Origin of the sequence: Sphingomonas aurea (genome assembly GCF_030678875.1) — a bacterium.
GTDB classification, from domain to species: Bacteria; Pseudomonadota; Alphaproteobacteria; order Sphingomonadales; family Sphingomonadaceae; genus Sphingomonas; species Sphingomonas aurea.
Genome location: NZ_JAUUDS010000001.1, coordinates 1 through 111,722, shown reverse-complemented (window position 1 = coordinate 111,722; position 111,722 = coordinate 1). Strand labels below are relative to the sequence as shown.

At 68.5% G+C, this 111,722-nt stretch carries 115 protein-coding genes and 1 pseudogene (1 of these 116 running past the window's edge); 30 read left to right on the top strand and 86 right to left on the bottom strand.

What is annotated here, in order from left to right:
• Nucleotides 1–405, bottom strand: partial view of a ubiquinol-cytochrome c reductase iron-sulfur subunit gene (gene petA, locus Q5H91_RS00580; protein WP_305171286.1) — the 5' portion only. Its footprint begins 180 nt before the window's first position; the window shows 405 of its 585 coding nt (coding positions 1–405); the start codon lies at nt 403–405; its stop codon lies off the left edge, out of view.
• Nucleotides 406–573: 168 nt separating this feature from the next.
• Here petA and Q5H91_RS00575 point away from each other — a divergent pair, with 168 nt between their 5' ends.
• From Q5H91_RS00575 to Q5H91_RS00565, 3 genes are read left to right on the top strand one after another with little or no spacing between them, the layout of a single operon-like run.
• Nucleotides 574–1,014, top strand: coding sequence for a tRNA (cytidine(34)-2'-O)-methyltransferase (locus Q5H91_RS00575; protein ID WP_305171285.1), 441 nt, complete (start codon nt 574–576; stop codon nt 1,012–1,014).
• Nucleotides 1,015–1,065: 51 nt separating this feature from the next.
• Nucleotides 1,066–1,911 (top strand): oxygen-dependent coproporphyrinogen oxidase, encoded by an 846-nt coding sequence (hemF, locus tag Q5H91_RS00570; RefSeq protein WP_305171284.1) that lies wholly within the window; start codon nt 1,066–1,068, stop codon nt 1,909–1,911.
• Nucleotides 1,902–2,546: a GNAT family N-acetyltransferase gene (locus Q5H91_RS00565; protein WP_305171283.1), complete on the top strand. Its 645-nt coding sequence runs from the start codon at nt 1,902–1,904 to the stop codon at nt 2,544–2,546. Before hemF ends, Q5H91_RS00565 begins: the two co-directional genes overlap by 10 nt.
• On the opposite strand, the gene Q5H91_RS00560 is transcribed toward Q5H91_RS00565, so the two are convergent.
• Nucleotides 2,510–3,307, bottom strand: a complete 798-nt coding sequence (locus Q5H91_RS00560; protein ID WP_305171282.1) for a DUF7847 domain-containing protein — start codon at nt 3,305–3,307, stop codon at nt 2,510–2,512. The genes Q5H91_RS00565 and Q5H91_RS00560 overlap by 37 nt on opposite strands.
• A gap of 110 nt (nt 3,308–3,417) precedes the next feature.
• Here Q5H91_RS00560 and lipB point away from each other — a divergent pair, with 110 nt between their 5' ends.
• From lipB to Q5H91_RS00545, 3 genes are all read left to right on the top strand, one after another.
• Nucleotides 3,418–4,095: a lipoyl(octanoyl) transferase LipB gene (lipB, locus tag Q5H91_RS00555; protein WP_305171281.1), complete on the top strand. Its 678-nt coding sequence runs from the start codon at nt 3,418–3,420 to the stop codon at nt 4,093–4,095.
• A 92-nt stretch (nt 4,096–4,187) separates the two neighbouring features.
• Nucleotides 4,188–4,454, top strand: a complete 267-nt coding sequence (locus Q5H91_RS00550) for a hypothetical protein (RefSeq protein WP_305171280.1) — start codon at nt 4,188–4,190, stop codon at nt 4,452–4,454.
• Nucleotides 4,455–4,672: 218 nt separating this feature from the next.
• A complete protein-coding gene (locus Q5H91_RS00545) occupies nt 4,673–5,374 on the top strand; it encodes a hypothetical protein (protein WP_305171279.1) in 702 nt (233 codons plus the stop codon).
• Nucleotides 5,375–5,443: 69 nt separating this feature from the next.
• On the opposite strand, the gene queE is transcribed toward Q5H91_RS00545, so the two are convergent.
• The 8 genes from queE to parE form a co-directional block, all read right to left on the bottom strand.
• Complete coding sequence (queE, locus tag Q5H91_RS00540; RefSeq protein ID WP_305171278.1) at nt 5,444–6,079, bottom strand: 7-carboxy-7-deazaguanine synthase; 636 nt, start codon at nt 6,077–6,079, stop codon at nt 5,444–5,446.
• Between the two features lie 4 nt (nt 6,080–6,083).
• Nucleotides 6,084–6,770: a 7-cyano-7-deazaguanine synthase QueC gene (gene queC, locus Q5H91_RS00535; protein ID WP_305171277.1), complete on the bottom strand. Its 687-nt coding sequence runs from the start codon at nt 6,768–6,770 to the stop codon at nt 6,084–6,086.
• Nucleotides 6,771–7,085: 315 nt separating this feature from the next.
• A complete protein-coding gene (hslO, locus tag Q5H91_RS00530) occupies nt 7,086–7,997 on the bottom strand; it encodes an Hsp33 family molecular chaperone HslO (RefSeq protein ID WP_305171276.1) in 912 nt (303 codons plus the stop codon).
• 113 nt (nt 7,998–8,110) lie between these two features.
• Nucleotides 8,111–9,028, bottom strand: coding sequence for an ornithine carbamoyltransferase (argF, locus tag Q5H91_RS00525; protein ID WP_305171275.1), 918 nt, complete (start codon nt 9,026–9,028; stop codon nt 8,111–8,113).
• 150 nt (nt 9,029–9,178) lie between these two features.
• Nucleotides 9,179–10,375 carry an aspartate aminotransferase family protein gene (locus Q5H91_RS00520; RefSeq protein WP_305171274.1) on the bottom strand — a complete coding sequence of 399 codons (1,197 nt, stop codon included), beginning with the start codon at nt 10,373–10,375 and terminating at the stop codon, nt 9,179–9,181.
• A gap of 111 nt (nt 10,376–10,486) precedes the next feature.
• Nucleotides 10,487–11,209: a choice-of-anchor K domain-containing protein gene (locus Q5H91_RS00515; protein WP_305171273.1), complete on the bottom strand. Its 723-nt coding sequence runs from the start codon at nt 11,207–11,209 to the stop codon at nt 10,487–10,489.
• 75 nt (nt 11,210–11,284) lie between these two features.
• The gene (locus Q5H91_RS00510; RefSeq protein WP_370655230.1) at nt 11,285–11,950 is read right to left on the bottom strand and encodes a YoaK family protein; all 666 of its coding nucleotides are present in this window, start codon (nt 11,948–11,950) and stop codon (nt 11,285–11,287) included.
• Between the two features lie 20 nt (nt 11,951–11,970).
• Nucleotides 11,971–13,950 (bottom strand): DNA topoisomerase IV subunit B, encoded by a 1,980-nt coding sequence (gene parE, locus Q5H91_RS00505; protein ID WP_305171271.1) that lies wholly within the window; start codon nt 13,948–13,950, stop codon nt 11,971–11,973.
• A 159-nt stretch (nt 13,951–14,109) separates the two neighbouring features.
• Here parE and Q5H91_RS00500 point away from each other — a divergent pair, with 159 nt between their 5' ends.
• Nucleotides 14,110–14,955 (top strand): outer membrane protein, encoded by an 846-nt coding sequence (locus Q5H91_RS00500; RefSeq protein ID WP_305171270.1) that lies wholly within the window; start codon nt 14,110–14,112, stop codon nt 14,953–14,955.
• 260 nt (nt 14,956–15,215) lie between these two features.
• On the opposite strand, the gene Q5H91_RS00495 is transcribed toward Q5H91_RS00500, so the two are convergent.
• Nucleotides 15,216–15,860: a GcrA family cell cycle regulator gene (locus Q5H91_RS00495; RefSeq protein ID WP_305171269.1), complete on the bottom strand. Its 645-nt coding sequence runs from the start codon at nt 15,858–15,860 to the stop codon at nt 15,216–15,218.
• Nucleotides 15,861–15,920: 60 nt separating this feature from the next.
• On the opposite strand from Q5H91_RS00495, the gene Q5H91_RS00490 reads away from it, so the two are divergent.
• Nucleotides 15,921–16,769 carry an ABC transporter permease gene (locus Q5H91_RS00490; RefSeq protein ID WP_305171268.1) on the top strand — a complete coding sequence of 283 codons (849 nt, stop codon included), beginning with the start codon at nt 15,921–15,923 and terminating at the stop codon, nt 16,767–16,769.
• Nucleotides 16,770–16,773: 4 nt separating this feature from the next.
• Here Q5H91_RS00490 and Q5H91_RS00485 read toward each other — a convergent pair whose 3' ends face one another.
• Genes Q5H91_RS00485 through Q5H91_RS00470 form a run of 4 tightly spaced genes read right to left on the bottom strand, consistent with a single transcriptional unit; the run spans nt 16,774 to nt 19,591 of the window.
• Entirely contained in the window at nt 16,774–17,178 is a 405-nt protein-coding gene (locus Q5H91_RS00485; RefSeq protein ID WP_305171267.1) for a VOC family protein, read from the bottom strand.
• Nucleotides 17,179–17,192: 14 nt separating this feature from the next.
• A complete protein-coding gene (locus Q5H91_RS00480) occupies nt 17,193–17,981 on the bottom strand; it encodes a LysR family transcriptional regulator (protein ID WP_305171266.1) in 789 nt (262 codons plus the stop codon).
• Nucleotides 17,978–18,376, bottom strand: coding sequence for a Co2+/Mg2+ efflux facilitator ApaG/CorD (gene apaG / locus Q5H91_RS00475; RefSeq protein ID WP_305171265.1), 399 nt, complete (start codon nt 18,374–18,376; stop codon nt 17,978–17,980). The genes Q5H91_RS00480 and apaG overlap by 4 nt, the downstream gene beginning before the upstream one ends.
• A gap of 6 nt (nt 18,377–18,382) precedes the next feature.
• Nucleotides 18,383–19,591 carry a trans-sulfuration enzyme family protein gene (locus Q5H91_RS00470; RefSeq protein WP_305171264.1) on the bottom strand — a complete coding sequence of 403 codons (1,209 nt, stop codon included), beginning with the start codon at nt 19,589–19,591 and terminating at the stop codon, nt 18,383–18,385.
• Between the two features lie 67 nt (nt 19,592–19,658).
• On the opposite strand from Q5H91_RS00470, the gene Q5H91_RS00465 reads away from it, so the two are divergent.
• Nucleotides 19,659–20,894 (top strand): phospholipid carrier-dependent glycosyltransferase, encoded by a 1,236-nt coding sequence (locus Q5H91_RS00465; RefSeq protein WP_305171263.1) that lies wholly within the window; start codon nt 19,659–19,661, stop codon nt 20,892–20,894.
• Here the strand turns inward: Q5H91_RS00465 and Q5H91_RS00460 are convergent.
• The 18 genes from Q5H91_RS00460 to Q5H91_RS00375 form a co-directional block, all read right to left on the bottom strand.
• On the bottom strand, nt 20,891–21,991 hold the full coding sequence (locus tag Q5H91_RS00460) for a glycosyltransferase family 2 protein (RefSeq protein WP_305171262.1): 1,101 nt from the start codon (nt 21,989–21,991) through the stop codon (nt 20,891–20,893). The genes Q5H91_RS00465 and Q5H91_RS00460 overlap by 4 nt on opposite strands.
• Nucleotides 21,988–23,046, bottom strand: coding sequence for a 3-isopropylmalate dehydrogenase (gene leuB, locus Q5H91_RS00455; RefSeq protein WP_305171261.1), 1,059 nt, complete (start codon nt 23,044–23,046; stop codon nt 21,988–21,990). Before leuB ends, Q5H91_RS00460 begins: the two co-directional genes overlap by 4 nt.
• A gap of 27 nt (nt 23,047–23,073) precedes the next feature.
• A complete protein-coding gene (gene recO, locus Q5H91_RS00450; protein WP_305171260.1) occupies nt 23,074–23,805 on the bottom strand; it encodes a DNA repair protein RecO in 732 nt (243 codons plus the stop codon).
• Nucleotides 23,806–23,851: 46 nt separating this feature from the next.
• Entirely contained in the window at nt 23,852–24,700 is an 849-nt protein-coding gene (locus Q5H91_RS00445) for a sterol desaturase family protein (RefSeq protein WP_305171259.1), read from the bottom strand.
• A gap of 90 nt (nt 24,701–24,790) precedes the next feature.
• Nucleotides 24,791–25,525, bottom strand: a complete 735-nt coding sequence (locus Q5H91_RS00440) for a PEPxxWA-CTERM sorting domain-containing protein (protein ID WP_305171258.1) — start codon at nt 25,523–25,525, stop codon at nt 24,791–24,793.
• Between the two features lie 392 nt (nt 25,526–25,917).
• Nucleotides 25,918–27,840, bottom strand: coding sequence for an excinuclease ABC subunit UvrC (gene uvrC / locus Q5H91_RS00435; RefSeq protein ID WP_305172330.1), 1,923 nt, complete (start codon nt 27,838–27,840; stop codon nt 25,918–25,920).
• A gap of 55 nt (nt 27,841–27,895) precedes the next feature.
• Nucleotides 27,896–28,261: a hypothetical protein gene (locus Q5H91_RS00430; RefSeq protein WP_305171257.1), complete on the bottom strand. Its 366-nt coding sequence runs from the start codon at nt 28,259–28,261 to the stop codon at nt 27,896–27,898.
• A 68-nt stretch (nt 28,262–28,329) separates the two neighbouring features.
• The gene (locus Q5H91_RS00425) at nt 28,330–28,971 is read right to left on the bottom strand and encodes a F0F1 ATP synthase subunit B family protein (RefSeq protein ID WP_305171256.1); all 642 of its coding nucleotides are present in this window, start codon (nt 28,969–28,971) and stop codon (nt 28,330–28,332) included.
• Nucleotides 28,964–29,458, bottom strand: coding sequence for a F0F1 ATP synthase subunit B family protein (locus tag Q5H91_RS00420; RefSeq protein ID WP_305171255.1), 495 nt, complete (start codon nt 29,456–29,458; stop codon nt 28,964–28,966). The genes Q5H91_RS00425 and Q5H91_RS00420 overlap by 8 nt, the downstream gene beginning before the upstream one ends.
• Before the next feature lie 53 nt (nt 29,459–29,511).
• Nucleotides 29,512–29,739: a F0F1 ATP synthase subunit C gene (locus tag Q5H91_RS00415; RefSeq protein WP_007406947.1), complete on the bottom strand. Its 228-nt coding sequence runs from the start codon at nt 29,737–29,739 to the stop codon at nt 29,512–29,514.
• Between the two features lie 59 nt (nt 29,740–29,798).
• Nucleotides 29,799–30,557, bottom strand: a complete 759-nt coding sequence (locus tag Q5H91_RS00410; RefSeq protein ID WP_305172329.1) for a F0F1 ATP synthase subunit A — start codon at nt 30,555–30,557, stop codon at nt 29,799–29,801.
• A gap of 68 nt (nt 30,558–30,625) precedes the next feature.
• Complete coding sequence (locus Q5H91_RS00405; protein WP_305171254.1) at nt 30,626–30,943, bottom strand: AtpZ/AtpI family protein; 318 nt, start codon at nt 30,941–30,943, stop codon at nt 30,626–30,628.
• A 166-nt stretch (nt 30,944–31,109) separates the two neighbouring features.
• Nucleotides 31,110–31,490: a YdbL family probable chaperone protein gene (locus Q5H91_RS00400; RefSeq protein ID WP_305171253.1), complete on the bottom strand. Its 381-nt coding sequence runs from the start codon at nt 31,488–31,490 to the stop codon at nt 31,110–31,112.
• Nucleotides 31,490–31,639, bottom strand: coding sequence for a YnbE family lipoprotein (locus Q5H91_RS00395; RefSeq protein WP_370655192.1), 150 nt, complete (start codon nt 31,637–31,639; stop codon nt 31,490–31,492). Before Q5H91_RS00395 ends, Q5H91_RS00400 begins: the two co-directional genes overlap by 1 nt.
• Nucleotides 31,640–31,683: 44 nt before the next feature.
• Nucleotides 31,684–34,827: an intermembrane phospholipid transport YdbH family protein gene (locus tag Q5H91_RS00390; protein ID WP_305171251.1), complete on the bottom strand. Its 3,144-nt coding sequence runs from the start codon at nt 34,825–34,827 to the stop codon at nt 31,684–31,686.
• A gap of 132 nt (nt 34,828–34,959) precedes the next feature.
• Entirely contained in the window at nt 34,960–35,094 is a 135-nt protein-coding gene (locus Q5H91_RS00385) for an entericidin A/B family lipoprotein (protein WP_305171250.1), read from the bottom strand.
• 275 nt (nt 35,095–35,369) lie between these two features.
• Nucleotides 35,370–36,983, bottom strand: coding sequence for a sensor histidine kinase (locus Q5H91_RS00380; protein ID WP_305171249.1), 1,614 nt, complete (start codon nt 36,981–36,983; stop codon nt 35,370–35,372).
• Between the two features lie 75 nt (nt 36,984–37,058).
• Nucleotides 37,059–37,223: a NepR family anti-sigma factor gene (locus Q5H91_RS00375; RefSeq protein WP_305171248.1), complete on the bottom strand. Its 165-nt coding sequence runs from the start codon at nt 37,221–37,223 to the stop codon at nt 37,059–37,061.
• Nucleotides 37,224–37,469: 246 nt separating this feature from the next.
• Between Q5H91_RS00375 and Q5H91_RS00370 the strand changes: the two genes are divergently transcribed.
• The 3 genes from Q5H91_RS00370 to Q5H91_RS00360 all read left to right on the top strand — a co-directional run bounded on the left by Q5H91_RS00370 (nt 37,470) and on the right by Q5H91_RS00360 (nt 39,249).
• Nucleotides 37,470–38,273 carry a response regulator gene (locus Q5H91_RS00370; RefSeq protein WP_305171247.1) on the top strand — a complete coding sequence of 268 codons (804 nt, stop codon included), beginning with the start codon at nt 37,470–37,472 and terminating at the stop codon, nt 38,271–38,273.
• Nucleotides 38,274–38,353: 80 nt separating this feature from the next.
• Nucleotides 38,354–38,491 (top strand): hypothetical protein, encoded by a 138-nt coding sequence (locus Q5H91_RS00365; protein ID WP_305171246.1) that lies wholly within the window; start codon nt 38,354–38,356, stop codon nt 38,489–38,491.
• A gap of 95 nt (nt 38,492–38,586) precedes the next feature.
• Entirely contained in the window at nt 38,587–39,249 is a 663-nt protein-coding gene (locus Q5H91_RS00360; RefSeq protein WP_370655191.1) for a sigma-70 family RNA polymerase sigma factor, read from the top strand.
• 156 nt (nt 39,250–39,405) lie between these two features.
• On the opposite strand, the gene Q5H91_RS00355 is transcribed toward Q5H91_RS00360, so the two are convergent.
• Complete coding sequence (locus tag Q5H91_RS00355; protein WP_305171245.1) at nt 39,406–39,582, bottom strand: hypothetical protein; 177 nt, start codon at nt 39,580–39,582, stop codon at nt 39,406–39,408.
• A 97-nt stretch (nt 39,583–39,679) separates the two neighbouring features.
• Here Q5H91_RS00355 and glnE point away from each other — a divergent pair, with 97 nt between their 5' ends.
• The 4 genes from glnE to Q5H91_RS00335 all read left to right on the top strand — a co-directional run bounded on the left by glnE (nt 39,680) and on the right by Q5H91_RS00335 (nt 44,423).
• Nucleotides 39,680–42,337 carry a bifunctional [glutamate--ammonia ligase]-adenylyl-L-tyrosine phosphorylase/[glutamate--ammonia-ligase] adenylyltransferase gene (gene glnE, locus Q5H91_RS00350; protein WP_305172327.1) on the top strand — a complete coding sequence of 886 codons (2,658 nt, stop codon included), beginning with the start codon at nt 39,680–39,682 and terminating at the stop codon, nt 42,335–42,337.
• On the top strand, nt 42,337–42,792 hold the full coding sequence (locus Q5H91_RS00345; protein WP_370655229.1) for a peroxiredoxin: 456 nt from the start codon (nt 42,337–42,339) through the stop codon (nt 42,790–42,792). Before glnE ends, Q5H91_RS00345 begins: the two co-directional genes overlap by 1 nt.
• Nucleotides 42,793–42,805: 13 nt before the next feature.
• A complete protein-coding gene (locus Q5H91_RS00340) occupies nt 42,806–43,636 on the top strand; it encodes a ferritin-like domain-containing protein (protein ID WP_305172326.1) in 831 nt (276 codons plus the stop codon).
• Between the two features lie 85 nt (nt 43,637–43,721).
• Nucleotides 43,722–44,423 carry a M23 family metallopeptidase gene (locus Q5H91_RS00335; protein ID WP_370655190.1) on the top strand — a complete coding sequence of 234 codons (702 nt, stop codon included), beginning with the start codon at nt 43,722–43,724 and terminating at the stop codon, nt 44,421–44,423.
• A 335-nt stretch (nt 44,424–44,758) separates the two neighbouring features.
• Here Q5H91_RS00335 and tatC read toward each other — a convergent pair whose 3' ends face one another.
• The 6 genes from tatC to argS are packed head-to-tail and all read right to left on the bottom strand — an operon-like array spanning nt 44,759 to nt 49,735.
• A complete protein-coding gene (tatC, locus tag Q5H91_RS00330; RefSeq protein ID WP_305171243.1) occupies nt 44,759–45,526 on the bottom strand; it encodes a twin-arginine translocase subunit TatC in 768 nt (255 codons plus the stop codon).
• The gene (gene tatB / locus Q5H91_RS00325) at nt 45,523–45,921 is read right to left on the bottom strand and encodes a Sec-independent protein translocase protein TatB (protein WP_305171242.1); all 399 of its coding nucleotides are present in this window, start codon (nt 45,919–45,921) and stop codon (nt 45,523–45,525) included. The genes tatC and tatB overlap by 4 nt, the downstream gene beginning before the upstream one ends.
• Nucleotides 45,922–45,950: 29 nt before the next feature.
• The gene (locus Q5H91_RS00320; protein ID WP_305171241.1) at nt 45,951–46,184 is read right to left on the bottom strand and encodes a twin-arginine translocase TatA/TatE family subunit; all 234 of its coding nucleotides are present in this window, start codon (nt 46,182–46,184) and stop codon (nt 45,951–45,953) included.
• A gap of 29 nt (nt 46,185–46,213) precedes the next feature.
• Entirely contained in the window at nt 46,214–47,257 is a 1,044-nt protein-coding gene (gene nagZ, locus Q5H91_RS00315) for a beta-N-acetylhexosaminidase (protein WP_305171240.1), read from the bottom strand.
• A 4-nt stretch (nt 47,258–47,261) separates the two neighbouring features.
• Complete coding sequence (locus Q5H91_RS00310; RefSeq protein ID WP_305171239.1) at nt 47,262–47,999, bottom strand: SPOR domain-containing protein; 738 nt, start codon at nt 47,997–47,999, stop codon at nt 47,262–47,264.
• Complete coding sequence (gene argS / locus Q5H91_RS00305) at nt 47,999–49,735, bottom strand: arginine--tRNA ligase (RefSeq protein WP_305171238.1); 1,737 nt, start codon at nt 49,733–49,735, stop codon at nt 47,999–48,001. The genes Q5H91_RS00310 and argS overlap by 1 nt, the downstream gene beginning before the upstream one ends.
• A 202-nt stretch (nt 49,736–49,937) precedes the next feature.
• On the opposite strand from argS, the gene Q5H91_RS00300 reads away from it, so the two are divergent.
• Entirely contained in the window at nt 49,938–50,252 is a 315-nt protein-coding gene (locus Q5H91_RS00300) for a hypothetical protein (RefSeq protein WP_305171237.1), read from the top strand.
• 55 nt (nt 50,253–50,307) lie between these two features.
• On the opposite strand, the gene Q5H91_RS00295 is transcribed toward Q5H91_RS00300, so the two are convergent.
• The 21 genes from Q5H91_RS00295 to Q5H91_RS00195 all read right to left on the bottom strand — a co-directional run bounded on the left by Q5H91_RS00295 (nt 50,308) and on the right by Q5H91_RS00195 (nt 74,326).
• Nucleotides 50,308–51,474, bottom strand: a complete 1,167-nt coding sequence (locus Q5H91_RS00295) for a deoxyguanosinetriphosphate triphosphohydrolase (RefSeq protein ID WP_305172325.1) — start codon at nt 51,472–51,474, stop codon at nt 50,308–50,310.
• An 8-nt stretch (nt 51,475–51,482) separates the two neighbouring features.
• On the bottom strand, nt 51,483–53,330 hold the full coding sequence (locus Q5H91_RS00290; RefSeq protein ID WP_305171236.1) for an SPOR domain-containing protein: 1,848 nt from the start codon (nt 53,328–53,330) through the stop codon (nt 51,483–51,485).
• A 157-nt stretch (nt 53,331–53,487) separates the two neighbouring features.
• Nucleotides 53,488–54,921: a cell division protein FtsZ gene (gene ftsZ, locus Q5H91_RS00285; protein WP_305171235.1), complete on the bottom strand. Its 1,434-nt coding sequence runs from the start codon at nt 54,919–54,921 to the stop codon at nt 53,488–53,490.
• Nucleotides 54,922–55,038: 117 nt separating this feature from the next.
• Nucleotides 55,039–56,304 (bottom strand): cell division protein FtsA, encoded by a 1,266-nt coding sequence (gene ftsA, locus Q5H91_RS00280; protein ID WP_305171234.1) that lies wholly within the window; start codon nt 56,302–56,304, stop codon nt 55,039–55,041.
• 34 nt (nt 56,305–56,338) lie between these two features.
• Nucleotides 56,339–57,271 (bottom strand): cell division protein FtsQ/DivIB, encoded by a 933-nt coding sequence (locus tag Q5H91_RS00275; RefSeq protein ID WP_305171232.1) that lies wholly within the window; start codon nt 57,269–57,271, stop codon nt 56,339–56,341.
• Nucleotides 57,268–58,191, bottom strand: coding sequence for a D-alanine--D-alanine ligase (locus Q5H91_RS00270; RefSeq protein WP_370655228.1), 924 nt, complete (start codon nt 58,189–58,191; stop codon nt 57,268–57,270). The genes Q5H91_RS00275 and Q5H91_RS00270 overlap by 4 nt, the downstream gene beginning before the upstream one ends.
• Before the next feature lie 160 nt (nt 58,192–58,351).
• Entirely contained in the window at nt 58,352–59,230 is an 879-nt protein-coding gene (murB, locus tag Q5H91_RS00265) for a UDP-N-acetylmuramate dehydrogenase (protein ID WP_305172324.1), read from the bottom strand.
• 2 nt (nt 59,231–59,232) lie between these two features.
• Nucleotides 59,233–59,433, bottom strand: a complete 201-nt coding sequence (locus tag Q5H91_RS00260; protein ID WP_305171230.1) for a hypothetical protein — start codon at nt 59,431–59,433, stop codon at nt 59,233–59,235.
• The gene (murC, locus tag Q5H91_RS00255; RefSeq protein ID WP_305171229.1) at nt 59,430–60,833 is read right to left on the bottom strand and encodes a UDP-N-acetylmuramate--L-alanine ligase; all 1,404 of its coding nucleotides are present in this window, start codon (nt 60,831–60,833) and stop codon (nt 59,430–59,432) included. The genes Q5H91_RS00260 and murC overlap by 4 nt, the downstream gene beginning before the upstream one ends.
• 151 nt (nt 60,834–60,984) lie before the next feature.
• Nucleotides 60,985–62,124, bottom strand: a complete 1,140-nt coding sequence (gene murG / locus Q5H91_RS00250; protein ID WP_305171228.1) for an undecaprenyldiphospho-muramoylpentapeptide beta-N-acetylglucosaminyltransferase — start codon at nt 62,122–62,124, stop codon at nt 60,985–60,987.
• Nucleotides 62,121–63,311, bottom strand: a complete 1,191-nt coding sequence (locus Q5H91_RS00245) for an FtsW/RodA/SpoVE family cell cycle protein (RefSeq protein ID WP_370655227.1) — start codon at nt 63,309–63,311, stop codon at nt 62,121–62,123. Before Q5H91_RS00245 ends, murG begins: the two co-directional genes overlap by 4 nt.
• Before the next feature lie 47 nt (nt 63,312–63,358).
• Complete coding sequence (murD, locus tag Q5H91_RS00240) at nt 63,359–64,774, bottom strand: UDP-N-acetylmuramoyl-L-alanine--D-glutamate ligase (protein ID WP_305171226.1); 1,416 nt, start codon at nt 64,772–64,774, stop codon at nt 63,359–63,361.
• Entirely contained in the window at nt 64,771–65,841 is a 1,071-nt protein-coding gene (gene mraY, locus Q5H91_RS00235; RefSeq protein ID WP_305171225.1) for a phospho-N-acetylmuramoyl-pentapeptide-transferase, read from the bottom strand. The genes murD and mraY overlap by 4 nt, the downstream gene beginning before the upstream one ends.
• Entirely contained in the window at nt 65,842–67,206 is a 1,365-nt protein-coding gene (locus tag Q5H91_RS00230; protein ID WP_305171224.1) for a UDP-N-acetylmuramoyl-tripeptide--D-alanyl-D-alanine ligase, read from the bottom strand.
• Nucleotides 67,207–67,354: 148 nt separating this feature from the next.
• Complete coding sequence (locus tag Q5H91_RS00225; RefSeq protein ID WP_305171223.1) at nt 67,355–68,770, bottom strand: UDP-N-acetylmuramoyl-L-alanyl-D-glutamate--2,6-diaminopimelate ligase; 1,416 nt, start codon at nt 68,768–68,770, stop codon at nt 67,355–67,357.
• Nucleotides 68,771–68,780: 10 nt separating this feature from the next.
• The gene (locus Q5H91_RS00220; protein WP_305171222.1) at nt 68,781–70,496 is read right to left on the bottom strand and encodes a peptidoglycan D,D-transpeptidase FtsI family protein; all 1,716 of its coding nucleotides are present in this window, start codon (nt 70,494–70,496) and stop codon (nt 68,781–68,783) included.
• Complete coding sequence (locus tag Q5H91_RS00215; protein ID WP_305171221.1) at nt 70,493–71,116, bottom strand: hypothetical protein; 624 nt, start codon at nt 71,114–71,116, stop codon at nt 70,493–70,495. Before Q5H91_RS00215 ends, Q5H91_RS00220 begins: the two co-directional genes overlap by 4 nt.
• Nucleotides 71,113–72,099, bottom strand: a complete 987-nt coding sequence (gene rsmH / locus Q5H91_RS00210; RefSeq protein ID WP_305171220.1) for a 16S rRNA (cytosine(1402)-N(4))-methyltransferase RsmH — start codon at nt 72,097–72,099, stop codon at nt 71,113–71,115. The genes Q5H91_RS00215 and rsmH overlap by 4 nt, the downstream gene beginning before the upstream one ends.
• The gene (locus tag Q5H91_RS00205) at nt 72,096–72,593 is read right to left on the bottom strand and encodes a division/cell wall cluster transcriptional repressor MraZ (RefSeq protein WP_305171219.1); all 498 of its coding nucleotides are present in this window, start codon (nt 72,591–72,593) and stop codon (nt 72,096–72,098) included. Before Q5H91_RS00205 ends, rsmH begins: the two co-directional genes overlap by 4 nt.
• A gap of 440 nt (nt 72,594–73,033) precedes the next feature.
• Entirely contained in the window at nt 73,034–73,309 is a 276-nt protein-coding gene (locus tag Q5H91_RS00200; RefSeq protein ID WP_305171218.1) for a hypothetical protein, read from the bottom strand.
• A gap of 36 nt (nt 73,310–73,345) precedes the next feature.
• Nucleotides 73,346–74,326 carry a cysteine synthase A gene (locus Q5H91_RS00195; protein ID WP_305171217.1) on the bottom strand — a complete coding sequence of 327 codons (981 nt, stop codon included), beginning with the start codon at nt 74,324–74,326 and terminating at the stop codon, nt 73,346–73,348.
• A 100-nt stretch (nt 74,327–74,426) separates the two neighbouring features.
• On the opposite strand from Q5H91_RS00195, the gene Q5H91_RS00190 reads away from it, so the two are divergent.
• From Q5H91_RS00190 to aat, 4 genes are all read left to right on the top strand, one after another.
• Nucleotides 74,427–74,690 carry a type II toxin-antitoxin system VapB family antitoxin gene (locus Q5H91_RS00190; protein WP_305171216.1) on the top strand — a complete coding sequence of 88 codons (264 nt, stop codon included), beginning with the start codon at nt 74,427–74,429 and terminating at the stop codon, nt 74,688–74,690.
• Entirely contained in the window at nt 74,687–75,082 is a 396-nt protein-coding gene (locus Q5H91_RS00185) for a type II toxin-antitoxin system VapC family toxin (RefSeq protein WP_305171215.1), read from the top strand. The genes Q5H91_RS00190 and Q5H91_RS00185 overlap by 4 nt, the downstream gene beginning before the upstream one ends.
• Before the next feature lie 78 nt (nt 75,083–75,160).
• On the top strand, nt 75,161–75,541 hold the full coding sequence (locus Q5H91_RS00180) for a hypothetical protein (protein WP_305171214.1): 381 nt from the start codon (nt 75,161–75,163) through the stop codon (nt 75,539–75,541).
• 96 nt (nt 75,542–75,637) lie between these two features.
• Nucleotides 75,638–76,345 (top strand): leucyl/phenylalanyl-tRNA--protein transferase, encoded by a 708-nt coding sequence (gene aat, locus Q5H91_RS00175; protein WP_305171213.1) that lies wholly within the window; start codon nt 75,638–75,640, stop codon nt 76,343–76,345.
• Nucleotides 76,346–76,380: 35 nt separating this feature from the next.
• Here the strand turns inward: aat and Q5H91_RS16495 are convergent.
• From Q5H91_RS16495 to Q5H91_RS00150, 5 genes and pseudogenes are all read right to left on the bottom strand, one after another.
• Nucleotides 76,381–76,614 (bottom strand): annotated as a pseudogene (locus Q5H91_RS16495) (DUF2155 domain-containing protein); the annotation flags it as partial.
• A 191-nt stretch (nt 76,615–76,805) separates the two neighbouring features.
• Nucleotides 76,806–77,201 (bottom strand): NADH:ubiquinone oxidoreductase subunit NDUFA12, encoded by a 396-nt coding sequence (locus Q5H91_RS00165; RefSeq protein ID WP_305171212.1) that lies wholly within the window; start codon nt 77,199–77,201, stop codon nt 76,806–76,808.
• A 9-nt stretch (nt 77,202–77,210) separates the two neighbouring features.
• Nucleotides 77,211–77,675 carry a DUF192 domain-containing protein gene (locus Q5H91_RS00160; RefSeq protein ID WP_305172323.1) on the bottom strand — a complete coding sequence of 155 codons (465 nt, stop codon included), beginning with the start codon at nt 77,673–77,675 and terminating at the stop codon, nt 77,211–77,213.
• Between the two features lie 32 nt (nt 77,676–77,707).
• Nucleotides 77,708–78,265 (bottom strand): cold-shock protein, encoded by a 558-nt coding sequence (locus Q5H91_RS00155; protein ID WP_305171211.1) that lies wholly within the window; start codon nt 78,263–78,265, stop codon nt 77,708–77,710.
• A gap of 24 nt (nt 78,266–78,289) precedes the next feature.
• On the bottom strand, nt 78,290–78,853 hold the full coding sequence (locus Q5H91_RS00150) for a regulatory protein RecX (protein WP_305171210.1): 564 nt from the start codon (nt 78,851–78,853) through the stop codon (nt 78,290–78,292).
• Between the two features lie 86 nt (nt 78,854–78,939).
• Here Q5H91_RS00150 and Q5H91_RS00145 point away from each other — a divergent pair, with 86 nt between their 5' ends.
• Nucleotides 78,940–80,703 carry a fatty acyl-AMP ligase gene (locus Q5H91_RS00145; RefSeq protein WP_305171209.1) on the top strand — a complete coding sequence of 588 codons (1,764 nt, stop codon included), beginning with the start codon at nt 78,940–78,942 and terminating at the stop codon, nt 80,701–80,703.
• 331 nt (nt 80,704–81,034) lie between these two features.
• On the opposite strand, the gene Q5H91_RS00140 is transcribed toward Q5H91_RS00145, so the two are convergent.
• From Q5H91_RS00140 to Q5H91_RS00090, 11 genes are all read right to left on the bottom strand, one after another.
• Nucleotides 81,035–81,325, bottom strand: coding sequence for a hypothetical protein (locus tag Q5H91_RS00140; protein ID WP_305171208.1), 291 nt, complete (start codon nt 81,323–81,325; stop codon nt 81,035–81,037).
• Between the two features lie 220 nt (nt 81,326–81,545).
• A complete protein-coding gene (locus Q5H91_RS00135; protein ID WP_305171207.1) occupies nt 81,546–82,751 on the bottom strand; it encodes an ABC transporter permease in 1,206 nt (401 codons plus the stop codon).
• A gap of 130 nt (nt 82,752–82,881) precedes the next feature.
• Nucleotides 82,882–83,622, bottom strand: a complete 741-nt coding sequence (locus tag Q5H91_RS00130; RefSeq protein ID WP_305171206.1) for an ABC transporter ATP-binding protein — start codon at nt 83,620–83,622, stop codon at nt 82,882–82,884.
• Nucleotides 83,612–84,985, bottom strand: coding sequence for an efflux RND transporter periplasmic adaptor subunit (locus Q5H91_RS00125; RefSeq protein ID WP_305171205.1), 1,374 nt, complete (start codon nt 84,983–84,985; stop codon nt 83,612–83,614). The genes Q5H91_RS00130 and Q5H91_RS00125 overlap by 11 nt, the downstream gene beginning before the upstream one ends.
• Nucleotides 84,985–86,499: an efflux transporter outer membrane subunit gene (locus Q5H91_RS00120; protein ID WP_305171204.1), complete on the bottom strand. Its 1,515-nt coding sequence runs from the start codon at nt 86,497–86,499 to the stop codon at nt 84,985–84,987. The genes Q5H91_RS00125 and Q5H91_RS00120 overlap by 1 nt, the downstream gene beginning before the upstream one ends.
• A 63-nt stretch (nt 86,500–86,562) precedes the next feature.
• On the bottom strand, nt 86,563–88,557 hold the full coding sequence (locus Q5H91_RS00115; protein WP_305171203.1) for an acetyl-CoA carboxylase biotin carboxylase subunit: 1,995 nt from the start codon (nt 88,555–88,557) through the stop codon (nt 86,563–86,565).
• A gap of 78 nt (nt 88,558–88,635) precedes the next feature.
• Nucleotides 88,636–89,652, bottom strand: a complete 1,017-nt coding sequence (gene bioB, locus Q5H91_RS00110; RefSeq protein ID WP_305171202.1) for a biotin synthase BioB — start codon at nt 89,650–89,652, stop codon at nt 88,636–88,638.
• Nucleotides 89,649–91,856: a methylmalonyl-CoA mutase gene (gene scpA / locus Q5H91_RS00105; protein ID WP_305171200.1), complete on the bottom strand. Its 2,208-nt coding sequence runs from the start codon at nt 91,854–91,856 to the stop codon at nt 89,649–89,651. The genes bioB and scpA overlap by 4 nt, the downstream gene beginning before the upstream one ends.
• Complete coding sequence (gene mce, locus Q5H91_RS00100) at nt 91,856–92,272, bottom strand: methylmalonyl-CoA epimerase (protein WP_305171199.1); 417 nt, start codon at nt 92,270–92,272, stop codon at nt 91,856–91,858. The genes scpA and mce overlap by 1 nt, the downstream gene beginning before the upstream one ends.
• Nucleotides 92,269–93,069, bottom strand: a complete 801-nt coding sequence (locus tag Q5H91_RS00095; RefSeq protein WP_305171198.1) for a hypothetical protein — start codon at nt 93,067–93,069, stop codon at nt 92,269–92,271. The genes mce and Q5H91_RS00095 overlap by 4 nt, the downstream gene beginning before the upstream one ends.
• A complete protein-coding gene (locus tag Q5H91_RS00090; RefSeq protein WP_305171197.1) occupies nt 93,066–94,604 on the bottom strand; it encodes an acyl-CoA carboxylase subunit beta in 1,539 nt (512 codons plus the stop codon). Before Q5H91_RS00090 ends, Q5H91_RS00095 begins: the two co-directional genes overlap by 4 nt.
• 110 nt (nt 94,605–94,714) lie before the next feature.
• Between Q5H91_RS00090 and Q5H91_RS00085 the strand changes: the two genes are divergently transcribed.
• From Q5H91_RS00085 to rfbA, 7 genes are all read left to right on the top strand, one after another.
• Entirely contained in the window at nt 94,715–96,199 is a 1,485-nt protein-coding gene (locus tag Q5H91_RS00085; protein WP_305171196.1) for a helix-turn-helix domain-containing protein, read from the top strand.
• A 79-nt stretch (nt 96,200–96,278) separates the two neighbouring features.
• Nucleotides 96,279–97,058, top strand: coding sequence for a trehalose-phosphatase (otsB, locus tag Q5H91_RS00080; protein WP_305171195.1), 780 nt, complete (start codon nt 96,279–96,281; stop codon nt 97,056–97,058).
• A complete protein-coding gene (locus tag Q5H91_RS00075; RefSeq protein WP_305171194.1) occupies nt 97,055–98,446 on the top strand; it encodes an alpha,alpha-trehalose-phosphate synthase (UDP-forming) in 1,392 nt (463 codons plus the stop codon). The genes otsB and Q5H91_RS00075 overlap by 4 nt, the downstream gene beginning before the upstream one ends.
• 91 nt (nt 98,447–98,537) lie before the next feature.
• Nucleotides 98,538–99,104, top strand: coding sequence for a dTDP-4-dehydrorhamnose 3,5-epimerase (gene rfbC, locus Q5H91_RS00070; RefSeq protein ID WP_305171193.1), 567 nt, complete (start codon nt 98,538–98,540; stop codon nt 99,102–99,104).
• Between the two features lie 13 nt (nt 99,105–99,117).
• Nucleotides 99,118–100,173: a dTDP-glucose 4,6-dehydratase gene (gene rfbB, locus Q5H91_RS00065; RefSeq protein WP_305171191.1), complete on the top strand. Its 1,056-nt coding sequence runs from the start codon at nt 99,118–99,120 to the stop codon at nt 100,171–100,173.
• Entirely contained in the window at nt 100,173–101,060 is an 888-nt protein-coding gene (rfbD, locus tag Q5H91_RS00060; RefSeq protein WP_305171190.1) for a dTDP-4-dehydrorhamnose reductase, read from the top strand. The genes rfbB and rfbD overlap by 1 nt, the downstream gene beginning before the upstream one ends.
• Entirely contained in the window at nt 101,057–101,929 is an 873-nt protein-coding gene (gene rfbA / locus Q5H91_RS00055) for a glucose-1-phosphate thymidylyltransferase RfbA (RefSeq protein WP_305171189.1), read from the top strand. Before rfbD ends, rfbA begins: the two co-directional genes overlap by 4 nt.
• A 78-nt stretch (nt 101,930–102,007) precedes the next feature.
• Here rfbA and Q5H91_RS00050 read toward each other — a convergent pair whose 3' ends face one another.
• The 5 genes from Q5H91_RS00050 to Q5H91_RS00030 all read right to left on the bottom strand — a co-directional run bounded on the left by Q5H91_RS00050 (nt 102,008) and on the right by Q5H91_RS00030 (nt 107,699).
• Complete coding sequence (locus Q5H91_RS00050) at nt 102,008–102,649, bottom strand: hypothetical protein (protein ID WP_305171188.1); 642 nt, start codon at nt 102,647–102,649, stop codon at nt 102,008–102,010.
• Nucleotides 102,650–102,827: 178 nt separating this feature from the next.
• Complete coding sequence (locus tag Q5H91_RS00045; RefSeq protein ID WP_305171187.1) at nt 102,828–103,535, bottom strand: PEPxxWA-CTERM sorting domain-containing protein; 708 nt, start codon at nt 103,533–103,535, stop codon at nt 102,828–102,830.
• 250 nt (nt 103,536–103,785) lie between these two features.
• A complete protein-coding gene (locus Q5H91_RS00040; protein WP_305171186.1) occupies nt 103,786–105,261 on the bottom strand; it encodes an undecaprenyl-phosphate glucose phosphotransferase in 1,476 nt (491 codons plus the stop codon).
• A gap of 69 nt (nt 105,262–105,330) precedes the next feature.
• The gene (locus Q5H91_RS00035; RefSeq protein WP_305171185.1) at nt 105,331–106,509 is read right to left on the bottom strand and encodes a glycosyltransferase family 2 protein; all 1,179 of its coding nucleotides are present in this window, start codon (nt 106,507–106,509) and stop codon (nt 105,331–105,333) included.
• Complete coding sequence (locus Q5H91_RS00030) at nt 106,506–107,699, bottom strand: glycosyltransferase family 4 protein (RefSeq protein ID WP_305171184.1); 1,194 nt, start codon at nt 107,697–107,699, stop codon at nt 106,506–106,508. Before Q5H91_RS00030 ends, Q5H91_RS00035 begins: the two co-directional genes overlap by 4 nt.
• 180 nt (nt 107,700–107,879) lie before the next feature.
• Here Q5H91_RS00030 and Q5H91_RS00025 point away from each other — a divergent pair, with 180 nt between their 5' ends.
• Complete coding sequence (locus Q5H91_RS00025) at nt 107,880–108,425, top strand: serine O-acetyltransferase (RefSeq protein ID WP_305171183.1); 546 nt, start codon at nt 107,880–107,882, stop codon at nt 108,423–108,425.
• A 2-nt stretch (nt 108,426–108,427) separates the two neighbouring features.
• On the opposite strand, the gene Q5H91_RS00020 is transcribed toward Q5H91_RS00025, so the two are convergent.
• The 4 genes from Q5H91_RS00020 to Q5H91_RS00005 form a co-directional block, all read right to left on the bottom strand.
• The gene (locus tag Q5H91_RS00020; protein ID WP_305171182.1) at nt 108,428–108,880 is read right to left on the bottom strand and encodes a cupin domain-containing protein; all 453 of its coding nucleotides are present in this window, start codon (nt 108,878–108,880) and stop codon (nt 108,428–108,430) included.
• Nucleotides 108,881–108,913: 33 nt separating this feature from the next.
• Nucleotides 108,914–109,318 carry a serine O-acetyltransferase gene (locus tag Q5H91_RS00015; protein WP_305171181.1) on the bottom strand — a complete coding sequence of 135 codons (405 nt, stop codon included), beginning with the start codon at nt 109,316–109,318 and terminating at the stop codon, nt 108,914–108,916.
• Between the two features lie 110 nt (nt 109,319–109,428).
• Nucleotides 109,429–110,427 (bottom strand): glycosyltransferase family 2 protein, encoded by a 999-nt coding sequence (locus tag Q5H91_RS00010; protein WP_305171180.1) that lies wholly within the window; start codon nt 110,425–110,427, stop codon nt 109,429–109,431.
• The gene (locus Q5H91_RS00005; protein ID WP_305171179.1) at nt 110,424–111,506 is read right to left on the bottom strand and encodes a glycosyltransferase family 2 protein; all 1,083 of its coding nucleotides are present in this window, start codon (nt 111,504–111,506) and stop codon (nt 110,424–110,426) included. The genes Q5H91_RS00010 and Q5H91_RS00005 overlap by 4 nt, the downstream gene beginning before the upstream one ends.
• Nucleotides 111,507–111,722 lie beyond the last annotated feature (216 nt).

The following is a 111,722-nucleotide window of genomic DNA, read 5'->3' as shown; positions in this document are numbered from 1 at the left end:
GAGATGGGTGCAGACGCCCAGCGTGATGAGCCAGTTCTCCTTGCCGGGCTTGGTCCGCTCGGCCAGCGTCTGCGGATCGCGCAGCTCGCTCAGCGGCACCTTGTTGGCCTCGGCGATCTCCGCCGGGGTCAGGTTGCGCACGAACAGCGGCTGCTTGCGGAACGACGACTTGATCGCCTGACCGGGTGCGATCTTCGAGATGTCGATCTCGGTCGACGACTGCGCCAGCACGTCGGCGGACGGGTTCATCTGGTTGACCAGCGGCAGCACGATCGCCACCGCGCCGACACCCGCGAAGGACACGGCAGCGATGTTGATGAAGTCGCGGCGGCGCGGGTCATGGACCTCTTCCTGAAGGAGCGCCGGGTCCTCGCCCGGGGGAAGCTGATCTTCGACAGTCGCCATTCACCTGTACCCTTGCCCTGAACACGGGGGTTGCCCGACGCGTTGAAAAAGCGCGCCCGCCGGCCGGATGCCGTCCCCACGGCTGGCCTTGATGGCCCTGTTAGCCGCGAGGGGTCCGATTTGCCAACAGCATTTTGGCGAGCGGTGACGGCGGCGTTATACGGGGCCATGCGCGTCGCCCTGTACCAGCCCGACATCGCCGGCAATGTCGGGACGATCCTGCGCACTGCCGCCTGCCTGGGTGCGGGCGTCGACCTGATCGAGCCGATGGGCTTTCCCTTCGGCGACCGGGCGCTCGCGCGGGCGGGGATGGACTATGCAGCCCGCGCCGACGTGGTTCGGCATGCCGACTGGGACGCATTCGTGGCGCAGGCGAGCGGACGGATCGTGCTGCTGACCTCCACAGGCGCGGCAGACATGCCCGATACCGCGTTCAGATCGGACGATATCCTGCTGCTAGGATCGGAGGGCGCAGGCGTCCCGCCATCGGTCCACGCGCGCGCCGACCTGCGGGTCCGCATCCCGATGCGCCCCGGTTTCCGGTCGCTCAACGTCGCGATGGCGGCCGGCATCGTCCTGGCGGAGGCGCGGCGGCAGACGGGATGGTAGGACGATCGGCCCCACTCCCCTGCCGCGCCCCGATTTGCTAGCGGCACCGTCATGATTGAGCATGACGACCAGCAACGCGCCGCCCGCACATGGTTCGAATCGCTGCGCGACCGGATCTGCGCGGCATTCGAGGCGATCGAGCGCGAGGTGGGATCGGACGCGGCGTTCGACTATATCGCCTGGGACCGCGTCGATCCGTCGGGCGAGCCGGGCGGCGGCGGGGTACGCGGGGTGATGAAGGGCCGGGTGTTCGAGAAGGTCGGCGTCAACGTCTCGACCGTCGCCGGCACGTTCGAAGGTGATTTCGCCCGCACCATCAATGGCGCCGCCGAGGACCCGCGCTTCTTCGCCACCGGGATCAGCCTGGTCGCGCACATGGCCAATCCGCACGTCCCCGCCGTCCACATGAACACCCGCTTCCTGGTGACGACGAAGCGCTGGTTCGGCGGCGGCGCCGACCTGAACCCGCCCCTGCCCGTCGCAGACGACACGCGCGATTTCCACGCGGCATTTCAGGCGGCGTGCGAGGCGCACCCCGGCGCGGGCGACTATCCCCGCTACAAGCAATGGGCGGACGAGTATTTCTACATTCCCCACCGTCAGGTGCATCGCGGGGTCGGCGGCATCTTCTACGATCATCTGGAGGGCGATTTCGACACCAACTTCGCCTTCACCCGCGCGGTCGGCGAGGCGTTTCTCGACATCTACCCGCGTATCGTCCGTCGGCGGGTGGATACGCCCTTCACGCCGGAGGATCTGGCGACGCAGCGCGCGTGGCGGGGGCGCTATGCCGAGTTCAACCTCGTCTACGATCGCGGCACGCTGTTCGGGCTGAAGACGGGCGGCAATGTCGACGCGATCCTGATGAGCCTGCCGCCGGTGGCGACATGGGACTGATCCCGGTGCCCGACGATCAGGTCGCGACGATCGTCACGACGCTGGAGATGGGCCGCCGGCCGCCCCTCCGGCCGACGCCATCCTCGCCGCTGCGGCTGGTCCGGTGGGAGCGGCCCGCGCCCGCACATTACCGTACGCTGTTCCGCCGTGTGGGCGCGCCATGGCTGTGGTTCTCGCGCCTGGTCATGGACGATGCGACCCTGATCGCGATCGTCCAGGATCCCGCAGTCCAGATCTTCGCCGTGGTCGATCCGGCCGGGATCGAAGTCGGCATGCTGGAACTCGACTTCCGCACCAGCGGCACATGCGAGCTGTCCTATGTCGGGCTGGTTCCCGAGCTCGCCGGAAAGGGCCATGGCGGCTGGCTGATGGCAGAGGCGCTGGCGCGCGCCTGGACGAAGGGCATCGTCCGGGTCTGGGTGCATACCTGCACGCTCGACCATCCGGCCGCGCTCTCCTTCTATCGCCGCCACGGCTTCGTCGCGGTCGGGCGAACGGTCGAGACGTTCGCCGACCCGCGCGTCACCGGCATCCTGCCGCCCGATGCCGCGCCCCAGATCCCGCTGCTGGCCGCGGTCCCCACCCGGCCGGCAGGCGATCAGGCGACCTCTTCCTCCGCCACCGCCGCGACATAGAGCTGCGCGGTAAAGGCAGCGGCGACCACCGTGAACACCGTCGTCACGGCCGCTCCCGCCGCCGAGGCGACGAACACCGTCACCGGAATGCCGTTTGCGCCCAGGATCAGGCGGAACACCAGGCCGACGATCGACTGGACCGCCATGGTCGGGATCAGCACGACGATGCCGAACAGGATCATCAGCCCGACGATGCGGAACGTCATTCCCTTGGTCAGCCGCACCGAGCGCATGAGCGCGCCGACCCCGCGCCGCTCGTTCAGCACGACCGGGTTGAGCAGGATGAGCCGCGCGCCGATGAACAGAATGACCACCAGCAGCACCAGCGAGTAGAGGCCGACGAACCCGGCGATCCCCGCAGGCATCGACTGGACCGCGGCGCGGTTGGTCAGGTCGACGCCCGCACGCACCAGGGCGATCATCGGCGGCACGATCGCCAGCGCGAAGATCACCGCGAGTACGAAGAGCGCGCCGAGTGCGGGCAGCAGCCGCTGCGTCGCCTGCCGGGTCGCGTCGGCGCGGGTGGTGGCAGGATGCGTCGCCACCGCCAGCATCGCCAGTTGGCCCCAGACGTTGGCGACCAGCACGCCCAGCGCGACCACCATCGCCAGCAGCGCGACGCCGCGCGATCCCGGCGTGACGAAGGCGGCCACCGCATTGTTCACGATGGCCGGCAGGAAGATCGCAGCCGCGGCGATCGGCCCCAGTATCGCCGCGCGGCCGCGCAGCACCTCCACCGTCCGGTCCCAGACATTGCCCATCCTGACCATGTGATTCCCTTCCCTTCCCCCAACGAACTGCGTCGATAGCCGAGCACCGCCGCCGACGCCAACTGTTGCGCCGCCGCCGCCCAGCGGCCAGATGATCGCGCATGACCGAAACCGACTTCGCCCTGCCCGCGCCCGAGTGGCGCGTGACGCCCGGCCTGACCCCCTATGCCGAGGCGCTGGCGGCGATGGAGGCGCGCGCCGCGGCGGTCGCGGCGGGTGAGGAGCGCGAGCTGGTCTGGCTGCTGGAACATCCGCCGGTCTATACCGCGGGCACCAGCGCCGACCCGGCCGAGCTGGTCGATCCGCGCTTTCCGGTCGTTCCGGCCGGGCGCGGCGGCCGCTATACCTATCACGGACCGGGCCAGCGCGTCGGCTATCTGGTACTCGACCTGAATGCACGGGGGCGCGACGTCCGCTGCTTCGTCCACGCGCTGGAAGGATGGGTGATCGCCGCGCTGGCGCGCCTCGACCTCGCGGCGTTCCGCGCACCCGGCCGGGTCGGCATCTGGACGATGGACGCGGCGGGACGCGAGGCGAAGATCGGCGCCATCGGGGTGCGGGTGCGGCGCTGGGTGACGCTCCACGGCTTCTCGGTCAACGTCGCGCCCGACCTGTCGCATTTCGGTGGAATCGTACCGTGCGGGCTACCGGATTTTCCGGTTACCAGCTTGTCGGCGCTGGGAAATGTGTCGGATATGGCAACTTTCGACGCCGCCCTGGCGTTGACGCTGTCAGGGTTCCTCCAAACTCTTTCTTGTCCCGGACAAAACGAGACTTGAGGGCCCCGCGTTATCCGGTTAACGTTCACGTCGATTTGGGTCTCAAAGGGCGATCGATAGCCTGCCAAATCCTCTATACTAGGGAGCTTCCAATGCGTGCAATCATCTCCAAGGTTCTGACCGGCTCGCTGATCGCCGGCGCCGCGCTGGCCGTTGCGGCCTGCGGTCCGAAGACCGAGACCACCACCGACAACACGATGGTCACCGACATGAACACCACCGAGGGCATGGACACCATGACCGACAACATGACTGCCGTCGACGGCACCATGAACGGTGGCATGATGGCCAACGACACCATGATGGCGAACGACACGATGATGTCGAACGACACCATGATGACCAACAACATGATGTAATCCCCTGAGGGATTATCCATGACGAAGAGGCCGTCCGGGCGACCGGGCGGCCTCTTTGCGTTCGGGGCCGTGCTTCGCGCAGACCGTTACGGATGCGACGGGCGGTTGGCCGCGTGCGGTTAACGGTTCGGCGTCAGCACGGGGCGAAATCGGCTGCACAGTCCGGCGAAATGCTTTAGATTCCTTCGGAAGAGGTTCCTTCGGGGAGGACAGTTCAGGTGAATAGCGTGCGTTTGTGGGCGGCAGTGGGGGCCGCAGCGATGATGGGCATGGCGTCGACGCCGGCCTCGGCCCAGTTCTTCCTCCAGCATCACGATTATGCCGGCGCGCCGGTACAGGGCGACGAGCCCGGCATCATGCAGACCCTGCCCGGCGCCACGCCGGAGGAGCGCCGCGCCGGCCTGGTCTGGACGATGCGCTCGGCGCTGAACGTCGCTGCGCTGCAATGCCAGTTCGAACCGTCGCTGCTGACCGTCGGCAACTACAATGCCGCGCTGCTCGACCATAAGGACGAGCTGAATTCGGCGTGGGACACGCTGAACAAATATTTCCTGCGCAACGCCAAGACCAAGAAGGAAGGGCTGGCCGCGCTCGACCAGTACGGCACGCGGACCTATTCCAGCTTCGCCACCGTCGCCTCGCAATACGGGTTCTGCCGGGCCGCAGGCTCGATCGGCCGCGACGCGCTGTTCGCGCCGCGCGGCACGCTCGGCGATGTCGCGGTGGCGCGGATGCGCGAGCTGCGCAACAGCCTGGTCCCGTACGGCGAGCAGCGCTTCTCGCGCTACATCAACGCGACCCCGGTCGCCCTGCCCCGCCTCGACCCGATCTGCTGGAGCAAGAAGGGCGAGTGGGTCGTCAAGAAGTGCGGCCCGATCGCGTGGGGGCCAAGCGCAACGCAAATGGCGTCGAGCCGTTAAGTCCTGAAACCACCGTCACGCCGGGCTCGTCCCGGCATGACGGAACGGTCTGGCCGCGCGATCGGCCGCCTATCGCAGCCCCAGCATCTTGTGCGTCTGCAACGACAGCCGCCAGCGCGGGCGCGCCATCACCAGATCGATGCACGCCTGCTCGTGCGCACTGCCGGCGCCCGCCTCGTCGAGCGGCTGGAGCAGCAGGTTGGCGAAGTCCCACGCCTCCAGCGCGACCGGATCGATCGCCGCCTGCGGCCAGACGAGTTTCAGCTCGTCGCCACGCCGCTGCACCACCTGCGTCCCCGCCTTGGGGCTGATGCACACCCAGTCTATGCCGGGATGCGCCGCGAGTGTGCCGTTGCTCTCGATCGCGATCATGAACCCCGCCGCGTGCAACGCCGCGACCAGCGCGTCGTCGACCTGCAACATCGGCTCGCCCCCGGTCAGCACCACGAAGCGGCGCTCCCGGTCCAAGCCCCAGAACGCCGCCACCGCCGCGACCAGCGCCGCCGCATCGGCGAAGCGGCCGCCGCCCAGCCCGTCGGTGCCGACGAAATCCGTGTCGCAGAAGCGGCACTGCGCCGTCGCCCGATCCTGCTCGCGCCCCGACCACAGGTTGCAGCCGGCGAAGCGCACGAAAACCGCCCGCCGTCCGGCCTGCACCCCTTCACCCTGCAGGGTCAGGAACATCTCCTTGACGGCGTAGCTCATCGCCTCAGGGCCGCACCGCATAGCCGGTCGGATCGGGGACGCCGGCCTCGTCGAAGCCCTTGGCACGCAGCCGGCAACTGTCGCACAGCCCGCAGTGCAGCCCGCCCGGCGCCGGATCGTAGCACGACCAGCTGAGCCCCAGATCGAGCCCCATCCGCACGCCCTCACGGACGATATCGGCCTTGCTCATGTGCTGGAGCGGCGCGTGGATGCGGAACGGCTGCCCCTCCACCCCGGCCTTGGTCGCCAGTTCCGCCAGTCCCTCGAACGCGGCGATGAACTCCGGCCGGCAATCGGGATAGCCCGAATAATCGAGCGCGTTGACGCCGATATACAGGTCGCGCGCGCCTGCCGCCTCTGCCCAGCCTAGCGCCAGCGACAGGAAGATGGTGTTGCGCGCCGGGACATAGGTGACCGGAATGCCCTCGCCCACGCCGTCCTTCGGCACGGCGATGTCGGCGGTCAGCGCCGATCCGCCGAATGCCGAAAGGTCCATCGGCATGACGATGTGCCGCTCGGCGCCCAGCGCCTGCGCGACGCGCCGCGCGGCCGCCAGTTCGACCTGATGACGCTGGTTGTAGTTCAACGACAGGGCGAGAAGGCGGTGACCGGCCGCGCGCGCGCGGGCGGCGGCCACCATGGAGTCGAGCCCGCCCGAAAGCAGCACGACCGCGAAAGTCTGATCGTTCATGATCCGCCGTCCGCTAGGGCAAGCACGGCCAAAAAGAAAGGGCCGCGACGGATCGCGACCCTCTAGGTGTTTGTCGGGCCGAAGCCCATCAAGGGAGATAAGCGTGCCGGTTCAAGGCACTGCACAGCATTACGGCAAACATCCTTACCAAGACGTTAAGAGTCCCTTCGGAAACTCGCGGAAGGGAGTTTCGAGGCGGTGCCAGCCCGCTCCCCCACCCCGCCACCCATCAAGGATACCGTGTGGGAGGCGGGGTGGGGGAGCGGGCTGGCACCGCAAAATGCGCATTGCGCGCATTTTCAACCTTAATACTGCTCAGGCGGGTTCCAGCGTCTCCGCCACGACCGGGAACAGCGTCGCGCAGAAGGCACAGTCGACCTGGATCAACCCGCCCTCGTCCGCCATCTCGCGCCGCTCCTCGACCCCGAACTTCGCCAGCACGCCCAGGATATGGTCCGGCGTGCAGCGACAGCCGCGCGACAGCGCGGTCGACGCGGTGACGCGCACCTCCTCCTCCTCGTTGAACAGCCGCCAGACCAGCGTCTCCAGCGGAACCTGGGAATCGGCCAGTTCGTCCGCCCCCATCGTCTGGCCGAGTGCCGCGACATGCTCCCACTCGGGATGGTCGAGCTTCGTATGCAGCCGCTCGCGTCCGTCCTCGCCTTCGGGCAGGTGCTGGAGCAGCAGCCCGCCCGCCACCGCGATGCGGCCATCCGCGTCCCGCTCGAAGCCGACCCGGACCAGCGTCGGGATCTGCTCGGACTGGATGAAATAGCTCTGCGCCGCCGCCGCCAGCGTCTCGCCGTCGAGCGGCACGATGCCCTGATACCGCTCGCCGCTGGTCGCCAGATCGAAGGTGATCGCCAGATAGCCCTGGCCGAACAGCGCGAACAGGGTCGGCTGCTCGGGGGCTTCGGCCAGCTTCGCGGCGTCATACTGTACATAGCCCCGAACCTCGCCACCGCGATAGTCGCAGACGAGGAGCTGGACGACGCCAGCGTCGGTTCGGGTCTGCATCGTCAGCTGACCGGCCTCGTCCTTCAGCGTCGATCCCATCAGCGCGCACAGCGTCAGCGCCTCGGCGAGCAGCGCCTCGATCACGGGCGGATAGTTGTGCGCCGACAGCACCGCGCGCATCGCCGGTCCCAGCCGCACGACACGCCCGCGCGCGTGACGCGCGGTGATGGTAAAGCCGAGCGCCCGGTCGAGGTCGGTAGTCGTGGTCATAGCATCCTCGTCACCCCGGTCAGGGCCGAGGTCTCATGCCGCAAGCGCGCGCCTGGTGAAAAGAGATGCCAGCCTGCGCTGGCATGACGGATGTAGGAAGTGACGCCGGCAACTCAACCGATCTGCCCGAAGCACCAGCGCAGCACGCTCTTCTGCGCGTGCAGGCGGTTCTCCGCCTCGGGCCAGATCAGCGACTGCGGCCCGTCGATCACCTCGGCGGTCACCTCCTCGCCGCGGTGCGCGGGCAGGCAGTGCAGGAACTTGGCATCGGGCTTGGCCAGCGCCATGAAGCTGCTGTCGACCTGATAGGGGCCGAGCGCCTTCAGCTTGGTGTCGGCCTGCGCCTGTCCCATCGAGATCCAGGTGTCGGTGACGACGATGTCGGCATCCTCCACCGCCTCGCGCGGGTCGGCGACCACGCGGGCGCGGCCGGAGGCACGTACGATCGCTTCCTCCTCGGGATGGAAGCCCGGCGGGCAGGCGGCGACCACGTCGAACTGCATCAGCCCGGCCGCCTCGACGATCGAGGCGAGCACGTTGTTGCCGTCGCCCAGCCACGCGACCTTCAGTCCGGGCAGGCTCTTGCCGCTCTCGATGATGGTCAGCAGGTCGGCCATGATCTGGCACGGGTGCGACGCATCGGTCAGGCCGTTGATGACGGGGACGGTCGCGTAATGCGCCATCTCCTCCAGCTTGGCATGATCGTCGGTGCGGATCATGATCGCGTCGACATAGCCGGACAGGACGCGCGCGGTGTCGGCGACGCTCTCGCCCCGGCCCAGCTGCATCGTGCCGCCGTCGAGCACGATCGAACTGCCACCGAGCTGCCGGATCGCCATGTCGAATGACACGCGGGTGCGGGTCGAATTCTTCTCGAACACGCAGGCGAGGACATGGCCGGCAAGGGGCGCATCGGCATCGGCGCGCCCCTTGGGCCACCCGGCGCGCGCCGCCTTGCGGTCGATCGCATCGGCCAGCATCGCGGCGATGCCATCGGCACCGGCATCAGAAAGATTCAGGAAATGGCGCATGGTATCAGCTCCTCCCCGCTTCGCGGGGAGGGGGACCGCCGGCGGAGCCGGTGGTGGAGGGGCGCCTCCACGCACGTGCCGCCTGTGGCTTTCCCCCTCCACCAGCCTGCGGCTGGTCCCCCTCCCCGCCAAGCGGGGAGGATCTTCTGGTCAATCGTCCGCGACGGGCACATAGACCCGTGCCGCCTCGGACAGTTTCTGCGTGAACTCGGCGATATGGCTCTCGTCGATCACCAGCGGCGGCAGCACGCGCATGACATTGTCGCCCGCCGCCACCGTCAGCAGCCCGTGGTGATCGCGGCAGTGCGCGACGAAGCGGCGGCTGTCGGTCTTCAGCTTCAGCTTCAGCCCCAGCATCAGCCCATGCCCGCGCACCTCGGCGAACAGATGGTCATGGTTGGGGATCATCTGCTCCAGTGACTGACGCAGCCGCTCGCCCATCTGTGTGACATGGTCGAGGAACCCCTCGCCCATCAGCACGTCGAGCACCGCCTCGCCCGCCGCCATCGCCAGCGGGTTGCCGCCATAGGTCGACCCGTGCGTGCCCGCGACCATCCCCTTGGCGGCATGCTCGGTCGCGAGACAGGCGCCGAGCGGGAAGCCGCCGCCGATCCCCTTGGCTACCGCCATGATGTCGGGCGTAATCCCGTACAGCTCGTGCGCGAAGAACTTGCCGGTGCGGCCATATCCGCACTGCACCTCGTCCAACACCAGCAGCAGCCCGCGCTCGTCGCAGGCGGCGCGCAGGCCCTTCAGGAACGCCTCGGTCCCCGCCATCAGGCCGCCCTCACCCTGGATCGGCTCGACCAGGAAACCGGCGGTGTTGTCGTCGATCAGCGCCAGCGCGGCGTCGAGATCGTTGAACGGCGCATAGGCGAAGCCGGGCAGCAGCGGCTCGAACCCGTCACGCATCTTGGCTTGGTTGGTCGCAGAGATCGTGCCGAGCGTGCGGCCATGGAATGCGTTGTTGAAGGTGATGAGCGTGTGCCGCTCGGGATGGCCATCGGCATGGTGGAAGCGGCGCGCGGTCTTGATCGCGCACTCCACCGCCTCGGCCCCCGAATTGGTGAAGAACACCGTGTCGGCAAAGGTCGCATCGACCAGTCGCTGCGCCAGATGCTCGCCCTGGGGGCTGCCGTACAGGTTGGAAACGTGCATCAGCGTCGCCGCCTGATCGGCGATCGCCTTCACCAGATGCGGGTGGCCGTGGCCGAGCGCGTTGACCGCGATGCCGCTGGCGAAGTCGAGATACTGCTGCCCATCCTCGCCATAAAGATAGACGCCCTCGCCTCGGACCGGACGCACCCCGCACCGTGGGTAGACGGGCATGAGCGGCGTGATGGTCACGGGGAAGCCTCCTCCAAACGGGAAAGGGCGGCCAAAGCTGGCCGCCCGGAGCGCCTGATTACCGGGGAGGCGGCCCGCCCGTCAATGTCGGACGGACCGGGCGTTCCGCTGTCAGGCGCCGGCGAAGGCCATGACGTTCCGCCGCCGCCGGTACCGAGCGGCCCCGCCGACCATGGCGAAACCGCACAGCATCAACGCCCAGCTTGCCGGCTCCGGAACCGGGGTGACCGAGCCGGTGAATGGCGGCGCAGACGCGACGAAGCCGGTCGACGGATCGCTGGCAAGGACGATGCTCGTCAGGGTCAGCGGTGAGTTCAACGTCCCGAACAGGTTGAAACTGGCCGACTGCCCTTCGTATACATACGCACCCATCGCCAGCGAGGCGAAGGTGATATAGTCGGCGCTCGCCTCGCGGTCGGTGCTGTTGGGCGTATTGGTGATGAACACGCGTTCGTCCAGCGTTCCGAAGCCGTCGCCACCCGGATTGACCGGCGCTGACAGCGTCGTCACCAGCGACAGCGTCACGGCGCTGATCCCCGACGTGGTGGTGATCGCGCCATTATAATAGAGGATCGACCCCAGATAGAACGAGTCCGGCGGCACGTAACGGGCAGCGAGGGGTCCGGTCGCGCCGGAATATTGCAACGTGCTGGGGCTGCCCGAACCGAAGCTGAACTGCGAGGTGCCAAGTCCGCTGTACACCGGTGCCGTGTCGCCGGTCCCTGCGAAGGCGTTCGTGAAGGTTCCCTCGGTCGAAGCGGTCGTCACCGTCTGGGCGGCTGCGGGTGCCGCCGCCACGATTGCGATGCCGGCTGCCAACGTCGATATTCTCATGCGAGACCTCCACGATCTACGGATTGCAATCGATGGTTAACAGCCTGCGAAAGAAGGGCGCATCCCGCATATGGATTAGATGCGAGACAGACCGCGGTTCCCGTCCGGTCGATCCTGGGCCGGCAATGGCACCACCCATCGTGCCAGCAACGCGAGCAGCGCCGCAGCGCCCGACGCAGCCCACAGGCCCCAGGCTGCGGGAAACGACAGCGCGCCCAGCACCGCCCCGGCCATCAGCCCCAGCCACAGGCCGAGGAACGGCACCCAGGCCCAGCGCGGCCCGCCGGCCAGCGCCGCCGCGATCCGCTGGCCCAGCTTGACCAGCGTGCCGGTCATATAGGTCACGCCGATGCTGACCTCGCCCTGCTGCTGGAACACGCCATTCTCCGCACCCATCGCCGCGGCGAGCAGCATCGCCACCACCATCGGCGCGCGCGCCGCTCCGGCCAGCGCCAGCAGGGCCGCGACCAGGGTCAGCACCACCGACTTTCGCCTGGCGCCCGCCCGCATGGCGAGCAACGCCGCAACGACGACACCGGCCACGAACGACCCGATCAACGCGGCCGGCGTCCACGCCTCCCCGCCGCCAGTGCCGATCGACACCGCCATGCGTGTCGAATTGCCGCTCATAAATGACACGAAAAAACCACCGACCGTCAAAAACCCAACCGCATCAACATAACCGGCCAGCATCGCGAGCAGGACGGCGAGCAACCAATGGCGGCGGCCGTAACCCGCCACCCCCGCAACGGCCCCGCCGCTCACGCGTCCAGCGCCTCCTCGTCGAGCCGCGCTGCATTTTCCTGGATGAAGGCGAAGCGGTGCGCCGGGTTGGTGCCCATCAGCCGGTCGACGAGATCCTTCACCCCCGCCCGCTCCTCATATTCCTGCGGCAGGGTAATGCGGATCATCGACCGCGTCTTCGGATCCATCGTCGTCTCGCGCAGCTGGATCGGGTTCATCTCGCCCAGCCCCTTGAAGCGTGCGACCTCGACCTTCTTGCCCTTGAACGCGGTGCGTTCCAGCTGAGCACGGTGCGCGTCGTCGCGCGCGTAGAGGCTCTTCGTGCCGGCGGTCAGGCGATACAGCGGCGGCTGCGCCAGATAGAGGTGCCCGCGCCGGACCAGATCCGGCATTTCTTGGAAGAAGAAGGTCATCAGCAGCGTCGCGATATGTGCGCCGTCGACATCGGCATCGGTCATGATAACGATGCGCTCGTAACGAAGATTGTCCGGCTGGCACTCCTTGCGCGTGCCGCAGCCGAGCGCCTGAATCAGATCGGCGATTTCCTGATTGGCCAGGATCTTGGCCGATGTTGCCGAGGCCACGTTCAGGATCTTGCCGCGGATCGGCAGGATCGCCTGCGTCTTGCGATCGCGCGCCTGCTTCGCCGATCCGCCGGCCGAATCGCCCTCGACGATAAACAGCTCGGTCCCGCCGGGCGCGTCGGCGGCGCAATCGGTCAGCTTGCCGGGCAGGCGCAGCTTGCGTGCGCTCGTCGCCGTCTTGCGCTTCACCTCGCGCTCGGCCTTGCGGCGCAACCGGTCGTCCATCCGTTCCAGCACATAGCCGAGCAGCGCCTTGCCCCGCTCCATATTGTGGCTGAGCCAGTGGTCGAAATGGTCGCGCATCGCCTTCTCGACCAGCCCCGCCGCCTCCGGGCTGGTCAGCCGGTCCTTGGTCTGGCTTTGGAACTGCGGGTCACGGATGAAGACCGACAGCATCAGCTCGCTGCCGACCATCACATCGTCGGCAGTGATCTCCTTCGCCTTCTTGTTGTTCACCAGATCGCCGAACTGCCGCAGGCCGCGGACCAGCGCCTGACGAAGGCCCTGTTCGTGGGTGCCGCCGTCGGGGGTTGGGATAGTGTTGCAATACCAGCTGTAATTGCCGTCGCTCCATAGCGGCCAGGCGACCGCCCATTCCACCCTGCCCTGCTCGCCCGGGAAATCCTGTCGCCCGGCGAAGAATTCTGCGGTCGCGCACTCGCGCCCGCCGATCTGCTCCTTCAGGTGATCGGCGAGGCCGCCGGGAAACTGGAACACCGCCTCCGCAGGTGTATCGTCAACGACCAGCGTCGGGTCGCAGCGCCAGCGGATCTCGACACCGGCGAACAGATACGCCTTGGACCGGGCCAGCCGGTAGAGCCGCGCCGGCTTGAACGACAGCTCCGGCCCGAAGATTTCGGTATCGGGGGTGAACGCGACCGACGTGCCGCGCCGGTTCGGCGCCGCGCCGACATGCTCCAGCGTGCCCAGCGTCACCCCGCGCGCGAATCGCTGGCGATACAGCTGACGGTCGCGCGCCACCTCGACCACCGTGTCCGACGAGAGCGCGTTGACGACCGACACGCCGACGCCGTGCAGACCGCCCGAGGTCGCATAGGCCTTGCCCGCGAACTTGCCGCCCGAATGCAGGGTCGACAGGATCACCTCGAGCGCGGACTTGTCCGGGAATTTCGGGTGCGGATCGACCGGGATGCCGCGGCCATTGTCGACGATGGTCAGGCGGTTGCCCGGCTCCAGCGTCACCTCGATCCGGGTCGCGTGCCCGGCCACCGCCTCGTCCATCGCATTGTCGAGCACTTCGGCCGCCAGATGGTGGAGCGCCCGCTCGTCGGTGCCGCCGACATACATGCCGGGGCGGCGGCGGACGGGCTCCAGCCCCTCCAGCACCTCGATCGACGAGGCGTCATAGGCGGCGGTCGGCGCCTGCGACGCCGCGAACAGGTCAGATGACATGGCGCAACCATGGAACAAAACGGCGCCAAAGACCAGTATCGGGCCGCATGCGCTCCTGTGGCCGAAGAGACACAGATGCATCACGAAAAGGTTGGAAGCGGATATTTGCGCGTCGCTCGCCCGTTTCTGGATTCACCTGCATCAAATCTCGGAGAATTCATGCGTACGATCATGCTCGCCGGCGCGGCGCTCGCCGCCGTTACCGCCGCCCCCGCATTGGCGCAGGACGGCACTGACGATGCGCCGTTCTCCGGCATCTATGTGGGCGCCGCCGGCGGATACGACATCCAGTCGAACGACGTCGGCTCGCGCATCCTGTTCGACCGCAACCTGGACGGCAATTTCAACGACAGCGTGCTGACCGGCGCCGGCGGCAACGCCTTCGCCCCCGGCTTCTGCAACGGCGCGGCACGGACGCAACTGGCGCCGGGCAATGGCGGATCGTGCCGCAACGACCGCGACGGCTGGGCCTATTACGGCCGCGTCGGGCTGGACCATCAGGCAGGCAACATCGTCGTCGGTGCGGTCGGTGAGTTCGGCAAGACCGAGATCACCGACAACGTCACTGGGTTCTCCGGCACGCCGGCCAGCTATGTCATGTACCGCAACGTGAAATGGGAAAGCTCGATCCGCGGCCGCGCCGGCTATGCCGCCAACACGACGCTGTTCTACGGCACGTTCGGCGCCGGCTATGCCCGTATCGACCGCGACTTCGCCTCGACCCAGTCGACCAACACCTTCACCGGCACCGGCAAGCGCAACCAGTGGGGTATCCTGGGCGGTGGCGGCATCGAGCAGAAGCTCGGCCGCAACATCTCGTTCGGCATGGAATATATGTTCCACCAGTACCAGGACAACGATTACCGCGTCCGCGTGACCGGCCCGGCGGGGACCCCGTTCACGAATGCGGCCAATGGCGGGACGACGGCGGGAACGGATTTCCGCCGGTCGGACGACAAGTTCCGCTGGCACTCGATCCGCGCGACCGCGGCGTTCCGGTTCTAAGGCGCCGGGCGGCCTGCGCCATGCCAAGCATGGCGCAGGACTCGCCGAAGCCCGGCCGGCGGCGCACCGCGCCGTCCGACGTCACGGGCTTTGCCCATGACCGGGCCTGAAAAAGAAAACACCCGCCGGGAGCGATCCCGGCGGGTGTTTTCATGTCCGGTTAGCACCGCGGCAAAGCCGCGTCGTCGGTCGCAGCTGGCGCTACGCCGGCCGGCTTCGGGCGAGTCCTGCGCCATGCTCTGCATGGCGCAGGCCGGCCGTCAGCGAACTCTTGGCCCGCCGAACGGCAGCGGCGGCGGGGGACGGCGATCGCGCCGCGGGAGCTGCGCCTGATAGGCATGGCCGCAATGCTGGACGCAGTAGGGGAACCCCGGGTTCACCTTGTCGCCGCAGAAGTGGAAGTCCGGCTCGCCCGGATGACCCAGCGGCCATTTGCAGATGCGGTCGTTCAGGTCGAGCAGGCTGGTCTTGCCCGCGATCTCCGGCGCCGGCTTTGCCGGGACGAGACGGCGCGGCGGTGCGGGGGCGATCGGCGGCTGCTGCTCGCCGGGCGCCTGACGCAGGAAGCCGCCGGGACCGACCGAGCGCAGGATCGGCTGCGGCGCCCTGACCGGCTCTGGCGCCGTCACGGTCTCGCTTTCCTCGACCGGCTCGGGCGCAGGCGGCGGCGGCGGAGCAGCCGCGACGACCGGCGCGGGCGCAGGCGCGGCGGCAACCGGCGCGACAGCCTCCGGCTCGCTGGTCTTCACCGGCGAGGGGCGGGCCTGCAGACCCAGACGATGCGCCTTGCCGATCACGGCGTTGCGGCTGACGCCGTCACCCAGCGCGTCGGCGATCTGGCTGGCCGTCTGGCCTGCCTCCCACATCGTCTTGAGCGTATCGATCCGCTCGTCGGTCCAGGACATCGTTCTTCCTTCACATGCGCCGATTGCAGGAGGCGCCGACAGCGGTTACGCGCTGTGACGATGAGCAGCCAGCCCCCAATCGGCGAAATCCAGACGTACGACCGCGAACCCGGCGTGCCCGTCATCCGGAACATCAACTGGGGCGGCCTCCGCACCCTCTATATCAAGGAGGTGCGCCGTTTCTTCAAGGTGCAGCTCCAGACGATCTGGGCACCGGCGATCACCACCCTGTTATTCCTGGTGATCTTCACCGTGGCGCTCGGTGGCCGCCACGCGGTTCCGGTGGGTGGGCGTGACGTGCCCTTCGCCGATTTCATCGCGCCGGGGCTGATCGTGATGGGGATGCTCCAGAACGCCTTCGCCAATGCCAGCTTCTCGCTGCTGGTCGGCAAGATCCAGGGCACGATCGTCGATTATCTGATGCCGCCGCTGTCGACCGCCGAGCTGCTGGCGGCGCTGGTCGGCGGCGCGGTAACGCGCGCGATCCTGGTCGGCTGCGCGGTCGGCCTTGCCATGGCGCTGTGGCCCGGCGTCCATGTCAGCCCCCATGCGCCGCTCGCGATCCTGTGGTTCGGCGTGCTGGGCTCGGCGTTCCTGGCGCTGCTCGGCGTGCTGACGTCGATCTGGGCGGAGAAGTTCGACCATGCCGCGGCCGTCACCAACTTCGTCGTGGCGCCGCTGTCGCTGTTGTCGGGCACCTTCTACTCGGTCGATGCGCTGGCACCCGCCTGGCGCGCGATCAGCCACGCCAACCCGTTCTTCTACATCATCTCCGGCTTCCGCTACGGCTTCCTCGGCCATGCCGATTCGCCGGTTCTGTTCGGCGCGCTGGTGGTGCTGGCGATCGACGTGGTGCTTGGCCTCGCCTGCTACGCGCTGCTGCGACGCGGGTGGCGGCTGAAGAACTGACCGGTCAGGTCAGCGCGTCGTATCCTGCGGCGTTGAAGGCGATCAGGCAGAAGCCGTGCCCGAACGGATCGGCGAGCATCGCGATCCGGCCATAGGGCGCATCGCGGACGGCGCTCTCCACGACCGCGCCGGCGGCAACCGCCCGCGTCACCGCGGCGTCGAGATCGTCGACCACGATATCGGGATGGATCGGCGACCAGTGACGCGAGTAGCGGCGCGTCTCGCTGCCACCCGGTGCGATGGCGCTACCCGCCGGCTTGGCGAGGAGGAAGAGCGGCGCCTCCAGCCCCAGCAACTCGACGAAATCATCATCGAACCGGCGCCCGACCGTCAGTTCGAATGCCGCCGTGTAGAAGGCGATGCCCGCGTCGATGTCCGGAACGTCGATGTTCAGCAGCAGTCCGGGCATCGCGATCGGCTCCCCTATCCCGCCAGCGCCTCGACCAGCGCCCGCACCTTCTTCTGCCGCCACTGCGGCGTCGGCGCGACCAGCCAATAGCCCTGGCGCGACGGTACCGGATCGCCCAGCGCGACCAGTCGCCCGGTCGCGAGGTCGCCTGCGGCAAGCAGTTCGGGCACGGTCGCGCGCCCCAGCCCCGCCGCCGCCGCATCGATGGCCAGACCGGCATCGCCGACCCGGACGGGGGCGGAGGCGTCCTCCGGCCCGCCCGGCCAGCCGATCGCCGTCGCCGCGCCGTCAACGGACGCCGCGACCGTTACCAGCCCCTCCGACTCGATCGCCTCGCCCTCATGCTCGCCCGGCCCCTCGCCCCAGCGGATCGCGAGGTCGAGGTTCGCCTGGGTGAAGTCCGCCTCCTCGTCCGCCGACAGCAGGACGAAGCGCAGCTCGGGATCACTCGCCGCGATACGGGCAAGGCGCGGCATCAGCCATTTCTCGGTCAGGTCGCGCGGCGCGGCGATGGTCAGCGACTTGGACGACTGGCCCGCCTGCATCGCCCGCACCGCCTCCTCGAACTGGAGGAAGCCGTCGCGCAAGGGTGCAAGCCCCGCCTCGCCCTCCGGCGTCAGCTCCAGCCCGCGCGTCGTGCGGCGGAACAGCACGACACCCAGCGTGTCCTCCAGCGCGCGGATCTGCTGTCCAACCGCCGCCGGGGTCACCGCCAGCTCGTCCGCCGCGCGGGTGAAGGACAGGTGCCGCGCCGCCGCGTCGAGCACGCGCAGGCCGTTCAGGGGCAGGTGCGTGCGCTTCACTGCGCCACCGCCGGCGCGACCAGTGCGAAGCGGGGGATGGTCACGTCAAACGTGGTGCCATCCTCGGCGATCATGCGATAGCTGCCCTGCATCGCCCCCGTCGGCGTCGCGAGCGGGCAGCCCGAAACATAGTCGAAGCTCGCCCCCGGTTCGATCAGCGGCTGCTCGCCGACCACGCCCTCGCCCTCGACCGAGTGGCGCGCGCCGCGGCCGTCGGTAATGATCCAGTGGCGGGTCAGCAGTTGCACCACCTGCGTGCCGTCATTCTCCAGCCGGATGTGATAGGCCCAGAACCAGCGCCCGCGCGCCGGCTCCGACTGTTCCGCCAGATAGCTGACCGAGACGCGCACGGTCACGCCCTCCGTCGTCGCGACATGGGGAAACAGCGCCTTCATCGCGGCCTACAGCCCGACGCCGGTCAGCGCGCGGTCGAGGTCCGCGATGACGTCGTCGGCGTCTTCCAGCCCGACGTTCAGGCGCAGCATCCCCTCACCGATCCCCATCTCCTCGCGCTTGTCCTGCGCGACGCTGCTGTGGGTCGTGGAGGCGGGATGGGTCATCAGTGACCGCGAGTCGCCGATGTTGTTCGAGATATCAACCAGCTCCAGCCCGTCGAGCAGCGCGTGCGCCTGCTCGCGCCCGCCATCGACCTCGAACGCGAAGATCGGGCCGGCGGCCGCCATCTGCCGCATCGCCAGCTCGTGCTGCGGATGGCTGGGCAGGCCGGGGTGCAGCACGCGCGGCACGCGGCCTTCCAGGAAACGACCGACCCTGACCGAGTTCTCCGACTGGCGGCGGATGCGCAGGTCCAGCGTCTCCAGCCCCTTCAGCACCACCCAGGCGTTGAACGGCGACAGCGTCGGCCCGGTGTTGCGGGTGAAGGGAAGGAGCGTGTTGTCGATCCAGTCGCGCGTGCCGCACACCGCACCCGCCAGCACCCGGCCCTGCCCGTCCATCATCTTGGTCGCCGAATAGGCGACCACGTCCGCGCCGAACTCCATCGGGCGTTGCAGCGCCGGGGTGGCGAAGGCGTTGTCGACCACCGTCGTGATGCCGCGCTCGCGCGCGATGCCGCACACCGCGGCCAGATCGGCGACATCCATCGTCGGGTTGGCCGGCGTCTCGAAGAAGAAGACCTTGGTCTCGGGCTTTACCGCGTCGAGGAACGCTTGCGGATCGCGCGCATCGACCACGGTGGTGGCGATGCCGAACTTGGGCAGCAGCGTGTCGGTCAGCCAGCGGCACGACCCGAACGCGGCGCGGCCGCCGACCAGATGGTCGCCGGCCTGCAACTGACACAGCAGCGCCGCGGTCATCGCGGCCATGCCGCTCGCCATCGTCCGGCACGCCTCTGCGCCCTCGAGCAGGGCGATCCGCTCCTCCAGCATCTCGACCGTGGGGTTCTGGAGCCGTGAATAGGTCATGCCGGCCTGCTCGCCCGCGAACCTGGCCGCCGCGTCGCCGGCACAGTCATAGGCATAGCCGGAGGTCAGGAACAGCGCCTCCGACGTCTCGCCATATTCCGAGCGGGCGGTGCCGCCGCGGATCGCCTGCGTCGCGGGCTTCCAGGTGGAGGTGATCGAACGATCCTGGCCGGTCTTGCGCTTCATGCGCCGCGCTTTGCCCCCTCCGCCGCGCCCTTGCAAGGGAGGCGCGAAACGGGAACAAGACCGATCCGTGCCCGCACTCCTCCGCCGCCCCCTGCCCCTGGCATTGCTGATCGGCCTGTTCGCCGAGCTGCTGTTCGCGTGGCGGCTGACGGTGCCGCACGTCTTGGTGTTCGACGAGGTCCATTACGTCCCCGCCGCGCGCAAGCTGCTGGCGTTGGCAGGCCCCGCGAATATCGAGCATCCGCTGCTCGCCAAGGCATTGATCGCAGGCGGCATGCTGATCTTCGGCGACGGTCCGCTCGGCTGGCGCGCGCTGTCGACGCTGGCGGGGACGACGGTGGTGGTCGGGGTGTTCGCGATCCTGTGGCTGGGCCTTGGCCGGCTGCGGCCGGCGGCGATGGGCGCGATGACGGTAATCGCCGGGTTCACCGTGTTCGTCCAGGCGCGGATCGCGATGCTGGACGGGTTCATGGCCGGCTTCGTCGTCACCGGTGCCGCCTGCCTATTATGGGCGATGCGCGGCACGGGGCGGCAGGTGTGGCGGCGCTGGATCGCGGGCGCGGTGCTGCTGGGGCTGGCGACGGCGTGCAAGTGGACCGCGGCACCCTATGTCGCGTTCGCCGGCGTCGCGCTGATCCTGCTGAAGCGCGGGCGGCCCGATCGCTGGCGCGGCCTGGCGGTGGTGCCGGCACTGGCGCTGCTCGGCGCAGTCAGCATCGCTACCTACCTGCTGACCTTCGCGCCCGCCTTCTTCTACGCCAGCGAGCCGCTGAGCCTGCGCACGCTGATCCCGTTCCAGCTGACCATGTACCGCCAGCAGGTGCAGGTGCTGCCGCCGCACGTCTATCAGTCGCCCTGGTGGAGCTGGCCGCTCGACCGCCGGCCGATCTGGTATCTGTACGAGGTGGTGGACGGCGCCCAGCGCGGTATCCTGCTGGTCGGCAACCCGGCGGTAATGTGGGGCGGGCTGGTCGCGGTGGCGGCGTGCGTGGTCGGCTGGCTGCGCACCCGCGACGTGCGGCTGGGCGCGGCGGCGGGGCTGTGGATCGGGGGCTTTGCGATCTGGTCGGCGATCCCCAAGTCGCTCGGCTTCTTCTATTACTACTACCTGCCGAGCATCTGGCTGGCCATCGCCATCGCGGTGGCGTTCGATCATTGGCGCAGGCGGCTGGGCGGCTGGGACGAGGCGTTCCTGATGCTCGCCTTCGGGCTGTTCATCCACTTCTACCCGATCCTTGCCGCCGCACCCTTGTCCGGACCGCGGGCGTTTACGAAATGGATGTGGTTCTCGACCTGGGCCTAGTAACGGCCCCAGGTGAAGCGCGACGACAGCGCGTAATTCCACACCGCGCCGACCAGTACCCCGGCCAGCGCCGACGCCGCCCAGGCCCCCTCGCGCACGTCGTGAAGAAAGGCGGCGACGCCGATGTTGGCGGCGGCCCCGACCGAGCAGACCAGGCAGAACGACACCCAGCCATCGACCAGCTGCCGCCATCCGCGCAGCCGCCGGTCGCGATAGGTCAGCGTGTTGTTGAGCAGGAAATTGCCGGTCATCGCCACCACCGTCGCGACGATCTGCGCGGCCAGGAACGATGCCCCCGCCGCCACATAGAGCAGCGACAGCACCGCCATGTGCAACCCCACGCCCAGCGCGCCGATCGCGGAGAACATCGCGAAGCGCACCGGCACGAACCGGCCGAACCGACGGTCGTAGAGGGCGATCAGATATTCCATCGCGACGACGTGATCGAGCTTGCTCTCCCCTGCCGTCCGGATGCGAAACGTATAGGGAAGCTCGGCGAACACCAGCGGCCGTGCCCGCGCGGTCATGATGTCGAGCAGGATCTTGAACCCGATCGCCGACAGCAGCGGCGCGACCTGGCGCAGCACGGCCGTGCGGATCATGAAGAAACCGCTCATCGGGTCGCTCAGCTCTGCCTTCAGCACGCGGCGCGACAGGCGGGTGGCGAGTGCCGACTTGCTCACCCGGTCGCGGTCCCACGCGCCGGTGCCGCCCCCTGCCATGAAGCGCGATCCGACCACCAGCTCCAGCGCCGGATCGTCGACCAGCAGCGCCGCCATCTGCGGCAGCAGCGTCTCGTCATGCTGAAGGTCGCCGTCGATCACCGCGACCAGCGGCGCCGCAGTCGCACACATCCCCTCGACACAGGCCGACGACAGCCCCCGCCGCCCGATCCGCTGGATCACGCGCACGCGGGCGTCGACCCGGCCGAGGTCGCGGACGGCGTCGGCGGTCCCGTCCGGGCTATCGTCGTCGACGAAGATCACTTCCCAGCGCCGCCCGCCCAACGCCTGGTCGAGCCGCGCGACCAGCGTCGCGACATTGTCCCGCTCGTTGAAGGTCGGGACGACGACCGCCAGGTCGAGCAGCCCGGTCACCCGGCGGCAGTCTCCAGCGTCGCCAGCACGCCTTGCGTCATCGCGTCGGTCGACAGGTTGCCGCCCAGATCGGCGGTCCTCGCGCCGCCGGCGATCGTCGCGGCCACCGCCGCCTCGATCCGGTCCGCCGCATCGGGGCGATCCAGCGAGTGGCGCAGCATCATCGCCGCCGACAGGATCGTGGCGCAAGGGTTGGCCTTGCCCTGCCCGGCGATGTCGGGCGCGGAGCCGTGGATCGGCTCATACAGCCCCTTGCTCTCATGGTTCAGCGCGGCGGAGGGCAACATGCCGATCGACCCCGCGCACATCGACGCCTGATCCGACAGGATGTCGCCGAACAGATTGCCCGTAACGATCGTATCGAATTGGCCGGGATCGCGGACCAGCTGCATCGCGGCATTATCGACATACATGTGCGACAGGGCGACATCGGGATAGTCGCGCGCGACCTCGTTCACCACGTCGCGCCAAAGTTGCGAGGTTTCGAGCACGTTGGCCTTGTCGACAGACAGCAGCCGCCGCTGGCGGGTGCGCGCCGTCTCGAAGCCGACCCGCGCGATCCGTGCGACCTCGACCTCGTCGTAACGCATCAGGTCGTGGCCCTCGCGCAGCCCGGTGCTGGTGAAGCCGCGGCCCTTGTCGCCGAAATAGACGTCGCCGACCAGCTCGCGGACGATCACCAGATCGATGCGGCGCGCGATCTCCGGCTTCAGGGCAGAGGCATCCTCCAGCCCCTGGAACAACCGCGCAGGGCGCAGGTTGGCGAACAGCTTCAGCGACTTGCGCAGGCCGAGGATGGCCTGCTCGGGGCGCATCGCCCGCTCCAGCGCGTCGAAGGCAGGATCGCCGACCGCGCCGAACAATATCGCGTCCGCCCGGTGCGCAAGATCCAGCGTCTCGGGCGGCAAGGGATGACCCTGCGCCCGGTAGGCCGCGCCGCCGACCAGCCCCTCTTCATAAGTCAGGTCGGGCGCGACCACGTCCAGCACCCGGCGGGCGGCGGCGACGACTTCGGGTCCGATGCCGTCACCGGCGAGCAGGGCGATCATGGTCATGGCCGCCCCTTGCCGGGCAAGGCGGGATCACGCAACCGCTCTCTTCAGCCGCTCCACCAGCCGCTCGCGCGCGGCGAGCGGCGCGGCGCGACGGTCGGTCAGGATGTCGCGCGCCAGGAAATGTCCGGTCAGGCGCAAGCCGTCGACCAGATCGCTGCCCGTCGCCGCCCCGCCTTCTCGCAGGAATGTCGGCAGGGCGAGCAGCTGGCGCTCATATCCGCCCGCCGCGGCGCGAGACACCGCGCCGCCGCTACGCGGGCTGACATAAGCCAGATCCGCTTCGCCACCGGTGACGACGCAGCGGTCGAGATCGAGGCCGAAGCCCAGCTCGGCGAGCAGCAGCAGCTCGAACCGGACCAGCGCCCCTGCCCATCCCCGCGCGGCCGGGGCGGCCTCGATCGCGCGCAGCACGCCGTCCATCCCGGCATAGAGGCGCGGATAGGGCTGCGCCTCCGGCAGCGCCGCCGCGACCAGCGCGGTCAGCCATTCGATCGCCGCCGCCGCCAGCGGCTCGGCATGGAGAGCGGCGCGGCTGTGGAGCGGCTCGACGGTCAGGGCGGCCAGTTGCTCGGGCGTGCGGGCGCGCCACGCGGCGCGGATCGCGTTACCGGGTTGCAGGACAGGACGCAGCTGGCGCGACCGGCCGCCGCGGACGTAACCGGGATGGACGCCGTCATGGGGGGTCAACGCGCGCACCACGCAGCCATGTTCACCGTGCGCGCGAACCGAAAGGACGATGGCATCGGCGACCAGCTGCATCGCCCTTATGTCGGCCGGGAGGACAGCCTCCGCAAGCGGCGACGGGTCAGACGGGATCGCCGCCGATCACCGCGGGCTTTGACGGGTCGGCCTGGGCGCGCGTCCGCTCCGGAATGAAGGGACGGATCAGCTCGTCATGCAACGCAGGAGCGACCGGGTAGTCGATGCCGTACACCGGTGGATAGTGATCGGGCAGGTGCAGGGTGCCGAAGATGCGGTCGATCACCGGCAGCGTCGCCGCGAAGTTGCGGTCGCGATGCTCGTCATTGGTGTGATGCCAATGGTGGAAGGCGGGTGTCGCGATCAGGTGCTCCAGCGGCCCGAACCGCCAGCGGACATTGGCATGGACCAGGAAAGACCAGAAGGTGCCGACCAGCGTGACGATCACCGGGATCATCCCGCCTTTCGCCCCCGCCCCGCCCAATCCCAGGAGATAGAGCGGCACCAGCCCGCCCAATCGGGTGACCAGGATGTCCACCGGATGGGCGCGCGTATTGACCAGCCAGTCCATGTGCTCGGGCGTGTGATGGATGGCATGGAACTGCCATAGATAGGGCGAGCGATGGCACCAGCGATGCGCGAAATAGGAGCCGATATCCGCCACCACCAGGCCGATCGGGATGGCGAACCATAGCGGCAGCGCGGCTATCATCTGGGTATAGGCGACGGGGGTCACCGCGGTGACCAGCGTCGACACCAGCGCGAGCGGCGCCGCCAGCAGCAGTGCGGGGGTCAGGCCGTTCAGGTAGAAATAGCCGAGATCGGCCAGAATGCGGCGTCGCCCCTCGCGCTGGCGCAGCGCGAACAGCTTTTCCATGGGCGCGAAGACCAGCGTCAGGATCACCAGCCAGATCGTCAGCCGGCCGACATTCACCAACAGTTCCGCGAGCGTCATCGATGCATCCACTTGCGCAAAAGCCGCCCCCTTCCAAGCGGGAGGGGGCGGCGATCACATGATCGGCAGAGTGCCGGCCATCGTCTTCGGTCAGGCGATAGCCGCCTTGGTGTTACGACGGCGATAACGGGCGGTTGCGCCGACCATCGCGAAGCCGACGAGCATCATGGCCCAGGTGGCGGGCTCGGGCACGGCGGTCATCGCGACGTTGTCGAGGGTGGCGATCGGCGGCAGGCCGTTGGGCGTGCCGATCGACAGGAACGACAGGACCTGGCTGGTGCTGGTCGCGGTAAAGGTGCGCGACACGGTGTTCCAGCCGGTGAAGCCGTGGCTGACATTGTTCAGGATGGTGGTGCTGAACGAGTCGTTGCCGAAGCCGACCAGCAGCTGCTCGGTCGTCGCGCCATCACGGCTCTGCAGCTGGCCCGCGCCCCACTCGAAGGTCAGCAGATACTGCTGGCCGATCGTCAGGCCGTTGATGACCTGCTGGACCGCACCGCGCGCCGTGGAGTCGCCGTCCAGCGCCAGGAAGTTGCCGCCCTGCGAGCTGGCATTGGCGGCCCACATCTTTTCCTTGTTGGTGTAGGCATAGGTGCCCGCGGCGTTGCCGGTCGTGGCGTTGGCGGCGTTGAACAGCAGGTTGTAGCCACCGGTCGACGTCCAGCCCGCAACGGTGCCGGCGTTGCCGATCTGGAAGTTGCCGGTCGACGAGGTCGTCGTGGTCGACTCGAACCCGCCATTGGTAACCAGGTTCAGGTTCGCTGCCGAAGCAGGTGCAGCCGCAGCGACAGTCATGGCGGCAACGGCGAAAGCGATCTTCTTCATAATACACGCCCCTTCATTAACTAATTCTACAAAGCCAGATTCGATGATGAGAATCTTGACATGCTATCCGCAGCTACGATCTTACGCCGAGAGCATTTGGTAGCCTGTGAATTAGAAATATTCGGCGGCATGAAGACGGTCAATCGCAACAATGTCCCATATTCAATTGTGACATTTTATACATCAACACCAAAACGGCATTCTGCTTTTGGTTAATGCAGTAAAATGCTGTTTTTGCAGTATCATGACTTGCCATCATGACCAGATGTCCCGGCCATCCGTCAAAGCGGCAGGTGAGCAATGTTCCAAATTGGGATCGCTGTTACAGCCGTTTGCGAATCAACTGATTCCGCAACGACGAGTAGGCATCACCACGTCCGATCAATGACTTATCAGCGAGCGTGGTAGAAATCATAGACCTGCTGCGCGACGGCAGCCGATACGCCCGGAGTCCTTTTCAGATCGTCCAGACTCGCGTTGCGGACGGCACGACCTGTTCCAAAATGCATCAGCAGCGCCTTTTTGCGCGCCGGACCGATGCCGGGCACCTCGTCGAGCGGCGAGGCGCCGATCGCCTTGGCCCGCTTCTCGCGGTGCGCACCGATCGCGAAGCGGTGCACTTCGTCGCGCAATCGCTGGAGGTAGAACAGGACCGGCGCGTTGACCGGCAGCTGAAAATCGCGGCCGTCCATCAGGTGGAACACCTCGCGCCCCTCGCGTCCGTGGTTCGGGCCCTTGGCAACGCCGACGAGACACACGTCTTCGATGCCGAGATCCTCCAGCACCCCACGCGCGGCGTTGAGCTGGCCGCGGCCGCCATCGATCAGCACCAGATCGGGCCACTCGCCACCGTCGCGGTCGGGATCCTCGGCCTGGGCACGGGCGAAGCGACGCTGGAATACCTCGCGCATCATCGCGAAGTCGTCGCCGGGCACGGTGTCCTTGTTGCGGATGTTGAACTTGCGATACTGGCCCTTGCGGAAGCCTTCGGGTCCGGCGACCACCATCGCGCCGAGCGCGTTGGTGCCCTGGATATGGCTGTTGTCATAGACCTCGATCCGATCGGGCGGCTCGGGCAGGTCGAACAGGTCGGCGACTTCGCGTAGCAGCCGCGCCTGGGTGGTGCTCTCCGCAAGACGCCGCTCCAGCGCCTCGACCGCGTTGCGCTTCGCCTGATCCATCAGGCGGCGGCGGTCGCCGCGCTGCGGCACCGACAATGCGACCTTGTAGCCGGCGGCATCACCCAGCGCCTGCGCCAGCAGCTCCGCCTCGGGCAGGTCGCGGTCGAGAAGCACGGTACGGGCGGGCGGCACCTCCTCGTAGAATTGGGTCAGGAAGCTGGTCAGCACCTCATCCTCGGGCACCTCGGCGGTGTGCGTCGGAAAGAAGCTGCGATGTCCCCAATTCTGACCGCCGCGGATGAAGAAGGCCTGGATGCCGATCAGCCCCTCCTTGCACGCCAGCGCGAAGACGTCGGCGTCGCCGACCCCCTCCGCATTGATCGCCTGCGTGCCCTGAACGAAGGTGAGCGCCTTCAGCCGGTCGCGCAGCAGCGCCGCCAGTTCGAAGTCCATCGCCTCTGCCGCCGCCTGCATCTGCGTGCCGAGCTTGGCCTGCACCTGGGTCGAGCGGCCAGCGAGGAAGTCCTTCGCGTCGCCGACCAGTTCGGCATAGGCGGCCTTGTCGATCCGACCGACGCACGGCGCCGAACAGCGCTTGATCTGATAGAGCAGGCAGGGACGATCGCGCGTCTTGAAGAAGCCGTCGGTACAGGAGCGGAGCAGGAAGAGCTTCTGCAGCGCGTTCAACGTGTTGTTGACGCTGCCGGCGCTGGCGAAGGGACCGTAATAGTTTCCGGTCGCGCGACGGGCGCCGCGGTGTTTCTGTACGCGGGGAAAATCGGTATCGGCGCGCAGCAGGATGAACGGAAAGCTTTTGTCGTCGCGCAACAGCACGTTGTAGGCGGGGCGATAGCGCTTGATGAGCTGCGCCTCGAGCAGCAGCGCCTCCGCCTCGTTGTTGGTCGTGACGATCGTCATCGACCGGGTCTGCGACACCATTCGCTGGAGTCGCTTGGGCAGTGCCTTGATCTGGGTGTAATTGGCGACGCGCTGCTTCAGCGACCGCGCCTTGCCGACATACAGCACGTCGCCCCGTGCATCCTGCATCCGGTAGACGCCGGAGCGCTGTGGCAGCGTCTTCAATACGTTGCGGATCGCCGCCACCCCGGCGTCCAGATCGGGCGCATCGGCGCCGCGAATGGCGAAGGTGGCTTTTTCCTCGTTGAAGCGATCGGTGGCGGAGGGCGTCGACATGTCGCCCATCATCTAGGAGTCGATGCGTCCGGGCGCTACCACCCGGCCGACAGGATCATATCGATGCGTCGAACGACGGCACCGGAGGTAGGGGTGTGAAGGGGTCGGCGGCCGCATCATGCGCCTCGGTCGCGCGCCAGAAGGGATCGTCGCGCTTCGGCATCGACGACGGCGCGACCAGCGAGAAGCCGCTGGGCGCGGAGTATCCAACGGTGAGGGAGGGTGCCGGATCGACGGGCGCCACATCGGCGCTGCCGCGGTCGAGTGTCGATGGGATCAGCGACAGGCCCGTGCGGCCAAGGTCAAGGCCGGTGGCGCCGATCGCGATGCACAGCCCGAGGCCCATACCCACAGCGATCGCATCCAACGGCTTACGCCGACCCGTCCTGTCCATCACCCGCTCCGTCGGCGCCGCGTCCATCCCGCGGCGATCCTGTCAGAGCGACATGACCTACGACGAGGCACGCGGTCAAGCCCGCCCTCGTGAAATCAGTGCGGGCGGGCCAGCCCGGTAATCGCGCGATCGACCATGGCGCGGTCGGCGTCGGCATTGTGATGCTCGGCAATCAGCAGTCCCGCCGCCTTCGCCGCGGCATCGGCGGCACGGATGCGAACCTCGGCAATGGCAGCCCGCTCGGCGGCGGCGATCTTGTCCTCGGCCATGCGCGCGCGGCGCTCCATCAGGGACTCGGCATCCGCCTTCGCCTTGACGACGATCGCGTGCGCCTCCTGATGGGCATGGGCGCGGATCGTCTCCGCATCGGCCTGCGCCGACTGCGCCTTCGCTGCATATTCCGCACGCAGCGCTTCCGCCTCGGCGCGCAGCTTGGCGGCTTCGTCGAGCTGCGACCGGATCGCGGCAATGCGCGTGTCGAGCATGCCGCCGATCAGCGACGGCACCTTCTTCCACAGCATCAGCAGCACCACGACCAGCGCCGCGATACCGACCCAGCCGGTCGAATCGAAGCCGAGCGCGGTCGGCGAGGCGGCATGCTCCTCCGTTGAGGCGCTATGCCCCTCCAGCCCGTCGCCGCCCTTGATCGGACGCTCGGTCAGGCTGGTCGCATGGGTCGCATCGGCCAGATTCTCTGCGACCTGCGCGTCGGCCGGATCGGTTGCCGGATTAGCCATGTGCCCTCACCTCCCGCACCGCATGCGCGGCCTGATCGACCGAGACCTCGATCCCGGCCAGCTTGGCGACCAGATCGCGTGCCGCCTCGGCGGACAAGGTTTCCAGGTTGGCGAGCGCCTCCGCCTTGGCATTGGCGATCGCCAGGTCGTGATGACCCAGCCGCTCGGCGAGGTCGGCATCGGCCGCCTTGACCTGCTGCTCGGCCGACGCAGTCGCCTGCGCCTTGGCCTTGCTGGTTTCCGCAAGGGCCGCCACGCGGGCGGCGTCCATGTCGGCGCGCCATGCCTCCTCGGTCCGGTCCGCTTCCAGGCGCGCGGTTTCCGCCGCGGCCAGATCACCGGCAACCCGCGCCTCACGCGCGTCGACGGTGGCGACGATCTTCGGCACCATTCCGCGGCCTACCACGAAATAGAGCAGGCCGAAGGTAATCAGCAGCCAGAAGATCTGGGATGCATAGGTTGCAGCGATCTGGGAAATCTGGGGCATGGTCGTCCTCAAGCGCCGGCCGGACGCGTGCGTCCGGCCGGCCACCGGCAAGTTCAGGCGACGAAGACCAGGATAATCATCGTCACGAAGGCGAGCAGGCCGAGCAGCTCGGCGCCCGCGAAACCGATGAACAGACGGCCCTGCTGGCTGTCCGCCGCGCCCGGATTGCGCAGCGCGCCCTCGAGGAACTTGGCGAAGACGTTGCCCACGCCGAGCGAGGCGATGCCCATGCCGATGGCGGCGAGACCGGCACCGATCAGCTTTGCGGCTTCTGCGTCCATGATATTCACTCCAGTTCAAAAACAGTGTTGGAAAGTCGTAAAAGTCACACCCGATCGTCTCAGTGCAGGTTCACCGCATCATTGAGATAGACCGAGGTCAACAGCGCGAAGACATAGGCCTGGATGGCGGCGACCAGCAGCTCCAGGAGCGTGATGCCGATCATCAGCAGGAAACTGGGCAGCGTCACGATTGCGACGTAGCCGGGGCCCATGTTGATGCCGTTGATGACGAAGGCGGCCAGCACCTTCAGCAGGATGTGCCCCGCGGTCATCGCGACGAACAGTCGCAGACCCAGCGAAAAGGGACGCACCAGGAAGCTCATCAGCTCGACCACGAAGATCAGCGGGATCATCAGAACCGGCGTGCCGTGCGGCACGAAGAGCGAGAAGAAGTGGAAGCCGTGCTTGCCGAAGCCGACGATCAGCACGATCGAGAACGAGATGATCGCCAGCACGCCGGTGACCGTCAGATGGCTGGTCACGGTGAACGGGTGCACGCCCGGCACGACGCCGAAAGGCAGCAATCCCAGGATGTTGGCGAACAGGATGAACATGAAGAGCGAGAAGACGTAAGGCACGAAACGCTTGCCCGCCGGCCCGATGTTCGAGGTCAGCATGCCCGACACGAAACCGGTGAAGCCCTCGACCGCGGCCTGCCAGCGGCCGGGCACCAGCTCGCGCTTCATGCCGCCCAGCATGAACACCCACAGGGCGACCAGCGTCACCACCATCCACAGCGCCGAATTGGTAAAAGACAGGTCGTAACCGCCCACCACCCAATGCGAACCCATCACCGGCTCGATCAGGAACTGGTGCATCGGGTCGATCTTGCCGCCTTCCGCTGCCGCCACTGTCGTTCGCTCCAAATTACGAAAAAGCGCTCGGATCACTCCGGGCGCTCGTTGCCGATACGAATGATTTGCCTGAACGCCACCGCTATCCCGAGGAACAGCATCACGATCAGTCCCCATGGCGACGTGCCGAACCAGCGGTCGATGAGCCAGCCGATCAGCGCGCTGCCGACGAGACTTCCGATCAGGGCGGCGATGACGCGGTTACCCTGGGCATAGCCCCGGTCGGTATCCTGCTTCACCCCTCCCCGCGCCGCTTCGGCCACCCGCGCCTGGCGCAGACGCTCGTCGAGCGCGGCCAGTCGCGGATCCTCCGCGTCGTGGAAATCCTGTCCGGAGTCGTTTTCCGCCACGCGCCATCCCCTTGCCGAAATCAGCCGAACGGAGGGAGATACACGCGAGCGGCGAGCAACCCCGCCAAGGCCCCGCCGCTTTAGAAAGGGGTGCCGGGCAAGTCAACCGGCCCAAAACACGGGATTGTCATGGCGCCGCCCCGCCCGGCCGGACGGGGCAGCACGCTTATACGCAGCGCGGATCGCGGGTCGGTGCGCCCGAACCGCGGGTCGCCCACTCGCCGGCCGGGGTGCGATACTTCTCGCCGGGCGAGGTCTGCGCGATCAGGTTGCAGCCGCTGGTGAAGGCCAGCTGCTCGACCGTCGCGCCGCTCGCCGCCGCCTTCTGGGTATAGGCGGATTTGCGCTGGATATTGATGTTGGCGACCAGCGCGCGCAGATCGGCCGAGCCGGCGCCGACGACGCCCAGATAGCCGTCGGGCTGTTCGCCGACCTGCCCGGCAGAGCGCGCGGCGGCATAGGCCGGATCGCGCTGCGCCCAGGCGGCGACCGAAAGGCCGGCCAGCCCGATGGCGGCGGCGGTGAAGAAGGCGGCACGGGCGTTCATCAGAATATCCCCGGGTTCTGCTGGATCAGCGATTTCGCCTCGTTGTCGAGACGGTACACCACTTCCTGCGTCACGTTGATGTTGAGGTTGATCTCGATCGGCTTGTCCGGCGCGCTGATGCTGATGCATCCGCTGACCAGCAGGCCCATCGTACAGGTCGTGATCCTTCGCATCGTCGTCAACCTCGAACGCTTCATCGCACGGTCTCGCTTGCAGGGGGCTGAATGGATGGTTTGGCGGGCGCGGTGCCGGCTGGGATAGCACGCCGGTTCTGCTCCTCCAGCAGCGCCGGCAGGTTGCGCTGGATCAGGCGGCGCGGGTCGTAGAAGGAGGCGGCCGAATCGATCAGGCCGCGAAACGGCGCGCGGATGCGGACGTTGAAGACGAACGGCAGCCGCTGCAGCCGGCGGACAATGAAGTTGCTCTTCGCCCCCTGCCCCTGGCTGACCCCGGCGAAGCGGACGTCGGTCACCATCTCGCCAGCGAGGGGGCCGTTCATCGTCAGCGCCAGGCTGCGATAGCGCAGCGAGCGGAGCGCCTGGAAGGCGAGATTGCCCCAGACGCCCAGCTGCTCCTTGCCCAGCGCGCCGACATAGGCGATCGTCCCGCCACCCTCGCGCATGGCGAGGCGGCCATTCTCGATCCGGCCGCCGCTCTGGTCGAAGATCATCGGCAGCGTGCCGTCGAACACGCCGGTGGCGTTGAGATTGTCGAAGTCGAACTGCTGGAGGAACTGGTCGGCGCGCGCGCCGGCGACGCGGAAGGTCAGCCGCCGCTCGCGCTGCTGGTCGAAGTCGAGCAGCGAGGGGGCGAGGGTCAGCGTGCCGCCGGCGAACGGCCACTCCGCTCCCTCGACCTGCACGCGGGTGCCGCCGAGCAGTTGGTAGCGCAAGGTGCCGTCGATCACCTCGATGCCGGGGTTTACGCTGCGGATGGTGGCGACCTGTCCGGGCGCGGTGTGCAGGCCGAGCAGGTCGTCGAAGCGGACGCGGCCGACAATGCCCTGGGCCGGGCCGAAGGCGGCGGCGAGGTCGATGCCGGAGGTGCCCGCCACCGTGCCGAAATCGCCGGTGCTGGTGACCCGTTCCGGACTCCAGTCGATCCGGGCGCGGCCGTCGATGGCGCCCTTGACGTCGGCGACGACGCCGAAGGTCAGCGGGGTGAGCAGATCGGGCTGGAACGCGCTGCCGAAGGTCAGCTTGGGCACCGATAGGTCGGCATGGCCGCGACCGGTGGCGAGCAGATGGTCGATCGCCACGTCGGCGACGCGGGTGCCGGTGGTCGGCTCATGCAGGACGCCGGTCACCGCGATGCGTCCGTCGCGCAGGGTCAGCGCGACCTGGCGCGCGGCGAGCGGGCGGAACCGGGGCGCGGACGCCTGCGCATCGGCGACGGTCAGTGCGCCGGTCAGCGAGAGGATGCCGTCCGCCATCTGCCACGCGCCATCGCCGCCGCTCATCAGCAGCGGCACGTTGGCGATCTGGCCGTGGACGCCGGTGAAGCTGCCCGCAACCGCCGCGCCGGTGAGCGTGCCGGTGAGGCGGTCGGCCGCGATCAGCGTCTGTCGGGCGGGCGGGCCGATCCGGGCAGCGACCGTGTCGAGCGCGAAACCGCGATCCGAGAGGCGGATCGTGGCGCCGCTGGCGGTGAGGGCAAGCGGGGTGGTGCCGAGCCGGCCGTCGAGTGCGACCGCAGTGAGTCGTGCTCCGCCGGTGACAGTACCGCCGTCGACCGCGACCAGCGCCGGGCCGGTCGGGCATAGCCGCAGCCGCGCGGGATCGAGCACCAGGCCGGCAATGGCGAGCCGCTGGAACGCCATCGGCGTACAGTCGGGATTGACGGTCACGCGCCCGCGTCCGTCGGTACGAAAGACCAGCGGTAGTTCCAATCCCTCGACCCGCCCGTCGCCGAGCGGGCCGGTCAGCTTGGCGCGCGTCGCGACGGTGGCGGCGCCACCGGGGGTCACCGCGAAGGTGACCGGCGCGAGAGCAAGCCGTGCATCGCCGGCGACATAGGGTGCGATCGTGGCAGTGCCGCGGATCGCCGCGCCGGGTGCGGCCTGGCTGAGGATCGCGGTGGCGCGGGGCAGGTCGCCGCCCGCCATGGTCAGGCGACCGCCGAAGCGCACGCCATCGGCGGTGATCGCGATCCCCTCCCCGCCGGAAAGTGTCAGCTGCGCGCCGCTGGCTGCGGCGAGCGAAAGGTCGGCGATGGCGACGGCGTCCGGCGCAAGGCGCAGCGTCGCGTCGAGCGCGGCGTTCCGGCTCGCGCGGTCGAGGGCGGCGGTGAGCTGACGGACGAGCGGCGCGACCGGCGTCCCCTCCCCTACCGAGCCGGTCAGGCCGGTGCGCCAGCGCTCGGCGAGCGCGGCACCGCGGGCGTGCACCTCGCCCTCGAAACGTGGATTGTCGCCGATCGTGTAGGTGCCCGCCAGCTTTACCCGCGCCGCACTGCCGGCGGCGGTGCGGATCCCTGCGGCGACGGCGTCGATCGCGCCGTGGTTGGCGGCGGCCTTGCCTTCGAAGTCGACCGTACCGGCCAGCCGTGCCGCCCGCGCGGCCGGGGCAGCGATGGCGGCGGTCGCGACCTTCGCCGAACCCCGCCAGCCGTCGAGTGCCGCCGTGAGCGTCAGGTCGAGCTGCGCACCCGGTTTCGCAATCCGGACCGAGGGACAGTCGAGCACCTGCGCGCCGATGGGGCCGGTCAGGTGCGGTCGCGCGTCGTCGATCGACACGCGCATCGCACCCCGCACCCCATGCACGGTGCAGCCGGCGATCCTCAGCCTCGGGGCGATGGCCGCGACGGGGCCGGTGAAGCCGTCATCGAGCCGCCCCTGCCCCGCCACGCCGAGGCGGACCGGGCCGTAGGGCGTAGCCAGATCGATGATCGCACGGCCGACCGTGATGGGCAGCGACGGGAGCGCGAAGGGCTTGCCGGAGGGTGCCGGCAGCAACCGGTCGATTGCGCCGAGCGAGACGCGACCGTCGACCAGCTTCGCCCTGATCCGGACATTGCCGGCCGCCAGTCCGGAAAGATGCGGGCCGGTGACGCCGAATGCGGTGCGCGTCTCGACCCAGTCGGCCGTCAGGTCGGGGTCGGCGGGGTCGCCGATGACCACGTCGGTCAGCCGTTGTCGGCCGAGGCCCAGGTCGGCGATGGTGTAGCGCGCCGGCACGCGTGCGGCGGTGAGTTCGCGGTCGATGAACCGGGTCGCGATCGGCCGCCGCTCGGCCCAGACGATCAGTCCGACCGCCGGCACCAGCAGCAGCGCGCCGTAGCGGCGGCGCCAGCGGCGCGTTGCGGGGCTGACAGTCGGCGCGCCATCATCGTCCTCCACGCGCCTGTTTCTCTCCACCGTCCGCCTGCTCCTGGCTTCCTATCGGCAGGCCGCGCATAAATGAACCCGCCAAACGGCAATGGGCCCCCGCATCGATGACGCGAGGGCCCATGTCCGTTCGTGTGCCGAGGATTACTTGGCGTCGTCGGCCGTCTTCGCGACCGTCTTGCCCGCCGAGCTGACATCCTTGCCGACACCTTCGACGGTGTTGCAGGCCGAGACGAGCAAGGTGCCGGCGACCAGCGCCAGGCCAACCAACTTACGCATGGAATACCTCCTGAAGGCGAAACTGCCGTGGCGGGAATGATCCGCATCAACAATCGTTCCGCTTCGATCATGATCGGGACCGTGCGGACCGCGGCATCGATGGTGGGAGACGTTAAAGGCCCGGAAGCGTCACCGGGGGGGGGAGGGGTGGACGCTTCCGGGCCTATGTCGTGGATCGCGAGAGCGGGGGGGCATAGGGTCGCGATCCGCATTGCAAAACCGTCCTTGCAGAAATCGGTTCCCGGCCCCGCCGTTAATTTTTCCGGAAAAGTCGTTCAGTCCCGACCGAGCACGGCAAAGGCGATCTCGTACGCGCCGGTCAGCGGGTCGTGGTGAAGCTTGGAGCGGAGCTGGCGCGACAGTCCCTCCATCACCCGGCCGTAGCGGGAGCCGGCGAGTTCACGCAGCGCGTCGCCGTCGACGAGCGCGCGCGAGATGACGCGCAGCACGGCACGGTCGGGTTCGGCAGAAGGCTTCACCGAGACGCGGATCTGCGCGGCGGGATCGCAGCTGCCGGCCAGCTCGATCATCTCGGTGACCAGGAAGGCGAGCGCCACCGCGACGTCCTGGTTGACCAGAAAGGCATCGATGTCGAGCGTCAGCCCGATCGTCTGGGCCTGTTCCGATGCGGTCGCGCGAATATTGGACGACAGCTCGCCGATCATCGTGCGCAGGTTCAGCCCGCGATGCTCCTCCAGCTCGGCGAAATGGTGGCGATGGACGACTGCAAGCGCGTCGACCCGACGCTGGATCGAGGCATAGGCGGCCGTCGCATCGGCGCTGCGCGCGCCGCGGGCGTGGAAGGCGATTAGGCTGGAGATGACCTGCAGGTTGTTCTTGACCCGGTGATGCACCTCGCGGGTCAGCTTGGTCTGGCGGCGCAGCCCCTCTTCCAGCCCCGCCTCGTGCGCGGCGACCGTCTCGCTGATCGCGCGGAACGTCTCGCCCAGCGCGCGGATCTCCTGCGAGGGCAGGCTGGTGGCGCGCGAGTCGATCACCTTGCCGGGCGTGAAGGCGGCGACGCTGGTGCGCAGGTGGCGCAGCGGCCGCAGCAGCAACCGGTCGACCACGAACCAGGCGATGCCGGCCGCCGCGGCCCACATCACCATGGGCAGCATCAAGGCGACGATCAGCGACGAGGTGACCGGTGCGCTGCGCACCGAGGTGGTCAGCACCAGGCCGGCGATGCCGACCTCGGTCCGGAGCGTCTCGGTCCGGCGCAGCGCGCCCCCATCCGGGTCGGGTTCGAGCGGCAGCGCGGCCTCGCCGAGGACCAGCGCACTGGAAAAGCTGGTCGCGCGGCTGACCGGTCGGCCGAGCCGGCGGAGGAACGCCTCTGGGAAGAAGGCGGTGGCGGTGACTCCCGGCCGTGCGCCGACGATGGTCAGCAGCACGCCGCGATCGGGCACGATCGACGCCCTCACCTCCCCCGGCAGCGACACCCGGGGTCCGGGCGGCAGCTCCTCGCCACAGAGCAGCCGGCCGCGCCGGTCGACGATCTCGAACCGCGCGCCCGTCGACGCCTGTTGCGCGAATACCCCCTGCGCGCGGGCGCAACTGGGCAGGTCGGCCGGGTCCGAGCCGAGCGCATCGAGCGCGACGCGGAGCGCCGTGGTGTCACCGATCAGTTCGGTTGCGATCGCGCGTGCGCTCTCGTTGGCGGCGATGCGCAGGCGCGACCGCGCCTCGGCATCGGCGACGCGCGTGGTCTGCAGCGTTGCCACCACCGCGATCAGCGCCAGCGGCAACAGCGCCGCACTCAGGATGAGGAAAAGTTTGACGCCTGTCGGCAGGCGCGCGATCGGCGACTGGCGCACAGCCGAGAGGATCGGGTTCGGCGACGCAGGCGCATGGCCCGACGGCTCTGCAGATGAAGAGTCGGGTGTCATCGGTTCGGGATCGCCGGCGGCCATGCCGAAGCGCTTAGGGTTCAATCTCGATCAGAGCAACGCCGCGACCCGATCCTATTGCAACTTGCCCAGGAGATCGAGGAACTCGTCCGGGATCTCTTCGTCCACCGTCTTCTGGTAGACGGTACGCAGCGCCGACCCCATGTCCCGATCGTCCTCACCGCTATTGTCGGAGGAACGCTGTCCGGCGGGGGCCTTCTTGTTCTTGTCCTGACCCAATCTCGACGTCTTTCCCCCTGGAGCCGCCGGACACCGCACAACCGCGGCACGTCCATACGGCCCGCCGCATCGGCAGGTGCGGCGTGATTACGGGCATGAAACCAAAAAGCGTCTCGTTGGTTCCCGCAGCCTGTACGAAAAATGAGATCGGCTCTTCGGGAGCCGGCGCATGTCGTTTCGCGTTGCATCTTGACCGATCCCCGGCGTTAAAACGGGGCGGTCATATTCAGGGAGTACCCATCGCTCATGTCGCTCGGTCAGCAACTCGCACCGCATCTTCCCTTCCTGCGGCGCTACGGCCGGGCATTGACCGGCAGCCAGAGCCACGGCGACCGCTATGTCCGTGCCACGCTGGAGGCGATCGTCGCCGCGCCGGAGCAGTTCCCGCGTGACGTCGATCCGCGGCTCGGCCTGTACCGCATGTTCCAGGGTATCTGGACCTCGGCCAATTACGACGAGATGGAGGATCATCTCGGGAGCGAACTCGACGGGGCCGAGGCGGTGACCCGCGCGCGGCTCTCGCGCATGACGCCGCTGTCGCGCCAGGCGCTGCTGTTGACCGCGATGGAGGGCTTCACGCCCGAGGACGCGGCCTATCTGATCGATGTCGAGCCGAGCGAAGTCGATACGCTGGTCGCCGAGGCGCTGAGCGAGATCGAGAACCAGACCCGCGCCCGCGTCCTGATCATCGAGGACGAGCCGATCATCGCGATGGACATCGAATCGATCGTCCGCGACCTGGGCCATGACGTGACCGGCGTGGCGGTGACCCGCGACGAGGCGGTCGGCCTTGCGATGGAGGACCGTCCCGGCCTGGTGCTTGCCGATATCCAGCTGGCCGACGACAGTTCCGGCATCGATGCGGTCAAGGACATCCTGGCCGAGTTCGAGGTGCCGGTGATCTTCATCACCGCCTTCCCCGAGCGGCTGCTGACCGGCGAACGGCCCGAGCCGACCTTCCTCATCACCAAGCCGTTCCAGCGGTCGACGGTGAAGGCGGCGATCAGCCAGGCGCTGTTCTTCGACCAGACGACGGTGCCCGCAGAATAACGCCCCGCCCGCCCGGCCGGAATTTTACGGCCGGGCAGCACGGTTACGGACCCAAAACGAGTTTCGGAGGTTGAAGCGTCATGGCTGATCCCAACGACCGCACCCACCTGTCCACCGACGAAGCCCGCGCTGGATCGACCCCGCACATGACGCGGTACATCCTGCCGATCTCGCTGGCGCTCATCATCGTGATCTTCGCGGTTCTGGTATTCCGTTGAGCGCGTTGCAGGGTGACCGCGGGTTGGAAAGCCGCGCTTACATGCCTATTTTGGCCGAGCGCGGTCTGCGCGCCGAGCCTCAAGATCGGACAAGAATGAACGAGCCCATGTCGCGCGACGACGCAGCCGACGCCCTGGAGGCCGACGGCCACGACGTTGCGCCGGTAGAGCATGTTTCGCTCTCCGATCCCGAGTTCAAGACGCAGCTGGCGCAGGTGATCCCCCATCTGCGCGCGTTCGGCCGCTCGCTGTCGGGCAGCCGCGACCTGGCCGACGATCTGGTGCAGGAAACGCTGCTGAAGGCATGGGCTGCGCGCAAGCGCTTCCAGGCCGGCACCAACATGCGCGCCTGGACCTTCATCATCCTGCGCAACCTCTACCTCTCGCAGATGCGCCGCGCGCGGTTCAAGGGCGAGTGGGACGATCTGGTCGCCGACCGCATCCTCGCGGCTCCCGCCAGCCAGGATCGGCACGTCGAACTGGGCGACATGCAGCGCGCGCTGATGCACCTGCCCCAGCCCCAGCGTGAGGCGCTGATCCTGGTCGGTGCGGGCGGCTTCGCGTATGAGGAAGCGGCCGAGATCTGCAACGTCGCGGTCGGCACGATCAAGAGCCGGGTGGCGCGCGGACGCGTGGCGCTCGACGCGCTGCTGACCGATGGCGCCCTGCCGTCACGGCGGAGCCATGAGGTCGATCCGAACAAGTCGGCGCTCGATTCGATCATGGGGGACGTGGACCACCTGAGCCGCGGGCGCTAGGTCGGTCGGGCCAACCTACCTTATTCGACGACGTTCATGCCGGGTTCGTCCCGGCATGAAGCGTTTCAGCCTCTATCAACGTCGTTCGCGCCCAGCGAAGTCTTGGCACAGCCCGGACCATTCTGCGTTCGGAGCGATCGGACGCTCCGACTTACCTCAATGGGGCCGGCCGCTCCGGTTCAGCTTGCGCAGCAGATCGATCATGTCGTCCGGCAGTCCCGAGCCGGCCGGGAACGCACCGCGCAGGGCCTCGCCCACCGCATCGGTGGGCCGCGGCGGGCGCACGACCTGCTCGCCACCCGCACGGTCGATACAGAGGGATGCAGACGTCATCATGCGGGCTACAACGTCCCGCCCCTCCTTTCGTTGCCCGCGTAGCGCACGGTTGGCCTGACCCGGCGATGCGCCTATCGCTGCGGCGATGGAGACGATGAACGAGGCCGGGCGCCTGGACGATGCGGTGGAGCGGGCGGTTCGCTGGTCGCCGTTCCTGGCGATGCTGGTCGATCGCGAGCCGGGCATCGTCGCCGCGGCGCGCGACGGCAGGCTCGATCTCGACGCGTGGATCGATCCCGACCTGCCGACCGGCACAGCGCTGCGTCGTGCGCGCCGCGCGCTGGCACTGAGCGTCGCGCTCGGCGATCTGGCCGGGGTGCTCGACCTGACCGCGGTCACGGCCGCGCTGACCCGGTTCGCCGACCTGGCGCTCGACACCGCGATCCGCACCGCGATCGCCGAGCGCTATCCGGGCGAGGAGCCGCGCGGCTTCGCGGCGATCGCGCTCGGCAAGCAGGGCTCGCACGAGCTGAACTACTCGTCCGACATCGACCCGATCCTGCTGTTCGATCCCGCCACCCTGCCCCGCCGCGCCCGTGAAGAGCCGGAAGAGGCGGCGGTGCGGATCGCGCGGCGCGTGGTCGAGCTGCTCCAGGCGCGCGACGGCGACGGCTATGTCCTGCGCGTCGACCTGCGCCTGCGTCCCTCGCCGGAGGCGACGCCGATCGCGCTGCCGGTCGGCGGCGCCATTGCCTATTACGAGAGCCAGGCGCTGGCGTGGGAGCGCGCCGCCTTCATCCGCGCGCGCGCGGCGGCGGGCGATCTCGCGCTCGGCCAATCCTTCCTCGGCGCGATCCGACCGTTCGTGTGGCGGCGGACACTCGACTTCGGGGCGGTGGGAGAGATCCGGTCGCTGTCCGCGCGCATCCGCGACCACCACGCGCAGGGGCAGCGGCTCGGCCCCGGCTTCGACCTGAAGCGCGGGCGCGGCGGCATTCGCGAGGTGGAGTTCTTCGCGCAGATCCACCAGCTGATCCATGGCGGGCGCGACGCGGTGCTGCGGGCGCCGGCGACCCGCGACGCGCTGACCGAGCTGGCGATCGCCGGCTGGATCGAGGCGGACGACGCAACCGACCTCGCCGCGGCCTACACGCTGCTGCGCACGGTCGAGCACCGCGTGCAGATGATCGACGACCGCCAGACCCACCGCCTGCCGACCGGCGACGCGCTGGACGCGGTAGCGCGGCTGCACGGGCTGGCGAACGGCGAGGCGCTGATCGCGATGCTGCGCCCGCATGTCGAGCGGGTCGGCACGGTCTATGACGCACTCGACGATCGCCGCCGCCCGGCCCTGTCGGTCGATGCCGAAACGCTGGAACAGACGCTGGCGGCGCGCGGCTTCGATGCAGAGGCGGCGGGCCGGCGGATCGCGGCGTGGCGCGGCGGCAGCTATCCGGCGCTGCGCAGCCCGGCGGCGCGCGAGGCGCTGGAGGCGGTGCTGCCGGTGCTGGTCGAGGCGCTGGCCAAGGCGCCCGATCCCGACCAGGCGCTGCTGCGGCTCGACCGGATGCTGGAGCGGATGGGCAGCGCGATCAACATCTTCCGGCTGTTGGAGGCGCGGCCGGGGCTGGCCGAGCTGCTCGCCCGCCTGCTCGCCCATGCGCCGCCGCTCGCCGACGAACTGGCGCGGCGACCGGCGCTGATCGACGGGCTGATCGATGCGAGTGCGCTCGACACGATCGACGACGCCGCACCGCTGGTCGCCGCGATGCTGGGCGGCGATGCGGGCGATTACGGCGCGCGGCTCGACCATGTCCGCCGCGTCGTCGGCGAGGCGCGGTTCGCACTCGGCGCGCAGATCGTCGCGGGCAGCGCCGATCCGCTCGCCGTCGCGGCCGGCTATGCGCGGGTCGCCGACGCGGCGGTCGAGGTGCTGGCGCAAGCCGCGATCGCCGAGTTCGCCGCGGTGCACGGGCAGGTGCCGGGCAGCGAGCTGGTGATCCTGGCACTGGGTCGATACGGCGGCGGTGCACTGACCCATGCCTCCGACCTCGACCTGATTTACCTCTTTACCGGCGACTTCGACGCGGAGTCGGACGGCGCCAAGCCGCTCGGCGCCACCCTCTACTATAACCGGCTGGCGAGCCGGGTGACGGCCGCGCTCTCGGTGGCGACGGCGGCGGGCGCCCTGTTCGAGGTCGACACGCGGCTGCGTCCCTCCGGCGCCCAGGGGCCGCTGGCGGTCTCGCTCGACAGCTTCGCCCGCTATGCCCGGCAGGACGCCTGGACCTGGGAACATATGGCGCTGACCCGCGCCCGGCCGGTCTTCGGATCGGCGGCGGCCAGGGGGGCGACGCAGGCGATCATCGACGCGGTGCTCGGTGGCGACCGGCCGGCGCGCGACGTGGTCGCAGAGGCTGTAACGATGCGCGCCGACATGGCCCGCCACAAGCCGCCGCGCGGCAGCCTGGACGTGAAGCTGGCGTCCGGTGGGCTGGTCGACCTGGAATTCGCGGTCCATGTCCTGCAGCTGACCGGGCGCACAGGCTTCGATCCCGACCTTGGCCGCGCGATCGATGCGCTGGCCGCGGCAGGGCTGGTGGCGCCGAGCCTGCGCGCGGCGCACGACCTGCTCACCCGGCTGCTGGTGACGCTGCGGCTGGTGGCGCCCGACCTGGAGCCCCCCGCCCCCGCTACCCGCGCCCTGATCGCCGCCGCGGTCGGCGTTGCGGATTGGGACAGCGTGGTTGCGGGTGCCGACGCCGCCCGGCAGGAGGTGCAGGCGCATTGGGCGCGACTGACGGAGGCATGATGAAGCAGGGCGACCACATCCCCAAGGCTCAGGTCACCGACATGGACGGCCAACTGCTCGACCTCGCTGGCATGGCAGGGCCGCTCGTCGTCTATTTCTATCCCAAGGACGACACCTCGGGCTGCACGCGCGAGGCGCAAGACTTCACCGCCGTGGCGCCCGATCTGGCAATGGCCGGCGTGCGGGTGATCGGCATCTCGCCCGATTCGCCTGCCTCGCACGCGAAGTTCACCGCCAAGCACGCACTGGCGGTCGAGCTGGCGAGCGATCCCGACCACGCGGCCGCGGAGGCGTTCGGCGTGTGGGGCGAGAAGAAACTTTATGGCCGCACCTATATGGGCGTCGAGCGGGCGACGTTCCTGTTCGGCGCTGACGGCCAGCTGGTGCAGGCGTGGCGCAAGGTCCGCGTGCCCGGCCATGTCGACGCGGTGCTGGCCGCCGTCCGCGCCCTGTGATCGCCGTCCTGTGATCGCGCTGCCCACGACCCTGGGTGAGGCGTGTCGCGCGGTGCTGACGACCGCCGACCCGCCCGCCAAGGTACGGCTCGCCCGCGCGGTGGCGCGCGCGTGGCGGCGCGGGCAGCTGGCACCCGAGTTCGACGCCGTCATGCCCGACGCACCGGCGCGGCCCGCCCGGCCCGAGCTGCTGCCGCCCAACCGCATGCCCAAGCGCGGGCGCGGCGGGTCGGAACGGGGCCGTGCGGCGCTGCTCCACGCGCTGGCGCATATCGAGTTCTCCGCGATCGATCTGGCGTTCGACGCCGCCGGGCGATTCGGCGGGCTGTTCCCGCGTCGCTTCGCCGACGACTGGATCGGCGTGGGCGCGGACGAGGCGATGCACTTCGCGGTGCTCGATCGACGCCTCAGGGCGTTCGGCCTGCACTATGGCGCACTGCCCGCCCATGCCGGGCTGTGGGAGGCGGCGGCGGACACCGCCCACGATGCCGCCGCAAGGATGGCAATCGTGCCGATGGTACTGGAAGCGCGCGGGCTCGACGTGACACCGGAAACGGTCGCCCGGTTCGAGGCGGCCGGCGACATGCCCAGCGCGCGCATCCTGCACCGCATCTTCACCGACGAGATCCGCCATGTCGGGATCGGCACGCGCTGGTTCGGATATCTGTGTGCAAACGCCGACATTTCGCCCGCGCCGCACTGGCAAATGCTGGTCGGACGGCACTTTCGCGGGCCGCTAAAGCCTCCGTTCAACGACTCGGCGCGCGCCCGTGCCGGTCTGACGCGAGACTATTACGCTCCTATTGCCGCGTTAACCTCTTCCGGGTCACACCAGCCTCGTTGAAGCGCGGTGGGGCTGCGGGTCAGCACGGAAATGGTCAGGATCGGCATCGCCCTTGGCGACACCGGCGATGTTGTGCGGGGTTCGAGTGAACAAGCAACTGCTTACGGCGATGGCGCTGGTCGCCACCCTGGCCGCGACCCAGACGGGGGCCCAGACTGGCACTGGCTCCCGCCACACCGCCGCCCCGGCAGAGGGCGGCGAGTATATCCCGGTTCCGGGGCCCGAGGCCGCCGCCGACCTGCGCGCCGACAAGGAATTCAAGACGCTGTTCCAGACCTGGAAGAGCTTCGACGGCGGCCTGGGCCGCGGTGCGATCTCGATCCCCTCGGTCCAGCCGGTCGCCTCGCTGAAGTTCACCAGCAATTTCGGCATCCGCTCCGATCCGTTCCGCGGCACCGCCGCGATGCACGCCGGTGTCGATATTCCGGGTCCAGTCGGCACGCCGATCTATGCCACGGCCGACGGCATCGTCTCGAACGCCAGCTGGCGCGGCGGTTACGGCAACCTGGTCGAGGTCAATCACGGCAAGGGTATCGCCACGCGTTACGGCCACCTGTCGAAGATCCTGGTTGCCGACGGCGCCCGCGTGACCCGCGGCCAGCTGATCGCGCTGATGGGTTCCACCGGTCGCTCGACCGGCCCGCACCTCCATTATGAGGTCCGCATCGACGGCCATGCGGTCAACCCGCTGCCGTTCCTGACCACCGCCGACTATCTGCTGGCGGCGCAGGATACTTCGGTGCGCGAGATCCCCGTGTCGCACGACGGCCCTGCCGCGCAGGACTAAGGTGGCGCGGCCTGGGCCGCTCGCTTCCCTCGTGTTCCCGCGAAGGCGGGAACCCAGTAACTTGGAGCGCGATCCACCGAAACTGAAGCACCTCCCCGGCAAAGTGGCTGGTTCAATCTCAGTGGATCACACTCTAGCAGAGTAACTGCCTGCAGCAGGAGGTAAACACTGGGCTCCCGCCTTCGCGGGAGCACTGGTGTGGCGCTGCTCCGTTCCACCTCGAATCAGCGATTACATACGTCCCGTCGCGTCCGACCGAGCAAACGCGCATCGTCACGCCGGACTGTTCGGAACCCCGCAGCGTCGCCATCGCGGGCGGCACCTGCGATCCCTTCTCAGCTCTCGACGATCTCCGTCCCGGCTTCGCGGGCGCGCTTGCGCTCGGTGAACCAGATGCCGATGATCGCGAACTCATACAGCAGGATCAGCGGCACCGCGAGCAGCACCTGGCTCATCAGGTCGGGCGGCGTCAGCACCGCGGCGACCGCGGTGGCGCCGACGATCGCATAGCGCCGAGCGGCGATCAGCCCCTTGCGCGTGACGATGCCGGCCCGTTCCAGCAGCATCAGCAGCACCGGCAGCAGGAACGACAGACCGAACCCGAACAGGAACTGCATGATGAAGGCGAGGTAGTTGCCGATCGCGGGCAGCGCCTCGCGCTTCACCCCGCCGACCACGCCGTCGAAGCCGAGGAGGAAGTGCAGCGCCATCGGGATGGCGATGTAGTACGCCATCGCCGCGCCCATCAGGAACAGGACAGGCGTCGCGAAGAGGAAGGGCAGCAGCGCGCGCTTCTCCTTGCGGTACAGGCCGGGGGCGACGAACTGCCACAGCTGGTTGGCGATCACCGGGAAAGCCAGCATCATCGCCGCGAAGAAGGCGACCTTCACCTGGACGAAGAACGCCTCGAAGATCTGGGTGTAGATCAGCGTCCCCTGCCCCGCGCGCAGCAGCGGCTGGACGAGGAAGGCAAAGATCGCTTCGGAAAAGTAGAAGGAGATGCCGAAGGTGACGACCAAAGCGGCGATGCAGTAGAGCAGGCGCCGGCGCAGTTCGAGCAGATGGTCAAGCAAAGGCGCCTTGCTGTCGTCGATCTCGCTCACGAGGCCGCCCCTTCCGACCGGTGCGGCGCGGTGTCGGGTGCGGGGGTGACGTGCGGCTTCTCGACCATGACCGGCTCGGCGGTGGCGTCATGGTCGGGCACCGCCGGCTCGGCAGCGGGCGTGCCCTCTGCCGGCTGATCGGGCTCGGCCGGATCGGTCTGGGGATGCTCGCGCATGATCCGCTCGTTCTCGGCGGCCCAGCGCTTCTCCATTTCCTCCAGCTCCGCCTCACGCACCATCTGGTCGAAGCCGGAGCGGAACTGGCGCGCGACACCCCGCGCGCGGCCCACCCAATAGCCGACGACGCGCATGGCCTTGGGCAGGTCCTTGGGACCGATCACCACCAGCGCGACGAACGCCACGAGCAGCAGCTCGCTCGAATCGATATTGAACATTCAGCCGCGCCCGTGCGGATGGAACGGGATCAGCGATCGTCGCGAACGCGCTCGCCCTCGCGGTCGAACGCGGGCTCGGCGCGGGTCTGCGCCTCGATGCGCTTGGCGGGCTTGGACGCGTCGTCCTCTTCGGCCATGCCCTTCTTGAAGTTCTTCACTCCCTTGGCGACGTCGCCCATCAGATTGGAGAACCGACCGCCGCCCAGCAGCAGGATGGCGACGACGGCGAGAACGAGCAGATGGATCGGGCTGAAGCTGCCCATGGCGCTTACTCCTGGAAGGTTAGGGCTATCTAGGCGTTCCCGCCGGGCATTGCCAGCCGAACCGAGAGATTGCTTGCCGACAGCAACGTATCGCGGCGGGCAATGGCTTCACCCGGATCGACGACAGCGTCCGGACGCGACGGGGTCGCCCGTGCGAGCCGGGCGGCGGCGGCGGGTGCGATCGGGCCGAGCCGGGCCGCGATCGCCCGCACGTCCGTCGGCGTGGCATGACAGCAGAGCGCCAGATCACAGCCGACGACGATCGCCGCCGCGGCGCGCTCCGCCATGCCGCCCGACAGCGCGCCCATATGAAGGTCGTCCGACAGGAGCAGGCCGTCGAAGCCGATCGTATCGCGGACGACCTGTCCGATCACCGTCGGCGACAGACTGGCCGGGCGTTCCGGGTCCCAGGCGGCGTAGACGACATGGCCGACCATCCCGGCGACCGCGTACGAGGACAGCCGGCGAAAGGGTGCGAAGTCCGCCGCCAGCGCCTCGGCATCCGGGGTGACGACGGGCAGCGCATGGTGGGGATCGACGGTGGCGCGGCCGTGGCCGGGCAGATGCTTGACGATCGCCACCACGCCGGCGGTGGCCATCCCCTCGACCCAGGCACGGCCGAGCGCCGCCACCTGCAGGGGGTCACTGCCGAACGTGCGGTCGGCAAGCACCGGGTCCGCGCCGGCATGGGTCAGGTCGAGCACGGGTGCCGCGTTCATCGTGATGCCGGCAGCGGCCAGCACATGGCCCAGCGCCTCGCCATTGGCCCGTGCAGCCTGGATCGCCGTCATGGGTGCCCGCGCATAGGCGTCGGCGAAGACCGATGCGGCCGGGAAGGCGGGCCAGAGCGGCGGCCGAAGCCGGGCGACCGGCCCACCCTCCTGATCGATCAGGAGCGCCAGGTCGGCGCGGTCCGTCGCCGCGCGCAGCGCAGCGGTCAGCGCGCGCAACTGCGGCGGATCGACGACGTTGCGGGCGAACAGGATCACCCCAGCCGGGTCGACCTCAGCCAGCATCCGTCGCTCGTCAGGAGACAGTAAGGGTCCGGCTATACCGACGACGATCGGGGTCACGCCCCTATCCGGCGACGAAGCACGCCTCACCCGCCACGCGCAGCCGGCCGCACAGCTCCGCCGCCTGATTCGCGCTGCCGGCATCGACGCGCAGACGGTAGAGCGTCTTGCCCTCGCGCGCGACCGGCTGCACCGTCTTGGTCAGCGGCGCGAGATAGGCAAAGCGCTTGGCAAAGCGGTCCCACGATGCGTTGGCCACCGCCTCGCTGGGATAGGCACCCAGCTGGACGAGCGAGCCGCCGCCATGCACCGCGGCAGCGGCGGGGCGATCGGCGGTGAGCGGAGCGGCGGCGACCAGCCGGCCGCCGCGCTCGGGCACCTGTGCGACGACATTGCGCCCGGGCGCGGGGGCGGCGCTCGGGGTCGCGGTCGCGGACGGTGCGCGGGTGGCGTCGACCGGCGCCTCCGGCACGGCATTCAGGTCGATCGCGCCCGCGCCGGCGCCCTTGCCGGCGCTGGTGGCGATGGCGGTGTCGCCCTCGCCCTCTACCTTCAATCCGCCGGGCTCTTCCGGACGGACCTTGTAGGGGCCGACTTCGGCGGGGATCAGCTGACCGGTGCCGGCGCGCTCGCCACCGCCGCGCAGCGTCACGACGCCGATCAGCACCCCGGCCGCGACCGCCATCCCGACGACCAGCAGCGCGATCATCCGCCCCCAGGAGCGTTCCGGTTCCTCGTCGGGCTCGACCGTCTCCAGCCAGGGCAGGCGATCCTCGTCGCGCAGGTAACGCTCGTCGCGCATCAGTTCATCTCCGACACGGCCTCGACACCCATCACGCGCAGACCGTTGCGGATGATCTGCCCGATGCCGGCGGCGAGGAAAAGCCGTGCGCGCGTCGCCGCCGGATCGTCGACCACCAGGAAGCGGCGATCGGGCCGGTCGTTGCCGACATTCCACAGCGCGTGAAAGCCGGCCGCCAAGTCATAGAGGTAAAAGGCGATCCGATGCGGCTCGCGCGTCGCCGCCGCAGTCTCGACCGTGCGCGGGAACTGCGCGGCGAGCTTGACCAGCGCCAGCTCGTCCGTCTCCAAACGGGACAGGTCGGCCTCACCGCCCTCGCTCCCGGCCTCGATCCCCGCCTCGGCAGCGCGGCGGTGGAGCGAGGCGATGCGGGCATGAGCGTACTGGACGTAGAAGACCGGATTGTCCTTCGATGCCTCGACCACCTTGGCGAAGTCGAAATCCATCTGCGCGTCGGCCCGGCGGGTCAGCATGGTGAAGCGGACGACATCCTTGCCGACCTCGCGCACCACGTCGGCCAGCGTCACGAAATTGCCGGCACGCTTCGACATCTTCACCGGCTCGCCGCCGCGCAACAGGCGGACCATCTGGATCAGCTTGACGTCGAACCGCTTGGTGCCGCCGGTCAGCGCAGCGACGGCGGCGACGATGCGCTTGACCGTGCCGGCATGGTCGGCGCCCCAGATATCGATCAGCTGGTCGGCATTCTGCGCCTTCTGGAAGTGATAGGCCATGTCGGCGCCGAAATAGGTCCATTGCCCGTTCGACTTGCGGATCGGCCGGTCCTGATCGTCGCCGAACGCGGTGGAGCGGAACAGCGGCAGCTGCACCGGCTCCCAATCCTCGGGCGTCTCACCCTTGGGCGCTTCCAGCACGCCGTCATAGACCAGGTCGCGGGCGCGCAGTTCGGCCTCTGCCGCCTCCGGCTTGCCGGCCGCCTGCAACTCCGCTTCGGAGGCGAAGATATCGTGGTGGATGCCGAGCAGGGCGAGGTCGGCGCGAATCAGCTCCATCATCGCCGCGACCGCGCGGGTGCGGAACGGCACCAGCCACTCCGCCTCGGGCGCGGCGACATAGCGGTCGCCGAACTCGGCGGCGAGCGCCTGCCCGACCGGCACCAGATAGTCGCCGGGGTACAGCCCCTCGGGGATCGCCACGGTCTCGCCCAGCGCCTCGCGATAGCGCAGGTGCGCCGAGCGGGCGAGCACGTCGACCTGCGCGCCGGCATCGTTGACGTAATATTCGCGGATCACCTTGGCCCCGGCGAACTCCAGCAGGCTGGCGAGCGCGTCGCCGACCACCGCGCCGCGGCAATGGCCCATGTGCATCGGCCCGGTCGGATTGGCCGAGACATATTCGATGTTGACGGTGGTGCCGGTGGCCGCCGTCGAGCGGCCGTAATCGTCGGCGGCCGCGTGGACCGCCGCAAGCTCCTCGCGCCAGCTGTCGTCGGTCAGCACCATGTTGATGAAGCCCGGACCCGCCACGTCGACCCGCGCCACCGCGGGCAGCGCCGCCAGCTCGGCCGCCAGCGCCTCGGCCAGGTCGCGCGGCTTCACGCCCGCCGGCTTGGCCAGCACCATCGCGGCATTGGTCGCCAGATCGCCGTGCGAGGCGTCGCGCGGCGGCTCAACCGTCACGTTGCGGCGGTCGAGCCCGCCCGGCAGCACGCCACGGTCGGCGAGGGTGTCGAGCGCGGCATCGATGTGCGCGGCAAAGCGAGTGTAGAGCGTCATGAACCGTCCGGAGCTGGAAAGCGCCCGCCCTAGCCGAACTGCTCGCCCCCCTCAAACCCGGAGTGCGACGCCGGATTGCATCGGACGCAATCGTACGCCGCGGCTTTGCAGTTGTGACGGTCGGAGGCCGCGATTATCCCGGCCCCACACCATAAAAGAGGACACCTGATCGAGCCACGCCATCCCAGCGAGGAATACGATCATGCGCACCATCATCTTCAGCCGCGCCGCCGCACTCTGCGCCATGGCGATCATCGGCACCAGCGCCCGTGCCGCCGAAGCCGAGAAGAGCTTCGTCCACGAGGGCTATACCTACACCTATACGACGTCGCAGGACGCCGAGGGCCGCACGGTCATCGACGGGCAGCGCCTGCCCGGCCGCCAGGACTTCCACCTGATCGTCGAGAATGGCCGCGTGTCGGGACGGTCGGGCAACAAGCCGGTCACGTTCCGCGTCGCCGAGGCGAAGGGCGCCGCGATCGACGCGTCCGGCAGCATCGCTGCGCTCGGCCGCTGATCTTCACGGGTTTCCTGCCCGTCCCGGTTGCGTAGCGGGCGGGCAGGGATACGGATCAGAAGCCTTCGGGCATCTCGATCGGGCCGACCACTTGGCGGTACTGGCCGATCGCATACCGGTCGGTCATGCCGGCGATGAAGTCGGCGATGTGGCGGCTGCGATCGGGCTCGGTCATGGGCAGCCGCTCCGCCCATTCGGACGGGAGCGCCGCCGGATCGGCGCGATAGGCGGCGAACAGCCCCGACACCACCTGCTGCGCCGCCGCCGCCGCCGCCAGCTGGACCGGGTGATGATAGAGATTGGCGTACATGAAGCGCTTCAGGTCGCGCTCCTCGCCGCGGAGCCGGTCGGAGAAGCCGACCAGCGCTCGTCCTGCTGCGCGGACATCGTCCGGGCTTGCTACGCCCGACCCGGCGATGCGGTCGCGGGTTTCGGCGATCAGGTCGGTCACCATCGCGCCGATCTGACTGCGAACCAACTCGCGGGCAAGCCGGTCGCGCGGCACGCCGCCGTGCCGCGCCTCGACGTCGCGCCACACCCGCGCGACCAGCGGCACGGCCAGCAGCTGGTCGAGCGTCAGCAGCCCGGCGCGCAGGCCGTCGTCGATATCGTGATTGTCATAGGCGATGTCGTCGGCGATGGCCGCGACCTGCGCCTCCAGCGACGACCAGCCGGTCAGGTCAAGCGGCCGCTCCGCATCCACCGCCGCCAGCGCCCAGCCGGGGTGGCGGACCGGGCCATTGTGCTTGGCCAGCCCCTCCAGCGTCTCCCAGGTCAGGTTCAGGCCGTTCCAGCGCGGATAGGGCCGCTCGATCTCGGTCAGCACGCGCAGGGTATGGCCGTTGTGGTCGAACCCGCCCTGCCCGGCCAGCGCCGCCTTCAACGCGTCCTCACCCGCATGGCCGAAGGGCGGATGGCCAATATCGTGCGCCAGGCACAGAGCCTCGGTCAGGTCCTCGTTCAGGCCGAGCGCGCGGGCGATCGCGCGGCCGATCTGCGCCACCTCGATACTGTGGGTCAGGCGGACGCGGAAATGGTCCCCGTCAGGCGCCATGAATACCTGGGTCTTGTGGCGGAGGCGGCGGAAGCTGATCGAGTGGATCACCCGGTCGCGATCACGCTGGAACGCGTCGCGCGGGCCCCGCACGCCGCCATCATTCTCGTCGTGCAGGCGACCGCGACTGCGCGCCGGATCGGCCGCCCATGGCGCGCGGCCGGTCATGGCGTCGCTCACTTGGCGGGCAGACGCGTAACCGGCTGGCCCGCCTCGCTGGTCGTCGCGTAGCTCGACACGCCTTCCTTGGCGAGCGTGTTGACGAACGCGCGCGCCTCGGCATCGGTCTTGAACGGGCCGGTCAGGACCCGGTTCGTTGCGCGCAGCGGCGTGGTGTAGCCCGACTTGCCGGCGAACGAGGCGGGCGATTTCGCCTTCGCGGCCTTCCACGCCTTGACCAGGTCGTTCTCATTCGCACCGCTGGCGACCTGAACCCAGATGCGCGAGGGGTTGGCGCGTGCCGCCTTCTTCTCGGCCGCCGCCTTGTCGGCAAGCGCCTTCTTGTCGGCCGCGGCCTGTTTCTCCGCCTTGGCCTTGCGGTCGGCAGCACGTTTCTGGGCGGGGGTGAGGACCGGTTCCTCGAGGGCCGCAACGGCCTTCACGCCGCGCTTGCCCTTGGCGGTGGTCGCGGGCGCTGGATCGTCGGCATCCGCGTCGCCGGTCAGCTTGGCAGCCACGGCGCGGCGGACGGCAGTGTCGCGCGCCTCCTTCTCGGACGCGCCCGCAACGACCCGCTTGCCAGCCGCCGAGGCAGGCGCGCGCGCCACCGCCGCCGGGATCGCTTCGGTCGATCCCTGCGGCTCGCCGACACCGAGTTCGGACGCGGGGATGGTCAGGCTGGCGACGATGCGCGCGAGCACCGCGTCGGCCCGCCGGGTGGCGGCGTTCGATTCGACCGGCGGAACGCTGGTGGCGGGTGCGGGTCGCGGGGTGACGGCAGCGACGGTCACGGGCGGCGTCTGGCGGACCGGGGCGGCGGGCACCGTCTGCACGACCTCGCGCGCTGGGGCCATGACGATGGCGGGCGCGGTACGGACCGGAGCGGGCGTGACCACGGGGGCCGCGGTGGGGGCAACCGTGCGGACCGGCGTGGCCTGTGCTGCCGCGACCTGGACCGGTGGCGTGGCACGCGTCGGGGTGGAACGCCGGCGAGCGGCGCTGCGCTGCTCGCGTGCGGTGGGCACGGGTGTCGCCGCGGCGACCTGCACCGGCGGGCGCGTCTCGCCCGGCAGCGCGGCCATCGGCGGCACCAGCTTGGCGTCGGCGATTCGTTCGGGCGTCGGATAGACCTCGCCGAAATGGACCGCGAAGGCGCGATCGACCGGCGAGAGCGCAGGCAGGCGCGTGAAGAAAAGCCCCAACCCTTGCGCCAACTGCGCGGGCATCATCGTCGTCGCAATCTTGTTGGCGCCTGCCGTGTCGCCGTTCATCGCCAGGATGAAGGCGCGCGCGCGCCAGGCGGCACGGTCCTGCCGCCGTACCAGCGGGTCGAGCAGATCGAGCGCTTCCGCCTGCCGCCCGGAAATGCCGAGCGACAGGGCGTAGCGCCGCACCGTCTCGTCGGCGCGCGCCGCCCCGAGCGCGGTGCGATAGTCGCGTTGCGCCCGCTCCTGCTGGCCGATCAGGTCATAGGCGAGGCCACGGTCAGCAGCGAAGGCGGCCGTCGACAATCCGGCCTGCTCCGCCTGCTGGAACAGGCGCAGCGCCTCGCCCGGCCGTTCGGAGCGAACCAGGATCGACGCCATGCCCGCTTTGACCCGGCCGTCGCGCGGGTCGATCTTGTCGGCGCGGGCGTAGAGCGCGGCAGCGCCGCTCAGGTCGCCGAGTTTCAGCGACAGGTCGCCGGCGCTGACCAGCGCGGTCACGTCGCGCGGATTGGTTGCGAGCTGGCGCATCTGCGCGGCAAGCAGGTCCGCATCGGTCTGCTCCAGCGATTGCACCACCGCCTGCGCGGCGAGCGGCATGGGCAGCGCGGTCATGGCAAGCGCGGCGAGGAGCGAAGTCAGGCGGGTCGGATGGGTCATGGGATCAGTGCGACGCTACAACCGACAGGGGATGAACGGACAGTGGATCGCCCCGCCCCGCGCGACGGAGCGGGGTTGGGAAGCGACGAATGCTGCGGACCCGCGTCATGCCGGAACAAGCCCGGCATGACGGCGGAAGGCGCAGCGGCCAATCCGATCAGGAATTGCTCTGTCGGTGCAGGAAGCGCGGAATGTCGAGCGGTTCGGCGCCGGGCTTCTCCTCTTCACGCTGCGCGCCACGGGCAGCGTTGGACATGCGCTCGAACAGCGTCCCGCCCAGCTTCACACGCGGTGCGGGCGCGGGGTCGGCGGGGGCCGCCTCGCTGCCGGGGGCGACCCAGCGACGCGTCGGTTCCTCGACCGGTGCGGTCCCAGCGGCAGCGGCGGGCTGGTAGCCAGCGTCGGCAGCCGGGACCATCGTGTCGGCGCCGAGCACCAGCTCGTCGTTCGACGGTGCGGTCTCCGCAACCGGCTCGGGCGCCGGCGCGGCGGCCTGCGGTGCGGGTGCGGCCGGTGCCTGATCGGTGCTCGGGCGGAAGGACGGCGTCTCGTCGCTGCGGCGTGCGCCGGAGAAACTGAACGGCTGCGACGCGGGGGCCGGAGCGGCCGGAGCCATGGTCCGCTCGACCGCCTCGATCCCGGTGGCGACCACCGAGACGCGGATCTTGCCCTCAAGCTCGGGATTGAAGGCCGAGCCCCAGATGATGTTCGCGTCGGGATCGACCAACTCGCGGATGTGGTTCGCCGCCTCGTCGACCTCGAGCAGGCGCATGTCGTCGCCGCCGGTAATCGAGATGATGACGCCCTTGGCACCCTGCATCGACACGCCGTCGAGCAGCGGGTTGGCGATTGCCTTCTGCGCCGCCTCCAGCGCGCGGTTGTCGCCGCTTGCCTCGCCGGTGCCCATCATCGCCTTGCCCATCTCCTGCATGACCGAGCGGACGTCGGCGAAGTCGAGGTTGATGAGGCCGGGCATGACCATCAGGTCGGTGATGCCGCGCACGCCCTGCTGCAGCACCTCGTCCGCCATCGAGAACGCCTCCTTGAAGGTGGTGTTCGCATTGGCGATCAGGAACAGGTTCTGGTTGGGGATGACGATCAGCGTGTCGACGAACTTCTGCAGTTCCTCGATCCCGCCATCTGCCGCCTTGGAGCGACGATTGCCCTCGAACGCGAAGGGCTTGGTGACCACGCCGACGGTCAGGATGCCCATGTCGCGCGCCGCCTTGGCGATGACAGGCGCGGCGCCGGTGCCGGTGCCGCCGCCCATGCCGGCGGCGATAAAGACCATGTGGCAACCCTCGAGCTGCTTGGCGAGCGAGTCGATCGTCTCCTCGGCCGCGGCGCGGCCGATCTCGGGACGGGCGCCGGCGCCCAGCCCCTGCGTGATCTTGGTGCCCAGCTGAATACGATTGGGCGCCGTCGACTGTTTCAGCGCCTGCGCATCGGTGTTCGCGACCAGGAAGTCGACGCCCTGCACGTCGGCCCGCATCATGTTCGCGATCGCGTTGCCGCCCGCACCGCCGACGCCGATCACCGCGATACGCGGGGTCAGCTCGTCGACCTCGGGGGCCAGAAATTCGATGCTCATCGCCGTCAGTCTCCGCCCGTCTCTGGCCGAAGAACGCCGGCCGGACCCATCATTAACGCTATCTACCGCACGATTCGCCCGCCGCCAGCACAAATCAGCGACGATCGCGTAACCCGATCAATAATTTGCCCGCGCCGCCTGGATCAGCTTGCGGAACAGGCCCATGCCGCCCGACGGCCGCATCACCGTCTGCCCGGCTGGTGCCAGGCTGCGCAGGTCGACAGGATCGGTGGCCGCATAGAAAGCCAGCCCGGCTAGCGTGGCGAAGGCGGGTCCGCCATGCGCCTCCGGCAGTCCGGTCAGCCCGCGCGGCCGGCCGAGCCGGACCGAGCGGCCCAGTGCCTGCTGCGCGTAATCGGCGATGCCCTTCAGCTCGGCACCCCCGCCGGTCAGCACGACCTGCCGCCCCACCGGCCCCTCGAAGCGCAGCTGTGCCAGCGCCTTGCGGATCTCGCCCATCTGATGCTCCAGCCGCTGGCGGATCACGCCGATCAGCTGCGCCTTGGTGATCTGCACGCCGGCATGGGCGTCGTCCTCGGCGGCGATCGGCGTCACCGGGATCATGTCGTGATTGTCGCGCGGGGACGCATTGGCCGAGCCGTGGAAGCACTTCATCCGCTCCGCCTGCTGGCGCCGGGTGCCGAAGGCGGAGGCGATGTCGTCGGTGATATCAGCCGCGCCGGTCGGGATCGAGCACAGCCCGACCAGCATGCCGCCCGCGAACAGCGAGACGTTGGTGATCCCCGCGCCGATCTCGACCAGCGCGACACCCAGCTCGCGCTCCTCGTCGGACAGGCAGGCGAGGCCGGTGGCGACGGGCGAGGCGATGATCGACTTCACCTCCAGATGCGCCGAGCGGACGCACAGGTCGAGGTTGCGCACCGGCGATCCATCGGCGGCGACGACGTGGATGTGGACGCCCAGCTTGTCGGCATGGAGGCCGAGCGGCTTCTTCACGCCCGTAAGCCCGTCGAGCGTGTAGAGCGCCGGCTGGGCATGGAGCACCATGCGGCCCTGCGGATCGATCGACTGGCGCCCGGCGGTGAGCAGCGCGTCAATATCCTGCTGCTCGACCTGATGGCCGCCAAGTTCCACCTCGACCTCGGCGACGTCGGACACCAGACCGCCCGCGGAAAAACCGACCCAGACATTCTCGATGTTCAGCCCCGCGATCCGCTCGGCCTGCTCGACGGCCTCGCGCACCGCCGCCTCGGTCGCGGTCATGTCGGCGATATAGCCGCGCTTGACGCCGCGGCTCTCGCGCTGGCCGGTGCCCAGCACGATCAGCTCGCCGCCGTCGCCCTTCTTCGCGATCATCGCCGATACCTTCGATGACCCGATATCGAGTGCGGTAATCAGCCCTTCCGGTGCAGCCTTTGCCATGTTCCGTCCCCCAGAGCCCGCTCAGCCCCAATATTCAACCTTCGCCCGGTGCGCCATTGCCAGTCGTGGCCGGTTCCGCGCCAGCGCCGATCTGCGCCGGCTCGGCCAAAGCGTGGTTCTGATTCAAACCGGGCTTGCGCGCAACCAGCTTGGCCGGATCGCGCATGTCGAAGCGCAGCCAGCCGCGCCCCAGCAGCGGCCGCGCGCCGTCCAATTCCGCAAAGCGAACCAGCGCGCGCGGCGCCTCCTCCTCCGGCAGGGCGAGCACCTCGCCGCTGTCGAAGGTCAGGTCCCAGCGGCGATTGCCGATCCAGGTCGCGGCGCGGATTCGCGGCTTCAGCGCAGGCGCGGCGGCGAGCAGCGACTGGTAGCTCGCCTCCTGCCGATCGGCGCCCGGCCCGATGATGAGCGGCAGGTCGGGGATCGCATCGGCGCGCACCGGCTCCAGCAGCACGCCCGACGCGTCGATCAGGGTCAGTTCGCCGCGATCCTGCCACACTGCCGCGGGCGTCCGCTCGACGATGTCGATCAGCAGCGTGTCGGGCAGCCGGCGCGAGACGTGCGCGTCGGCGATCCAGCCATAGCGGAGCAGCTTCTGGCGCACGTCCTCCAGATCGACCAGCGGCATCGCCCGCGTCTGCTGGTCGAGCGCGACGGCATAGACGGTCATCCGGTCCATCCGCTTCAGCCCGGTGATCTCGATCTGCTGGACGCGCAGCCCGGCCTGCCCCGCCGTCTCGGCGAGCGCGGCGCCGACCATCGCCGGCACGCCCAGCCAGCCGGCCGCCACGACCGCGCCGACGCCGACCGCGCCGGTGATCGTCCAGGTGACGGCGCGGCGCAGCGTCTGCTCGCTGACCGGCAGGCGCGTGACCAGCCGGTCGATCATCGACACCTTCTTGGCGGGCTGGCGCCGTCGTGGGGCCGGCCGTTTGGGCGGCGCGCCGCGCCTGATCGTGCGGCTCATCCCACACCGTCCTTCATCGCCTCATCGACGATCGCCTGTACCAGCTGGGCATAGGAAAGGCCGACATGCCGCCCCTGTTCGGGCACCAGGCTGAGCGCGGTCATGCCGGGCTGGGTATTCACCTCGAGCAGGAACAGCCCGTCGACGCCGCGCTCGTCGTCCCAGCGGAAGTCGGAGCGGCTGGTGCCCTTGCAGCCCAGCAGCCGGTGCGCCTCCAGCGCCAGCGCCTTGCACGCGTCGGCGATCTCGTCGGGGATGCGGGCCGGGCAGACATGCTCGGTCAGGCCATCGGTATATTTGGCGTCGAAGTCATACCAGCCGTTCTTCGGGATCAGCTCGGTGACGCCGAGGGCACGGTTGCCGAGCACCGCCGTCGTCAGCTCGCGCCCACGGATATAGGGCTCGGCGAGCAGCTCGTCGAATTCCTGCCACGGGCCCTTGGCATCGGGCGCGATCGGGTCGCCATAATTGCCGTCCGCCGTCACGATCGCGACGCCGACCGAGGAACCCTCGTTGACGGGCTTCAGCACATAGGGGCGTGGCAGCGGGTCGCGCTGGAACAGGTCGGCGGATTTGACGATGCGCCCGCCGGGCATCGGGATGCCGTGCGGGACCAAAGCCTGCTTGGTCAGTACCTTGTCGATCGCGATGACCGAGGTGGCGAGCCCGGAATGGGTGTAGCGCAGGCCCATCAGGTCCATGAGGCCTTGGACGGTGCCATCCTCCCCCGGCGAACCGTGGAGCGCGTTGAACACCAGGTCGGGCTTCGCCCCTGCCAGACGCGCAGCGACATCGCGGTCCATGTCGATGCGGGTGACGCGGTGGCCGAGGGATTCGAGCGCATCGGCGACACCCGCGCCCGATTGCAGCGACACCGGACGCTCGGCCGACCAGCCGCCCATCAGAACCGCGATATGCATCGTCATCAAAACTCCTCCCCGCTCGCGGGGAGGGGGACCGCTCGGCGCCAGCCGAGGGGTGGAGGGGGGCCTCCACAAGCAGATCGTTCGCGGCGATCCCCCTCCACCATGCTGCGCATGGTCCCCCTCCCCGTGCCGGGGAGGATCTGGGTTGCGATCATCATGCCAACCCCACTCGCTGGATTTCCCACTCCAGCGTCACGCCCGACTGCGCCCGCACCCGGTCGCGGACCTCCTCGCCCAGCGCCTCGATATCGGCGCTGGTCGCCGAACCGAGGTTGAGCAGGAAGTTGCAGTGCTTCTCCGACACCTGTGCGCCGCCGCGGGTCAGTCCGCGACAGCCGGCCGCGTCGACCAGCGCCCATGCCTTGTGCCCGGCCGGGTTCTTGAAGGTTGAGCCACCGGTCTTCGATCGCAGTGGCTGCGAAGCCTCGCGCTCGGCGGCGATGCGGTCCATCTCGGCGCCGACCGCGGCGGGTTCGGCCGGGTGGCCGGCGAACACCGCGTCGATCACGATCGCGCCGTCGGGCAGCGCGGAATGCCGATAGGTGTAGCCGAGATCGGCCGCCGCCAGTTCGACCCGCTCGCCGCTGCGCAGCACCACCGTCGCACGGCGCAGGATGTCGGCTACCTCGCGCCCATAGGCGCCGCCGTTCATCCGCACGAAGCCGCCGACCGTGCCGGGGATCGACCGCAGGAACTCGATCCCGCCGATCCCGGCATCGCGCGCGGTCGAGGAGACGAGGATGCCGCTCGCCCCGCCACCGCAGGACAGGGTGGTGGCGTCCAGCCGGTCGACCTTCGCGAAGGGCTTGCCCAGCCGCACGACCACGCCCGGCACGCCACCGTCGCGGACGATCAGGTTCGACCCCAGCCCCAACGGCCAGACCGGCACCGTCGGGTCGAGCGCACGCAGAAAATCGGCCAGGTCGTCGGCATCGGCAGGCTCGAACAGCCACTCGGCCGCACCGCCGGTCTTGAACCAGACCAGCGGCGCGAGTGGCGCATTCGGGGTCAGCCGGCCGCGGACCGGCGGCATGGTCACCACGGCCCGACGCCCCACAGCCGCGTCCACGCCTGCCACGCGGCCAGATTCGCCTCGGCCGCCTTGCGCGCCGCCTCCTGCGCCTCGACCATCGCGTCGCCGGCCCTGGTCGCCTGCGTGCCGACGTCGAGTGCGCGGCGCTGTGCGTCGAGCATCTGCTTCTGGAAATCGACCGATGCCTTAAACCAGTCGGTCATCGCCGGCCGCCGATCGCGTCGGCAAGGCCCGCCGCCCATTTCGTAATATCGCCCGCGCCCAGGCAGACGATCATGTCGCCCGCGCGCAGGTCCGCGGCCAGTTCTGCCGCGAGCGCATCGGCATCGGCGACGATCGCGGCGTTGCGGTGGCCGCGGCGCTTCAGCCCGGCGACCAGCGCGTCGGCGTCGACCCCCTCGACCGGCGCCTCGCCCGCCGCATAGACCGGCGTCACGAGCACCCGGTCGGCGTCGTTGAACGCGGTCTGGAACTCCTCCATCAGATTGCCGAGCCGCGAGTAGCGGTGCGGCTGGACGACCGCGATCACCCTGCCCTGCACGCCCTCGCGCGCGGCGGCGAGCACGGCGCGGATCTCGACCGGATGGTGGCCGTAATCGTCGATCACCGTGGCGCCGGCTACCTCGCCGACCTTGGTGAAGCGACGCTTCACCCCGCCGAATGCCTCGAACCCGCGCTGGATCGTCGCGTCATCGATACCCAGTTCCAGCGCGACGCCGATTGCGGCCAGCGCGTTCTGGACGTTGTGGCGGCCGGGCATCGGCAGCTCGATCCCCTCGATCGAACGGACGCTGCCGTCGCGGCTGCGCACCAGACACTCGAAGCGGTTGCCGCCAGGAATTGGCGTCACATTGACGCCGCGCACGTCTGCCTGCGCCGAGAAGCCATAGGTGACGACGCGGCGGTCGCGCACACGCGGCAGGACGTTCTGCACCTCGGGATGGTCGAGGCACAGGATCGCCGCGCCGTAGAAGGGCACGTTCTCGACGAACTCGACGAACGCATCCTTCACCGCATCGAACGAGCCATAATGGTCGAGATGCTCGGGATCGATGTTGGTGACGACCGCGATCGTGCCGTCGAGGCGCAGGAAGCTGCCGTCGCTCTCGTCGGCTTCCACCACCATCCAGTCCGACGCACCGAGCCGGGCGTTCGAGCCATAGCTGTTGATGATGCCGCCGTTGATGACGGTCGGGTCGACCCCGCCCGCGTCGAGCAGCGCGGCGACCATGCTGGTCGTCGTCGTCTTGCCATGGGTGCCGGCGACCGCGACGGTCGATTTCAGCCGCATCAGCTCGGCGAGCATTTCCGCCCGGCGGACGACGGGAATGCGGCGTTCCAGCGCCGCCTCGACCTCCGGATTGGAGCGGGTGATCGCGGTCGAGACGACCACCACCGCCGCATCGCCGATATTCTGCGCGGCGTGGCCGATCGCGACGGGGATGCCCTTGGCGCGCAGCCCCTGTACGACATAGCCCTCGGCCACGTCGGAGCCCTGCACGCTGTAGCCGAGATTCTTCATCACCTCGGCGATGCCGGACATGCCGATCCCGCCGATGCCGACGAAGTGGATCGTGCCGATATCGGTCGCGACGCCGCGCATCAGATCCTCCCCGCTTGCGGGGAGGGGGACCGCCGCGAAGCGGTGGTGGAGGGGGAGTGCGGCAGGCGGGCCGTTTGCCGCGAACCCCCTCCACCACTCGCTGCGCGAGCGGTCCCCCTCCCCGTGCCGGGGAGGATTTGAGATTGCAGCCTCATGCGAACGCCACCTTCTGCTGGCGGACCGCGACCGGCAGGCGCGCGCGGGGGGCGTCGAGGCTCTCGACCAGGTCGGCGAGGTCGCCGACCGCGTGGGGGCGACCGACGCTCTTGGCGCGACCGGCGGCATTTTCCAGCGCCTGCGGGTCGAGACCCAGCTTCTGCATTTGCTTGGCCAGTTCGACCGCGGTGAAGCTCTTCTGCGCGATCGTCCGCGCGCCGCCCGCGTCGGTCATCTCGCGTGCGTTGGCGGTCTGGTGATCGTCGGTGGCAGACGGCAGCGGCACCAGGATCGCCGGCCGCCCCGCCGCGGTCAGTTCGGCGATGGTCGAGGCGCCGGCACGCGCGATGACCAGATGCGCCCAGGCCAATTGCTCGGGCAGGTCGGGCAGATAGGTCGCAAGCTCGGCCGCGATCTGATGCTCGGCATATTGCGCGCGGGCGGCGTCGATATCCTCGATCCGCGCCTGATGCGTCACCTGCAGCCGGCGGCGGAAGGTCGGCGGCAGCATGGCGAGCCCGTCGGGCACCACCTCGCTCAGTACGCTTGCCCCCTGGCTGCCGCCGGTGACCAGCACGCGGAAGATGCCGTCCTCCTCCAGGAGCGGATAGGGTTTGGCACGCAGGCCCAGCACCGCCTCGCGCACCGGATTACCGACGAGATGGCTCTTGGCGATCAGCTTCTCGGGCAGGCGCTCGGTCCGCTCGTACGAGGTGGCGATCGCGTCGACGCGGCGCGCGACCAGCCGGTTGACGCGGCCGAGCACGGCGTTCTGCTCGTGCACCGCGGTCGGGATCTTCTCGGCAAACGCCGCCAGCAGCGCCGGCATCGCCGGATAGCCGCCGAAGCCGATCACGGCGGCGGGACGGAAATTGCGGTACAGCTCGCGCGCCATCGCCCGGCCGCGCCACATCTCGCGCAGCGCCTTCGCGTAGCCGAGCGGGCCGCCGGCGAAGCGCCCCGCGGGCAGGACATGGGTCTGCACCCCGTCGAACAGGCCGGGGAAGCGTACGCCGCGCGCGTCGGAGACGAGGGCGACGTGATGCCCGCGCTTCGTCAGTTCGGTGGCGAGGGCGGCGGCGGGAACCATGTGTCCGCCCGTGCCACCCGCCGCCAATACGTAATGTTTGCTCATTCGCCGCTCCAGCGGACCACATAAGGTGACCGCGTCAGGAACGGATTGCGACGGGTGAAGGCCAGGAGCAAGCCCATCCCGATCGACAGCGCGATCATCGACGAGCCGCCATAGCTGATGAAGGGCAGGGTCATGCCCTTCGACGGGGCCAGCCCGGTGTTGACCGCCATCGAGACGAGCGCCTGCGCGCCGAACTGGGTGGCGAGGCCGGCGGCGGCGAGCAGCTTGAATTCGTCCTGCTCGTCCAGCAACTTGACGAACACACGCACGACGATGGCCAGGAACACCAGGGCGACCACCGAGCAGGCGATCAGCCCGAACTCCTCGCCGATGACCGAGAAGATATAGTCGGTATGCGCCTCCGGCAGGCCGAATTTCGCCGATCCTGCTCCCGGCCCCGTCCCGGTCCAGCCGCCCGAAGTCAGCGTGCGGTGCGCGGCATCGACCTGGAAATGGTCGGCCGCCCCCTCCCCCTCAACCGAGGGAAACAGGAAGGCGTCGATCCGCGCGCGCGCGGTGCCGTAGAACAGATAGGCCGCGACCAGCCCGGCCGGCACCATCGCGGTCAGCCCGACCAGAACGCGCATCGGCGTGCCCGCGATCATCAGCAGGGCCATCCACACCGCGCAGAAGATCACCGTCTGGCCGAAATCAGGCTGTAGCATCAGCACCACGGCGATCATGCCGGTCATCCCGCCGGTGATGAGCACGGTCGGCAGCTCGCGATCCTTGGCCTTCAGCGACAGGAGCCAGGCCACGGTGACGATGAACAGCGGTTTCAGGAACTCGGACGGCTGCACCTGCGAGATGCCGAACTCCAGCCAGCGCTTCGCGCCGTTCTTCTCCACTCCGATCAGCGGGGTCAGCGCGAGCAGTCCGAAGAAGAAGATCGCTCCGGACACCGCGAGCCGCCGCGCCTGTACGACCGGCAGCATCGATACCCCGAACAGGACGGGCAGCGACACGCCGACCCACATCAGCTGGCGCCAGAAATAATAGAGCGGCGCGATCTTGTGCTTGTCGCCCGAGTAGCGGACCGCGGTCGCGGGGCTGGCCGCCGCCACCGCGATCAGGCCGATCGCGATCAGGAACAGGGTGAGCAGCAGGAGCATCCGGTCGATGTCCCAGAACCAGGTGCCGAGCGGCGAGCGATCGCCGCGACCGCCGCGCTTCTTGACCTGCGCCATCAGCCGCTCGCGCTGGCCCTTCGCGTCTGGTCCGCGTGCGACATCGGTCATGCGGCGTCCCCCTCAGGCAAGGCGTCGACGGCGGTGCGAAACGCGGCACCGCGCGCTTCATAGTCGCGGAACTGATCGAAGCTGGCGCAGGCCGGCGATAGCAGCACGACCTCGCCCGGCCGTGCAGCGGCAGCGGCGGCGGTGACGGCCGCGTCGAGCGTGCCCGCCGCCTCCACCGGCATGTGCTCCGCCAGCAGCGCGCCGAAGCGCGGCCCCGCCTCGCCGATCGTGTAGGCGCGAACGACATGGCCGAAATGGGGGGCGCAGGCGTCGAGATCGTCGCCCTTCGCCTTGCCGCCGACGATCCAGTGGATGCGCGGGAAGGCGGCGAGCGCGGGAGCGGCGCTCTCGGGATTGGTCGCTTTCGAATCGTCGACGAAGCTGACGCCGCTCCGGACGGCGATCGTCTCCATCCGGTGCGGCAGGCCGGCGAAGCTGGCGAGCGCGCGGTCGATATCGACCTCGGCGATCCCCAATGCCTTGGCGACGGCGATTGCGGCGAGGGCGTTCTGCGCGTTGTGCGGCCCTTGCAGCGACGGCCAGCGGCGCTGGTCGAGGCAGATGCCGGGCGCGATCTTGGTCAGATGCTCGGCACGGGCGGACAGGCTGCGGGCGATGGCGACGGAGGGCGCGTCGCCGATGCCGATCACCGCGTCATGGTTTTCCGACTGCATGTCGAACAGCCGCGCCTTCGAGGCGGCATAGGCTTCGAAGCCGTCATAGCGGTCGAGGTGATCGGGGGTGACGTTCAGCAGCACCGCGACATCGCAGTCGAGGGTCCGGGTCAGGTCGATCTGGTAGCTCGACAGTTCCAGCACATAGACGCCGCCCGCCGGCAGCGGCTTCTGCGCGAGAATGGGAAGCCCGATATTGCCGCCCATCAGCGTCGGCAGGCCGGCGGTGCGGCAGATGTGGTGGACCAGCGCGGTGGTGGTCGACTTGCCGTTGGTGCCGGTAATGCCGACCACCCGGTGCGGCGGCAGGTCGGCACGGGCCTGCGCGAACAGCTCGATGTCGCCGATGACGGGAGTGCCCGCGGCGCGCGCCTGCGCGGCGAGCGGATGAGTGTTGAGCGGCACGCCCGGCGACACGACCAGCGCGTCGAATCCCGTCAGGTCGTCGAGGGGCGCGACACTAAGATCCTCCCCGGCACGGGGAGGGGGACCGCCAGCCTCAGGCTGGTGGTGGAGGGGGACCGCCGCAAACGCATCCGCCCGTGGAGCCCCCCCTCCACCAGCTTCGCTGGTCCCCCTCCCCGGGCCGGGGAGGATCTGGTTGCGCTTCGCCTCGTCGCTGTCCCACGCGACCACGCTGGCGCCACCGGCCACCAGTGCGCGCACGGTTGCCGCGCCGGAACGCGCCAGCCCCAGCACAGCATAGCGCTTTCCCGCCCAGACCTGTGCGACGATCACCGCAGCTTCAGCGTCGACAGGCCGGCGAGCGCCAGGACGAAGGCGATGATCCAGAAGCGGATCACGACGGTCGGCTCGCTCCAGCCCATCTGCTCGAAATGGTGGTGGATCGGCGCCATCTTGAACACGCGCTTGCCGGTGCGCTTGTAGAAGAAGACTTGGATGATGACGCTCAGCGCCTCGACCACGAACAGGCCGCCGATGATGCCGAGCACGATCTCGTGGTGCGCGACGACCGCGATCGTGCCGAGCGCGCCGCCCAGCGCCAGACTGCCGGTGTCGCCCATGAACACCGCCGCCGGCGGCGCATTGAACCACAGGAAGGCGAAGCCAGCGCCGACCACCGCGCCGCAGAATATCGCCAGCTCACCGGCGCCCGGCACATGCGGGATGCCCAGATACTCGGCGAACTTCACATTGCCGGCCAGATAGACGATCACCATGAACGCGACCGAGGCGATGATGACTGGCATCGTCGCCAACCCGTCCAGCCCGTCGGTCAGGTTCACCGCATTGCCGAACGCGACGATCGTGAAGGCGGCGAACAGCGGGTAGAAATACCACAGTTCGATATACATGCGGTTGGTGAAGGGTAGGAACAGCCCCGACCCGTTCTGCCCCATGACGATCCACGCGGCGATGCCGGCAATCATGAATTCCAGCAGCAGCCGCACCCGCCCGGGCACGCCGGCAGTCGTGGCCTTTCGCACCTTATCGTAATCGTCGAGGAAGCCGATCGCGCCGAACCCCAGGGTCACGAACAGGCACGCCCACACGAACGGGTTCGACAGCTCCATCCACATCAGGATCGACAGCGTCATCGCGGTTAGGATCATCAGCCCGCCCATCGTCGGCGTACCGCGCTTGGCGAGATGCGTCTGCGGGCCGTCGGCACGGATCGGCTGACCCTTGCCCTGGCGGACGCGCAGCCAGCCGATGAAGCGCGGGCCGATCACCAGCCCGATCAGCAGCGCCGTCGCCACCGCCGCGCCGGTACGGAACGACTGATAGCGGATAAGGTTGAGAACGCCGGTGAAACCCAGCTGCTCGGCGATCCAGTACAGCATCTATGCGCCCCGCAGGCCCGCGACCACGCGCGACAGCCCTACCCCGTTCGAACCCTTGACCAGCACCGTGTCGCCGGGCGCCAGCACGTCGTGCGCGGCGTCCAGCGCCGCCGACGCGTCCGCGACATGCATGATGTCCATCCGCCCGGCAAGCGCCTGAGCAAGCGGCATCATCGCTTCGCCGACCAGCACGGCCGTTTCGACGCGCGCGGCCTCGACCGCATCGGCGAGGCCGGCGTGATAGGCAGGCGATGCTTCGCCCAGCTCGCGCATTTCGCCCAGGACCGCGACGTGGCGTCCGGGCTCCCTGGCCAGCACCGCAAGAGTCGCGCGCATCGAGGCGGGGTTGGCGTTATAGCTCTCGTCAATCACCAGCGCCGTGCCTCCTGCAAGCGGCGCCTCGAAGCGCGCACCGCGACCGACAAGGCCGCCCAGTTCGGCCAGCGCCAGTCCGGCGAGCGCCAGATCGGCGCCGACCGCGTCGACGGCGGCCAGCACCGCCAGCGCGTTCGACACCCAATGGTCGCCCGGCTGCGACAGGGTGAAGCTCAACTCGCGCGTCCCCACCCGCGCGGTGACGAAGCTGGCGCCGCTGTCGAGCCGCATCGCCTCGATCGCCCGAACGTCGGCACCCTTGCCCATGCCGAAGGTGACGACCCGCGCGGCATAGGGCTGGGCCGCGGCGATCAGGCGGTCGCGGTGGGGGCTGTCGAACGGCACGATCGCGGTGCCGCCCGGCTCCAGCCCCTGAAATATCTCGCCCTTGGCATCGGCGATCGCCGCCTCGTCCGGGAAGAACTCGGTATGCGCCGGGGCGATGGCGGTCACAATGGCGACGTGCGGGCGGACCAAGGTCGTGAGGTGCGCCAGCTCGCCGGAATGGTTCATCCCCATCTCCAGCACCGCCGCCTGCGTCTCCGCGGGCATGCGGGCAAGCGACAGCGGTACGCCGGTATGGTTGTTGTAGCTCTTGACAGAGCGATGCACCTGCCCGCGCATGCTGCGGTCGAGACAGGCGAACAGCGCCTCCTTGGCGCTGGTCTTGCCGACCGATCCGGTGACGCCGATCACCCGCGCGGCGGTGCGGGCACGGGCGGCGCGGGCGATGGCCTCCAGCGCGGCGAAGGTGTCGGCGACCCGGACATGAGGGTGCGGCGTATCGGCCGAGATGACCGCTCCCGCCGCCCCTTGTGCGAACGCCTGGTCGAGGAAGCGGTGACCGTCGGTGCTCTCGCCGGTCAAGGCGACGAACAGGTCTCCGGGGCCGACCTCACGCGAGTCGAACGCGACGCCGGTCGTAGCGAAGTCGGTCGAGGCGGTGCCGCCGGTTGCGGCGGCGATCTCAGCGGAGGTCCAGAGTGTCACTAAATCCTCCCCGGCACGGGGAGGGGGACCGCGACGCGCAGCGGCGTGGTGGAGGGGGAACGCCGAGCAGCGCCGCGCAAGTGGAGGCCCCCCTCCACCATGCTGCGCATGGTCCCCCTCCCCGTGCCGGGGAGGATCGTGGCGATCCTCACGCCGCCACCTCGCGCGCTACCGAGACATCGTCGAACGGCAGCACCAGGTCGCCGACGATCTGGCCCTGCTCGTGGCCCTTGCCGGCGATCAGCACGATGTCCTCCGCGCCAGCCTCGGCGATCGCCGTAGCGATGGCGGTGCGGCGGTCGCCGATCTCGGTCGCCTCGGGGCAGCCGCGCAGGACCTGGCGGCGGATCGTCGCGGCGTCCTCGTGGCGGGGATTGTCGTCGGTGACGTAGACCCGGTCGGCACGCGCGGCGGCGACCTGGCCCATCGTCTCGCGCTTGCCCGCATCGCGATCCCCACCGGCACCGAACACCGCGATCAGGCGCCCGCCCGCATGGGGCTTCAGGGCGGCGATCGCCGCCTCCAGCGCATCGGGGGTGTGGGCGTAGTCGACATAGATCGGCGCCCCGCTTGGCGCGATGGCGGCCCGCTCCAGCCGACCGCGCACCGGCTGCAACCGGGCGAGCGCCGCCAGCGTCGGCCCGACCTCGGCACCAGTTGCGATCACCAGCCCGGCGGCGACCAGCGCGTTGGCCGCCTGATAGGCACCGATCAGCGGCAGCTGGACGCGGTGCGTCGCCCCTTCCGCCTCGATCACCAGCCCCTGCCCCAGCAGCGTCGGCTCGCGGCCGACCAGTCTCAGCGTGTTGCCGCGCTCGCCGACCGTGACCAGCCGGTTGCCGCGCGCATGGGCCAGGTCGAACACTCGCCCCGCTTCCGGATCGTCGACCCAGATGACGGCGGTGCCGTTCGGACACAGCACCTCGGAGAATAGCCGCAGCTTGGCGGTTAGATACGCGCCCATGTCGCCGTGATAGTCGAGGTGATCGCGCGACAGGTTGGTGAAGGCGGCGGCCGAGACGCGCAGCCCCTCGGTCCGGTACTGGGTCAGGCCGTGGCTGGATGCCTCGAACGCCAGATGCGTCACCCCCTCACGCGCCAGTCCGGCGACGTTGGACAGAAAGGTCACGACGTCGGGGGTGGTCAGCCCGGTCGTCACCCGCTCGTCGGCAGTGGTGACGCCCAGCGTGCCGATCGAGGCAGCGTGGTGCCCCGCCATCCGCCACAGCTGGCGGGTCATCTCTACGACCGATGTCTTGCCGTTGGTTCCCGTCACCGCGACCGTCGTCGCCGGAAACGGGCCGAAGAAGCGTGCGGCAAGGCGAGCAAAGGCGGCACGCGGCTCGTCGTCGGCGATGTGGACCGCACCCTCGACCACCGCATCGGGCGCGGCGACGACGGCGACCGCGCCGGCGCGCACCGCCTCTGCGATGAAATCCTCGCCATTCACCCGCGTGCCGCGAAAGGCGCCGAAGACCGTGCCGGGCGCCACCTTGCGATGGTCGATCGCGAAGCCCGTCACCGCCACCGCCTCGTCACCGCCGGTCAGCTGCCCCAGCCTCATGCCACCGCGCTCACTGGCCGGTCGGCTGTCGGCGGGACGGGTCGTCCCATAGGGTCGGCACGATGTCCGAGACGTCGATGTCGCGCCGCTCGTCCGGCACGACGCCCAGCATCGCCCCGACCCGCGAGATTGTGCGCCCGACCACGGGCGCGGCGTTCCAGGCAGCGGTCTTCCACCCGTAGGTCTCCTTCGTCCCCAGCGGCGAGTCGAGCATCGCCAGCACGACATAGCGCGGCGCGTCCATCGGGAAAGCCGCCGCGAAGGTGGCGACGTTGCGCGACCGGTCGTACCCGCCGGCCACCGCCGCCTCTGCCGTACCGGTCTTGCCGCCGACCCGGTAGCCGGGGGCGTCGCCCTTGCGACCGGTGCCGCGCATCACGATCAGCCGCAGCATCTGCCGCATCCGCGCGCTCGTCGCCTCGCTCAGCACGCGGCGACCGGCGGCGGCGTGACCCGGTTCGACCTTCAGCAGGGTCGCCGGTCGCCAGATGCCGCCATTGACCAGGGTGGCATAGGCGCTGGCGAGGTGGAGCGGCGTGACCGCGATGCCATGGCCATAGGCGGTGGTCATCGTCGTCGTGCGAGCCCAGTATTTCGGCCAGAGCGGCCCACCCTTCTCGCGCAGTTCGATGTCGGGCCGGGTGTCGAAGCCCAGCTTGCGGAACATGGCCTGCATCCGCTCCGGCCCGACCTCGTCGGCGACGCGCGCCGTGGCGATGTTGGAGGAATAGATCAGCGTCTCGGCCATGTTCAGCCAGCGCTTCGGATCGCCGCGCTCGTCATGGATGGTGTAGCCGCCGACCTGCAAGGGATGGGTCGCGTCGAAGCGGCGGGCGAAGGAGGTGACAACGCCCGTTTCCATCGCCGTCGCCATGGTGATCGGCTTGAAGGTCGAACCCAGTTCGAACACGCTCTGGGTGGTGATGTTGCGCAGCTCCTCGCTGCCCGCCATCCCGACCCGGTTGGGATTGAAGGTCGGCAGCGACACCATCGCGATCACCTCGCCAGTTGACACGTCCATGACGATGCCGCCGGCGCCGCGCGCCGAGAAGGTCTGCATGGCGCGGCCAAGCTCGCTCTCCATCGCCGCCTGCACGCGGGTGTCGAGCGACAGGGCGACGGGTTTGCCGGCGGTGGCGGGGTTGGTCAGCCGCTCGTCGAGTACCCGCTCCATCCCCGACATGCCGCGCCCGTCGACCGACAGGAAGCCGAGCGCGTGGGCCGCCATGGTCGACTGCGGATAGAGGCGCTGAGTCTCGCGCGCGAAGACCAGCGCCGGCTCGCCGATCGCGTTGACCTGCTCGACCAGCGCGGGGCTGGCGCGGCGCTGGAGGTAGGTGAAGGATACCGGCTTGGTCAGCTGCTGGTAGAACCAGGCCTGGTCGCCGCGATCGGGCATCAGCGCGGCGAGGCGGGCGGCGATCTCCATCGGGTCGCCGATCAGCTTCTTCGGGTGAACCGCGATCGTCCAGGCGTCGATGGTGCGGGCAAGCGGCGCGCCATTGCGGTCGACGATATCGCCGCGCCCGGCGATCGCCGCGGCACGCGCCTCTGCCTCGGACCCCGACAGCACCGCCAGCATTCCGAGCCGCGCGATCACCAGCAGCACCGCCGCGGCGAACGCCAGCATCATCATCATCAGGCGCGTATGCGCGGTCGCCACCAGCTGGTGGCGCTGCTGGACGGTGCCCCGATGCGAGACCGGACGGGCGACCAGGGTCGTCAACGGCGGTGACCCGCCTCGGTCCGCGCGCCGGTCAGGATGTCGCCGAGCGTCGAATCGGACAGCAGCTTGCGGTCGAGCAGCGCGACCGCCTCCGGCCGCACCTTCGCCACCGCCGCCGCAGCACGGGCGACCGCGACCGGCGTCGCGCGGACGGGCGTGGCGGCCGCAATGCTGACCGTCGTCGTCACGCGACCGGTGGGGACGGGTGCCGACACCGGCGCATTGGCGGCAACCAGCGTCATCGCCGGGGACGGCTGCGGCACGCCGGCGGGCACGACCAGCGCCGCCTGCCGCATCTCGCCCGCGCCGCTCGCCGACGGTGCCGCATTGACGTCGAGCGAGGCGAGCGCCGCCTCGTCGCTGACGAACTGGCCGGCGACCGGCGCGGTCAGGGCCAGCGTGTCGCCGTTCCATTTCTCCAGCTGGACCAGGTTGGCGCGCGTGTCGAACTCGGTCTCCAGCGCGCGAATGTCCCGCTCCGCCGCGGCGATGCGGCGGTTGACCAGGTCGAGCTTCTTGCGCTCGCCGGCGACGTGGAGCGAGATCAGGTAAAAGCCCAGCACGGCGGCGACACAGCCCCCGAACCAGCCGATCCCCCGCAACCGATACGCCGCCGTCATCGTCCTGTCTCCTCTCGCCCCCGCCCGCCCTGCCACGCCGGGGCGGCGGTGCGCCGTGCCACCCGAAGCGTCGCCGATCGTGCCCGCGGATTCGCCGCGATCTCCGACTCACCCGCACGGATCGCGCGACCGACCTGTTCAAAACTGGGCGCCGCCGCAACACTCGCCTGCGGCAGATGACGCGAAGCTGAAGGCGCGGCACCCGACCGGTCGCGCAGGAAGCGCTTGACCATCCGGTCCTCTAGGCTGTGGAACGTCACCACCGCCAGCCGCCCGCCGGGCTTCAGCACCCGCTCCGCCGCCGCCAGGCCATCGGCCAGCTCCCCCAACTCGCGGTTCACATGGATGCGAATCGCCTGGAAGGTGCGGGTCGCGGGATCCTTCTTGTCGTGCGGCTTGTGCCCGGTCGCGCGGCGGACCAGCGCCGCCAGCTCCGCAGTACGGGTCAGCGGACGCGCCGCCACGATCGCGCGGGCGATCCGCCGCGACTTGGGCTCGTCCCCATAACGATAGATGACGTCGGCGATCTCCGCCTCGTCCGCGTCGTTCAGGAAATCGGCCGCGCTCGGCCCCTCCTGGCTCATCCGCATATCGAGCGGCCCGTCCGTCTGGAACGAGAAGCCGCGCCCGGCCTGGTCGAGCTGCATCGACGATACGCCGATGTCCATCGTCACGCCGTCGACAGGTACCGCGCCCAGTCGCGCAAGCTCACCCTCCATCGCGGAGAAGTCGGCATGGACCAGCGTCAGCCCGTCGATCGCCGCCGCCTGCCCGGCGCGGATCGCGTCGGGATCGCGGTCGAACGCGATCACCCGCGCCCCTGTCGCCAGCAGCGCGCGCGTGTAGCCGCCGGCGCCGAATGTGGCATCGACCATCGTCTCGCCGGGCTGCGGCGCCAGTCCGGCGGCGACCTCGGCGAGCAGCACCGGGATGTGAGGCGCGTCCGGGGAAAACCGGGGATCGGGCGTCTGGAGGTCGCTCACAGCGCGATCCCCTTCTGCTGCATGTGGAATGCCGCCATCGCCTTCACGACGCGCGGAATACCGTCCGTCTCGATCAGCGTCTTCGGGTCCCAGATCTCGATATAGTCGAGCACGCCGTAGAAGAAGGCGTGCTCGCCGATGCCGGCGTAGAAACGCGGAAAGGCGGGCATGATGAAACGGCCGGACCCGTCGAACGGCACCGCCTCTCCCGAGGCGGCGGCGCGCTTGATATTATAGTCGAACTCGCCGTCGGGGCCGACATGCTCCGCCTCGCGCTTGTCGAGCTGGGCGGCGAGGATATCGAGGTACAGGGGATCATAGGCAACCAGGCAGGGGTTCTTCTGGTGCGCGCCGATCACGATCGTGCCGCCGGTCTTGCCATCGGCCTTGGGCGCATTGGCGGCAAGCGTCGCGCGGAGTGCGGCAGGTATGGCAACGCGGCCCTTGTCGTCGACAAGACCGATGCCATCGCCCTGATATCGCCCCCTGTCCACACGCCGACTCCGCCCCTCTGCAGGCAAGACTTCCCCAACCCGGAAAGCAGCCATCGCCACCCTCCGACCACCAACGGCCACGGGAATTCTGCCCCTGAGTTAACCTGTACGTATCAGCGCGATCCTTGGGTCGCAACGGGATTTTTAGGGAAATCAGGGGAGATCGCTCCATTGAACAGCTGGAGGAGGTGAAATGAGCGGCATTCGTGGGGAGCGAACAAAAATGGTGCTAATTCAGCGTCCAAGCAAGATTGTCTCAGAATAGGACGGAAGCGGCTCAGGTGCCGCAGCTTACTTGCCAGTTCAGGACGGTCGACACGCGTCGACGATGTCGCCGTTGCGCGATTGGCGCAGGATCCTTCGCGCGTCCGACGGCGCTGCGCGCACGGAGGTATATCGGGAAATCAGGTGGCCAATGCCGCTGAAGCGAATCGCGGCCGTCAGTTTTCGGGAGCTACCGGCCCCTGTAGATTGGCGCTGCTCGGCGCAACGCCCATCTCGGCGAGCGGTTCGCCGGTGCCCATCGCCGCACTGTCGTTGGTCGCGGCGATCTCGGCGACCAGATTGGCCTGGGCAGAGCCCGCGACCGGGCGTTCACGCGTGGCGCTGCTAATGATCGCACTGGCGATCGCGATCAGCACCACCACCGCGAGCAGGCCGATCATGCCGACCTTGATGCGCTGGATCGGCTGCGAGGGTTCCGGCCGGACATCCATCTTGTCCGACCTATCTACCCGCTCGCCGCGCATTTCTCAAGCCGCGGCCTGCCCCAGCCCCTTTTCTGCACGCCAGGCCGGGTCGTGGAGGGTCGAGAGATAGCGGAAGCCGGTATCGCACAGGATCGTCGCGACCCTGCTGCCTGTCCCCAGTTGCCGCGCCAGGGCGACCGCGCCGGCGACGTTGATGCCGGACGACAGGCCGAGGCACAGCCCCTCCTCGTCGAGCAGCCGCCGGACCCAGTGATAGCCCTCCTCGTCGGAGATGCGGAACTGCGCGTCGATCGGCGCGCCCTCCAGATTGGCGGTGATCCGCCCCTGTCCGATCCCCTCGGCGACCGACGACCCTTCTGCCTTCAGCTCGCCATGCGCGTAATAATTGTAGAGCGCGGCGCCGTGCGGATCGGTGAGCGCGATCGTCACGCCCTCGTCCTTCGCCTTCAGTCCCATGCCGACCCCGGCGAGCGTCCCGCCGGTGCCGGCCGCGCAGGTGAAGCCGTCGATCCGCCCCTCCATCTGCGTCCAGATCTCCTCGGCGGTACCGGTGATGTGGGCGCGGCGGTTGGCGATGTTGTCGAACTGGTTCGCCCAGATCGCGCCCGGCGTCTCCTCGGCGATCCGGCGCGAGGTGTGGACGAAATGGCAGGGGCTGGCGTAGGGCGCGGCCGGCACCAGCACCAGCTCCGCCCCCAGCGCGCGCAGCGTGTCCATCTTCTCGCGGCTCTGCGTCTCGGGCATGACGATGATCGTGCGATAGCCCTTGGCGTTCGCCACCAGCGCCAGGCCGATACCGGTATTGCCCGCCGTCCCCTCGACGATCGTGCCGCCGGGATGCAACTGCCCGCGCGCCTCCGCGTCCTCCACGATGCTCAACGCGGCACGATCCTTCACGGACGCACCCGGATTGGCAAACTCGCACTTGCCGAAGATGTCGGCGCCGGCCACCGCGCTCGGCCCCTTCAGCCGGACGAGCGGGGTATGGCCGATAAGGGACAGCGTGTCGGGAACGATGGGCATATCCGGCACATAGGTCGCCCGCCCCGTCCGGCCAAGCGATGCCGGCTTGGTTGCCGCCAAGCGGGGCTAGTGGTAGAAGCTCGCGGCAGGAGGTAGAACGATGGGCGTCCAGCTGAACATCAAGGACCCGGAAACGGTGCGCCTGGCCCGCGAACTGGCCGACAAGACCGGCCGCTCGATCACCGAAACGATCCGCGGCGCGCTGGAGCAGGCCATCGCCGAGCGCGAGGCGGACGTGAAACGGCGGAGCGCGGCAGTCCGGGCACTGGTTGCCGAGGCACATCGTCGGGATCCCACACTCAAGCACCAGAATTTGAAAGAAGTCATGGACTCGATCTACGACGAGGATGGGCTGCCCGCGTGATCGTAGACACATCGGCGATACTCGCCGTGCTGATCGAGGAACCCGACGCAGCAATCTTCGACGCGCTTCTGAGCAAGACACCCGGCGTACGCCTGTCGGCGGGGTCTTGGGTCGAGCTTGCCGCGGTATTGCTCCGTCGCTTCCGGGGCATGCACGACGCCACGCTCGCCGGAATGATGGCTGAGTGGCGGATCGAGATCGCGCCCGTGACCACGACCCAGGCCCATCTCGCCGCGCTCGCCTATCGCACCTACGGCATCGGCACCGGCCACCCTGCCCGGCTGAACTTCGGCGACTGCTTCGCCTATGCGCTGGCGAAGGAGACGGGTGAGCCGCTGCTGTTCAAGGGCGACGACTTCGGCCGCACCGACGTGGTACCGGCGATCCGGTAAACGCTCTGCCGCTTTTTCGCGCCTGCGGCATATCCGTGCTTGACGCTGCCGCGGGCATTGGCAAAGCGCGGAACCGCTATGAAGATGCGCCCCACCCTGCTCCTCCCGCTCCTGGCGCTCGCCGCCTGCAACTCGCAGCCGTCGCAGCCCGAGGTGATCGAAACCAACCCCGATCCGATGAAGAACCAGTTGGCGAATGCCGCGCCGGTCGAGCTGCCGCCGGCGATTCGCGCCGACAAGACGCTGCGCTGCGCCAATGGTTCGCTGGTCGGCGTCACCTTCTTCCAGGGCGACAAGCTCGCCAGCGTGCGCGTCCCCTCGACCGCGACGCCGGTGCGCCTGACCGCGCCCGAGGCCGGCAAGCCCTATGTCGGCGAGAACGGCACGACCATGACGGGCGACGAGAAGAGCGTGACGGTAACCGTCGCCGGCAAGCCGGCCCTCACCTGTCACGACTGACCGGTCGATCACGGCCACCCATCGAGGTCGGCGGCATCGTCCGCCGGCCTTTTTTCTTGCCAGTCCGCCCGGCCGCCGTCACCCTGCCGTGTGACGATGGAGCGCCTTGACCCGCAGATCGTGCTCGGCGCCTATACGCTCGGCGTGTTCCCAATGGCGGACGCACGCGACGCCGCCGGCGTGTACTGGGTCGAGCCGCGGCGGCGGGCGATCCTGCCGCTCGACGGATTCAGACTGTCGAAATCGCTGCGACGGACGGTCGCCGCCGACCGGTTCCGCGTGACCGCCGACCGCGATTTCACCGCGATCCTGCGGCTATGTGCAGAAAGCGTCGCCGGTCGGCCCGAAACCTGGATCAACGGCAGCATCGAGCAGGTGTTCGTCGACCTGCACCGCAAGGGCTATGCCCATTCGATCGAGTGCTGGGACGGCGATCGGCTGGTCGGCGGGCTCTATGGCCTGGCGCTGGGCAGGGCGTTCTTCGGCGAGAGCATGGTCAGCCGCGCGACCGACGCGTCGAAGGTCGCGCTCGCCTGGCTCGTCGCGCGATTGCGGGCCGGCGGGTTCACGCTGCTCGACTGCCAATTCCAGACCCCGCACCTCGCCTCGCTCGGCGCGGTCGAGATGCCGCGGGCGCGCTATATGGAATTGCTGGGTGCGGCGCTGGGCGACGCGTCGTCGGCGGGTACAGGTGTCGGCGTCGCGGATTTCGGCGCACTCGACCGCGTCGGCCGCGCAACCGCCTCGGTGTCCGGATCGGTCGTCGGAAAGGACATCGTGCAGCTCTTGGTCCACACATCGTAGATCGGGTGATCGACGACGTTGAGCGCCGGCCGCTCCTTGAACAGCCAGCCCGAGAACGCCCGCCGCCAGCCGCGATCCGCGCCGCGCACGTCGACCTGCACGAAGGCGCCGGTCAGCGCCTCCGGCTCCCAGGGTGCCGTCTTCTCGCAGGCGGAGAGCCTGACCACGACGTCGCCGTACCGCACCGCGGCGCCGGGCTTCAACGTGAGTTCCCGCGCCTCGCCGTTGCGCTTGTTGAGCAGGCCGAGGACCGCGACCCGCTGCGCCATCGGCGTGGTGCCCTGGTCCGCGGTCGACGTGCCGGTCGCGATCGTCTCGATATCGTCGGGCATGCCCTCGGGCACGACCTGCGCGACCCGCGTCGCGGCGGGCGGAGCGGAACGGTCGGTCAGCGCGCGATAGCCGAACCACCCGCCGGCAAGCAGCGCCGCGGCCACCACGACCGCGGCCAGCCAGCGTATCATCCCTCGGGCGTCCACGCTTCATAGTCGCCGGTCGCGGCGGCGCGGCGGCCGCCCTTTTCCAGCGCGCCGGGCGGGCGATAGGCGAGCGCGGTGCCGGTCATATTCGGCACGGCCGGCTTCTGCCACGGCCGCTCGGGCGGCAGCGCACGGTCGGGCACGTCGTCGACCTGATGGTGCAGCCAGCTGAACCAGGCCGGTGGCACCCGGCTGGCATCGTTCGCGCCCTGATAGATCACCCAGCGGCGCGGATTGCCGGCGGTGTCCTTGCCACCCTCGTAATAGACGTTGCCGAGTGCGTCCTCGCCCATCTTCCGCATGCCGCGAAGACCGTAGAAGATGGTGCCCCAGCTGGCGCCGTTCCACCAGGTGAAAGGATTGCGATTGATGCCCATGCCGCCCGCTTACCGCGGCGCGGCGTCGCCAGCAACAGCCCCTTTGGCCCAGCGGACGCGGTCGCCCTCACCAATGCCCAGCTCCGCCGTGCGCCCGCCGGGCACCTCGAGCACCGCCGCCACCGGCTCGCCCGACAGGATCGGAGCGTCGGAGAAGGGAATGGCGTTCTCGGCGATCCGCGCGATCGTGCCGTCGGCGCGGATGAAGAGGATGTCGAGCGGGCTGGGCGTGTTGCGCATCCAGAAGCTCGCCAGCTTCGGCGCGCCGCCGTCCGGCGGATAGGGCGCGAAGAGCATGCCGAAGTCGGGCGCCAGCCCGGTGCGGTACATCAGCCCCCGCTCCTGCTCGGCCGCGGTCCGCGCGACTTCGGCCCGAAAGACATGCCGCCCGCCCGGCCCCTCGACCGTTACCGGCACGACGCGCACCGCCGCGGCCTGCTGCGCGTCATCGCCGCGACCGCAACCGGGCAGCATGCAGGCGAGCAGCAGCGCGGCGATCCGCACCCTCACCCGTGGGTACGCTCGACCGCCGCGGCGAGTGGACCCTTGCCGCCATCGACCACGCGGGCGCGCAGGGGCTCGTCGGGCTCGACCTCGCCGATCCCAGCGCGGCGCAGCGTTTCCATATGGACGAACACGTCGCACCCGTCCGCCGCGCGGATCAGGAAACCATAGCCCTTCAGCCGGTTGAACCATTTCACGCTGACCGGCTCGAACGGGCCGGCGGTGTCGATCAGCGACACCGGGTCGATCCGGGCACTGCCGCCGCGTGGCCGCACGGGCGGCGGCTCGGCGACCGCATCGGTCAGGTCGATCGCGACGATCTCGCTCGCCTGGTAACCGCGCCCCCGCTCGACGACCAGCGCCTCGACGCGTGCGCCCTCTGGCAGGCTGCGGCGGCCGTGCGGCTGCAGCACGCTGAAGTGCACCAGCACGTCGCCGACCGATGCGTCGTCCGCCACCGCAAAGCCGAAGCCGCGGGTCACGTCGAACCATTTGATGACACCGGCGACCGGCATCGGCTCAACCGCCGTACCGTCCACCTGCTCCTGCTGCGCCCTCATTCCGTCACCCCTGACGGCTGACAACTAGCATGGTTCCGCGTCGTCGCAAGAAGTTGACGTCATACGGTCATCGAATTGGGGAAGCTCTCCCGGCGGCGAACCGGCGATCGTACGGGCGAGCGCAAAGGAATGGCCGGCGCGGATCATCGCGCCGATCTGCTTCTCGCGCAGCGGCCGGTCGGCCGGGGTCGCGGCGAAGGGGCCGATCCGCTTGCGCCGGGCAAAGGCCAGCGCGCTGTCGACCGCACCCTCCTCGACCACCGGGCGCACCGCTTCGCTGTCCGCCTCGCCGACCCGCGCCTGGCGCAGCGCCGCCGCCACCCGCCCGCCGCCCAGTCCGCGCCGGGTCAGCGCCGCCGCCTTCGCCTCGGCATAGGCCCGATCGTCGACATAGCCGAGCGCGACCATCCGCGCCGCCACCGCCTCGGGATCGGCGGGCGCTCCGTCCCAGCCCCGCTCGCGCACCTTGCGGCGCAGATAGTCGGCCAGTTTCCCCCGTGTCGTCGCGAACCGCTCGACGTAGCGCAGCGCCAGCCGGTCGAGCGCGGCTGCATCCAGGGGCGGAATAGGGCGGCGCGGTTGGGCCATCGGCCATGTTTGTGCCACACTGCCCCCCGACAGGAAAAGCGGGCACGTTCGCGTTGCCCGTGCAGACGTAATTGAAGGCACCGACGATGACGACCGACACCACCGCTCCGGCCGTGCTCGCCCCCACCCCCACCGGGGACGCGCTGCCACGCCGCTTCGCCGACTTCACGACGCTGGGCGAGGCGCTGGACTATGCCGCCGATGGTCAACGCGGTCTGAATTTCCATGATGCCCGCGGCTCGCTGCTGCGCCCCTATCCGTTCGCGGAGCTGCGCGCGGATGCGCTGGTCGCCGCCCGCCGGCTGATTGCCGCAGGCGTGCGCCCGCAGGACCGGATCGCGCTGGTCGCCGAGACGTCGGCCGAGTTCGCCGCGCTGTTCTTCGGCGTGGTCTATGCCGGCGCCTGGCCGGTGCCGCTGCCGCTGCCGACATCGTTCGGGGGCCGCGACTCCTATATCGACCAGCTGCGTGTCCAGCTCGCCAGCTGCGACCCGCGCATGCTGATCTTCCCGCCCGAACTCGCCACCATGGCGGGCGAGGCAGCGACGCTGGCCGGTGTTGCAGGCATCGACTGGGCCGAGCTTGCGACGCGCGACGCACCCGAGGCGGTGCTGCCGGCCGCGGACAGCGACGACATCGCCTATCTGCAATATTCCAGCGGCTCGACCCGCTTCCCTCATGGCGTCGCGATCACCCACGGCCAGCTGCTCAACAACCTGGCCGCGCACAGCCATGGCATGGCAATCCAGGACAGCGATCGCTGCGTCTCCTGGCTGCCCTGGTATCACGACATGGGGCTGGTCGGCTGCTTCCTGTCGCCGGTCGCCAACCAGGTTTCGACCGACTATCTGAAGACCGAGGATTTCGCGCGTCGGCCGCTCGCCTGGCTCGATCTCATCAGCCGGCACGAGGGGACCACGCTCTCCTACTCGCCAACCTTCGGCTACGATATCTGCGCGCGGCGTATGTCATCGCAGACCCGCGCGTCCGACCGGTTCGACCTGTCGCGCTGGCGGGTCGCGGGGAACGGCGCCGACATGATCCGGCCGGACGTGATGCAGGGCTTCGTCGACGCCTTTGCCGATGCCGGGTTCAAGGCGAGCGCCTTCCTGCCCAGCTATGGCTTGGCAGAGGCGACGCTGGCGGTATCGATCATGCCGCCGGGCGAAGGCATCCGGGTCGAGCTGGTCGAGGAAACCGAACTGTCGGGCGGCGACCATGAGGGGCATCGTCCGCAGCGGTTCCGCGCGATCGTCAATTGCGGCAAGCCGGTGCGCGACATGAAGGTCGAAGTGCGCGAGGAAGACGGCACTCCCCTGCCTGAGCGTGCGATCGGCAAGATCTGGTGCAGCGGTCCGTCGGTGATGGTCGGCTATTTCCGCGACGACGCCGCGACCGAGGCGTGCATGGCCGCCGATTCCGCCGGAGCAAATTGGCTCGACACCGGGGACATGGGCTACATGTCGGACGGCTACATCTACATCGTCGGCCGTGCCAAGGACATGATTATCGTCAACGGCCGCAATCACTGGCCGCAGGATATCGAGTGGGCGGTCGAGCAGCTGCCCGGCTTCAAGGCGGGCGACATCGCCGCCTTCGCCATCACGACACCCGGCGGCGAGGAGACGCCGGCGGTACTCGTCCAGTGCCGCAGCAGCGACGACGCGGAGCGCACCCGCCTGCGCGACGCGATCCGCGAGCGCGTCCGCTCGGTCACCGGCATGAACTGCGTGATCGAGCTGATCCCACCGCGCACCCTGCCCCGCACCAGCTCGGGCAAGCTGAGCCGCGCCAAGGCCCGCAACCTGTACCTGGCCGGCGAGATCAAGCCCTACGCCATCGCGGCCTGATCGGACGGGAGCGGGCGCAGCGCCCCCCCCCCGGCCAGACACCCACCCTACTCACTCCGTTATGCCGGGCCTGTCCCGGCATCCACGGCACCGCTCACGCACAGGCTGCTAGAGTGTGATTCACTGAAACGGAAACACCTCCCCGGCGAAGGCCGGGGTCCAGTTGGGAGGATGTCGAGGAAGTGCGTTGCACGTCGTCACGACGGCTTTCCTAACTGGGCCCCGGCCTTCGCCGGGGAGACAAAGTCGCTGGTTCAATCCGAGTGGATCATACTCTATTCATGCGGAGCGGTGGATGCCGGGACGAGCCCGGCACGACCAGAAATGGTGGCTAGCTGCCGTTCCATTTGAGCCGCTCCACTTCGGCTCGATCGCCACCCATATGGCGAAGGAACGCCTCCCGCAGCCCGTCATAGTGCGTCTGCCACTTCGCCGGATCATCACTCGGGTCGACGCCATCTGCAGCGAATAGCCACATGACGAACTGGTCCGCCGTCACTTCTCCGCTCTCTGGCAGATAGTCGGTGACGTGGCTCGGCTCACCTCCGACTACGGAACCGCACCAACCCCTCTCCACACAGACCTCATGCATCAGGGCGTCGAAGGCTAGCTGTTCGCTCATGGTGCAAGCATATCAGAGCAGGTCGGCAATGTCCGCTTTCGGGCAACAGCGGACCTCACCGAACAATCGACCCTGTCCTACACACCCCCCACGCCTGTAAACAGCGTCTATGTCCCCCACCGTCCATCCGCAGTTTCCGGCACGCCCACCAGAAGAAAAACTGCGGAACCGGACACGGGAGGGGGGACGTAGTGTCCGGTTCCACGCCGCCGCCACGCCCCTATTCGTGGCGCAGCGCGTCGATTGGATTCAGCGCAGCCGCACGTCGGGCCGGGAAATAGCCGAACACCACCCCGATCACTGCCGATATGGCGAAGGCGATCAGGTTGATCTGCGGGTCGAACGTCCAGGGCACCTGCATCAGCGGCACCAGCGCCAGGATGACGAGCTGCGCCAGCGCCAGCCCGATCACACCACCCAGGCATGACAGCGCCACCGCCTCGACCAGGAATTGCAGCAGCACCTCGCGCGCGACGGCGCCGATCGCCAGGCGGATGCCAATCTCGCGCGTGCGCTCGGTCACCGACACCAGCATGATGTTCATGATGCCGATCCCGCCGACCACCAGCGAGATGGCGGCGACCGCGGCGACGATGCGGGTCAGCATCGTCGTCGTGCTGGTCAGCGTATCGCTGATCTGCTTGGTGTCGAAAATGTTGAAATCGTCGTCCTTGCCGCCCGTGATCGTGCGGCGCTGGCGCAGCAGGTCGGTGATCGATGCCTGCACCGTCTGGGTCGAATAGGCCTGATCGACGCCGACCAGCATCAGCCGGATGTCCTGGCTGCCGGTGAAGCGGCGCTGCACCGCCTTGATCGGCATCACCACCACATCGTCCTGGTCGCCGAACCCGCCCTGCCCGCGCGTCGTCAGCACGCCGATCACGTCGCAGCTGATATTGCCCAGCCGCATGCGCTGGCCCACCGCGTCGCCACCGCGGAACAGGTTCTGGTAGACGGTGTTGCCGATCAGGCAGACCGCCTTGCCAGCCGCCTCTTCCGCGGGCGTCCAGTAGCGGCCGGCCGCCAGCGGCCAGGGCTGGACGATCAGGAAGGCGTCGGTGGTGCCGTTGATCGTCGTCGACCAGTTGGCGCCATTGTAGATCGCCGTCGCCGAGGAACTCGCCTGCGGAGCGACCGCAGTGACGCCGGCGATCTGGTTGGCGATCGCCTCGACATCCGCCTCCTTGAAGTCGGGCGGACGCGGACCGCCGCCACCGCGACCGAAGCCCTGCCCAGGGCGGACCTGGAGCACGTTGGTGCCGAGCGCCGAGATCGATGCCTGGACCGCGCTGGTCGTCGCCTTGCCCAGCGTGACCATCGTCACCACCGCACCGACACCGATGACGATGCCGAGGATGGTGAGAAACGATCGCAGCAGGTGCCGGCGAATCGAACGCAGCGCGAGAACGAGGGTGGTGCCGAACATCAGGCGTACCTTCCAGGCTCGTCATCCCCGCAGAGTCGGGGAGCCATAGACGTTAGCGTCGCGCCTCTATCGGCGGCGTTGCGCGTCTGGATTCCCGCCTTCGCGGGGATGACGGGACAAAATGGCGCCGTCATGCCTCCACCGCCTGGCCTTGTCTGTGCCGTGCCTCGATCCGCTCGACCAGTCCGTCCTTGAAATGCACCACCGTCCGCGCGAACGCGGCCATTTCGCCCTCATGCGTCACCATCAGTACGGTGATGCCACTGTCGCGGTTCAGGCCGGTCAGCAGCTCCATGATCTCGACCGAGCGTTCCGAATCGAGATTGCCGGTCGGCTCGTCGGCGAGCAGCACGTCGGGGCTGGTGACGATGGCGCGGGCGATCGCCACGCGCTGCTGCTGCCCGCCCGACAGCTCGGCCGGGGTATGATCCCACCAGCGGTCGAGGCCGACCTTCTCCAGCGCCGCCATGCCCAGCTCGCGGCGGCGCTTCTTGTCCTCGCCGCGGTAAAGAAGCGGCAGCTCGACGTTCTCCAGCGCGGTCGTGCGGCTGAGCAGGTTGAACCCCTGGAACACGAAGCCGAGATAGCGCCGCCGCAGCAGCGCACGCTGATCGCGATCGAGCCGCTCGATATGATGGCCGCGGAACTGGAACTCGCCCGCGGAGGGTACGTCCAGGCAGCCGAGGATGTTCATTGTCGTCGACTTGCCCGATCCCGACGGGCCCATCACCGCGACGAAATCGCCGCTCTGAATGTCGAGATCTACGCCCTTCAGCGCCTGGAACTGGGTGGCGCCGCTGCCATAGACCTTGGTGACGCCGCGCAGCCGGATCAGCGGCGGGCCGGCGTCGGCGACCGGGTTACTGGCCACCGCCGCCGCTCCGCTGCCGCCGCTGGCCCCCTGCCTTCGACGCCGCCGCCTGATCGCCGCCGGCCAGCTGGCCGGTGATGACCTCCTGCCCCGGCTTCAGGTCGCCGCCGATCACCTCGGTCACGGTGCCGTTGGTATCGCCGGTGGTGATCTGCACCGGCTGCGGCTGGCCATCGGCACCCTTGACGTACACCGTCTGGGTGGCGCCGCGCGCCAGCGTCGCCGTCCGCTCCGGCCGGTCGCGGCGGGGGCGGAAGGTCAGCGAGCCGGCGATGCCACCGCCCTGTGCGGCACTGCCGCTCGTCGGCTTGAACCGCAGCGCAGCGTTGGGAACCAGCAGCACGTTGCGGCGATCCGACGTCACGATGTCGGCAGTCGCGGTCATGCCCGGGCGCAGCTGGCCATTGGGGTTGGCGACGGTCAGGTCGGCGGCATAGCTGACCACCTGACCGGTCGTCGATGTGGTGCTGGTCGTCGTCGACGAGGAGGTCGCCGAGCTGACCGTCAGGTTGGACCCCAGATCGACGCGGGTGATCGTCGCCGGGAAGCTGCGGCCAGGGAAGGCATCGACGGTGAAGGTCGCCTTCTGCCCCAGCTCCACCTCCCCCACGTCCGCCTCGTCGATCGCGACCTCCAGCTTCATCTTGGTCAGGTCTTCGGCGATGACGAACAGCGTCGGCGTGTTGAACGACGCGGCGACCGTCTGGCCGGGATCGACCTGCCGCGCCAGCACCACGCCCGATACGGGCGAGCGGATGATCGCGCGGCTGCGCTGGGTCTGGCTCTGCGCCAGCTGCGCGCGCGCCGCGGCGACGTTCGCCTGCGCCGTCCGCACCCCGGCAACCGCGCGCTGGGCATTGGCGCGGCCGGTCTGCAGCTCGGTGGCCGACGGGACGCGGCCGTTCGACAGCTTGTAGACCTCTTCGAGCCGCGCCAGCTGGGCGTTCGCCTCGCTCAGCGTCGCCTGTGCCTGCGCGACCTGCGCCTGATTAGCGTTCAGCTGCGCTTGGCTGGCACGAATCTGGTCGTCGATCTGCTCCGGATCGATCAGCGCCAAGGGCTGGCCGGCGGTGACCCGGTCGTTGACGTCGACCACCACCTTGGTGACCAGGCCCGACAGCTGCGAACCGACCGTCACCTGGTTGGTCGGCGCCAGCTTGCCGGTCGCGGCGACGCTGACGGTCAGGTCGCCGCGCCGCACCGGCGCGGTGGCATAGCCCGCCGCCTCGTCACCCTTCATGCAGCGCGCGACCAGCAGGGCCAGCAGCACGACGCCAACCAGCACGCCGGCCCATTTGGCCCAGCGCCGCCAGGCCGGCACGGGCTTCACGCCCAGAAACTCGTCCGTACTCTGGTCGGCCATCAGCGGGTCTCTGTTTGCGGAGTGACGGGCACCGGCACGGGTGCGGGATCGGTGCCGGCGGCACGGGTGCGCGGCGGCGCCTCGGGAACGGTCGTCGCATCCCAGCCGCCGCCGAGCGCGACGTAGAGCGCAACCTGCGCGCTCGCCGCGTCGGACCGCGCCTGGGCCAGCCCGTTGCGGGCGGACAACAGTGTCGCCTCCTGCTGGCTCAGCGTAGTGAAGTCGGTCAGGCCCGAGCGGTACTGACTGCGGCTGAGGAGCGCGGAGTTGTTGGCGGCGTCGAGCGCGATGGCGAACTCGCGCTGGCGCGCCTGTGCGGTCGACAGCGCGACGACGGCGTTCTCGACATCCTCCAGCGCCAGCAGCACCGTTCCCTTGTACGCCGCCAGCGCCGCGTCTGCCGCGGCTTCCTGCGCGCGCACCTGACTGCGCAGCCGGCCACCGTTGAAGATCGCCTGGGTCAGCCCGGCGAACAGCCCGCCGGTGATCGCGTCGCCGATGCCGGTGATCGAGGTCGCATTGGTGTTGATGTTGCCGGTGATCGCCAGCGCCGGATAGAGCCGCGCCTTGGCCACGCCGATCTGCGCGGTCGCCGCCGCCAGCGTCCGCTCCGCCGCGCGCACATCGGGCCGCTGGCGCAGTACTTCTGCCGGAATGCCGGCGCCGATCGTCGCGGGACCGCTCGGGATCGGGCGCGGCGCCTGCAACAGCGGCTTGAGCGCACCCGGTGCCTGCCCGGTCAGCACGCCCAGTCGCGACACGGCCGCGTTATACTGCTGCTCGAGCGAAGGAATGGTCGCGGCAGTCTGCGCCCGCTGGCTGCGCGCCTGCTCGCTGTCCAGCGACGAGACGAGGCCCGCCTGCACACGGAAGCCGGCGATCTCCAGATTGTCGTCCTGCAGCCCCAGCGAGGCGCGGGCGTTGGCGATCTGGGCCTGAAGCCCGCGGGCGATCACGTAGTTGCGCGCGACCTCGCTCTCCACCGACAGGAGCACGCCGGCATAATCATAGCCGGAGGCGGCATATTGCGCGCGGCTCGCCTCCACGGTGCGGCGCAGCTCGCCGAAGATGCCGACCTGCCAGCTCGCCGACAGGCCGAGCGTATAGCTGTTCGATCCGCCGCCGCCGGTATCGACGACCGTGCCATCGGGCAGCGTGAAGGATCGCCCGCCGCCGCGCAGGTTCTCGTTGCGCTGGTATCCGGTCGACCCCGACACGGTGGGCAATAGGCTGGCACGGCTCTGCACCAGCGCCTCACGCGACTGGCGCAGGCGCGCGACGGCCTGGGCGATGTCGGTGTTGGCGGTGGCGGACTGCTCGACCAGCTGGCCGAGGACCGGATCGTCGAAGCGGTTCCACCAACGGGTCAGGTCCTCGCGCGCCGGCGCGACCGGCACCGACCAGTCGGTCGGCACACCGAGCGCGGCGGGCGAGGCTGGGCGATAGTCGGGACCGACCGAACAGCCCGCCAGCAGCGCGGCGGTAGCGATGGAAAGAACGCGAAGGCGCGACATGACCGTTGGGATGGCCAACGCGCCTGTTACTGTCCAGCGCGTTTATGTCGCATTTTGTCGCGTCTATTCGAGTTCCAGGATCACCTGATCGACCGCCAGGCTGTCACCCGCCTGCGCCTCGATCGCCTTCACGACGCCCGACTTGCCTGCGCGCAGGATGTTTTCCATCTTCATCGCCTCGACGACCGCCAGCGGCTGCCCCGCCTCGACCCGGTCGCCGGCGGCGACGTCCAGCCGCACCAGCAGCCCCGGCATCGGCGCGATCAGGAAACGCGACAGGTCGGGCGGCACCTTCTCGATCAGGTGCCGGGCATAGACCGCGACCCGCGCCGGCAGCACCCGCGCGACATGCGCCGCGCCACGCGCCGTCAGGCGGAACCCGGCACGGACCGGGTGGAGCTTCACGATCAGCTCCTCGCCGCCCAGCTCGGCGCGCACCAGCCGGTCGCCGGGCGTATATTCCGCGGACAGGTCCAGCTCGCTGCCATCGACGCCGATCGCATCGGGCGAGACGGTGACGGCATGATCCTGCCCGTCCAGCCTGACCACCCATTCGGCCGGCGGTCTCAGGCGACGGCCGAGTTGTCCGTCGATCCGCCGCGCCCGATCGGCCTGCACCGTCGCGGCGAAGGCGGCGATCGCAGCCAGCGCCCGGCGAAGATCCTCGCCGGCGGGCGCGCCCTGGAAACCGTCCGGATATTCCTCTGCGATGAAGCCGGTCGTCAGCGCCCCTTCGCGGAAGCGCGGATGCTGCATCAGCGCCGACAGGAAATCGAGGTTGGTGCCCGGCCCCTCGATCTCGAACGCGTCGAGCGCCGCGATCTGAGCGTCGATCGCCGCCTCGCGCGTAGGCGCCCAGGTGATGAGCTTGGCGATCATCGGGTCATAGAACATGCTGACCTCGCCACCCTCGGCGACGCCGTCGTCGACACGGGTGCGGACCTGCCGATCCTCCCCGTGCCGGGGAGGACTGTACCGCACCAGCCGCCCGATGCTCGGCAGGAACCCGCGATACGGATCCTCGGCATAGACGCGGTTCTCGATCGACCAGCCGTCGATCCGCACATCGTCCTGTCCGAACGCCAGCGGCTCGCCCGCCGCCACCCGGATCATCTGCTCGACCAGATCCAGCCCGGTGATCTCCTCGGTTACCGGATGCTCGACCTGCAGCCGGGTGTTCATCTCGAGGAAGTAGAAGCCCTGCCCGGTCGTGTCCGCGCCCGACACGATCAGCTCGACCGTGCCCGCGCTGTAATACCCGACCGCCTGCGCCAGTGCGACCGCCTGCTCCCCCATCGCCTTGCGCATCGCCGGGCTGACGAAGGGCGACGGCGCCTCCTCGACCACCTTCTGGTGGCGGCGCTGGACCGAGCATTCGCGCTCGTTCAGATAGACGATGTTGCCGTGCTGGTCGCCCAGCACCTGGATCTCGATGTGCCGCGGGCTCTCGATGAACTTCTCGATGAAGACGCGGTCGTCGCCGAAGCTTGCCAGCCCCTCGCGCTTGGTCGCCTCGAACCCCTCGCGCACGTCCTGCTCGGACCAGGCGAGCCGCATCCCCTTGCCGCCACCGCCGGCTGACGCCTTCATCATCACCGGATAGCCGATGTCGGACGCGATCCGCACCGCCTCGTCGGTGTCGGCGATCTCGCCCAGATAGCCGGGGACGACGTTGACGCCGGCCGCCTTGGCCAGCTTCTTCGATTCGATCTTGTCGCCCATCGCCGCGATCGCGTTCGGCGGCGGGCCGATAAAGGCGATGCCGGCCTCGGCACAGGCGCGCGCGAAACTCTCCCGCTCCGACAGGAAGCCGTAACCGGGATGGATCGCGTCCGCCCCGGTTTCCTTGGCGGCGAGCAGGATCAGCTCGGCCTTCAGATAGCTCTCCGCCGCCGGCGCCGGCCCTAGCCGCACCGTCTCGTCCGCCATCCGCACATGCGGCGCACGGGCGTCGGCGTCCGAATAGACCGCGACGGTCTTGATCCCCATCTTCTTCGCCGTCCGGAACACCCGGCACGCGATCTCGCCGCGATTGGCGACCAGGATTTTCTTGAACATCAGGCCTCTTTCGATCCTTCTGCCAACCCGGCGAAGGCCGGGGTGGCAGGCTTCTGGTCGCTACGTCCGATTACAACGTCACTCCGCCGCCTCGCACACCTGCGCCCGCATCGGCTCTTCGCCCGCCATCGCCTTCAGCCCCAGCTTCGCGAACAGCGCGGCGTCGGCGCTGTCGCCGCGGTTGCCGGTGGTCAGCAGCTTGTCGCCGGTGAAGATCGAGTTCGCGCCCGCCATGAAGCACAGCGCCTGCGTCGCCTCCGACATGCTCTCGCGGCCAGCGGACAGGCGGACCATCGACAGGGGCATGGCGATGCGCGCCACCGCGACGGTACGGACGAACTCGATATCGTCGATCTTGGCGAGCGGCGTGTCGGCCAGCATGTCGCCCAGCACCGTGCCCTTGACCGGCACCAGCGCGTTGACCGGCACGCTTTCCGGATGGCGCGGCATGGTCGCGAGCGCGTGGACGAAGCCGATGCGGTCCTCGCGCGTCTCACCCATGCCGACGATCCCGCCGCAGCACACGTTGATGCCTGCGGCGCGCACATGCTCCAGCGTATCGAGCCGCTCGCCGAAGCTACGCGTGGTGATGACCTGGTCGTACCGCTCGGGCGAGGTATCGATATTGTGGTTGTAGTAATCCAGCCCCGCCGCGCCCAGCCGCCGCGCCTGATCGGGCGTCAGCATGCCCAGCGTCATGCAGGTTTCCATCCCCATACCGCGCACGCCCTCCACCATCTGGACGATCGCGTCCATGTCGCGGTCCTTCGGGTTGCGCCACGCCGCACCCATGCAGAAGCGCTGGCTACCGGCATCCTTCGCCTCGGCCGCGCGCTGGAGCACGGCCTGAACGTCCATCAGCTTCGTCGCCTTCACGCCGCTATCGGCATGGACCGACTGCGAGCAGTAACCGCAATCCTCCGGACAGCCACCGGTCTTGATCGACAGGAGCGTGCACAGCTGCACCTCGCCGACCGCGTGATGGGCACGGTGAACGGTCTGCGCCTGGTACATCAGCTCGTCGAACGGCAGGTCGAACAGCGCGGCGATCTCCCCCCTGGTCCAGTCGGTGCGGGTCGGGTCGATGCGGGTCATTCTGCGGCGTCCTGTTCGGGTGGCATATTGTGGCCGAGCAGCCGTAGCACTTCCTCGGCCGCGGCGATCAAGTTGGTTCCGGGGCCGAAGATCGCCTGCACGCCCGCGTCGCGCAGCGCCTGATAGTCCTGCGCGGGGATCACCCCGCCGGCGATCACCTTGATATCGGGTCGGCCGGCATCCCTCAGATGGCCGATCAGCTCGGGGATCAAGGTCTTGTGCCCGGCCGCCAGGCTGGAGGCGCCGACCATGTCGACCTGCCGCTCCAGCGCCAGTGCGGCCGCCTCCGCCGGTGTCTGGAACAGCGGGCCGGGGACGATGTCGAAGCCCAGGTCGCCGAACATGGAGCTGACCAGATTGGCGCCGCGGTCATGCCCGTCCTGTCCCATCTTGGCGACCAGCATCCGCGGCCGGCGACCGAGCCGGCGCTCCGTCGCCTCGACCCCGCGCGCCAGCCGCGCCCAGCGCTCCTCGTCCTGATAGGCGCCGCCATAGATGCCGCTGACCGGCGTCGGCTGCGTGCCATAACGGCCGAAGGCGATCTCCATCGACGAGGATATCTCGCCGAGCGACGCGCGCGCGCGCGCACAATCGACTGCGAGGGCGAGGAGGTTGTCATTGCCCGCAGCCCCCGTCCGCAGCGCCGCCAGCGCCTTCTGGCACGCCGCTTCGTCGCGGGTCGCACGGATGCGGTTCAATCGCGCGACCTGTGCTTCGCGCACCGCATGGTTGTCGACATCGAGGATGTCGATCGGGTCCTCATCCTTCAGGCGGTATTTGTTGACGCCGACGATCACGTCCTCGCCCCGGTCGACGCGCGCCTGGCGGGCGGCGGCGGCCTCCTCGATCATCGCCTTGGGCCAGCCGGCGGCGACCGCGGCGGCCATGCCCCCCTCGCCCTCCACCCGCTCGATGATCGCCCAGGCCTGGTCGACGAGCGCCTGGGTCAGCGCCTCGACATAATAGCTCCCGCCGAGCGGATCGACGACCTTGGTCATCCCCGTCTCTTCCTGCAACACGATCTGGGTGTTGCGGGCGATGCGAGCGGAGAAGTCGGTCGGCAGCGCGATCGCCTCGTCCAGCGCGTTGGTGTGCAGGCTCTGCGTGCCGCCCAGCATCGCGGCCATCGCTTCGACGGTTGTACGGATAACGTTGTTGTACGGATCCTGCTCCTGCAGGCTGACGCCCGAGGTCTGGCAGTGGGTGCGCAACATCTTCGAGCGCTCGTCCTTCGCGCCCAGATCGGTCATCACCCGGTGCCACAGCACGCGCGCGGCGCGCAGCTTGGCGACCTCCATGAAGAAGTTCATGCCGATCGCGAAGAAGAACGACAGCCGCCCGGCGAATTTGTCGATGTCCAGCCCCGCCGCCATCGCCGCGCGCGCATATTCGCGGCCGTCGGCGATGGTGAAGGCCAGTTCCTGCACCTGTGTCGCCCCGGCTTCCTGCATGTGATAGCCGCTGATCGAGATGCTGTTGAACTTCGGCATCTCGGCCGAGGTATAGGCGATGATGTCGGCAATGATCCGCATCGAGGGTTCGGGCGGATAGATATAGGTATTGCGGACCATGAACTCCTTCAGGATGTCGTTCTGGATGGTCCCGTCGAGCAGCCGCCGCTCAACCCCCTGCTCCTCGCCCGCGACGATGAAGAAGGCGAGGATCGGGATCACCGCGCCGTTCATCGTCATGCTGACCGACATCTGATCGAGCGGGATGCCGTCGAACAGGATCTTCATGTCCTCGACGCTGTCGATCGCCACACCCGCCTTGCCGACATCGCCGACCACGCGCGGGTGATCGCTGTCGTAGCCGCGATGCGTGGCGAGGTCGAAGGCGACCGACAGCCCCTTCTGCCCGGCGGCGAGGTTGCGGCGGTAGAAGGCGTTCGATTCCTCCGCGGTGGAGAAGCCGGCATATTGCCGGATCGTCCAGGGCCGCCCGGCATACATCGACGCGCGCACCCCGCGCGTGAATGGCGCGAAACCGGGCAGGCCGGGATCGGCCGTCACATCGGCGGCGGTGTAGAGCGGCTTGACGTCGATCCCCTCCGGCGTCTGCCAGGTCAGGTCGCGGCCCTTCACCTCCTTCGCGGCGGCGGCCTGCCAGTCGGCGAGCGTCGGCTGCGTCGTCGGTTCCGGCTGCGCGGGCGCAGGCGGAACCGCGCCTGCATCTTCGCCAAGGTTGCGTTCGATCTCCGCCATCAATGATCCTTCGGCGTTTCCATCAACTCGACCAGCACGCCGCCCATGTCGCGCGGGTGGACGAACACGATCGGCGTGCCGTGCGCCCCGATCCGCGGCTCGCCCAATACCGTCGCACCCTTCGCCTTAAGGTCGGCGACGGCGGCGTGGATGTCCGGCACCTCGAAACAGACATGATGCTGCCCGCCCGCCGGGTTTTTGCGCAGATAGCCGGCGATCGGTGAGGCGTCGTCATACGGCTCGATCAGCTCGATCTGCGTGTTGGGCGCGTCGATGAAGCACACTTTCACCCCCTGCGCGGGCAGGTCGAACGGCTCCCCGATCGCCTCGGCGCCGAGGAGCGTGCGGTAGGTTTCGATCGACGCGGCGATCGAGGGCGTGGCGATCCCGACATGGTTCAGGCGACCGAGGGTCATTGCTCAGGTCTCCGGAACACCTTTCCAACCGCTGCTCTTAACGTAGACATTATACGTCCAATATGAAATACGCCGCTCAGACCGATCGTAACTAGACTCAATCCAACAGACGCTAGCAGCGCGGATAGCGAATTAAAAAAATCTCGCAATTCGTAGACGTCACTATCTCTATAGCGAACTAACAACCAGCTATCTCTCGCGACATCATTAAAGTGATATTTATTGTTCATCCAGATATTTCTCGATGACGTCGCTGCCGGAATAGCGGTCTGTAGGTCCATAAATCTGTTTAATGTCAAAGAAATATTGCCATGTTCGTTGCTGCGAACCAAATCAGTCGATCGAACATCGGCAACAAACTCATATTCCCCGAGAGATTTCTCCATAAGAACATTGTTGAAAGTCACAACGCCTAATCTTCCAAATTTATCTGGCTTCAGGTCAACGCCGTGATGCATCTTGGACGTCGATGGATCTCCGCCGACACCCCAAGCAGTTGCAATGCTGCTGCAGACATCTGCAAGTGGATTAGAAATTTCGATTCCAGATTTCTTTTCAATCATTGAAATCGATGCTTGTATCCGGCCAGATCCCGTTGGAAACAAATCAATGTTGGGGGCGACTTCATCGACGCATTTGTAAAAAACGAGATATCTTATTGTGCCTCGATCAAATTCGTACTCTCCTTTAGGTCCCAAAAATATGAAAAGATTGCCATTGACGTAGGCTAGCATTACGAATGCTGCTATTAGCAGTCCTGCGCCAAGCAAAATTTTAGAGAAGCGCGACAGTATCACAGCGGGATATTGTCATGCTTCTTCCACGGATTCTCGAGGCTCTTCCCCCGCAGCTTGCGTAGCCCGAGCGCGATACGGCGGCGGGTCGAGTGGGGCTGGATCACCTCATCGATGAAGCCCTTGCTCGCTGCCACGAACGGGTTGGCGAAGCGCGCCTCATATTCCGCGGTGCGCTCGGCGATCTCCTCGGGCGTCTTGCCCCGGAAGATGATCTCCACCGCGCCCTTGGCGCCCATCACCGCGATCTCGGCGGTCGGCCAGGCATAGTTGAGGTCGCCCCGCAGGTGCTTGGATGCCATCACGTCGTACGCGCCGCCATAGGCCTTGCGCGTGATGACGGTGATCTTCGGCACGGTCGCCTCGGCATAGGCGAAGAGCAGCTTGGCGCCGTGCTTGATGATACCGTTATGCTCCTGCGCGGTGCCCGGCAGGAAGCCCGGCACGTCGACGAAGGTCACGATCGGGATCTCGAACGCGTCGCAGAAGCGCACGAATCGCGCCGCCTTCTTGGACGAATTGATGTCGAGCACGCCCGCCAGCACCATCGGCTGGTTGGCGACGATGCCGATCGTGCGCCCCTCGATCCGGGCGAAGCCGCAGAGGATGTTGGCAGCGTGCGCCGGCTGCACCTCGAAGAAATCGCCCTCGTCGACCACCTTCGCGATCAGCTCGTGCATGTCGTAGGGCTGGCTGGCGCTCGCCGGGATCAGCGTGTCGAGCCCCGCCTCGGCCCGGTCCCACGGGTCCGCGGTCGGCCGCTCCGGCACGCCCCCACTTTCCTTGGCGCGGTTGGACAGCGGCAGGAAGTCGATGAAGTCGCGCGCCGCGAGCAGCGCCTCGACATCGTTCTCGAACGCCACGTCGGCGACGCTGGTCTTGGTGGTGTGGGTCACGGCGCCGCCCAGCGCCTCCTGCGTCACCACCTCGTTGGTCACCGTTTTCACCACGTCGGGGCCGGTGACGAACATGTAGCTCGAGTCCTTCACCATGAAGATGAAGTCGGTCATCGCCGGCGAATAGACCGCGCCGCCCGCGCACGGCCCCATGATGAGGCTGAGCTGCGGCACCACGCCGGATGCCAGCACATTGCGCTGGAACACTTCGGCATAGCCGCCAAGGCTCGCCACACCCTCCTGGATGCGCGCGCCGCCCGAGTCGTTCAGGCCGATGACGGGCGCGCCGACCTTCAGCGCCATGTCCATGATCTTGCAGATCTTGGCCGCGTGCCGTTCCGACAGCGAGCCGCCGAAGACGGTGAAATCCTGGCTGAACACGAACACCAGCCGGCCATTGATCGTCCCCGATCCGGTGACGACCCCGTCGCCGGGGACGATCTGCGTCTCCATGCCAAAATCGACGCAGTTGTGCTCGACGAACATGTCGAGTTCCTCGAAACTGTCCTCGTCGAGCAGCACGTCCAGCCGCTCGCGCGCGGTCAGCTTGCCCTTGGCGTGCTGGGCGGCGATCCGCTTCTCGCCACCACCCAGGCGGGCGGCCGCACGTTTCGTCTCCAGCATTGCGATGGTGGACGACATGGCAGATCCTCTCACAGACACGGCTGCGGCTTCCTGCCCGTCACGTCCCGGCAGTGCAAATGTGAACTTGCGAAGTTGCGAAGGTACATCTTGCGAATTACACCCGCATCATGGCTACTCCCCGCCTCTACGCTGGCGAACAGCTGAGGGCGCTGCGTGTTGCCGCCGGCCTGAACCAGCGTGCGATGGCGGCGCGACTGGGCCTGTCGGTCAGCTACCTGTCGCAGCTGGAAGGTGGCGAACGCCCGCTGACCGCGGCAGTCACCGCCGCGCTCGCCCGCCATTATCCCCACGCGCTCGCCGGGATCGAGGGACAGGGCAACGCCCGCCGCCTGGCCGCGCTGCACGAGACGATGGCCGATCCCGCGCTGGCGCCGCTGGGCGCCGATGCGACGATCCGGCTGGCGGAGGAGCGGCCGGAGATCGCCGACCGCCTGATCGCCCTCCACGCCGCCAAGCGCGCCGCGGAGGAACGGCTCGCGCTGGCCGAGGAAACCTTAGTCGCGGGAGGTTCGGCGCGATTGCCATGGGAGGCAGTGCGCGACTGGTTCCACGCGGCCGGCAATTACATCGACCCGCTCGACCGGGCGGCGGAGGCGTTGGCGGCATCGCTCAATTCCTCTCCCAAACGGGATCCAGCGAAGCTGGAGGGGTATCACGGCCTGGTGCCCGGCGGACCACCGCAAGCGGCAACACCTCTCCGTCAGGGCGTCGCCCTGCCCCCTCCCCTGGCAGGAGAGGAGTTGGAGGCTGCGCTCGGCACCCACGACATCGCCGTCGCGACCGATCCCGATCCCGACGCTCCCCTTGCCCGCACCGCCCTCGGCACGCTGGTCCTCAATGGCGCGCTCGCGCCCGAGAGCCGGCGGTTTCAGCTCGCGCACCGCCTCGCCGCCACCGCCTTCGCCCGGATCATCGCCGATGTCGTCACCACGTCTGGCCTTGACGCACCCGACGCGCGGCACCTGCTGGAGATCGGGCTGGCCAACTATGCCGCCGGCGCGCTGCTGATGCCCTATGCCGCATTCCGCTCGGCGGCACGCGCCGTGCGGCACGATATCGACCTGCTGTCGCGCCGCTTCGGCGTCAGTTTCGAGCAGGCGTGCCACCGCCTGTCGACGCTTCAGCGGCCCGGCGCGGCAGGCATCCCCTTCTATTTCTGCCGCGTCGACATGGCGGGCAACATCACCAAGCGTCATTCGGCGACCCGGCTGCAGTTCGCGCGGTTCGGCGGCGCCTGCCCCCTGTGGCACGTCCATGAGGCCGCGGCGATTCCCGACCGCATCCTCGTCCAGCACGCCGAGACGCCGGACGGCGTCCGCTATATCTCGATGGCCAAGGGGCTGGTGAAGCCGTCCGGCCGCTTCACGCGCCTGTCGCGGCGCTACGCGGTGGTGCTGGGGTGCGAGGCGATCCACGCCGCCGACTTCGTCTACGCCGATGCGGTCGACCGCGCAGGGGCACCGACGCCGATCGGCATCTCCTGCCGGCTCTGCCCCCGCCCGGACTGCGACCAGCGGGCGTTCCCCCCGGCGGACCGGCGCATCCTGGTCGACCCGCTGACCCGCAACACCGTGCCGTATCGCGTGATCTGATATTTGTTCTGAAAACGTGCCGAGACACGTTTCGCAGACATGCGCCGGAACGGTCGGGGGCGTAACGGGTTCATCGGCCATGTCTTCGTCGCCCGTCATCGATCTCGATCCGCCGCCCCATCCCGATCTCGCCACGGCCAGCCTGTTCTTCGACTTCGACGGCACGCTGGTAGAGCTGGCACCGACGCCGGACGGTGTGGTCGTCGACGACCGACTGCGCGACCGCCTCGCCCGGCTGGCGAAAGCGACGAACGGGCGCGTGGCGATCGTCACCGGCCGGTCGATCGCGCAGATCGACACCCTGATGGGGCACCATGCCGCCGGCCTCGCGATCGCCGGCAGCCACGGTGCGGAGTGGCGCACCGAGCGGACCGGCCACGTCACTCCGCAGCGGTCCGAGGCGCTGGAGAGCGCGGCGGCGGAGCTGCGCGCCTTCGCCGATCTGGAAGGGCTGCTGTTCGAGGCGAAGTCGCTCGGCGTGACGCTCCATTATCGCCAATGTCCGGACCGCGAGGCCGACACGGTGGCGATGGCCGAGCGGGTCGCCGACCGCTTCGGCCTTCAGGCCAATCGCGGCAAGATGATGGTCGAGGTCCGCCTGCCCGGCGACAAGGGCCGGGCGATAACGACCCTGATGGATGACGCGGCGCTCCGCGGCACCACGCCCTGGTTCTTCGGCGACGACGTGACCGACGAGGACGGCTTTGCGGCGGCCCAGGCGCTGGGCGGCGCCGGTGTGCTGATCGACCCGCCCCGCGCCACGGCCGCCGCCTATCGCCTAGATGACGTCGCGGCGCTGCGCGACTGGATCGACGCGGTCCTCGCAGCGGCGGAGGCTGGCACGGAGGGCGCGGCATGAGCCGCCTCGTCGTTATCTCTAACCGGGTCGCGGTGCCCAGCAAGGATGCCAGCGCCAACCAGGGCGGGCTTGCCGTCGCACTCCTGTCGGCGCTGCGCGAGCATGGCGGCATCTGGTTCGGCTGGTCGGGCGAGACGACCGAGCACTTCACCGGCGAGATCCACCGGACCGAGGGCGACGGCGTCACCACCGCGACGATCGACCTGGAAGAACAGGATATTGACGAATATTACAACGGCTACGCCAACCGCACGCTGTGGCCGCTATTCCACTACCGCATCGACCTAACCGAGTTCGAGCGCGACTTCGCCGGCGGGTACAAGCGGGTCAACGAGCGGTTCGCCGACACGGTATTGCCGCTGGTCGAGCCCGACGATCTGGTCTGGGTCCACGACTATCACCTGATCCCGCTGGGACAGAAGCTGCGCGATCGCGGCATGCGCAACCGGCTGGGCTTCTTCCTGCACACGCCCTGGCCACCGTCGCGGTTGCTGGTCTCGTTGCCCAGTCACGCTCAACTGGTCGAGTCGCTGTTCGCCTATGACGTGATCGGCTTCCATACCGAGGACTGGCTCGACAGTTTCCGTCGGTACGTCGTCGACATGATGGGCGGATCGCTGGGACCGAACGACACGGTCACCGCGAATGGCCGTACCGTCCGCGCCATCGTCGCCCCGATCGGCATCGACACCGCCGAGTTCGAGGCGACCACCCTGTCCGACGAGGCACGCTTCACCAAGGAGCGGATGTACATGTCGTCGACCGGGCGCAGCCTGATCGTCGGTGTCGACCGGCTCGACTATTCCAAGGGCCTGCGCGAGCGGTTCCTGGGCTATGAGCGCTTCCTCCAGAACCAGCCCGACCGGCGCGGGCTGGTCTATCTCCTCCAGATCGCGCCGCCGAGCCGCGAGAAGGTGAACACCTATCAGGAGATCCGCGCCGATCTCGATGCGCTGTCCGGGCGGATCAACGGCGAGTTCGCGGACATGGACTGGACGCCGATCCGCTACGTCAACCAGGGTTATCCCCGCCCGCAGCTCGCCGGGATCTACCGTGCCGCGCGCGTCGCGCTGGTGACGCCGCTGCGCGACGGCATGAACCTGGTCGCCAAGGAATATGTCGCCGCGCAGGACCCGGCCGATCCGGGGGTGCTGATCCTGTCGAGCTTCGCCGGCGCGGCAGCACAGATGAAGGCCGCGGTGCTGGTCAACCCGTACAGCGCCGAAGAACTGGCCGACGCGATCGTCACCGCGCTCGCCATGCCGCGCGAGGAACGCGTGCGTCGCTGGCAGACGCTGATCGACGGCGTCCGGCGCGAGGATGTGTTCTGGTGGTGCGCGCTGTTCCTCGACGCGCTCGAGGATGCCAGGGTGCGGGAGCCGGCCTGACGCTTCTCCGATCGGGGTGAGCTGCCGCAGTGCAGCATGATCTCGATCATCACGACTTGTTTAACCCTGCCGATTAGGGGATGACGCCGCCATGACCGTCACGACCCCCGTTCTGATCGCCCCACGCCGCTTCGGCGATGCGCGCGGATGGTTCACCGAAGTCTATAACGAGGCGACGTTCCACGCGCGCGGGATCACCCAGCGCTTCGTGCAGGACAATCACTCGCTGTCGGTGCCGCGCTTCACCTTGCGCGGCCTGCATTTCCAGACCCCGCCGCACGGCCAGGACAAGCTGGTCCGCTGCATCCGCGGCCGCATCTTCGACGTGGCGGTCGATGTCCGTCGCGGCTCGCCGACCTATGGTCGATATGTCGGTGCGGAGCTGACGGCGGAGAACGGCCACCAGCTGTTCGTGCCGGTCGGCTTCGCCCATGGCTTCCTGACGCTGGAGGACGATTGCGAGGTCACCTACAAGGTGACGTCGCTCTATGCGCCCGAGAGCGACGGCGGCATTCGCTGGGACTCGGCCGGGATCGACTGGCCGATGCCGGGCAGCGCGGCGCCCGAACTCTCCGGCAAGGACGCGGTGCTGCCCGCGCTCGCCGACTTCGACAGCCCCTTCCCCTATGACGGCGCCCCGTTGGCGCCCCTCGCCTGAGGACAAACCCACGATGCGTATCCTGCTCACCGGTGGTGCCGGCTTCATCGGCTCGGCTCTGGTCCGCCAGCTGATCCACGACACCACGCACGAGGTGCTGAACTTCGACAAGCTGACCTATGCCGGCACGCTGACGACGGTCGAGGAGGTCGCCAGCTCCAACCGCTATCGCTTCATCCAGGGCGACATCTGCGACGGGGCCGCCGTGCGTGCGGCAATCGAGGAATTCCGGCCGGAGATCATCACCCATCTTGCCGCGGAAAGTCATGTCGACCGGTCGATCGACGGGCCGGATGCGTTCATCCAGACCAACATCGTCGGCACCTTCACCATGCTGAGCGAGGCGCGCCGTTACTGGCAGTCGCTGGAGGGCGCGGCCAAGGACGCGTTCCGCTTCCATCATATCTCGACCGACGAGGTGTTCGGCTCGCTGGGCGAAACCGGCTTCTTCACCGAGGAGACGCCTTACGACCCGCGCTCGCCCTATTCTGCATCCAAGGCGTCGAGCGACCATCTCGTCTCCGCCTGGGGGCACACCTATGGCCTGCCGGTGCTCATCACCAATTGCTCGAACAATTACGGGCCGTACCATTTCCCCGAAAAGCTGATCCCGCTGATGATCGTCAAGGCGCTCGCCGGCGATACCCTGCCCGTCTACGGCAAGGGCGATCAGGTCCGCGACTGGCTGTTCGTCGAGGACCATGCGCGTGCGCTTCAGACGGTGTTCGAGAAGGGGCAGGTCGGCCGCACCTATAATATCGGCGGCAATAACGAGAAGCAGAACCTGGAGGTCGTGAAGACGGTCTGCGCGATTCTTGACCAGGAGCGCCCGCGCGCCGACGGCAAGTCTTATGCCGAGCAGATCGGCTATGTCGCCGACCGCCCCGGCCATGACAAGCGCTACGCGATCGACGCCAGCCGCATCCGCGACGAGCTTGGCTGGGAACCGCGCGAGACGTTCGAGACCGGCATCGCCAAGACGGTGAAATGGTACCTCGCCAATGAGGGCTGGTGGCGGACCATCGTCGAAGAGCGCGGCGCGGCACAGCGGCGCGGGCTCGCCGCCTGATGAAGCGGGTTCTCGTCACCGGAGGAACGGGGCAGGTCGGCACCGAACTCGCCCGCCTCGCCTGGCCGGACGGGTGGGAGGCGGTGGCGCTGACCCGCGCCGATCTGGACCTGACCGATCCCGCGGCAATCGCTACCAAGGTGGCGGAGCGCGACTGGGCAGCCATCATCTCCGCCGGTGCTTATACCGCGGTCGACAAGGCCGAGGACGACGTGGTGACCGCGTGGCAGGTCAATGCCCTCGCACCCGCCGCGCTGGCCGCTGCGGCGAAGGCAAAGGGCATTCCCATCGTCCATGTCTCGACCGACTATGTCTTTCCCGGAAATCGCGAAGGCGCATGGGAGGTCGACGATCCGGTTGCGCCGCTCGGCGTCTATGGCGCATCGAAGCTGGGCGGCGAGCTGGCGGTGCGCACCTCGGGCGCACGCCACGCCATCGTCCGCACCGCCTGGGTCGTGAGTGCCCACGGCAATAATTTCGTGAAGACGATGCTGCGGGTCGGCACCGACCGCCCGAATTTGCGCGTCGTCGCCGACCAGCATGGCAGCCCGACCAGCGCCGCCGACCTGGCCGCCGCGCTCGCCAAAATGGCGGTACGGCTGGCAGAGGACGAGAGCGCCCCTGCCGGCACTTACCACTTCTCCAACGCCGGCCCGACCAGCTGGCACGGCTTCGCCGAGGAGATCTTCCGCCAGGCCGCCCCTCGCGGCGGCCCGGCCCCGGCGGTCGAGCCGATCGCGACCGCCGACTACCCAACGCCGGCGGTCCGTCCCGCTAACTCGCTGCTCAGCCACCGTGCGATCGAGCGCGACTATGGCATCAAGCCGCAGCCCTGGCAGTCCGCGCTGGGCGATATTCTCGACGAGCTTCTGGGAGCACCCAAATGAAGGGCATCATTCTCGCCGGCGGCTCCGGCACCCGGCTCCATCCGGCGACGCTGGCGATCAACAAGCAGTTGCTGCCGGTCTATGACAAGCCGATGATCTATTATCCGCTGTCGGTGCTGATGCTGGCGGGTATCCGCGATATCCTCATCATCTCATCGCCGGAGTTCATCGACAATTATCGCCGCATGTTCGAGGACGGATCGAACTGGGGCCTGTCGATCAGCTATGCCGAGCAGCCCCGGCCCGAAGGGCTGGCGCAGGCGTTCACGATCGGCGCAGACTTCATTGGCGACGACAATGTGGCGCTGGTGCTGGGCGACAACATCTTCTTCGGCGCACACCTGACCGAGCTGCTTGCCAGCGCCGTCGCCCGTACTGAAGGTGCGACCGTCTTCAGCTACCGGGTCGAAGATCCGGAGCGCTACGGCGTGGTCGAGCTGGCCGCGGACGGCAAGGCGATCAGCCTGGAAGAAAAGCCGGCTGCTCCCAAGTCGAACTGCGCTGTCACCGGCCTGTACTTCTACGACAACCGCGTCGTGCAGCTGGCTCGCGATCTGAAGCCGTCGCACCGTGGCGAACTGGAGATTACCGATCTCAATCGCCTCTACATGGAGGCTGGTGACCTTTACGTCGAACAGATGGGCCGCGGCTACGCCTGGCTCGACACCGGCACCCACGACTCGCTGCTCGAGGCGTCGGAATTCGTCCGCACGATCCAACACCGCCAGGGCATCCAGGTCGCCTGCCTGGAGGAGATCGCGTTCGAACAGGGCTTCATCACCGCGGACCAGGCCCGCGCGCGGGGCGAGGCGTTGAAGAAGACCGCTTACGGACGCGCGATCCTCAACGCGGTGGCCGACGCCTCCTGACGCTATCGGCGTGGAGTGCCCCTGCCGCTCCACGCCGTTTGGGACCAGACCGACCGAAGCTCCGCGGCTGCACCCAGGCTACTTAGTCGCACACTCGCGTCGCTGCTCGACATGATTGTCGCCATCGCGGCGCGTCAGTATCGATAGCGCCCGGCAGCCGCCGCTCCCGTCCGCGGGCCCGACGACGACGAAGCCCCGCTCGCTGCCGTCGGGCGCATTCCATTGTTGCAGGTGGCCGCTCGCCATTGCCGCGCGAATCGCGCTAGTCATGCTGGTTGCCGCCGCCGTGGTCTCGACCGAGTCGAGGTCGCCGACGCTGTAATCGAGAGATGTGCCTGTCGCCCCGCCGTCATCCCTGACCATGGCTGGCGCCGCCCGGATCGCTGCCGGCCGCAACTTGGCAGCATGAGCTCCCACCGCCATTGCCGGCCGCACCTTGAGCGCACGGGCCGGCGGGATCGGCACGGTAACGACATAGCGATAGCCGGCGCTCGCACGCGAGGAATTGACCGCCAGACCGACCAAGGTCGCGCCGCCGAGGATACCGAGCATGGTGCCGATGATCGCCGTCGGCCGCCAGCCGCGCGGTGTAGCAGCTTCGATGCGGTGCCCTGTCGCGAACGAGGCGCTGTGATCGACACGGGTGAAGGAGAACTGCCGATCGCCCAGGCTTAGGACCCACGACCGTTCGCGCCGCTGGACGTTCGCCGCGTTCGGCATGGGGCTGGACGGACGAAGCTGCATGGCGATCTCCCGTCCCGGCTTCTACGCCAGTCGTACGGACAATGCCAAGGCCGTGTACCGTCAGGCGTTATGATCGCGTTACGCCCAGATAGGGCAAAAAAAAACGCCGCGACCCGAAGGTCGCGGCGTCCTTTTCAGACGAAGTCGCCGAGAATTAGGCGAAAACGGCCGTGGTGCGACGACGACGCGAGCGCATCGCCATGCCAACCATGCCGAAGCCGGCCAGCATCAGCGCCCAGGTCGAGGGCTCCGGAACCGCGAACACGAGGTTGTCGAACTCGGCCGAGTTGTCCGACGACGCGATGTTCAGGCCCGCGAACGCCGCATCGCCGACATTGCGCGTGAAGGTCACGCGGTAGGCGGTCTGTCCATTGGCCGTGCCGGCTGGGGTGGCAAAATTTAGCAGCTGCTGACCGGTGTAGCTCGCGATGACGCCGCCAGCATTGTTCAGTAGCGAGATCGAGTTGTACGAGTCGACCGAACCCAGATACAGGCTGATAACCTCGTAACCACCGCTCTGGCGGTAGATGCTGACGTTGCTCCTGGCCTGAACGACCGCAAAGGCCGAGCCGTCGCTCGGAGCCGGCATTGCATACTGGTCGCGAACCGACATGGTCTGGACCGAGTTGTTACCGGTGCCGCCGCTCTGGACCGTGAAGCCGGCGTTCTGCAGCTTCTGAACCTCTTTGGCGGTTTCGCCGCTGTTGAAGTCGAACACGGTGTTCGTCATACCGGCAAAAGTCTGCGAGAAATTCGCCGACGCGCCCGAGTTGCTACCCTGGGTAGCAACAACAGTAACAGCCGAGGCCGGTGCGGCGACGGCAGCGGCAAGAACGGCCGCAGTGATAGCAAGCTTCTTCATGGGTAAACCTCCCTGTTTCACCTTCGAGAACGACCTACGCCCTTAAAAAACAGGCGAATGATCGCAAGCGGGCCGCAGGACGGCCTGCGCTTCGTAAAGCAGGGGTTCAGGTTAATGTAAAGCAGCGTTAACGACATCGTGCCCCATTTTGGGATGTAATTCCTGTAATTTGACAGGTCACCCGATCACTTTTTTCTGATTCGGGACAGCGACCGAGCGGCTTCGCACAAGGTCGGCAATCAGGACCCAATCAATACGCCGAGCGGGGGAACAGCACGGCCGCGACAGTACGCGCCATGATGTAGAGATCGAACCCCACCGACCAGTGATCGATATAGAACAGGTCGAATTCGACTCGCTTCAGCAGCTTCTCGTCGGTGTCGGTCTCGCCACGCCAGCCGTTGACCTGCGCCCAGCCAGTCATGCCCGGTTTTACCCGGTGGCGGGCGGCATATTGCTGGGTCGCTTCACTGAACAGGACACCGGCGACTCGGGTGGACGGCGCATGCGGGCGCGGGCCGACCAGCGACATGTTGCCGATCACCACGTTGAACAGCTGCGGAATCTCGTCGATGCTGGTCGCGCGGATGATGCGGCCGACGCGCGTGACGCGCGGATCGCCGATCCGTGCCTGCTGGATGTCCTTGTATTCCAGCATGTCGGTGCGCATCGACCGGAACTTCCAGATGTGGAAGCTGCGTTGGTTGAAACCTTCTCGTTCCTGCCGGAAGAAGACCGGGCCGGGACTGTCGAGCTTCACCGCCAGTGCCACGATCGCCAGGAACGGTGCGGCGACGATCAGGATCAGCGTACCGAGGAACAGGTCTTCCACCCGCTTGAGGATCTGGTCGATGCCGCTGATCGGCCGCTCGAACAAGGTCATCAGCGGCAGGTCGCCCAGCATCACCAGCGTCTGCCCCGCCATGGTGAACGACGACAGGTCGGGCGCCAGGCGGATCAGCACCGGCAACATCGACAGTTGCGCCACCACCGCCTGAAGTTCCGTATCGTCGCCATAGGGCATCGCGACGATCACCTGGTCGATCCGCCCGGCGCGAATATCCGCGAGCAGCACCTGCACGCCGCCGCGATGTGGGCAGGTCGCCAGCGGCGCGTCGTCACCGACGCGGTCGTCGTAACACCCGACCAGGTCGATCGTGAACATGCCGTTCTCGGCGATGTAGCGCGAGAGCCGTCGTCCCTGCACGTTCGAGCCGAGGATCGCGACGCGCTGGTTGAACACGCCCCGCCGCTTGGCCGTGCGCAATATGGCGGTCGTCCCGCCACGCACGACGATCAATCCGCCGCATACCGTCACGAACCAGAATATCGTCCACCCGCGCGAGAAGGTGCCGGACGCCTTCATGAAAAAGGCGAGGGTCAGCATCGCCACGCACGCGCCCAACCAGGCGGTCAGCACCCGCGTCCAGCCGAGCCGCAGCGTAAAGCGTGCGTCGACATCGTAGCAGCCGGTCAGTTCGGCGACGAGCGCGTAGGCAATCGTGCTCAACCAGGCGACACGGACATAATCCTCGACCGGCTGCAGCTGGAACAGCGAGTAGGTGAACAAGATGCCGAGCAGGCCGATGACAAGCACCGCGCCACCCTCGATCAGGCGCGAGAAGAAGCCGGCGAGCTCCAGCATCGCCGGTTGGCGCGCGGCGCGACGATCCTGGATCGGCGCATTCGAACCGCTGCCACTGCCAGGATCGGTGAACGGACTCACGATGTCTTCAACCCTTTGCACCAGCGTCGACCGCCGGGATTAATCCGTCATGGTTAACAAGACGCGAACCTAATCGCGATCGGTCCTGATCCAGCTTTTCTCGCGCCGCACCATCGCAGCGAGCGACACGCCGAGCTTCCATAGCACGTACCGGGGGATGTCGCGCCACCCACCGAGCAATGCCAGCTGCCGGTGCGCCGTGAGCGCGAGCGCCACGCCGGCGACCGCCATCAGCGTCATCGACCCGAGTCCCGCGAGCGCCACGCCGCCGCCACCCGTGACCAGCCAGACCAGGGCGAGCACCAGCAGCATTGCGCCGTCAAGTGCCAGCATCGCGATCAACGGCGGCGTCAGCAGGTGCAGGCCGAGCCAGCCGAGCGCCAGTCGCCCGCGAACCGCACGCCCGAGCAACGTTGTGGCGCTGTCCGATGCAACCTGGAAAAAGCCCGATTCCCAGCGCCGGCGCTGGACTGCGGTTCCCTTGTCCGAGCTGGCGGTGCCCAGCACGGCCGCATGCGGCTCGAACAGGGGCGCATGGCCATCCAGGCTCGACTCGACGCCCAGCATAAGATCCTCGGCGACATGGCCGGTGGCGAGCGGCAGGCCGGCGAAGATCGCCCAGGGAAAGGCCATGCCCGATCCGGTCAGCACCGACGGCGCCCCGATCCGCGCCGCGCCGAGCTGGCGGACCGCATTCTTGACGTAGAAGGCCGCGGCCGAGAAGCGTGCGACGCTGCCGTCGCCATCCCGCACCGCGATCGTGTAGGCGGACTGGACGGGCCGGCCGCTGGACAGCGCCAGGGCTGCCAGCCGCTCGAGCGCGCCCACCTGTGGCACGGTGTCCGCGTCGACGACGATGACACAGGAGGGCGGCGCCGCTGCCAGCGCCTGACGACCATGATCGAGCGCGAAGCCCTTGCCGCGACGGACCGCGTCGAGCCGCTCGATCACCTCGGCCCCGGCGGCGCGCGCGATCGCGGCCGTATCGTCGGTGCAATTGTCGGCGACCACCAGGATACGCATGCCAGCCGGCATGCCCGTCCGCATCGCGGCGATCACCGCGCTGATGCCGACTGCCTCGTCGTGCGCCGGCACCAGTATGACGGTCCGGGCGGGATCGATCGCGGGTAGCGATGCCCCCCTACCCCGCCGCGGCACGATCCCGGCCCAGACCTCGACGACGAATACGCCGGTAACCAGCAGCAGGGGCGATGCAATCAGCAGGCAGAAAAGATCGGCGACTGTCACGCTGCCACCATATGCGCCAGCAGCGCCCGGGCGTTTTCACGGGCATCATGCGCCCGCTCGACCCGCCTGCGCCCCTCGGCCCCCATGTCGGCCAGCCGCTCGGGCGCGGTCGCCAGCGCGGCGGCCATCGCATCGGCCAGCGCCTGGGCCGACCCGGCGGGCACGACCCAGCCGCACCCGGCATCGACCAGCTCCGGAATGCCCGCCACCGCGGTGGTGACGACCGGCGTGCCGACCGCGAGCGACTCCATCAGGACGACGGGCAGGCCCTCGGCAAAACTCGGCAACACCATCGCCTTGGCCGCGCGCAGCTGCGCGGCGACATCGGCACCGCCTCGGCTGCCGAGCAGGGTCAGCTGGTCGCCCACCCCGATCCGCGCCGCCTCCCGCTCCAGCGTCGTGCGCAGCGGGCCGTCGCCGACGATCGCGACTCGTGGAGACAGGCCGGATCGGCGCAATATCCCGAGCGCTTCAATCAGGATCGGCAGGCCCTTCTGCGGTGCCAGTCGCGCCACCGCGCAGAAATCATGTCCCGGGGTGGCCTGACCATCGGCGCGATCGATTGCCGACAGGTCGACGCCGCAGCGGACAACGACGATCCGCGGCCATCGATCGACCTCGACCCAGCGACACAGCTGGCTGCGGCCATAGTCGCTGATCGCGACCACGAACTTCGCGTCGGCGATCTTGCCCGCCAGATCCAGCTGGCGCGGCTCGTCGAACTCGTCGGGACCGTGAACGGTGAAGCTGTACGGAACGCCCGACAGCAGATGCGTCATCCGCGCCACCGCTGCCGGATTGGTGCCGAAATGCGCGTGGAGGTGGCGGACACCTGCCGCAGCCATGGCGTCGGCGATCCGGCAGGCCTCCGCCAGATAGGCGGTGCGCGTGACGATACCCTTGATCGAGCGCGGCACCATCGTACCGCTGGCCCGCCACGCGGCGAGAACGCGGTCCGGACGGCTCAGCAGGTGCCGCCCGATGCCGAGCAGCAGCGATAGCGGACGCTGCAACACCACAATCGTCCGGTCGCGCTCTGCCCGGTCGGCGGGGTCGGGCAGGTCGTCTGGCCCGGCGCGAATCGAGAAGCGCGTGACCTGATGGCCCTCAGCCTCAATCCCCGCGATCTCCCGCCGTACGAAGGTGTGACTGACCGTTGGATAGCGGTTGACGAGATAGGCAATGTTCATCGACCGTCGACCCGCCCCGTTCCGCCGCCCTGAAGCGATCGCCGCTCCAAAGACGATCGTACTGCCAGCGTCAACGCATGGCCGCCATTCTTCCTGCCGATATTTGCGTTAATGGCGGCTTAGCACGACAGCGACTACGGCACGGGTGATGACAGGCGAAACGATCAGCGAGACCAGATCATGAAGGCGTCCGCTCTCGCCGACGCCGTTCGCGCGCCTTCACCCGAGGGTATCGAAGTCTCGGCGAGCGTTGCCGACTGGTCGCGTGAATCGAAACGATTCCGGCAATGGTATCCGTCGCGATCGCTGCTGGCGGCGATCCGCGCCTATCAGCGGCCAGGCGGTGCCCTTAGCGGCGCGCGGCGGCGCTGGGCGATCTATCGTCACCGTTTCTGGTCCGTGGTGACCGGCGCCGACATCCCGATCGACGCGATCCTTGGTGGCGGGCTCCTGATCCCCCATCCCAACGGAATCGTCATCCATCCTGCCGCCGAGATCGGCGTCAATTGCCTGCTGATGCAGCAGGTGACGATCGGCGCGACCGAGCGGGGCGTGCCCCGGCTGGGCGGGCATGTCGACATCGGCGCGGGCGCGCGGATCATCGGTCCGGTCACCATCGGCGATCACGCCCGCATCGGCGCCAACGCGGTCGTCACGACCGACATACCGGCGGGCGCCACCGCAGTCGGCATCCCGGCCCGCGTCGTGCGGCAGCGCGGCGGTTGAGGTCAGACGGCCGAGCCGTCCTTGCGCATAAAGCGGCCGTCGCGATTGGCGCTCATCAGGTCGATGTCGGAACAGGTTGTCAGGTCGTCGGGATGGCGCGATCCCACCTCGAGATAGGTCGCTATCTCGGCCGAACGATTGACCAGATGATGCCCGTCACCGCTGTTGCCGGGAAAGGCGGCGCAATCCCCCGCGCGCAGCGTCACCTCTCGCTCGTCCTCGATCAGCACCAGTTCGCCACGCAACACATAGACGAACTCGTCCTCGTGCGAATGCCAGTGCCGCTGGCTCGACCAGCCACCCGGCGGCAGCTGCGTCAGGTTCGCTCCGAACGCCGTCAGCCCGCCGGCTTCGCCCAGCCGCTGGCGCATCCGCTCCCGACACGGTTCGTCATAGGGCGCGGGATAGGTCGAACCTGTCCGAACGGGCACGATCGCGACGTCGATCTTGGGCATGGCGGGCTCCTGCCGGCAACCTAGCCTGTCGGATCAGTGGCGCAAGCGCACCGTTGCCGGAACACCGATCGCCAGGGCGCCGGCGGGCACGTCCGTCAGCACTACCGCATTCGCGCCGATCGCCGCACCCGCGCCGATCGTCACCCGGCCCAGTATGACCGCCCCTGCCCCGACATGAACGTCGTTCATCAGGATCGGCGCATCGTCGAGCCGGTCGAGCCGCCGCACCCCCAGCGTGCAGTTCTGCCGAATGATGCAGCGGTCGCCGATCACCGTCGCGCCGTGGATCACGATGCCGCCCTGATGCTCGATCACCACGCCCTGTCCTACCGTGCAGGTATAGGGCAGTTCGATTCCGTAGACGTTCCTGCACCAGCGGAAGCCCCAGCGATAGAGCGCCGACAATGGCCCACGCAGCCATCTGGAGCGGACGCCCATCCGCCAGACACCGAATCGATAAACCGCGAGCGTGCGAAAACCCGGGCGCGTCCAGTCCCCGCCATGCACGGCGAAATCCGCTCGGATCTGCGCACGCAGCCCCCGACCCATCATGACCGCTGCGGTTCCGTGCCCTTATACTCGATCAACCCGGCTCTGCTGCCGGTCAGGCGGCGCCAGTGATAGCGCATTGCTCCCTTCACTTGTGCGAACTTGCCCGCGACGAGGAAGAAGCCCAGCGCTCGGGCAAAATGGGGATCGAGGTCGCGCGCACGCTGCATCCGCCGTGCGATCCGGGCAACCTGCACCGGATAGAGCGCCGCCAGCGCCAGACCGGCCCACCAGCCAAACAACACCGCGGCGAGCAGGACCGTTATCGGCAGCCCCACGGCCCATACGAGCATACTGCGCATCTCGCGCCGCCAGTGCGGATCACCCTTCGCGCCATGCCGCCACGCGAGTTCGGCGAAGGCGTGACCACTCCGCTCGGTGCGCCGCCACCACTGGCCGATCCGCGTCATTGCCGCGTCATGACGGGTCATCTCAGCGTCGATCCGCCGCACCTGCCAGCCCCGCTCACGCAGCCGCTGGCACAGATCGGGTTCCTCGCCTGCGATCAACTCGGGATTATAGCCGCCCACTGCGTCCAGCGCCGCCCGCCGGAACAGCGCATCGCCCCCGCATGACATGGCCAGGCCGACGGGCACATTCCATTCGTCGTCGCACAACCGATTATAGACGCTGGCATCGGGAAACCGCTCGCGGCGGCGGCCGAACACCACGGCGAGGCCAGGGTCCGCTGTCAGAGCGGCGACGGCAGCGTCGATCCAGCAGCCATCCAATTCGCAATCGCCATCGATCACCTGAACATATGGCGAATCGGTCGCAGTCAGCGCCGTCAGACCGGCATTTCGCGCCAACGCTGCGGTGAACCGCGTTCCAGGCGGCAACGTGACCACCTCTGCGCCATGTGCTTTAGCGAAGGCGACGCTGCCATCAGTCGAACCAGAATCGACATAGATGCGCTGCGCGTCCACTGGCAGCGATTGCAGACAGGTCTTCAATCGTTCGCCCTCGTTGCGACCAATTGCGATGATGCCAATGCTCATGTGTGCGCTACCCAGGCTGGCGGCTCGTCCCACGGACCATCCCAACGTCCTATTGCCGGGTAATGATCGAACGGGGTCGGACCTAGGCCATTGCGCCGCAGATCGGCGAATTCACCTGGCGCATGCGCACTTGCGCGCCCCATGCCGGCGAACTGGCGCAGTCGCCAGATCGCATAACCTGCGATCCATGCGAGCGCCGAGAGGCGCGCGGCAGAAGGCCCATAGGCAAGCGCGAAGAAGCGACGGCGCGAGCGGAACCAATAATCCGGTAGGCGGCGCTGAGCACTGACTCCGTCAGCCACACCCGTGGACGCGCCGCCAATGTGGCGTACACGGCTCTCGGGCACGTACCGGGCGCCCCATCCGCCGCGTGCCAGTCGATGCATGAGTTCCACCTCCTCGAAGTAGAGAAAGAAGCCCTCGTCGAACAGTCCACATTGCCGAAGCGCTTCGGCTCTCAAGAGTACGCTCGCACCAGTCACCCACTCGGCGGCGACCTCTTCCTCGCCATCGATGACCAGCGATGGCGCACCTATTAGCTTTTCAATCAACGGTGTGTTCGCACCGCGCAAAAACTCGCGACGGACGGTGAGAAAGCGGAACGCGGAACCGAGTAATTGGCCGTCTGGAGTGACCAATCGACTACCCGCCGAGGCCGCGCACGGCTGTCCATTCAACGCCTCGACGAGCTTAACCAAAGCACCAGGCTCGATTTGAGCGTCGGGATTGACGATGTAAATAAATTCTGGTGGTTTAGAGCGACTCAGCGCGCGGCGAATAGCCTGATTGTTAGCCCAGCCAAATCCGCCATTAAATTGCATTGCAACCAGCCCGGTCCAGCTTGCAAGATCCTCCGCAACAAGCGCGGCAGCCAACCTGTCCGCAGATCCATCGACAGAACCGCCATCGACTACAATCACGTCTAGGTTTGGCAACATCTCACGCTCACGCGAGAGAGCCGCAAGGCAGTTCAATGTCAATTCGGCAGTACCGTAATTCACGATCACTGCTGTGATTGCAACAGTGGCAAGCTGTTGCTCCCTTGCAGCTGATGCCGTATCTCTGTCCTCGACTGTCATATCGTCATCATGTCATCTGCAGCACAGTGGTGAAGCCATTGCCAATAATCGCGCGGTTTGACCACCCCGCCTTAGCCCCAATATCTGGGTCTGCCGCCGCCGCTTATCGATGAGCGCAGCGGCAGCAGGAGTTTGACTCACCGCCCTGCCTCGATGGCGGCGCGTCGTTTGGGTGTTTCTGCGAGGGGTTGTCCGGCATATTCGCGCAGGCCCCAG

Bases quoted from the DNA above. Each gene is read 5' to 3' on its own strand.
- hemF (WP_305171284.1), top strand. From the start codon at position 1,066: ATGATTGAGCATGACGACCAGCAACGCGCCGCCCGCACATGGTTCGAA.
- Q5H91_RS00415 (WP_007406947.1), bottom strand. From the start codon at position 29,739: ATGGACGCAGAAGCCGCAAAGCTGATCGGTGCCGGTCTCGCCGCCATC.
- ftsZ (WP_305171235.1), bottom strand. From the start codon at position 54,921: ATGAGCATCGAATTTCTGGCCCCCGAGGTCGACGAGCTGACCCCGCGT.
- Q5H91_RS00180 (WP_305171214.1), top strand. From the start codon at position 75,161: ATGAAGATGCGCCCCACCCTGCTCCTCCCGCTCCTGGCGCTCGCCGCC.
- Q5H91_RS00410 (WP_305172329.1), bottom strand. From the start codon at position 30,557: ATGCACCAGTTCCTGATCGAGCCGGTGATGGGTTCGCATTGGGTGGTG.
- Q5H91_RS00215 (WP_305171221.1), bottom strand. From the start codon at position 71,116: ATGACGGCGGCGTATCGGTTGCGGGGGATCGGCTGGTTCGGGGGCTGT.
- Q5H91_RS00440 (WP_305171258.1), bottom strand. From the start codon at position 25,525: ATGAAGAAGATCGCTTTCGCCGTTGCCGCCATGACTGTCGCTGCGGCT.
- mraY (WP_305171225.1), bottom strand. From the start codon at position 65,841: ATGCTGTACTGGATCGCCGAGCAGCTGGGTTTCACCGGCGTTCTCAAC.
- Q5H91_RS00500 (WP_305171270.1), top strand. From the start codon at position 14,110: ATGCGTACGATCATGCTCGCCGGCGCGGCGCTCGCCGCCGTTACCGCC.
- rfbB (WP_305171191.1), top strand. From the start codon at position 99,118: ATGCGTATCCTGCTCACCGGTGGTGCCGGCTTCATCGGCTCGGCTCTG.
- Q5H91_RS00365 (WP_305171246.1), top strand. From the start codon at position 38,354: ATGGCTGATCCCAACGACCGCACCCACCTGTCCACCGACGAAGCCCGC.
- apaG (WP_305171265.1), bottom strand. From the start codon at position 18,376: ATGAAGGCGCTGTTTCCCCATGTCGCGACGACGGAGGGCGTGACCGTG.
- Q5H91_RS00260 (WP_305171230.1), bottom strand. From the start codon at position 59,433: ATGACCGACTGGTTTAAGGCATCGGTCGATTTCCAGAAGCAGATGCTC.
- Q5H91_RS00075 (WP_305171194.1), top strand. From the start codon at position 97,055: ATGAGCCGCCTCGTCGTTATCTCTAACCGGGTCGCGGTGCCCAGCAAG.
- Q5H91_RS00225 (WP_305171223.1), bottom strand. From the start codon at position 68,770: ATGAGGCTGGGGCAGCTGACCGGCGGTGACGAGGCGGTGGCGGTGACG.
- Q5H91_RS00020 (WP_305171182.1), bottom strand. From the start codon at position 108,880: ATGCCCAAGATCGACGTCGCGATCGTGCCCGTTCGGACAGGTTCGACC.
- Q5H91_RS00015 (WP_305171181.1), bottom strand. From the start codon at position 109,318: ATGGGCGTCCGCTCCAGATGGCTGCGTGGGCCATTGTCGGCGCTCTAT.
- Q5H91_RS00125 (WP_305171205.1), bottom strand. From the start codon at position 84,985: ATGGCCGACCAGAGTACGGACGAGTTTCTGGGCGTGAAGCCCGTGCCG.
- hslO (WP_305171276.1), bottom strand. From the start codon at position 7,997: ATGACCACGACTACCGACCTCGACCGGGCGCTCGGCTTTACCATCACC.
- mce (WP_305171199.1), bottom strand. From the start codon at position 92,272: ATGACCCTCGGTCGCCTGAACCATGTCGGGATCGCCACGCCCTCGATC.
- argS (WP_305171238.1), bottom strand. From the start codon at position 49,735: ATGACGCTCTACACTCGCTTTGCCGCGCACATCGATGCCGCGCTCGAC.
- Q5H91_RS00270 (WP_370655228.1), bottom strand. From the start codon at position 58,191: ATGCATATCGCGGTTCTGATGGGCGGCTGGTCGGCCGAGCGTCCGGTG.
- Q5H91_RS00400 (WP_305171253.1), bottom strand. From the start codon at position 31,490: ATGAACGCCCGTGCCGCCTTCTTCACCGCCGCCGCCATCGGGCTGGCC.
- Q5H91_RS00025 (WP_305171183.1), top strand. From the start codon at position 107,880: ATGAAGGCGTCCGCTCTCGCCGACGCCGTTCGCGCGCCTTCACCCGAG.
- murC (WP_305171229.1), bottom strand. From the start codon at position 60,833: ATGCGCGGCGTCGCGACCGATATCGGCACGATCCACTTCGTCGGCATC.
- Q5H91_RS00050 (WP_305171188.1), bottom strand. From the start codon at position 102,649: ATGCCGAACGCGGCGAACGTCCAGCGGCGCGAACGGTCGTGGGTCCTA.
- tatB (WP_305171242.1), bottom strand. From the start codon at position 45,921: ATGTTCAATATCGATTCGAGCGAGCTGCTGCTCGTGGCGTTCGTCGCG.
- rfbD (WP_305171190.1), top strand. From the start codon at position 100,173: ATGAAGCGGGTTCTCGTCACCGGAGGAACGGGGCAGGTCGGCACCGAA.
- Q5H91_RS00495 (WP_305171269.1), bottom strand. From the start codon at position 15,860: ATGTCCTGGACCGACGAGCGGATCGATACGCTCAAGACGATGTGGGAG.
- leuB (WP_305171261.1), bottom strand. From the start codon at position 23,046: ATGACCATGATCGCCCTGCTCGCCGGTGACGGCATCGGACCCGAAGTC.
- murG (WP_305171228.1), bottom strand. From the start codon at position 62,124: ATGAGCAAACATTACGTATTGGCGGCGGGTGGCACGGGCGGACACATG.
- Q5H91_RS00345 (WP_370655229.1), top strand. From the start codon at position 42,337: ATGAAGCAGGGCGACCACATCCCCAAGGCTCAGGTCACCGACATGGAC.
- Q5H91_RS00090 (WP_305171197.1), bottom strand. From the start codon at position 94,604: ATGTCGTCCACCATCGCAATGCTGGAGACGAAACGTGCGGCCGCCCGC.
- Q5H91_RS00445 (WP_305171259.1), bottom strand. From the start codon at position 24,700: ATGACGCTCGCGGAACTGTTGGTGAATGTCGGCCGGCTGACGATCTGG.
- Q5H91_RS00425 (WP_305171256.1), bottom strand. From the start codon at position 28,971: ATGGCTAATCCGGCAACCGATCCGGCCGACGCGCAGGTCGCAGAGAAT.
- aat (WP_305171213.1), top strand. From the start codon at position 75,638: ATGGAGCGCCTTGACCCGCAGATCGTGCTCGGCGCCTATACGCTCGGC.
- ftsA (WP_305171234.1), bottom strand. From the start codon at position 56,304: ATGGCAAAGGCTGCACCGGAAGGGCTGATTACCGCACTCGATATCGGG.
- Q5H91_RS00360 (WP_370655191.1), top strand. From the start codon at position 38,587: ATGAACGAGCCCATGTCGCGCGACGACGCAGCCGACGCCCTGGAGGCC.
- uvrC (WP_305172330.1), bottom strand. From the start codon at position 27,840: ATGTCGACGCCCTCCGCCACCGATCGCTTCAACGAGGAAAAAGCCACC.
- Q5H91_RS00010 (WP_305171180.1), bottom strand. From the start codon at position 110,427: ATGAGCATTGGCATCATCGCAATTGGTCGCAACGAGGGCGAACGATTG.
- rfbC (WP_305171193.1), top strand. From the start codon at position 98,538: ATGACCGTCACGACCCCCGTTCTGATCGCCCCACGCCGCTTCGGCGAT.
- Q5H91_RS00290 (WP_305171236.1), bottom strand. From the start codon at position 53,330: ATGACCCATCCGACCCGCCTGACTTCGCTCCTCGCCGCGCTTGCCATG.
- Q5H91_RS00030 (WP_305171184.1), bottom strand. From the start codon at position 107,699: ATGAACATTGCCTATCTCGTCAACCGCTATCCAACGGTCAGTCACACC.
- Q5H91_RS00245 (WP_370655227.1), bottom strand. From the start codon at position 63,311: ATGGCGCAGGTCAAGAAGCGCGGCGGTCGCGGCGATCGCTCGCCGCTC.
- Q5H91_RS00575 (WP_305171285.1), top strand. From the start codon at position 574: ATGCGCGTCGCCCTGTACCAGCCCGACATCGCCGGCAATGTCGGGACG.
- glnE (WP_305172327.1), top strand. From the start codon at position 39,680: ATGAACGAGGCCGGGCGCCTGGACGATGCGGTGGAGCGGGCGGTTCGC.
- Q5H91_RS00430 (WP_305171257.1), bottom strand. From the start codon at position 28,261: ATGGACGCGGCGCCGACGGAGCGGGTGATGGACAGGACGGGTCGGCGT.
- Q5H91_RS00165 (WP_305171212.1), bottom strand. From the start codon at position 77,201: ATGGGCATCAATCGCAATCCTTTCACCTGGTGGAACGGCGCCAGCTGG.
- queE (WP_305171278.1), bottom strand. From the start codon at position 6,079: ATGAGCTACGCCGTCAAGGAGATGTTCCTGACCCTGCAGGGTGAAGGG.
- Q5H91_RS00135 (WP_305171207.1), bottom strand. From the start codon at position 82,751: ATGTTCGGCACCACCCTCGTTCTCGCGCTGCGTTCGATTCGCCGGCAC.
- Q5H91_RS00380 (WP_305171249.1), bottom strand. From the start codon at position 36,983: ATGACACCCGACTCTTCATCTGCAGAGCCGTCGGGCCATGCGCCTGCG.
- Q5H91_RS00200 (WP_305171218.1), bottom strand. From the start codon at position 73,309: ATGGATGTCCGGCCGGAACCCTCGCAGCCGATCCAGCGCATCAAGGTC.
- Q5H91_RS00395 (WP_370655192.1), bottom strand. From the start codon at position 31,639: ATGGGCCTGCTGGTCAGCGGATGCATCAGCATCAGCGCGCCGGACAAG.
- Q5H91_RS00310 (WP_305171239.1), bottom strand. From the start codon at position 47,999: ATGCGCGACGAGCGTTACCTGCGCGACGAGGATCGCCTGCCCTGGCTG.
- Q5H91_RS00485 (WP_305171267.1), bottom strand. From the start codon at position 17,178: ATGCCCGGACTGCTGCTGAACATCGACGTTCCGGACATCGACGCGGGC.
- Q5H91_RS00490 (WP_305171268.1), top strand. From the start codon at position 15,921: ATGAGCAGCCAGCCCCCAATCGGCGAAATCCAGACGTACGACCGCGAA.
- Q5H91_RS00115 (WP_305171203.1), bottom strand. From the start codon at position 88,557: ATGTTCAAGAAAATCCTGGTCGCCAATCGCGGCGAGATCGCGTGCCGG.
- Q5H91_RS00045 (WP_305171187.1), bottom strand. From the start codon at position 103,535: ATGAAGAAGCTTGCTATCACTGCGGCCGTTCTTGCCGCTGCCGTCGCC.
- Q5H91_RS00140 (WP_305171208.1), bottom strand. From the start codon at position 81,325: ATGAGCGAACAGCTAGCCTTCGACGCCCTGATGCATGAGGTCTGTGTG.
- lipB (WP_305171281.1), top strand. From the start codon at position 3,418: ATGACCGAAACCGACTTCGCCCTGCCCGCGCCCGAGTGGCGCGTGACG.
- Q5H91_RS00355 (WP_305171245.1), bottom strand. From the start codon at position 39,582: ATGACGTCTGCATCCCTCTGTATCGACCGTGCGGGTGGCGAGCAGGTC.
- Q5H91_RS00385 (WP_305171250.1), bottom strand. From the start codon at position 35,094: ATGCGTAAGTTGGTTGGCCTGGCGCTGGTCGCCGGCACCTTGCTCGTC.
- Q5H91_RS00470 (WP_305171264.1), bottom strand. From the start codon at position 19,591: ATGAAGCGCAAGACCGGCCAGGATCGTTCGATCACCTCCACCTGGAAG.
- argF (WP_305171275.1), bottom strand. From the start codon at position 9,028: ATGCGCCATTTCCTGAATCTTTCTGATGCCGGTGCCGATGGCATCGCC.
- Q5H91_RS00155 (WP_305171211.1), bottom strand. From the start codon at position 78,265: ATGAGGGCGCAGCAGGAGCAGGTGGACGGTACGGCGGTTGAGCCGATG.
- Q5H91_RS00515 (WP_305171273.1), bottom strand. From the start codon at position 11,209: ATGAGAATATCGACGTTGGCAGCCGGCATCGCAATCGTGGCGGCGGCA.
- scpA (WP_305171200.1), bottom strand. From the start codon at position 91,856: ATGGCGGAGATCGAACGCAACCTTGGCGAAGATGCAGGCGCGGTTCCG.
- parE (WP_305171271.1), bottom strand. From the start codon at position 13,950: ATGTCATCTGACCTGTTCGCGGCGTCGCAGGCGCCGACCGCCGCCTAT.
- Q5H91_RS00295 (WP_305172325.1), bottom strand. From the start codon at position 51,474: ATGACCGGCCGCGCGCCATGGGCGGCCGATCCGGCGCGCAGTCGCGGT.
- Q5H91_RS00320 (WP_305171241.1), bottom strand. From the start codon at position 46,184: ATGGGCAGCTTCAGCCCGATCCATCTGCTCGTTCTCGCCGTCGTCGCC.
- Q5H91_RS00420 (WP_305171255.1), bottom strand. From the start codon at position 29,458: ATGCCCCAGATTTCCCAGATCGCTGCAACCTATGCATCCCAGATCTTC.
- Q5H91_RS00160 (WP_305172323.1), bottom strand. From the start codon at position 77,675: ATGCTGCCCGGTTGCGGTCGCGGCGATGACGCGCAGCAGGCCGCGGCG.
- Q5H91_RS00150 (WP_305171210.1), bottom strand. From the start codon at position 78,853: ATGGCCCAACCGCGCCGCCCTATTCCGCCCCTGGATGCAGCCGCGCTC.
- bioB (WP_305171202.1), bottom strand. From the start codon at position 89,652: ATGACCCGCATCGACCCGACCCGCACCGACTGGACCAGGGGGGAGATC.
- Q5H91_RS00300 (WP_305171237.1), top strand. From the start codon at position 49,938: ATGCGCACCATCATCTTCAGCCGCGCCGCCGCACTCTGCGCCATGGCG.
- Q5H91_RS00190 (WP_305171216.1), top strand. From the start codon at position 74,427: ATGGGCGTCCAGCTGAACATCAAGGACCCGGAAACGGTGCGCCTGGCC.
- Q5H91_RS00565 (WP_305171283.1), top strand. From the start codon at position 1,902: ATGGGACTGATCCCGGTGCCCGACGATCAGGTCGCGACGATCGTCACG.
- Q5H91_RS00145 (WP_305171209.1), top strand. From the start codon at position 78,940: ATGACGACCGACACCACCGCTCCGGCCGTGCTCGCCCCCACCCCCACC.
- Q5H91_RS00195 (WP_305171217.1), bottom strand. From the start codon at position 74,326: ATGCCCATCGTTCCCGACACGCTGTCCCTTATCGGCCATACCCCGCTC.
- Q5H91_RS00005 (WP_305171179.1), bottom strand. From the start codon at position 111,506: ATGACAGTCGAGGACAGAGATACGGCATCAGCTGCAAGGGAGCAACAG.
- Q5H91_RS00275 (WP_305171232.1), bottom strand. From the start codon at position 57,271: ATGAGCCGCACGATCAGGCGCGGCGCGCCGCCCAAACGGCCGGCCCCA.
- Q5H91_RS00085 (WP_305171196.1), top strand. From the start codon at position 94,715: ATGGCTACTCCCCGCCTCTACGCTGGCGAACAGCTGAGGGCGCTGCGT.
- murB (WP_305172324.1), bottom strand. From the start codon at position 59,230: ATGCCGCCGGTCCGCGGCCGGCTGACCCCGAATGCGCCACTCGCGCCG.
- Q5H91_RS00370 (WP_305171247.1), top strand. From the start codon at position 37,470: ATGTCGCTCGGTCAGCAACTCGCACCGCATCTTCCCTTCCTGCGGCGC.
- Q5H91_RS00550 (WP_305171280.1), top strand. From the start codon at position 4,188: ATGCGTGCAATCATCTCCAAGGTTCTGACCGGCTCGCTGATCGCCGGC.
- queC (WP_305171277.1), bottom strand. From the start codon at position 6,770: ATGAACGATCAGACTTTCGCGGTCGTGCTGCTTTCGGGCGGGCTCGAC.
- Q5H91_RS00120 (WP_305171204.1), bottom strand. From the start codon at position 86,499: ATGTCGCGCCTTCGCGTTCTTTCCATCGCTACCGCCGCGCTGCTGGCG.
- recO (WP_305171260.1), bottom strand. From the start codon at position 23,805: ATGCAGCTGGTCGCCGATGCCATCGTCCTTTCGGTTCGCGCGCACGGT.
- rfbA (WP_305171189.1), top strand. From the start codon at position 101,057: ATGAAGGGCATCATTCTCGCCGGCGGCTCCGGCACCCGGCTCCATCCG.
- otsB (WP_305171195.1), top strand. From the start codon at position 96,279: ATGTCTTCGTCGCCCGTCATCGATCTCGATCCGCCGCCCCATCCCGAT.
- Q5H91_RS00560 (WP_305171282.1), bottom strand. From the start codon at position 3,307: ATGGGCAATGTCTGGGACCGGACGGTGGAGGTGCTGCGCGGCCGCGCG.